Origin of the sequence: Pedobacter fastidiosus, assembly GCF_014306625.1 — a bacterium.
Taxonomy (GTDB): Bacteria; Bacteroidota; Bacteroidia; order Sphingobacteriales; family Sphingobacteriaceae; genus Pedobacter; species Pedobacter fastidiosus.
On the sequence record NZ_JACRYL010000007.1, the window covers coordinates 474 to 115816 of the forward strand.

A 115343-nucleotide genomic window follows, 5' to 3' on the forward strand; every position below is an offset into this window, starting at 1 on the left:
CAATCTCCTCTCCCTCACTAGCCGTCTCCTCCGAAGCGGGATGCAAAAGTAGAAAAAATAACCGCCATTGCAAACACCGGCCACAACAATTTGCATAAAAAACCGTAACCGCATGGATATCAATTAGAAAAATTTTAAGAAAGTGTAAAACTTTTTCTGATAAAGAATGTTTACCTAAGTTCTGATGGTCTTAAATGAGAAATAAGAGATGTTTAACACTCACGTTTTTCATCATCTCGGCTCATTTAAATTGTCAAAAATACAATCAAAATCCATTCGAGATCACTTATCCCGAGAATTGTAGGGATAAATCAATGTAAATTTCACCAACCCTTATCTCCTTATATATATGGTACACTGTATTTATTCTCGCAAATCTTTTATAGATTAGATTTATGATATCTATAAAACAATGGGGAGAAGACTTAATAGGCTTGTTATTTCCTAATCTCTGCAATGCATGCGGCACTCCATTGTTTCATAGCGAAAGTATAATTTGTACAAAATGTTTATACGACCTTCCTTTTACCGATTATCATATTCATCCTGAAAATAGAGTAGCGAAGCAATTATGGGGAAGATTACCCTTAAACGCGGCTATGGCAATGTTGTACTTTAGAAAAGGTGCTAAGGTGCAAAACCTGATGCACAACCTTAAATACAACAGCAAAACAGATGTAGGTGTTTTTTTGGGAGGCTTATTAGGTGCCAGATTAAAAGATAGCATAATATATAAGGAGGTAAATCTTATTATTCCAGTTCCTCTTCACCATAAAAAATTTAGATTAAGAGGTTATAATCAAAGTACATTTATTGCGGATGGAATTTCTGAAAAAATGGAAATCCCCTTTAGCGAAGATATTTTAATTAGGAATATGGCTACCGATAGTCAAACAAAGAAAAGCAGATACAACCGCTATGAAAATATGAAAGCGGTTTTTAAAGTTACGCATCAAGAGCAGATTAAAGGCAAACACATCTTACTAATAGATGATGTTATAACAACTGGCGCAACCCTGGAAGCTTGTGCGAATGAACTTTTAGAAAATGGTGCGCTTAAAGTTAGTATAGCGGCTTTGGCTTTCGCCGAATAATTCTCCATATTTGATTTATGCGTTTAGTAATTGCCTACTCTTTGGTTCTTTTAATTCTGCTTTCTGCATGTAGAAAAGGAGAACGTATTAACATGGATCGGAATGCTAAATTGAGCTTTGCAAAAGACAGCATCTTATTCGATACAATTTTTACTTCAATTGGCTCAACAACTAAAAAGATTAAATTGGTTAATAAGAATATTGACGCAATCAATATCGATGAGATTAAATTATCAGGTGGTACATCTTCTCCATTTAGCATCAATATAAATGGAGAAAATGCAACAAATAAAAATAACTTGATCTTAAATGGCCAAGACTCCTTAAACCTCTTTATTAAAGTAACGATTAACCCGAATGCTAAAAACCTAGCTTTTCTGGTTCAAGATTCTATTATTTTGAACACGAACGGAAACAGGCAAGTGATCCATCTCATTGCTTATGGACAGAATGCTGTGTTTATTAATAGTGGGGCAATTACTGTAAATACAACATGGAATAGCACATTACCTTATGTAATCAGTAATTCTATCACAATAAAGAATGGAATTGATTTAAATCTTCTACAGGGAACACGCATTTATTTCCATAAAGATGCCTCTATGATTGTTGAAGGAAATTTGAATGCGCTAGGTACAATCACCAACCCTATTCAATTTTGTAGCGACCGATTAGAGCAGTTTTACAGCAATGAGCCCGGCCAATGGAAAGGCATTTACTTAAAACGTACTGGCAATGGAAAGATTAAAAACGCGATAATCAAAAACGCATCCGTTGGAATTACATCGGATTCACTCTCTGTAAACGCAAATCCAAAATTGATTTTGACTAACAGCATCTTGAAGAATATGCAGGTTGCAGCTTATATTGGATATCATTCTGAATTAATTGGGTTTAGTAACCTCTTTTACAATTGTGGTAACTACCTAATTTATGCTGTTGGTGGAGGCAATTATAACTTAAAGCAAAACACCTTTGCAGGGTATAATTTAAATTTTGCCCGTAAAACCGCAGCGTTAAGTTTTTCTGATTATCTATCTGCTACCTCCTACAACAATTTAAAGTTGGATTTGGCAAACAACATTATATGGGGAAATCTAAATAATGAATTGGATATCCAGAGGAAAACAAATGCTCTTGTTCAGGTAAATTTTTTAACCAACTTGATTAAAACGACAACAACAACCTATAATGTTAATGGTAATATTTTAAATATAGATCCTCAATTTACCTCAAGTGGTACCGAGAATTTTGAACTTTCGGATAATAGTTCCGCTTTGAAAAAGGGCTCAAACTTAAGCGCTGATCCGTATTTCAACGTCTACCTAAATTATGACTTAAAATATAAAGCAAGAGTTTTTCCTTCATCTTTAGGGTGTTACGAGAAAAATTAGTTTTTTTAATATGGTCACAAAACAATTTGCAATTAAGCTCGTTTATATATTCGAGAGCGTTAATTTAGATGGTAAGGGTCGATAATTCTGTAGAGAAGCATCGGCCCTTTACTTTTTAAACAGGATTTTTTAGGATTAAAGGATTTTCAAGATCATAGTGCATACTCTTGATGAGGCTGTGCGACCGATTAATACCGCTTCCTTCCTGTTTAAGCAGGATTTTATTAGGATTAAAGGATTTCATGATTAGGATAACCAACCTTAGTGAGACTTTGCAACCGAAGATAGTACCTCTATTTAAGTTCTCTAAACCGGATTGAAGCGATATACTTTTGGTTTCTTTTTTGAAAACAAAAGATTTAGCGTAAAGCCGGAGGAACAATAATTGAAATACAGGTTTTGCTTTTCTAAAACAAAAAAGCAGTTACAAATTAATGCAACTGCCTCGTATTTTATATTTAATGTACGTCTTATTTGTATAGAGGGAATTTGCTTACCAATTTGTAAACTTCTTCTTTAACGGTATTTAGGTTTGCCTCATCTTCAGGATTGGTTAATACTTGATCGATTAGGTTAACAATTTGCTCCATTTCAGTTTCTTTTAAACCACGGGTAGTAATTGCTGCCGTACCAACACGGATGCCTGAAGTTACAAACGGAGATTTATCATCAAAAGGAACCATATTTTTGTTCACAGTGATTTCTGCCTTTTCCAAAGCATTTTCAGCCACTTTACCGGTGATATTTTTATTGCGGAGATCGATCAGCATGAGGTGATTATCCGTTCCGCCAGAAATAATTCCGTAACCTTTAGCCACAAATGCTTTCGCCATTGCCTGTGCGTTAGCCGCAACTTGTTTAATGTAAACGCCATATTCATCACTTAAAGCTTCGCCGAAAGCGATTGCCTTAGCTGCAATAATGTGCTCTAATGGTCCGCCTTGAGTACCCGGAAAAACAGCCATATCCAATAAACTGCTCATGGTACGGATTTCGCCCTTTGGAGTTTTTAATCCCCATGGGTTTGCAAAATCCTGTCCCATCATAATCATACCACCACGAGGACCACGCAAAGTTTTATGTGTAGTTGTAGTTACAATATGGCAATGTGGAAGTGGGTTTGCCAATAAACCTTTTGCAATTAAACCTGCAGGATGAGAAATATCAGCCAAAACTAAAGCTCCGATTTTATCGGCTACTGAACGGATGAAGGCATAATCCCAATCGCGTGAATAAGCTGAAGCACCACAAATAATTAATTTGGGTTTTTCGGCTAAAGCAACTTCTTCTAGTTTTTTATAATCGATTAATCCAGTTTCCCTATCCACGCCATAAAAGAATGGTTTATATAGTTTACCAGAAAAGTTAACGGGCGAACCGTGTGTTAAGTGACCACCGTGTGAAAGATCGAAACCTAAAATTTTATCGCCTGGCTGGATCACCGCAAGCATAACTGCTGCGTTGGCCTGTGCGCCAGAATGTGGCTGAACGTTAACCCATGCTGCGCCAAACAATTCTTTTGCTCTATCTATCGCAATTTGCTCTACAACATCTACTACTTGGCAACCGCCATAATAGCGTTTTCCAGGCAAGCCTTCTGCATATTTGTTGGTTAATACTGAACCAGCAGCTTCCATTACCTGCTTGCTCACAAAATTTTCTGATGCAATAAGTTCTAAACCATGTTCTTGTCTGTCTAGCTCTTTATCGATGAGTTCAAAAATTTGGGTGTCGCGTTTCATCCTTATTAGGTTTGTATTTTTTCTGCAAAAGTAAGAAATTTATTGAAACTGTTACCGAATGAATGTAAGCAAGTTGAAGAGATTTAGCTTACTATTAATTACTTGTTTTAACATGGAAGTTATTATAGCCACTCCCAATTGTAATTTCGATGATTTGTTGTTGCAACATTTCTAAGATGGCTAAAAAATTATAAACAAAATGCACCTTATTTTCAGAGTTCTTGAGCACAATGGCAAAATCGATTTGTTTATTGAGATCTAACAAATGAGCGATAAAATGTTTCTGTTGCTCTATAGTATAAGGATATTGAATAACGGTATGTTTAACTTCCTCACTGCGGAGGTCATATTTTTGCATGGTTTTATGGTAAACCATTAACAGTTTATATAAATCTATAGAAAGTAATTCATCATGATGCGTGGATGATTCTGCCGCTATAGATAAATCGTATTCGATATTCCCCCGCCGCTCTTGCTGTAGTCGGGCATCTTCAAAAACCTTAAGTTCTTCTGATATAGATTTAAATTGTTTGTAGGCAATTAGTCTGGCAATTAAATCTTGCTCGGGATTGATTTCGTTTCCAGCATCATCGACTTCAATCCGTGGAAGCAACATTTTTGATTTAATTCGCATCAACGTTGCAGCAACTAAAATAAACTCGCTCGCTACTTCTACATTTAATGCGAGCAACTGGTGGATGTAAGCAAGAAAATCGTTAGTGATTTTTGAAATTTCTACATCCTGAATATTCAGTTCATCCCGTTCGATAAAGAACAATAACAAATCGAAGGGACCTTCGAATACCGGAAGTTTAATTTCAAAATTTTCTGCCTGCATCTTCAAAAACAAACATAGTAAATTTATGGTTTAATAATAAGCACTTAACTATGCTCCCATTCAATATTAGCTTACAATACCAACCAATTGTAATAAAGAATATCTGTTCACTATTTTCTTAAATATTAAAACAAAAATACCTTTCTTTGTATCTTGTTTTTTACCCAAAATACCGAATGCAAGTAAAAGCTGGCCCCCTATTATCTACAATTAACTATCCTGCTGACTTAAAGCAATATAGCGAAGCTGACTTAGAGCAAATAAGCCAGGAATTACGACAATACATTATCGATGTAGTAAGTGTAAACGGTGGGCACTTTGCCGCCAGTTTAGGTGTTGTCGAATTAACTGTTGCCCTACACTATGCATTAAACACGCCTTACGATAAACTTGTATGGGATGTTGGCCATCAGGCATATGGACATAAAATACTGACCGGCCGGAGAGAATCTTTCCATACCAACCGTATATATAAAGGTATAAGTGGTTTCCCGAAAATTAGTGAAAGTGAATACGACACCTTTGGAGTAGGCCATTCTTCTACTTCAATTTCGGCCGCTTTGGGCATGGCTGTTGCTTCTCAAATTAAAGGAGAAACAGATAGACAACACGTTGCGGTGATAGGTGATGGCGCCATGACAGCAGGTTTGGCCTTTGAAGGATTGAACCATGCAGGCATTGAAAACAGTAATGTTTTAGTAATCTTGAATGATAATTGCATGTCTATCGACCCTAACGTTGGTGCATTAAAAGAATATTTAACCAGTATTACCACTTCAAAATCTTATAATCGTTTCCGCGATGACATTTCTCATGTACTTACAGGCTTATCTAAATTAGGCCCAAACGCACATAAGTATGTTAAAAAGATTGAGAAAAGTATAAAAGGAACACTGTTAAAGCAAAGCAATTTATTCGAAGCATTAAACTTTAGATATTTCGGCCCTGTCGATGGGCACGATGTTAAACGTTTGGCTGCGATAATAAAAGATTTGGCTGCTATTCCTGGTCCGAAGCTGTTGCACTGTGTTACCGTAAAAGGTAAAGGCTTTGCTTTAGCAGAAAAAGACCAAACGAAATGGCACGCACCAGGTTTATTTGATAAAATTACTGGAGAAATTAAAAAAAGCGTTCCAGACAAACCTCAGCCACCAAAATACCAAGATGTTTTTGGACATACCATGGTAGAATTGGCTGAAGCAAACAACAAAATTGTTGGAATAACCCCAGCGATGCCTTCAGGTTCATCATTAAATATTATGATGAAAGCAATGCCAACTAGAGCATTCGATGTTGGGATTGCCGAACAACATGCAGTTACTTTTTCTGCTGGTTTAGCGGCGCAGGGATTGGTTCCATTCTGCAATATTTACTCCAGTTTTATGCAAAGGGCATACGATCAGGTGATTCATGATGTGGCGATTCAAAAACTAAATGTAGTTTTCTGTTTGGATAGAGCAGGTTTAGCAGGTGCTGATGGTGCAACCCATCATGGTGCTTATGATATTTCTTTCATGCGTTGCATTCCAAATTTAGTGGTTTCATCACCAATGAATGAAGAAGAATTGCGAAACTTAATGTATACTGCCCAATTAGATAATGCAGGCCCGTTCGTAATTCGTTACCCTCGAGGGAGCGGTGTAATGCCTGATTGGAAAAGACCTTTCAAAGCTTTGGAAATTGGAAAAGGCAGAAAAATTTGCGATGGTGAGGAAGTTGCCATTTTAACCCTTGGCCATGTAGGTAATTTTGCTGTTGAAGCCCGTGCTGAATTAAATAGCGAAGGCATTTATCCAGCGCATTACGATTTACGTTTTGTAAAACCGTTGGATCAAGATTTATTGCATGAAGTATTTTCTAAATACAAACACATTATCACAATAGAAGATGGTGCCCTGCAAGGTGGTGTTGGTTCTGCAGTGTTAGAATTTATGGCCGACCACAATTACAGTTCAAATGTTGTTCGGTTAGGAATTCCAGATCAATTTATTGACCATGGAGAACAGGCAGAACTTTGGGCAGAATGTGGTTATGATAAAGCTTCGATAATTTCTACAGTAAGAAAGTTTGCCGTAAAAAGAGTAACAGACAGCATGACTGGATAAGTTTATTTTAAATAGTACTAAAATATAAAGCCCCATCTAATTTAAAATCAGATGGGGCTTTTACTTGTAGTATGATAAAATCCTAAAAGTCTGAATATATATTTCTAAAGCTACTCCTTAAACCAAATGTAACCATGGTTGTTCTATCATTAGACAGGCTATTTTTTTCTTGTCTAAATATAGCCCCGGCTTCTAACCTTAAATTATACTTAGGATTAATTATGTAAGAAACGCGTCCATCCAAATACATAAAATTGGTTTTTAATCCATCACCAGTTTTGTAACCATACTGCTGGGCTCTAGTTTCATAAGATTCGTTAATATCTTTACCTACATTCTGACCATTATCTAAACCATAGTTTGCATAATTAGCCTGTGCAGAGAAAGCCCATTTGCTAATTTGATAGTTCCAAATAGTTAAGAACTCTCTAAAGTTTGCGCCTAAAGGATGGGCTAACTGTTCAGCATAATGACCATAATTTAGCAATGAGCTTCTTTGAGAGTAAGTGAAAGGCCTTGCCGTATTAAATTCTGCCAAATAGTTTAGTCCCGCGACCTTAAATGCATCAAATCCTTTGATACCTAATTGAAAAGCTAGTTTGTTAGCCCAATAACCTTTTCCTGCGAAAACTTCTTTAGCTGTAAATTCATCAGCTACTGCTTGTCCATAAATGGTTAAATTGCTCAATGCTTTATATTTTCCGGTAAAACCAATCAAAGCATTATCTGGTGATCCATTCATTCCCTCAACGGTTCTTAAAAATATTACTGGATTTAAGTATGAGGGATCAAAACCACGTTTGCCAGTTGCATCAGCATCTTGCCAAATAATTGAATCGAAGAAGCCTAATGATAATCTGTTATTAACATTCCAATCTAAATAATGAAATGCACCCCATTTTTTTCTAAAACCATTGTCGTAGGAAAAAGAAGGAGACAATGGATCTTGAAACTGTGCCCACATTGCCATGTATTTTACATTTCCTAAAGTCCCTGTAACTTTTAGAAATGGATATGGCGCTGCAACATCGGATAACAACATAGAGCGGTATCCATCACCTATAAAATTTTTATCTTGTCCAAGTGTAAAAGAAATATATTTATTAGGCGTATAATTAATCACTGCAGTGGCATACGCCCAATCTTTTGTGTTTTTTGTAGCGCCAAACTTATCATTCACCATTCCTGGAATTACACCTATGCTATTGATATATTTAGTTAGGTAATTATTGAAGCGTGATTGATTCTCAAAGCCACTACTATAAAAACTAAATTTCTTACCAATACTACCACCCAATTGGTAACCTCTTGTATTGAGCCAAGTAGTTATTCCGTGTTCCTTATCTCTACCAATTTGGAAATCGGGCAAAAAATCTAAGTAAAAACTATAATCTTCCTTATTTACCTCTAACAAATGTTCGTTAAACAACTTACGTCCTATCCAAGAATTGCGTGTTCTTTCTGTTCCAATTACTAACAACGAATCTAACTGCCTTGTTAAAGTTGTATCATCATAAATAACTGGTTTAAGGGATGTGTGAAACCTAGTATCCAAACTATATAACGATTTATTTAGTTTTTGGTATTGATAATAACTATAAGGAGTTATATTCTGTGCTTTTGCATTTAAAACAAAAAAGGCCATTAAGGCCATTAGTAAATGTTTTTTCATTAATTATTATTCTTTAATAAGCGTATCTAATTCTTCAAATATGGAGTTTTTACTTTTAAATTCCGGCACAAGTTTTTTCATATTAATAACCACCTGCCTATCATTACCCGATTTAGCCGTAGCAATTAATTGATAAATTTGTTCTTCAACATCTGCAAATACATATTCCCGTACCTTACCAATCATAATTTTTTCATGGTGTGTAGGCATCGTATTCTCATTATCATTAAGTAATTCTTCGTAAAGTTTTTCTCCTGGCCTTAATCCAGAATATTCTATCTTAATATCAACGTTTGGTTCTAATCCCGCCAATCGAATCATCTTTTTGGCAAGTTCAACAATTTTAACAGACTTACCCATGTCGAACACAAAGATTTCTCCACCTTGTCCCATACAACCAGCTTCCAAAACCAAACGGCAGGCTTCTGGAATAGTCATAAAATAACGGGTAATTTCTGGGTGTGTAACCGTAACCGGCCCGCCTTTTTCAATTTGTTGCCTAAAGCGGGGAATAACTGAACCATTTGACCCCAATACATTTCCAAAACGAGTGGTAATAAATTTGGTAATTGGCTTAACTTGTAACTCGTTAATATAGCTTAATCCATTACTGAAAATAAAATCTTTGGTATTGAGAGAATTATTTAAAGACTGGACATAAATTTCTGCTATTCGCTTAGAAGCACCCATAATGTTGGTTGGGTTTACAGCTTTATCCGTAGAGATCATTACGAATTTCTGTACGCCATACTTAACCGACATATCCGCAATGGTTTTTGTGCCTAATACATTAGCCTTTATCGCCTCCGCTGGATTATCTTCCATCAATGGCACATGCTTATAGGCAGCCGCATGATAAACGTAATGTGGTTTATAAGTTTCGAATAACTTATCCATTCTTTGGTTATCGCGAACATCACCCACAAAAGCATGGAAATTTTTATTTCGATTCGTTTCTTCCAACTCCAAATACAATTCATGTAGAGCAGTTTCAGATTGATCACACAAAATCACCAAACCAATATCAAACTTGGATAACTGGCGAACAATTTCACTCCCAATAGAACCAGCGGCACCTGTAATTAGAATGCGTTTATTATGGAGCATGGTTCCAATACCTTCAATATCTATTTTAATAGATTTACGATTTAGTAAATCTTCAATATTTAGTTTCTGAATTTGAGTAGGCTGCAACTTTCCATTGGTCCAAACATCAGGAGGTGGAATATTTAAAACCTTAATATCATTCTCAAGGCATAAATCTACAATTTGATCTTTCCTTTCATCTGGTATAGTGTAGGAGGCAAAAATAATTTCATCCAATTCGTGTTTTTGAATCAGTGCCTCTAAATTTTTGGCATCTAAAATTTTAACACCGTCGATGGCCTTTCCCACTTTCCGTTCATCATCATCAACAAAGGCAACGATACTTTTATTTACGCTTCCATCATGATCGAAAGTTCTTTTTGTAGCTAATCCGGCCTCACCTGCACCATAGATGATAACTTTAATTTTATCAAGTTTTAGATTTTTAATGTACAAAAAGAAATATTTAATGAGTACTCTATAGGTAATCAAAAACAAAAAACTAGTTAAGCCATTGGTAATCAGAATAGTACTGGAAATTAGTGCTGTTCCAAAAAAAGTAATGTAAACTAGATTAAGAACAAAGAAAGTTCCATTACTAATTACAACTGAAAACAATATTCTAAAAGAATCTTGAGCACTCGTGTATCTTATAATGCCAGAATATGTTTTAATATTAAAAAACACTCCGATATTTATAATCCCCATAACCAAAAGGTTTCGAGCAAGTTCAGGAATTTCTACAGCCGTTAAGTCTAAATTATGCTTCAAAGAGTAAGCAAAAACCAAGGAACAAGTACAAATGATCAAATCCAATAAGAAGATGATCCAGCGTGGAACAATATTAATTTGCGTAAACAAAATACAATAGGCTAAATTTTTATAAAGGTAAGTATAAATTTATCTCAAAGTAAAATTATAATTACACCATTACACTTAGTGCAAGTACCTTGCCAAATCGTTTAAATCTTTGAAAGTAATTTTGCTTTTCCCTCAATGGAAAAACGAATGAAAAGGAACAGAATAGCGGATATAAGAATCAGAGCCAAATTTAGCACGATAGAATCCTTAACTACAAAAATAACCAATAAGTTAATAACGGCCTGTACACCAAAGTATACAGAAGAAACCACGAGATGAGGCCATTTCAATTCATTTGATAAATATTGATAAAAATGACTCCGATGCGCTTCAAAAATGTTTTCCTTCCTCAAAACCCTAAATCCTATGGTTACAACAGCATCTAAACCATAAACCAACAATAACAAAATATAGCTGAAATTGTATGTTTTAAGAATGAGTTGTCCAATTAAAAAGATGATAATAAATGCGATGCTAATGCTCCCAACATCTCCTGCGAAACATTTCGCCTTTTTTCTGAAGTTAAAATAATTGAAAACGAGTAATGAAAGACCAATTGTAATCAATAATGCAGATGAGGTAAAAAGGGTAATATAACTATTGATGCAGTAAAGCGTTACAATCGCCAATAAACTATAGGAACCCGTAATGCCATTAATGCCATCCATAAAATTGTAGGCATTAATGGTTCCGATTACAAATAGCAAGGCAATTACAATCCAATACCAAGGCATTGCAAATAAATCCCACTGATAAATGAGAAGCAAAACAGAGATTAAATGGATGCTCAACCTCACCTTATTGCTCAGCGTATGAATATCATCCAAAAGACTAATCAAAGCTATTGCAAAAAGCCCAGCAATAAAGAATGGATACTTAAAGCCAAAAAAAAGGAAAAATAAAATGGCTCCTAAACCAAAAATAACACCTCCTCCACGAATCGTAACGGAACTATGGGAACTTCTATGATTGGGTTTATCAATGATATTAAAATGGTCTGCAAGTTTGAAATAGACCAGTTCAAGAACAAATAAGCATAGTAGAAGTATGACCGCAAAAACAATAGACATTGTACTCATTTAAAAAAGCATAAGTAGTTCATTCTACTGCTTAAAGATTTTGACAAAGATATTAAACAATAGGCGATCTAAAAGAGTTGGCAGTAATTTTTAATCCTTCTTTTGTAGATAACGGTAATTTGCTGTTGACTGCTCTTTTAATCTTGGAATTGCTAACAATATAATTTTCAGTTAATTTATCTAGTCGCTCTGTATTTAAGGGGAACTTAATTATATCTCCAACTCTAGCAACAAAACGAATGAAACTAGAAGAAATCTTCCATAATTTGGGCTTTTTCTCAAGTGATTCAGAAAGAATTTCGACTACTTCATTCGTAGATAAAGCTTCGTCATCCGCTACATTATATATTCCAGAGGGAATATCTTTTTCTATTAAGGATTTGATGACAAAACATAAATTTTCTACACTCAAAAATGACCGCTTATTTTCAAATGCAGCTAGTGGATAAGGTATCCCTTTTTGAACAAACTTATAAAGTAAATTTAAATTGCCCTTATTACCCGGCCCATGAATCATGCATGGCCGCAAAATGTAATAAGATTTGCCTTTTGGCAGTGGTTGCTGTTGGATATATGCTTCTGCCATTAACTTAGACTTCCCATAATCTGTTTGTGGATTGGGAAAAATTTCCTCGGTTAAAATGCCATTAACAGTGTCTGCCGCAGCTTTTACGGAGCTTATGAAAATAAATTTTGCGGCATTCGATTTTAAAAAATGGTCATATAACTTTTTCGTGAGCTCAAAGTTAACCTCATAATATTCATTAGCGTTAGCGGCTTTTTTAAGGTCATGGGCCTTACCGGATAAATGGATGACGGCATTGGAACTTTCAAAGTTTACATCAGAATTCAGTTCTTTTCTGCTTATGGTAACACTGGTAAAATAGTACTTTGCTAAGTATGAAATTAAATTTTTACCAACAAAACCTGTTGCACCGGTTATAGCTATTTTCTTCATTTGAATTGTGCAAGCGCAGCTGCATTAACTATATTTCTTTCTTTATCAAACAACCAGCCCCATTTATTAAAGTAAGCGAAAGCAGATTGGAGAAATATCTTAAATAATTTACCGTTTTTATTTGCTCCTGATTCATATCCGTGGTATACAGATACGCTAGGGAAATAAATAGTTTGATAGGTTCTATGCATTCTTCTTGACAAATCCCAATCTTCAAAATACATAAAATAGCGGTCATCGTACACTCCTACCTCTTTGATGGCTTTTAGGTTAAGTAAAGTAAAACAGCCTGAAAGTACAGGAGCATTATAAATTACTTCTTTGGAAACAAACCTTAATTCATAATTATTGATAAACTTATTATAGGCATTTCTTGGCCTTTTAAACTTTCTCCATAAGATATCCGATGGTTTTGGAAGCAATTTCGGCAAATTTTGTATTGTCTTGTCTTCATTTAGAACCTGAGGCATCATCATTCCAATATTCTCATTTTGTTGCATGTAATTAACCATAGGCATAATTACATCGCCCTCAAAATAAATATCAGGATTAACTATAAAATGATATTGTTTATTTTCGTCTATGGCAGCATTAATGGCAACATTGTGTGCAGCTCCAAAGCCCGGATTACTCGGTAAATGACTGTAAACAATCTGTGGATTTCCAGCAATTTTTGATAGCTCACTAGTAGGAGAATTATCAACCAGATACAAAGTTAATTCTGGATAGTTATTGAATAAGCTATTTACAGCTGCCATTAACTGGTTGTACTCATTTTTATAAAGAACGATAGAAGCAGATATTTTTTGCATGAAATGGTTAGCGTGAATTCTTAAGTTTAATTAACCTTGCCTTTTCCTATTTTCCGTAAAAAAACCATTTTAAAGGTGTTAACAATTTCTTTCAAACTTGCGCCAGAAAATGGTTTGTTGAACCTATAAAAATCTGGAGTATTTGCTGACCTACTATCATTCTGTACTCCATTTACAAACAGGTCAATATTTTCTATAACTTTCGGAGATATTTTTGCACTACTTAAAGCAATATCGGATGATACATCATTCGGGTTGTTCACAATATAATCCAATGGCAGAAAATCAAACATTAATGAAACTCGGGTGTCCATGCAAACACATTTACTATGGTAGCCAATGGTATCAAATAAAAATAATGATCCATTCTTCTTATTGCAAACCATGATATTGTCTTTCTCTTTTTCTAAAAATCCTGCTGGAGGAAAAGGCTCATTAATCTTCAATTTTTGTGTTCCTTTTACAAATCTGAATGCACCACTATTTAGATCTCCTCCCTCAATTACAATTTGTGCCCTGATCAATCCGCCATTGCGCATATCAGAATGCCAAATTAGTTCATTTGGGTTTTTATTCTCATGGTAAAGTGCAACGTGTGCTAGCTTATAGTCTTTATAATCTAACTTCTCTAATTCTTTGTGGATATCAACAGCTACTTCAAGTAAGTTTACACTATTAATCTTTATAGTTGGATATGGCACTTCTGAGACAAAATTACTCAAGCGAACAGAATATCCCGGCCCCATTAACTGTGTATAAGAAAATAAATCGTTACACTCCTTTCTCAAATTTGCAATCTGCTCGTCTGACAAGAAGCCTTCTATTGCAACAATTCCATCGATTTTATAATTGCTTTCCATAATTTTTAATCAAATTTAATCCACTTTTTTTGTTCAAAATCATATTTCTTTATTACTCTTGCAGGGCTACCTACAGCGATAGTATATTTTGGAATGTCTTTATTTACAATTGAACCAGCGCCGATAATTGAACCTTCGCCAATTCTAACTCCAGGCATTATGGATACGAATTCGCCAATCCATACTTTGTTCTCAATATAAACCGGAGCGCCAAATAGTTCTCTTTTATCTGGTTCCTCATTCGGATCAGAATGAATTTTTCCACTGTAAGAACCATGATTGTGATCGGAAATAAAAACTTTGCTTGCAATTAACACTTGGTCTCCTATTTCTACCAAGTTAATGGCTGCAATGTGCACATAGTCGTTTAATTGCACATTATTCCCAAATTTGATCATAGTTTTTGTGGTTGCATCTTTATCAAATGCATCAAGTCTTAAACCAACACCTGTTGTTAATCCCTTTCCAAAATCGATGTTTTTCCAGCCCCTAATATACCATGGCCATCTCAATATTCTTGCATTGGTGATCATAAGTCTTGAAAAAAGCGTATCTCTTAAAAGTCTGGCAAAACCTATAAATCCATATAGTTTAATTTTATTCATTGTTTTTACTTTACAGAAAAAATAGAAAATTTGATCAGGAAAAATAAGCGTATAAAAAATGCTTCGAAATAAGTTAATGCAATTAAGAACTTCCCTTTTAGTACATAACTAGCTACTCCTCCAACTGCTCTAATTGTTAAGAAAGATGCGCCAAAATACATCTTGTGTTTACAAAGCAATGCGATTCCGCCCTTCCCATAGTTAAACATTCTTTTCCTGAGGCTCTGGTAGCTCATCTTTTTAAATTTGCTTTCTCCCGATGGATGATAATTGTAAAGTTCGTTATTGTAATAAAATTTATCGAACTGAGTGGCTCTTATAAAATAATCACCGTCTTCACCAGCCCCATAAGTTGCATTCACTCCAAATCGAACATCAAAATAGCCAACCTTTTCAAAGGTATCGAAATTATACAGCACATTCACCGCTCCAACAATATCCCAGTCTTTCCGTGTTAAAAGCTGATCATTTTCGTAGCTAATTTTTCTGAATAAGACTTTAGTTCCAGTGCAGTACACGTCAATAACAAAATTTCTTAGGTCGTTTTTTGTAATTAAAGCCCCCAGTGTTTCAAAAAAAGAAGCATCGAATGACGAGTCGTCATCAGGAAAAGTTAAGTATTTGGCCGTTATTTTATTTTCAATTACATATTCAATACCTAAATTTCTTCCAACAGATGTATTTAGCGGCTTACTATGTTCAATAATTTTCACATGGGTATGTAATGTATCATCATAAGTTTTTATGAGATTCTTATCTTGATTAACAACAATTAAACAAGCAGCTATTTTTCTGTTGTTTTTTAGAACGGTTTCCATGAGGTCATAGACATAGGTATGTGTATGACAAGTTGCAATAAGGATGATATCGTAGTGTAACATATTATCGAGATAGAATTGTACGATATGGGATATAATAAGGGTAATTTCCTGGAATGTAAAAATTGGTGAGCATTACTGCAAAAGACCAAGCACTGATTAACATTAGACCCAAAAATTTAAATTTATATTCTTTTAGGAAAATCACGAAATATGGGATTAAGAGCAAGTCGAATGCTTTAACATTCATGCTCACCCTTGTGGCCAACATGTAGCCGAGCGGCGTCAGTACGAAGTAGATTACTGCTCCCCAAAAATAAATATTGGTGAGTTTTTTAAAAACAGGTGGAGCTGTTTTAAATTCTGAAAAGTAAAGGGCTAGGAATAAGATTACCAATCTATGAAGCACAGAGATGCTCAATAATTTAATTTCGCTTCCAAAGGATTCATTTTGTGAATAAAAATCTACCACTCCAAGATAGGCGGTATCTTTAAAAAAACTTAGTCCACCAACTTGCACTAGTACATTTCCCAATCCTGTGAAAGCCCAAACTAATGAACCGAATAAAATCGCATATTTATATTTTATGGTGGGCTTAAACAAGCATACCAAATAGATTATTGGTAGGGCAAGTGCTGTTTTATGAAGAAAAAAAGCAAGTAAAAAAGAGAGCAGCAATACCTTAAAAAAACTCAGCCAGGTTTTTTTCAATAGCCTAGGAAAAACATACAAAATTATAGCAATGAAAAGACCTTGCCTCATGCCATTAAAGAGCAGATTAGCGTAGTAAACGCCATAAAATATATTCCAAGAAATAAAAGTGTTATAAGAGTATCTTAAGATTGCTTTATGGAAGAAGTAAAGAGACAATGCCATATGGATAGCAAATATTCCAATATTGCCAAAACCTATATATTTTAAATAGGATAGAATAATAGCATAACCAGGCTCTAAATAAAGATCACTTACCCCTTTTAACGAAAGCGCTTTACCAGTAAACAAGTTAAAAATATCTTCGTAACTCTCATAATCCATCCCGATCTTATACCTTAACGCGCCAAAAAGAAGCAGCAGTATAAATATAAGTACCGAGTAATATTTATTAATTTTTACAAAAATTGATAGTAAGCTAGTTCCTAATATAACAATAAATATAATGATGTAGATACCCATTATTTAATTCCAAATTTTGTTCTGAGATAAAAGTATAGCTGAATTTTAATCCAATTAAAAATATGACCACTATTTTTTGAAGAGATAATTTTATATTCTTTTAATAGCTTTTTATAATTGTTAAAAGAAAAACCTGAATTATCATATAGACTAACTACAAAGTCAACACTTTTAAATTGCGCTTTACTTTTCTTTATTTTATGGTATTGATCAAAATCAGCAGCTACACTGAATTTAAGATCAAATGGATTTCCTACTAACAATTTACGTTTAATAAACACACTTTGGTGGCAATACGGCATAGTTTTCCAGTCCTGGTCTACAGTATAAACATTTTTGATTTCTTTGACCCCTGCGGTATCGATACATGTATTTCCATAGATCACATCCTCATTCATAATGGCAGATCCAATTTTATTTAATACATCATTGGTGTAAAATTGATCGCCAGCATTTAGAAAACATATGTAATCTCCTTTTGCCATTCTTATCCCTTTATTCATTGCATCGTAGATCCCCTGATCTGCCTCGCTAATAACTGTGAAATTAAAAGCAGTAAACTCATCTATAACATCTAATGTACTATCTATTGATTTACCATCGATAATTAAATATTCTAGCCTACTATAATTCTGAGCAATTACACTCGAAATAGTTTCCCTAATAACGCTTGCACCATTATATACAACTGTAATTACTGTTAAAACAGGTAATTTAGATCCTAGGTTCATGAGTTAAAATTAAGTAATACCTCTTTAATAGTTTTAACTTCATTACCTTCCAATTTTAAGTTTGAATTAAAATCTACTCTTATTGCCGCTAAATTTGGTACGAAATTATAATTTATCGATTTTAAATAAGCTGTAAGTCCATCAATTACGCTATTGCACGAAAGTTGCTCAAATAAATGATAGATATAAACTGGTTCTAAACCGAAAAAAGATAGATTAATACTTGATGCCGACAAGAAAGAAATTGCAAATTTCGGTCTATATTGATCAATGATTTCTTCAATTAGCAATTCGGATTGTTCAATAATTATAACATTAGGATAATTAAGCAATATTTGCGAAATGGATTTTTTAAGTTCTTCAGTTTCTCTTGGATGAAATTTAAAAAATAGCACTTCAAAATTAGCACTCGCTTCAGTTAAGAACTCACTTAAATAATGAATGTAAGTTGGGAAATCACAATAAAAATTGTACAGATCCTCATTTAAAAAAATAGCGGCATTAGCTTTTAAAGCATCCATTTTTTCAATGTTTTTACTTACCCTAATTAATGGAATTTTCCTTTTTATTTTCTTCCCGAGACTTACTAAAACACCACGAAATAACAGATCTTTCATGATTGGGAATCCATTGGCTCCATCGTAAATCATTTCAAGATTTTTATAACCATAGATCTTTCTCATTACCAGTTGCAACAACTGCAATTTAAATGGAAGTTTTTCCGACTTCATATTAAATAGTGCCATTGTCGCCAGCCCATCTTCCATTAACCAAATGTTAGCATTAACGTCTGCAAATTTTTGAATAATATACTGATTTAATAATTCGTACTCTGTATAGACCAATAGTGTATCTCCGCTATTTGGAAAAATATCATCGTCAATTTGACCTTGTACTTTTTTAATTGTTCCGTAGTTTAGTATGCTTTTTAGTCCAGAAAAAAAATATGGGTAGGTAAACTCACTTTTAAAGGTTCTATTGATCTTCCCCTTACCGAGATTGTGCGGAACTTTAATAAGTGTGATTTCACCAATTTCAAAACTATGAGCCAGATTTTGAAAATCGTAAAGGTGGTAATCATTATTAACTAATAAATAAATCATTGCTTTTAATAAAATTTAGATTCATTTTTCAGTTTATTAAATAATTCTACGTTCCTATATTTAATAACTATTGCAGGATTACCACCAACAACCGCATGTGGGGGAACATCTTTTGTAATAACAGCACCACTGCCCAATACGGCTCCCTCACCTACCTTGACCCCCGGAACGATTGTAACGTTTGATCCACACCACACAAAATCGTCAATAATTACTGGTCTTGGCAGGTCTGTAGAGTCATATGGGATAGCATGTTCACTTTGGTAATTATGATTGGTCGAAAAAATGGTTAATCCTCTTCCTGTATGGAAATATCTGCCAATAGTAACCCCGCCAGAGCACTCGATAAAAGTATTTGATTTAAGATGGCTGGTTGCATCAATACTAAATTTAGACAGATCTCCAGTAATCCTCAAACCTCCTTGTCCCTGCTCGTAAAAATTAACATTTATATTTTTTTGTTTCAGCTCATAGCGATAACAATCGTCCATAATGGAATTTAGATACCTCAGCATATAAGGTATCCTTAAAAAACAAAATATTTTTACGATTAACATCTTCAAATCCTTTTTCTCCTTAATAATTCTCCAAAAATCTTTTCCTTATTAAAATAAACCAAAGCTAAGAAAAATAGACTAATAACCACTTTAGTTGAAATTATAGTTATTAACTTGTAATTTAAAAAGTAATTATTTAGTAAAGAAAGCACACTTAACGAAGCGACAAAGAAAATTACCACAAACCAATTCAATGGAATGTAATAACTTCTTTTCACAAGCAAAAATAACAACAGCAGATTTAATGCATTCGAAGCTATGGTAGAAAAAACTGCAGTGTAATAGCCATAATGTTGCATAAAAAAATAGTTCAAGGCTATATTAAAAACTGCACAGGTAACGGTAACTATAGTAACTTGCACGGTTTTCTTTTTTTGATAAGCCATTAAATTAAAAAATGCTGCAATTTGGCTAATTAAAAATCCAATACACAATCCGCTAATTACATTGATAGATTGGAGATAAGCATACGGAAAAAATAGTTTTACGATCACATCACACCACATGATAACCAATAAGGTGAGAATACTAAAAACAATAATCAAACTATTTTGATATTTTGTGATTTGTGTTTTTGCTACACTATCTTCATTAGTATTAACAATTTGATAGAATATAGGGTTATAGGCCATGCTTACTGCCATTCCGCCCATAGTAACAATACTTGCAATTTTATAGCCAAGCGAATAAATACCAACATCCGTCTGTGAAAAATAATGATCTATAAAAACCCTGTCCGACAGATTCAAAAGCCAAGATGCAATTAAGCTGATAAACATTGGAAAGCTAAAAACAACTGCACTCATTAGCATAGATCTGTTTAGGCTAATTTTAATTTCATCCCTGATTAGAAACAAACAAACTGGAAAAACCACTATACCACCATAAAGCAAGCCTTTAACATAGCCAAATGCGCCTTGTTTCAAATGGTAAATGAAGAAAATATTTAAGAAAGTGGTGACAAAAAATAGGAGTAAAGTAACAATCAAAAAACTTTTAACCTTTTGCTTAACCTGAAATAAAGTTTGGCAATACCCAACGATGGCCAAAAAAAAGGTATAAAATATTGTATACGAAAAGAAAGGATAGAATTTGATTGAGGTGAAAATTAGATTGAGCTGGTTATGAAAGAGGAAGCAAAATGAAAGTACGAATGCAGAAATTAAAATTATGGCTACAAAGATAGACCCTACAAATTCTTTCTTTTTGTCATCGCCATAATCGTGGTACACCCTAACTAACGATCGCTCAAAAGCAAATGTAAAAAACACGACGAGAATGCTGGAAAAAATTTGCATAGAGCTCACAATCCCAAAATCTGCAACGGTTAAATAAGAAGTGTACAAAGGCAACAATAGGAAACTCGATAATGAAATTATTAAATTTCCAATCGTATATAACAATGTGTTTTTGAGTAGTTTAGACATCTTTCAATCTGCTATTTAATTCTTCAAAAACTCTTTCATTTCCTAATGGATTTGGATGGTAGCCATCTTCATAAATCCCCTCTAAATTATTGCTAAGTGGATTTATAGTTTCGAAAAAACTATAGTTTTGAACCATCTTGTCTAGTATATTGTTATAAAGTTTAACCGCGGTTAAAATATCTTGATTTTTTTTTATGAAGCTCTCGTCTGGAGTACATATCTTAATAAAAATAACCTTTTTTACTTCACAAGCGGCGCATCTATTGAGGTAGTTCGTTAAATTAAATTCAAATTTTTCTGGAGATACATATGCATTTTTTGCTTTTCTCTTCTTCAGTTTTTTGATCATCTTGAAAGACAGATGGCGTGGCTTGGCAGGAAATAAATTTAAAATTTTAGGGAGTAAACTTTTAAATCCAAACAACCTTGGCGCACAATCAACAATACCCAATTGGATAACAATAGCTTGAGGCATAAAAAATTCTAAACAATCTGCGCCTCCGGGAAATGTGTCATCACCTCCACCTTCTTCTACTAAAATATTTGTGGTAATTGATCTTTTAAAAAGTGAAAAGAAGAGCCATTCTTTATACTCCTCTTGCAGTTTACTGAACCATATATCTTTAGATTGATTGCCATGGCCAGGAAGTGATAATGAATCGCCTATACATAAAATTTTCATTTTTTATATCCTGCTATTTTATCATAAAAATAAAAATTCTTCTGGTGTTCAAAGATGGAGCAAAGAACCTTTTTATCTTTTGAAAAGAAAGCATCTACCATACCCTTCAAACCAGGCTTAAAGTCTACATCAATTGTATAATCTGCCGCGAGCTCTTCTACTAGAACCGATCCTTTTTGTTGAATGGCCAATCTTTCCAGTGGTTTCAAATAATATTTTCTTTTATTAGTCAATACTTCAATTGCCCATCTTCCTGGCGCTCCCCAGTTTGACGAGTAGCTAAAAAGCACATCATTTTCACTAATTCCACTTCCAACAAATATAGAACCTGCCGGATGCCAGCTTACTTCATTTCCGCTTACCTGCGCATTTAAAATCTTCGGCCTTCCAATTAGATGGAAAACGGCATCAATAACGTGGGTTGAGTTTGCAATTAGGAATTTTTCCAGTACTGGTTTTGGAAATTTATTTACGTCTATTGTATGAATCCATTCTGTGAATTCAAAATTTACACTCGTAATTCCGCCATCTGCTGCAACTTGTTCTTTTAGGTAATTGATGGCTGCATAAAACCTGCGATTATAGGCAATTGATACTTCAACATTGTGCTGTTTACTTAATTCTACCAGCTGATTAAGCTCAGTTTGTGTCAATGCACCAGGTTTTTCAATCAGGATATTTTTAACTCCAATTTCAATTAACTGGATCAACACCGAAGAAAGCTCTTCAACAGAAACCGCAACAATTGCAAAATTGGGCAACTGATCAGTTATCTTGAGTTGATTTGTGATTCCTCCAGCAGTTACCTTTATATTAAATTCAGCGGCTAATAATTTCGCTCTTTCTTCACCTCTTCCGATCACGTGCAAATCAACCGCACTTGTTTTTAAAACTTTAATATATTCGGCAGCCATGTAACCAGCACCGATCAACCAACAACTTTTTTGCATTTTATTTAGGTTATAGGACAACTTTCATTTGCGATTTGGAGTTCTTTTACAAAAACTTTTGCAAACTCTTTTAACATCGACAAATGGAGTTTTGATGAGCTTTTAAAAGGTGTTAAACCACAAGTTCCATTCATCAGCAAATCTTCACAGACGATATTAGAAAGCTCACTTTGATATAAAATTGAAAATTTTGTGAGTTCAGTTTTCCATCCATTTTCAGCAGAAGAAGTTTTTAGTTCTCCTTTAGATTCATCAATCTGCCAGAAATAATGATCTGTAAGAATTTGTATGCTCAAATTGGCTGCACTTGCTTTTCGCGAATGAAGAAATAGCTCGGAGCCATTGTTTTGTTTGCCGCCAGTGCTACCAACTAATTCGTAATATCCTTTTCTTTTTCCTTCGATTACGTTTAAGCTATTTAATAAATCGAATTCAAATTCATCATTTGCATTCAGGTAACTGAGATGATCGATAAAATGGATGGCATTACAAGCAAGTCCCCACTCTCCGCCAATTACAGTATACGTTATTTTTTCATTTGGAATGATGAGCGATTTCAGTTGTTGATAAACTGGAAATAATCGTCTCGGACAATTTACCCATGCCTTAATTCCATTTGCAATTAAAAGATCTTCTGCTTTTTGGTATTCCTCAAATTTTTGAAATAAGATTTTTTCGAGGACGAAGTATTTAATTTTAGTATGAGCTACTAATTTTTCCATGAGCTCAAACCGAACATTGGCTGTGGTTGCAATAATGCAAACATCCAATTCTTTACTTAATGCTGTAATTGAATTTAAATAACGAACACTTTCAATTTTTGCATTGGCAGGAATTTCAGCTGCTCTCTGTTTTGCCAGTTCTAAAGAAGCATCGCTAGGATCAACAACTTCTATAGCTACGTCAACGTTAATTTTCAAAAGTGCTTGTAAATGGCGACTTCCAAGTTGCCCAGCGCCTATAATTGCTATTTTATACATCCTATTAAATAATACTCCATCCACCATCTACCACCAAATTATGCCCTGTGGTGTAGGAAGCTTCATCTGTTAATAAATAGAAAACTGCTGCAACGATATCTTTGGGACTGCCCATTTTTCGCATTGGCACTTTCTTATTGTAGTTTTCTACAAATTTTTCTGGCTGATTGTCAAATATGCCACCAGGCGATACGGTATTTACCCTAACCTGAAAAGGACCATAATAGGACGCCAAATATCTTGTTAAGTTATTCAATCCGCCTTTAATTGCCGAATAGGCAGCTGGCATTGTCATTTCTGTTCCGTCGTATACTGTAAAATCAGGCCCCAATAACCCGTAGATAGAAGACATATTGATTAAGGAACCGAAGCCTTGTTTTTTCATCTGCTCGAGTACAATTTTGCAGCAAATAAAATACCCATTAAGGTGCATATCAACATTCTTTTTCCAAGAATCAAAAGGAATATCTTCAAATTTAGCGCCCCAATCTTTTGTTCTGGGATAGGCATTATTCACCCATCCGTCTATCCTTCCATGCGTTTTAACTATTTCTTGAACCAGATTGGTTATAGATTCTTCACTAGTAATATCGATAACCATTTCCAAATCGCCTGCTGCCATTAAATCTGCAGAAATTGCGATTGCGCCTTCTGCTTTTAGGGTTGCTATAATTGCTGCGCCTAAAAGCCCTTTGCCGCCGGTAACGATAATAACTTTATTTTTAATTGAAAACATTAATTGTATTTTCTAAAAACAGGTTTAATAACTGGTGATTTTAAATAGCTTTCGATAGCTCCATCAAGTGCCTTTTTATAAATACCCAATGCGTGTTTCGCTGCTTCCAAGGTCATATCTAACTCTGTTTCTTTATGCGAATTAGAAACCGCGATGTACGGCATCATGATATTTTTTGTGAGCATTTCTTGCGCAAACAAGGTACGAAGCGCTAAAGATACGTTACCATCTTTATCTTTGGTAGAATAGGCTGGTGAACAGGCAAATCCTTCCACATAAAATTGATCGGCAATGCCCAAATCTTTTGAAATTCCATTTAGTCCATCCATAAGTTTTGTTCCATAACTCCAGAAATGTTCTACTACTTTCTCACGTTGTAAAATTGCAATAGTTTTCATAAATGCACCTAAAGCACTCATTTCTGCACCATGTGTGGTAGAAGTAAGGAATAATCTTTCTGCTCCTTCTTCTAAAATACCGCCAATTTGCATGATTTCTCTTTTTCCAGCTAATGCGGCTACTGCAAAACCATTTGCCATGGCTTTACCAAATGTACAGAGGTCTGGTTCTATATCGAAATAGGTTTGCGCACCACGAAGATCCCAACGGAAACCTGTAATCATTTCATCAATAATAAATACAGCACCGTTCGATTTACATAAAGCTTTTACTTCTTGTAAAAATCCTTCTTTTGGTTCAACGGTTGTAGCTGCCTCAAGCATTACCGCAGCAATTTCACCAGGATATTGATCAAATAATTGTTTTAATGATTCAATGTTGTTGTAATTAAATTTCAGCGTAAGATTACGACCTTCCTCAGGAATACCTCTTTGCATTACTGTTGATCCGATAAACCAATCATCATAAGAGAAAAATGGTTGCTCTGAAGGAACTGCGACGTATTTTTTACCGGTATAAGCACGGGATAATTTCATGGCCGCTGAAGTAACAGCAGAACCATGCTTTGCAAATTTCACCATATCCACAGAAGGGATTAGGCTGGTTAATAATTCGGCCGCTTTAAGTTCGGTAGTTGATGCCCTGGTAAGGTTATTTCCCTTAATAATTTCCTGGTAACAAGCATCAGCAATTTCTTTATTTCCATATCCAATATTTACAGAACGTAACCCCATTCCATAATCAAGATACTTTTGTCCATCTGGACTAAAAACATAAGCACCTTCCCCACGCTCTAAAATAGAGGGTGCGTTTGATGGAAACTGATCGTCTCCTCTTGAATAGGTATGTGCTCCTCCAGGGATGAGGTGATGTAATTTTTCTGAATATATATCCTTCATGGCTCTTAATTTTCTTCCTGTTTTTGTTTATTAAAATTTGCCCAATATTCTTCGTTGAGTCCAATATTTAATTTTTGCCAATCATTTTTAATAATTTCTGTGATCAAATCTTGATCAGAAATCGTTAATACTTTTTCGCCAATAGCGCTAATTACTTCATTAAAAAATTTGGAATCATCCTCGTAATCTAAAGTCATTCTTAAATTACCTGCGTTTTCATATCCTGTAATAGCAATCGTGTCTATTTTATTTTGATCAAAAATCTTACCCCAGCCTGTTTCTAGCTTGGCCTGAGCACTGTTCTCCAAAGATTGTTTCAAGAAATCTGTACGATATCCCATTACATTCATTCCCAAAGGTAAGCCTTTGGTTTGTACCATATCGCTACCCAACTCTAATTTTTTTACAACTTCTCTCGCAGCACTGGCAGAGCAGAGAATATCATCGCCATCAATAGAAATAATGTAGTCGATATCATTTGTTACAGCACACTCTAAATGTCTAAGTGGGATATTTGCATCCGAACCATAAAAAATTGAAATCTCAGTACCTGAAAAAACATTTTCAAATTCTTTATTCATGGGATCAACCGAAGTTGTAATAAAGATTTTCGCTTCGTTCTTCTTAATTTCAGCTTCAAATTCTTTAAGATATCTTCCTACGAGCCACTTGATAAAAGGTTTTCCATTTGCTTCAATTAGATGTTTTTGAGCAAGTCTGGTCGATCCTAATCTAGCGGTAACAAATATTCCAATCATTACAATACTGTTATTTTGTTCTCGTTATCTGAGTTTTCTACTGCATATAATATTTTTAGCACATTGTGATCGTGCGCCAATGAATTTGGAAATTTAGATTTTCCTTCCGCTGCGCTGATAAATGCTGCCATTTCGTCGATATACATCTGCTCGGTTATATTTTTATTGTAGCCTGTTTGCGCAGAGATCGTTTCATAGGTGATTTCCGACCATTCATTCGTAATTGGATCGAATATTTTGATGCAGTTATCATCCCAATTCCAATACAATTGTTTTTTATCGCCATTAATTACCATTCTTCTGGTAGCATATCTTGAAACAACGTCTACCGAAAGATTAAAAATCATCTTCCCATAGTCCATTAAAAGATTATAGGTATCGTCTATATCTTCGGCACCTTTAATTTCGATTGCATTTTTATAAAAGCCAACTACTCTTTTCGGCAAACCGAGCAATAAGGTGATCCATGTAAGCTCAAAAGGAACAATTTCTCTTCCTCCGCCAGTTTCTTTTTTAGAAACATAATATTCGCTTACATCTTCATAGGTATGCCAATCTGGAAGAAATTGACCAGAATGGTAAAGGAAATTCGATACTTTACCTAATTCATTGCTATTGATAATTTCGCCAATCTTTTTTATTGCCGGATGGAAATGCAAGGTACAAGAAGGAGCTAAGACTACATTTTTGTCGTTTGCATCTTTGTTGATCGATTCGAAATCTGTATCCACCACACTGGCTTCAATGAACGCTGGAATGCCAAGTTCAATCGCTTTTTTCATATAAATATGATGGATATCAGGAGGTAAAGAGATAATAAAAGCGTCGCAATTGTGTTGAAGTGCCGTTTCAAAATCTGCTACGGCAGTAATTCCGTACTTTTCTTTAACCTCATCTCGACGATCTGCTCTTTTATCAAACCCGATGATATTTTTATACCCTAATGCTTGAAGGTTTCTAATCCTTCTTTTTCCCATTGAACCTAATCCAATAACCAGAAAATTACTTACCATCTTAAAATTTTATATAATTAATATCTTCTTGTGCTTTTTTATAGTCTTCATGCTTTCCGATATCAAGCCAATATCCACGTAAAGGAAAAGATTTGACTTTGAAATTGCCAGTTATTAGATGATCCAATAAATCGGTAGCATTGTAAAATTCATTTTTCGGGATTTTATCACATATCTCTTTTTTCATTAAGTAAATGCCAGCATTTGCAAAATAAGTGTAGGTTGGCTTTTCCCTAAAGCTTTTAATATAGTTTTGGTCTGTTTCTAAAATGGCGTAAGGAACGTTTACGTTATAAGGTATGGTTGCCACAGAGAAATCAGCATCAGATTCTATAAAATCTAAAAAGAACTGCTCGTAATCCAGATTCGTTAAAATGTCTGAGTTGGTAATCAGCACATGATCATGTTCAAATTTTTCAATTTTGGAAACGGAACCAATTGTACCTAAGGGAGAGTCTTCATCTATGTAATTAATTCGGATCCCTTGGCTAACTCCATTACCCACATAATCCTTAATTTTATTGCCCAAATAACGAATAGAGATCCAAAAATCATCAATTCCAAAGCTCAATAAACGATCTATATTATGCTGAATAATTGGTTTATCGCCTACTTTTAATAATGGTTTAGGCAGCACATCCGTCAATGGTTTTAAACGCTCGCCTCTACCTCCGGCCATAATTACCACATCGAGTGGCAAATAAGATTTTACAAACCTGAAATTTATGATATTGACGATAACACCTGCCTGATCAATTACAGGAAGCACTTTAAATCCCTTATTTCTATATTCGATTACCTCGTTAATGTTGTAATTTCCACGTTGAATGAATTTAGGGTTCGGCTGAATAAATTTTCCAACTTCATCTTCCAAGCTTAAACCATCCAATATTCCTCTACGGACATCGCCATCTGTTAACGAACCTAACAGTTTATTATCTGCATTTACAACAAATAAAATAGCATCAAGGGCTAATTCATTTAGTTTTCCCAATGCTATCTTGATCGGACTATCTCTAGTAATCAAATGTCTTTGATAATCGTAATTTTTCATTCTAATTTGTTCCTTGAACCAGTAAAACTTTTAATAATCTTAATCATTTGATCAGCAGCCCCTGATTTGTAATATATGTTTTCTATCGTTGTATTTTCTTTAGATTCGATTAATTGCACAGCTTTTGTGATTTCAGCTGTTTTAATCTTGGTCTGAATTACATTTTCACCAGCCAATCTCCCTTCTTGCCTATTGCCCAAGTTAATTACAAATTTATGAAATGATGCAGCTTCAATGATACCACTTGAAGTATTTCCCAATAAAAATTTAGCATACTTCATTGCCGTAAAATAACTTTGGGAACCTAGATTCTCCACCAAGAAAACGCGTTCAGAATTTTTGTAATGTTCTGTTAAAGCCGTTCTGATTATACTACCGGCAGTATCGGCATTTGGCATGGTAATTAATACCTGATAAGTGGTTAGGTTATCTAAAGCAGCAATAATTTCATTAATGTAGTTTTCGTTTTCAGCTATGGCAACAGTTTCAGGATGGAATGTAGTAAGTATGGTTTGCTTTGAAAGATCAATTCCCCATTTCACTTTAAATTCTTCGATAGACAATAGATTCAGAGTGGTGATATTGTCTAAACTTAGCGCACCAACATGATAAATATTTTCGGATGAACCGGTTAATTGTTCAACTCTAGCAGCAAAAGTAGTGGTGGCAACAAAATGATAGCTTGAAGCCAACGTAATTGCGTGTCTAAAAACATTATCAATAGCGCCAAGTGTGGTTTCGCCACCATGAATATGTGCGAAAGGAATTTGAAACGGTATTCCTGCGGTTACTGCGGCAAACATTTCATATCGGTCTCCCAGGCAAAAAACAAGGTCAAATTCTGATTTATATTTTTGCCAAAAATCAGCGAACTTAATCATCGTAAGACCAACTGCAGTAGCTACGGCTTCTGGACTATCCGTGAGCAGCATTGATTCTACCTTATATTTAACTTCGAAACCATCATTTTGAATCTGTTTAATGGTTTCTCCGTGAAAAGGAGATAAGTGGGTGCCAAAGGCGATGATACTTAGCTCAAAAAACGGGTCTGCCTTTAATTTTTTAATCAATGGCAGATATATACCATAATCAGCTCTAGAGCTTGTTAATATTGCTATCCTCATACCTCAAAATCAGTTAATAACAATTTATGACCAGCTGCTAGTGGTTTATTTACCACCCTACCAATAATAGCATCCATATCCATTGGAGAAATACCATCTCCTGGCCTAAGCATTTCTAAATCTTGCTCAGTAATTTTTTCACTCTTTGCTTTATCAACACTTAGATGAATACTTTTTCTAGCAATGGCTATGTTCTTAATTTCCGAATTAGAAGGCTCTTTGATGCCTGAACCTACTAAAGCACTTTCAATATTCCTAATCGACGAAACCATTGCCTTTAACTCGTTCGGTTCCAATGAAGCAATATGATCTGGTCCTGGTAAATTACGATCTAATGTATAATGCTTTTCAATCATTGTTGCCCCTAAAGCGACAGCAGCTATCGGAACTTCAATTCCGAGCGTATGATCTGAATAGCCAATTGCTGTTCCAAATTCTTCACCGATAGTAAGCATCGCCTTTAAATTAACATCAAGCATTGGCGTAGGATACTCCGTATTGCAGTGTAATATGGTTATATTCGCCTTTGCTATCCCGGCTTCTAAAAACACATTTAGCGCCGAGCTAATATCTTCTAGAGTGGCCATGCCTGTAGAAAGAATAACTTTAGGAAATAATTTGGCCGCTAAACGTAAATATGGCAAGTTGGTTATTTCCCCTGATGGGATTTTTACCATGTTCAAACCAATGGTTGATAGATACTGTAGCGACGTTAAATCAAAAGCGGTAGAAAAAAATTGGATACCTTTTTCATGACAATATTGGATTAGCTTTTCATGATCCTCTTCAGAAAGTTCCAATTTTTGCAACATCTCCAATTGAGATTCAGCAGCATTTTTAGTGTTATCTATCTGATAATCTGCCTTTTTGGCTTTACCAGAAACTAGTTTATCTGCTTTGAAAGTTTGAAATTTAACATAATCAACACCTGCATCCACAGCGGCATCAATCAACTTGAAAGCATTTTCTCTACTTCCATTGTGATTTACTCCCGCTTCTGCAATTATAATTGTGCTTTTCATTAATTTATGCTTTTGGCAGGATTACCTACCTGTATATCTTTTGTTAGAATATTTTTAATCACTACCGAACCCGCACCTATTACAGCTTTGTCTTCAATAGTAATTTGATTAGCAATAGTCGCATTGCTTCCAATAAACACACTATTACCAATTTTACAGTCGCCATTTAAAATGGCTCCCGTAGAAATATGGGTATGATTACCTATAACAGTATCATGCTCCACATCACATTTGTTATTTAAAATACAATTATCGCCAATTGTGGCTCCAGCATTTATGATTGCATGATGCATTACAATGGTTCCTGCTCCTATCTTACTATATTTTGAAACATGGGCAGAAGGAGATACTACGGTTGCTATAATTGCCTTATTTTCTTTTAATATCTGAAATAATTTTTCCTTTAAAGCCGCTGATTTTATTTGTCCAACGGTGATTAAGAAGCTATAGCCTAGTGCAACATATTTTGTAATATCTTGGTCTGTGCCTATGATTTGATAATCAAGAATACTTGTGCCAACCAGTTCTGCCAAATCTAATATCCCTGTTATTTCAAATTGCTCAGTTTGTTCAATCACATCGATACATACTTTGCAGTGTCCACCGCCGCCAATTAAAATGAGACTTTTTTTCATCAATTATTTTACCCTATAACCGCTTGGAATATTTACCAATCTATCTGCAATCCAAATGCTATTCTTCAAGTCGTCAGTTTGACAGTTTGCAAACATTGGTAAACGGTTCATTAACTCCCATACGGGCCTAGTCATTACTCCTTTATCATTTGTATATTCCAGAAATTCATTTCTCTGATCTAAGTCTGCTAATAAAATTGCGTTAAGCCAGTAGTTTGCTTTAGCATTAACCGGTTCACCAATAAATGAAATAGATAATTCGTTAAAGAGTGTATTATATTTAGCAGATAGTACCCTCTTATTCTCCACAAACATGGACAATTGCTCTAGTTGTGCACAAGCTAATGCAGCATTCAAATTTGGCATACGATAATTGTAGCCAATATGGTCATGCACAAACTCCCATTTATGTGGCACTTTGGCTTGAGTAGTTAAGTGTTTAGCTCTTTTTGCTATTGTTTCATCATCTGTAATTAATGCCCCGCCGCCACCGCAGGTAACTGTTTTGTTTCCATTGAAACTAAATACTCCAACTTTACCAAAAACACCAGTGTGTTTGCCTTGATAATAGCTCCCGATTGATTCTGCAGAATCTTCAACTAAGCAAATATTCCATTCATCACAAATTATAGCTATTTCATCTACCTTACAAGGAAATCCAAATGTGTGCATAGGTACAACAGCTGCAATTTTCTTTCCTGTTTTTTTATTGTAAGCACCATCTTCTTTCTTGATAGCATTCGCTTCCAAAAAATTGCGAAGTGCAGTTGGTGACATACCTAGAGTTTCCCTATCAACATCTATGAAAATTGCCTTGGCTCCGATATAACTGATTGCATTTGCAGTAGCAATAAACGTTAACGCCTGAGAGATTACTTCATCCTCTGCTTTAACGTTGGCTAATAACAGGGCGAGGTGTAACGCATTTGTGCCGTTCACAATAGCAATGGCATATTTTGCGCCCGTAAGCTCTGCCATCATTTCTTCAAAACGGTTTACGTATGCACCAACAGAAGAAACGAAAGTAGAATCAATTGCATCTAAAACGTATTTACGCTCATTACCTATAAATACAGGTTCATGCAAGGAAACAAAATCCTTATCAGGATATTGTTCTTTTATGAAATCAACTACTTTTTGAAATTTTTCCATCAATTACATTTTTGCGTCTAAGTACTTCCCTGTTTCCTTGTGCCCAAAGTCTGAGATCATTTGATGAAATAAATCAACTATTTGTTCTTTAGACCATTTTTTTTCAGCTTTATATTGCGAAATTGTATCAGCAAAATGAGTTAGTTTATCATTATCAAAATGAAGATCATTCTTAATGATTCCTAAATTCTCAAATTTACCCATATCTAAAACTTCGTTAGAAGTAAAAAACTCTTCAAAATCCTTTTCACCAGTAGTATCACTACTTGTAAATAAGCAAGGCCATTTTTTTTCTTGAGGCAACGTTTTAATCAAATGTCTGGCTTCATCTTCAGTTTCGCACAAGTAGGGTTCATAGCCCAATTCATTTAGGTATTTCACAGCAATATCAGCAAAAGTGATTAAATGTAAATCTTCACTCAATTTCGGAAAAAATATATCCCTATTCTCTCCAAAAATGCAAGACATTAAACATAATTCTCCAGACTCTTTTGGGATTACAAAATATCTTTTGATATCATTTGGCGCTACAATAGGTTGCAACTTTTGAATGCGTTGGTTAAAACCATGTAAAAGTGAGCCATCTGAAAAAGCAACATTGGCAAAACGGGCAGTTGATATGGCAATGTGCTCACTTTTACGCATCAAATACATTTCCATGATGCGCTTAGAAGCACCCATCATATTCACCGGATTGGCTGCTTTATCTGTAGAAACACAAAAGTATTTTTTTACACCTTTGTCAATCGATTGGTTGATGGTTTTTTCTGTGTTAAAAATATTTACATCAATCATGCGCATGAGTGTAAAAGGATCTTTTTCACTACGTACGTGTTTTAATGCAGATAAATTAAGCACATAGTCAAACTCACCATCTGCTTCAAAAAAGGCATCGTATTCTATTGAGCCAATATCTAATGCAAAAGTTTGAAAATCACCATCAATATAGCCAAATGAACTCCTGACATCCCTCACTAGCTCAACCATATTGTTTTCGCTAATATCAACCACATGAAGTTTTTGAGGATTTCGTTTAAAGATTTCTCTAGTTACAGCCTGTCCGATAGAACCAGCGCCACCAATAACCAAAAACTTTGATTGGCTTACAATTTCGCGAAGTTGATCTTCATGATGCTGAATGTCGTGGTGAAATAGTTCATTTCTACGTCCGATTAAATTTAATATATCCATCCTATGCCAAAACCAATTTTAATGCTCTACGCATTATTAAAACAAAACAGATTAGAAAGCCGGCAATAAAACCCCCAATAATTATCCCTTTTAAACGCCCAAATTTCTCCTTTGTAAGGGGATAAACGGGCTCATCAATAATTTCAAGTAAAGGTGTTTCTTTCATTAGTGCCAATTTAGACATTTCTAAATTTTGCATAATCGAGCTCAATATCGCTTTATTGGTTTCGGCAGAAAATTGCGCACGTTGGGCGGGAGCTACTCTCTGTACTTGTCTTGTAGGATTCAAGTTGGGTGTAGCATCAGCCACTGCTACAGCTGTATAAATTGCGCCATTCATTACTGCTTTTACAGAGTCTACCTTATGCTGTAAAATCTGTACATTTTTCAATGATTTTTTTGTTTTGGTTTGCACGTAAAAATCATTCACATTTTTAACAATGGCTTGATTAAAACATTTTGAAAAAATTTCGTCGTTAGACTTTACATCAACCTGTACTTTGCTTAGTTTTTTATCTGGCTTTAATACAGTGAGGTAATTTTTGCTAATGCTATTAACTGCTTCTCCAATAACACTGTCACGCAGACGTTTTTCTTTTGTGTTAATTTTAACAGTCCTATCAGAGATAATTATTCCATAATTTAATTTCGATAAAACAGGATTTTTCTTCCAACTTTCTCTTAACCTATTGATTTCAATATACTTTTCCATTAGGGTTTGATTGGAGGAACTATCTAAAGGCGTAAATAAAGTCTTCTCGATCATCTTTCTAGATTTATACAAATCAAAAATATTATCGCCTTGGAAAATACCTCCTCCGCCACCTCCAATATCTATACCGGCCATGGAAGCTAATCCTCCTAGGTTGCCTAAACTACCGCCAGCTTTTTCCTCTTCTAGCACAAAAGTTGTAGTTGCGGTATAAATAGGTTTTTTTGCGCTAGCATAATATAAGCCAATGCCCGAGCCCAATAAAGAAAAAATTAAAATGATGATCCATTTAGATAAAAGATACCTCCACCATTCTTGGATTTTAAGGATGAGGTCTTTCAATAAAATCTCGTCACTTTCTACATGTTTATGTTGTTGACTTTCTGTTGTCATTTAGTATTAGGTATTAAGTATCAAGACCCGAAGTTGTTTTAAATTTATAGTTTTCGACAAACTCGTTAAAATTTTTTCATGAAACCTATGATGACAATGCACAATTTATAATATAATTAAAATAGGCTATTTAAATTCAAGTAGCTAGGCTTACAAAACTTTTCCCTTCTTCACATTCTAGGCACCGTGTTAAGCGTATTCGTTATCTCAATAAACTAACAATTATTGCCCCTAAAGATGCAACCGCGGTGCCAATGCCGATCCAACTTTGGGCAGTTAATCTTTCCCTTTCTGCTCGTTTAGGGATCAAGATTTCTGCTCCAGGCTTTATAATTGGATTGTTATTGAAGAAAATAAATTTTCCAACTGCCGCTGCAGATCCATTAGCATATTTAACATATACCCCAGATTTCCTAGCATTCGAAGTAAATCCACCCGCACCGTTTATATATTGTCTTAAGCTTTTTCCTGGTAAATAAACAATACTATTTGGATTAAGTACCTCCCCAGTAACTTTAACAGTTTGCAAAGTTCGAGGAACACGAATCACATCGCCGTCCTCAACAATTAAATCATATTTTGAGTTAGGATTAATTAGAATCTTAACCAAATTTATACCTACTAAATCGCTTTGAATCAATTTTTGTTCTACATCTGCAGCAATGGTATCTTTTGTGCCAGCTTCTTGTGCCCTTTTAAGATTTAAGAATTTTTTGTCTTCTTCATCTTTGTTGTTAATCGCATTCTTATCATTTGGATTTACCTTTTCAGCACCTGGCCTTTTTAAAGAAGCTCCATCAGGGTAAGCAGATGAGGTTAAACCTCCAGCACGTTTAATCAGCTCAGAAATTTTTTCGTCCTTCCTCGTGATGGTATAAGTGCCTGGATAAACCACTTCACCCTCCAATTTAACCTGTTTTTGGATGGAATAACCTTCAGAATTGCGAATAGATATAATATCAAATGGTTTAAGAACAAATGGCTCTCCTTCCAGTTTTAAGTTTTGATCTACACTCACCGTAAAAAGCTCAGCAGTTCTTGAGGAAGCAACAGTAGCCTCACTATTTTTTACTCTTCTAGAGATTTCTACACGACTAGGGGTTGCGCCTTCCTTAAAGCCTCCAGCCAGTTGGATAACAGATTCCAAGGTCATACCGTCTGCATACTCAAATGTTCCAGGCGCACGAACCTCACCCTGAATACTCACTTTGTACTCATCTCTTAAATCGAATAACGAACTAATGGTAATTTTATCTTCTCGTAATAAAGGAATATCTGTTTCTGTACCCGCAATAATTTTTGCTACATCGAATGAAATTAGAGATTGTGTGTTATCTGGATTTAACCTATTGATATACCCACGATTCAAGAAAGCATCTTCTGTTAATCCATCCGATTTATTAATCAGCCCTCTTAAAGTCAAACCCTTTTCAAGTTCATAAACCCCCGGGCGGAAAACAGCACCCAAAATTTCTACGCGATTTTGGAATCGATCCAATATGGCTTCGACAATATATTTATCTCCATTTTGTGGTTGGTAAGTCGAAAACTCTGCAGCAGCAATATCTATAATTTTACGGTCTTTATCTGTATTCTGAAATGCTTTAACTTTTGCCGTATATGCCTGTGTAGTAAATCCACCTGCAAAATCCAACACATCTTTTAAAGATTCGCCATTTACAACTTCGAATAATGCAGATCGCTTAACTTCTCCTGTAATTTCAACTCTTTTGTTGAATACAGGAACATTAATTACATCTTGATCTTGAAGTCTGATGTTATTTTGCTGAATGCCTTTTAGGAGAAAGCTGTAGATATCAATTGTAGAAATGATCTTATTGTTTCTAATCACCTCAATTTTTCTAAACGAACCATTTTGCGCCGGTCCACCAGATGCATAAAGCGCATTATAAACTGTCGACAGAGAAGACAGTGTGTAGGTTCCTGGCTTTACCAATTGTCCGGTTAAGGTTACTTTAATACTTCTAATATTACCTAAATTAATGGCCAAACTGGTTCTGCCAGAACGTAAAGAAGGATATGTTTTAGACATTGCGGCACTAATTTTCGAGGTAGCTTGTTCAATGGTTAAACCGCCAACTGATATCCTTCCAACATATTGTAGATTAATAATTCCATCTGCGCTTACCTGAAGATTATAACTGGCTTCATTATCACCAGTTAAATCAATCAATAATTTATCATCTGGCCCGATCACATATCCTTTTGGCGTAGCGATTCGAAGATTTGGTTCAAATGTTATATTTCCATTTCTGAACAGCTCAGAGCCAAATACTTTTGGCCCGATTTCTTCATCAGAAATTTTTTTCTCATTATCAACCTTTCCACCATCTGTAGTCTCGCTCATTTCGCGACCCGTACTCGTCGGTTTATCATCAAGCTTTACTGCCGTCCCTTGTTTACGGACCTTTTCCACTCTTAACCTAAGCTTTTGAATTTCATCTGCCTTCATCCCTTGAGCAGCAGCCATTTGCTCCAATTGAGCATCATTATATCCAACGGATTCAGCCTTTTTAATCATTTGAAGAATCTGCGCATCAGATAATTCGTCTACTTTAACATTAGAATAATTCTGTGCAACAGAAGTAAAACTGATGAAAAGCGATAAAAAGATTAGGGATAATAATATGTTTATTCTTTGTTTCATAGGTTTCCGATGTAATCGGCATTGTTATTAATTAGCTCAGCTTGCTAACATGTTTTTTTTATTAAGACTTATAAATCTATTCAAAATAGTTTAGTGTTCTAAAGCCACCCTGTTTCAAATACTCATCTTTCTTCATCAAATGAAGATCTGAAATCACCATATCTTTTACCAAAGCTGGCAAATCATATTTGGGTTCCCAACCCAGTTGAGTTTTTGACTTTGTAGGATCGCCCAAAAGCAAGTCCACCTCAGTTGGTCTAAAATACTTAGGATCAACTTTAATCACTGTTTGGCCGAATTTTAGGTTTTCAGAATTTAAACCCAATTCTTTTACTTTCTCTTCATCAATATCGATAATCACACCCTTTTCATTTTCATCCTTGCCGCTAAACTCAACTTCTATGCCAAGTTCTGCAAAACTCATTCGAACAAAATCTCGAACAGTAGTAGTTACTCCGGTTGCAATCACATAATCTTCAGGCTTTTCCTGTTGAAGAATCAGCCACATTGCTTCGATATAATCTTTCGCATGCCCCCAATCTCTTTGAGCAGACAAATTACCTAAATATAGACATCCCTGAAGTCCTAAAGCAATTTTAGCGGTAGCTCTTGTAATTTTTCTGGTTACAAAGGTTTCTCCTCTTAATGGACTTTCGTGATTAAAAAGGATGCCATTACAAGCAAACATATTATAGGCCTCACGGTAATTTTTGGTAATCCAAAAGCCATATATTTTAGCTACCCCATATGGTGAACGAGGGTAAAAAGGAGAATTTTCATCATAAAAACCCTTATCGTTTTTATTTTCAGGCATCCCGCCGTATAATTCTGAAGTAGAGGCTTGATAAATTCTAGTTTTTTTCTCCAGCCCTAAAATTCGTACTGCTTCTAAAATTCGAAGTGTACCTATTCCGTCTACATTTGCTACATATTCTGGAGAATCAAAGGATACCATTACATGACTCATTGCGCCCAAATTGTAAATCTCATCAGGTTGAGTTTCTTGTATAATTCTAATGAGGTTGGTAGAATCAGTCAAATCGCCATAGTGTAATTTAAAATGTACATCTTTCTCATGCTGATCTTGATATAGATGATCAATGCGATCGGTATTGAAGAGAGATGATCTTCTTTTTATACCGTGTACAAAATATCCTTTTTTCAATAAAAACTCAGCTAAGTAAGCTCCATCTTGACCAGTAACTCCTGTTATTAAGGCAACCTTCATATTAACAATTCATAGATTTTTAAGCTTGCAAACATACACAATAATTTAAATGTAACGAAACTGTCATGTATTAACAATCGATTAAATTAAGGATTAGTATTCTGTTTTGGAGTAAAAGCTTAGAGCCTTGCATCTGCAAAATCTCTATCGATAAACGATTTCGTATCAAATATAATGGCTGCATTATTTTTGAAAATTGAAAAATCTAAATCCAAAAACTGTTTATGCGCTACGGCCAATATAACAGCATCATAAATTTTAGATTCTGGCTGACTAATTAAATCAATTTTATATTCTTGTTTAACTTCTTCAGCATTTGCCCAAGGATCGTAAACATCAACCTTGATGCTAAAAGATTGCAATTCTTTATAAATATCAACCACTCTGGTATTTCTCACGTCAGGACAATTTTCCTTAAATGCAAAACCCAAAATCAACACTTTAGCATTTTTGATGGTTTTATCTTTGGCTACCATCATTTTAATCACCTTGTTCGCTACAAACATGCCCATATTGTCATTAACTCTCCTACCGGAAAGAATTACTTCTGGTTTATAACCTAAAGATTCTGATTTATGGGCCAGATAGTATGGGTCTACACCGATGCAATGTCCGCCAACTAACCCCGGCTTATAATTGAGAAAATTCCATTTAGTAGAGGCTGCCGCTAAAACATCTGAGGTATCAATATTCATTCGATCAAAAATAAGCGCAAGCTCATTTACAAAGGATATGTTTACATCTCTTTGTGCATTTTCTATGGCTTTTGAAGCTTCAGCCACCTTTATACTAGGTGCCAAATGGGTTCCTGCAGTTATAATGGAAGAATAAAGATTATTGATTTCTATAGCAATCTCTGGAGTAGAGCCCGAGGTAACTTTTTTAATTTTGGTTAAGGTATTAACCTTGTCCCCTGGGTTAATTCTTTCTGGAGAATACCCACAAAAGAAATCGAGGTTATATTTTAAGCCAGAGATTTTTTCCAATACTGGTACACAATCTTCTTCTGTACAACCTGGATAAACAGTAGACTCATAAATTACAACATCCCCCTTTTTTAATACGATGCCAAGCATCTTCGAAGCATTTAGAAGTGGCTCTAAGTCGGGACGTTTTAAATGATCAATCGGTGTTGGGACGGTAACGATATAAATATTGCAGGTGCTAATATCGGGCAAACTCGAACTCAGTGAAAGTCCGTTTGTGTTGGAAAATGAGGTAGTTACTAATTTTAAATCCTCGAGATTAGCTTCTCGGGTATTATCAGAAATACGCTTTAATTCCTTAATTCGATCTTCGTTCGTGTCAAAACCAACGACATTGTATTTTTTGGCAAATTCTATTGCAAGTGGTAAACCCACATAACCTAAACCAATAATCGCTATTTGTTTTTTTCTATCCATTTACTTCAATAATAGCAAAGATAAATAAAATCATGCGCAACTCGCCCAAACCGTCAACTCAACTAGAGCACCCCCCTCAGTCCGCCACCACAACTGGAGCGCACCCCTCAGTCCGTCATCTCATCTGGAGCACACTACTCAGTCCGTCATCTCGACTGGAGCGCAGCGAAACGGAGAGACCTTTGAACCTAAAAACAAACCATACCTATTTAAAAAGATTTCTCTACTGCGGTCGAAAGGATGACATCGATTTCGATTTCTCGATTAGAGTCCACATCCCTCAGTCACCACCAGAACTGAAGCGCACCCCCTCCAGTCCGTCATCTCGACTGAAACGCAGCGAAACGGAGAGACCTTTGAACCTAATAACAAAACGTAAACCCCTTAAAAGATTTCTCCGCTACGTTCCGAAAGGACAATACCAAGAAACCGCCATCTCGACTGAAGCGCAGCGAAACGGCGAGACCTTTGAACAGAAAAACGAAGACCTCTTTAAAAGATTTCTCCGCTGCAGTCGAAAGGACGATATCGATTTAGATTTCTCGATCAGAGTCCACACCCCTTAGTCCGCTACCACAACCGGAGCGCACCCCTCAATTCCGTCATCTCGACTGAAGCGCAGCGAAACGGAGAGACCTTTGAACCTAAAAACAAGCCATGTCTTTAAAAGATTTCTCCGCTACGGTCGAAAGGACGATATCGATTTAGATTTCTCGACTGGAGCGCAGCGAAACGGAGAGACCTTTGAACAGAAAAACGAAGACCTTTGAATTCTACCATGCCAATATCTCGGGACATAAATCTTTCCATCCTTTATTTTTTACATTAATTAAGTTTTCTTTTTTCGACCGGCTCCATTTCTTCAATTGCTTTTCTCTATTTATAGCCTCCTCAATTGAAGGGAAAATTTCATAATAAATACAAATAGATAAATTGTATTTGGCAGTAAAAGATTTGGGGTCAACTTTATCACGATGCTGAATTATTCTAATCTGTAAATCAGATGTGACACCGATGTAAAGAGTTGTCCTTTGATAATTAGTCACAATATAAATACACCCTCCTCTCTCCATGTTATTTTTTGTTTTAGTTAGTGTAATATAGCAAAGGTTTTTTGGAAGAAAACGATATTCTATTACTCCTGAAAATATTTCACCACACTCTTCAGTTCGTAATCTCGACTGAAGCGCACCCCTCATTCCTTCATCTCGACCGGAGCGCAGTGGAACGGAGAGACCTTTGAACTTAAAAAAACATACTCCTTTTTAAAAGATTTCTCCACTGCGGTCGAAAGGACGGTATTGAATTCGATTTCTCGACTAGAGTCCTCTCCCCCGGTCGCCACCACAACTAGAGCGCACCCTTATTCAGTCACCACAACCGGAGCGCACCCCTCAATTCCGTCATCTCGACTGAAGCGCAGCGAAATGGAGAGACCTTTGAACCCAAAATAAATCCATACCTTTTTAAAAGATTTCTCCTCTACGGTCGAAAGGACGATACCAAGAAACCGTCATCTCGACTGGAGCGCAGCGAAACGGAGAGACCTCTGAACCTAACAACAAACCGTGCCTCTTTAAAAGATTTCTCCGCTACGGTCGAAAGGACGATACCAAGAAACCGTCATCTCGACTGAAGCGCAGCGAAATGGAGAGACCTTTGAACCTAACAACAAACCATGCCTCTTTAAAAGATTTCTCCACTGCGGTCGAAAGGACGATATCGATTTAGATTTCTTGATCAGAGTCCACACCTCTCGGTCTCCGTCACAAGTCGAAAGGACGATACGAAGAAACCGTCATCTCGACTGAAGCGCAGCGAAACGGAGAGACCTTTGAACCTAGAAATATTTATGAAAAAAAAAAGGAAGCTTTAAGCTTCCTTGATTTAGATTATTTAATTTGTTTGAGCAGATAACTTCCATAACCACTTTTAACAAGTGGTGTGGCAATCGCTTTAAGTTGTTCTGCATTGATAAAGCCCATTCTATATGCAATCTCCTCAATACATCCGATTTTAAGCCCTTGGCGTTCCTCTATTATTTGAACAAATTGTCCCGCTTGCATTAATGAAGTAAAAGTTCCCGTATCTAACCAAGCTGTTCCTCTACTTAAAACCCCTACTTTCAATTTGCCACGTTCAAGGTAAACTCTATTTACATCGGTAATTTCATATTCACCACGAGGTGAAGGTTTAATGTTTTTTGCAATTTCTACAACTTCGTTATCATAGAAATATAATCCCGGCACTGCATAATCAGATTTTGGAGCATCGGGTTTTTCTTCGATAGAAATTGCTTTTTTATCTGCATCAAATTCTACTACACCATAACGTTCTGGATCAGAAACTTGATAAGCGAAAACCACACCTCCATCTGGATCAGAACTCGCCTGTAATAGCTTAGCCATACCATCTCCGTGGAAAATATTATCGCCTAAAACCAGAGCCACTTTATCTTTACCAATAAATTCTTCGCCAATAACGAAAGCCTGTGCTAGTCCATTTGGCTCTGCCTGCACGGCATAACTAAATTTACAGCCCAAAGATGTACCATCACCTAACAATTTTTCAAAATTTGGTAAATCATGAGGAGTAGATATGATTAAAATCTCTTTAATCCCCGCAAGCATCAAAGTAGATAATGGATAATAAATCATCGGTTTATCGTAAACCGGCATCATTTGTTTACTGCAAGCAAGTGTTAAAGGATGCAAACGGGTTCCGCTGCCACCAGCTAAAATTATACCTTTCATATTGTATGGTTAATCGTTCAAATTGGTTAATTGGTAAATCGTCTAAAATCAATTAGCCTTTCAATTTATCTATGCACGCAACAAGGCTGTCTCTCCAGTAAGGAATTTCTAAATTAAAGGTTTCTTTAATTTTAAATTTATCCATAACAGAAAAAGCTGGTCTGATTGCTTTAGTTGGATATTTAGATCCTGGAATTGGGTTTGTTTTAACTTTGGTTTCGCTGATATCGAATATCGCTTTTGCAAAATCGAACCACGAAGTTACGCCCTCATTGCTATAATGATAAATTCCGTATGCTTTGTTATCAGAAGCAATAATATCGAATATCGCATTTGCCAAATCAATTGCATAAGTTGGCGTACCCACTTGATCTGCAATAATATTCAATTCATCTCGCTCTGCGCCTAACTTCAACATCGTTTTCACAAAGTTGTTGGCATATTCAGAATAAAGCCAGCTTGTGCGAATAATTATATGTTCGGGCAAAATTGCCTCTACTGCTTTTTCGCCATCTAATTTGGTTACCCCGTAAACATTTATAGGTGTGGCAACATCATCTTCTTTTAAAAGTTTAACTTCATTTCCTTCAAAAACGAAATCTGTAGAAACATGAATTAATGTAGATGAATTTGCCTTACATACTTTTGCTAGATTTTCTGCACCTATTTCATTAACAGCCTTTGCCAATTCAACTTCATCCTCAGCTTTATCTACAGCCGTATAAGCAGCGCAGTTAATTACAAAAGCAGGTTTTTCTTTTTCCAATAAGGAATTTAAAAGATCGGGATTTAAAATATTCGCTTCCTGTTCTGTAGGAAAAACAATCTCATTAATTCCTCTTCGCTCTGCTACCGTTTTTAGGCATTGTCCTAATTGTCCGCCAGCACCAATTACTAATATTTTGCTCATTATAATGAAGAAAAGGAATTTAAGATTAAATCTTTATCGGAAATGGCTTCTTTACCTGCTGGGATTAACCAATCGATATTTAAATCTTGGTCATTATACATTACACCAACTTCTGATGTTTTGTTATAAAAATTATCACATTTATAAAAAAATTCTGCTGTTTCACTTAAAACAGAAAAGCCATGTAAAAATCCTCTTGGCACATAAAGTTGAAGTTTGTTCTCAGCACTTAGCTTAACCGAAATGTGTTTTCCATAAGTTGGAGAACCGGGGCGAATATCGACCGCAACATCCAAAACTTCCCCCTTTAAAACCCGCACCAATTTTGCCTGTGCAAATTCACCGCTCTGTGCATGCAATCCTCTAATTACACCGTATGATGAAAAAGATTGATTATCCTGAACAAATCTTCCCGATTGCCCCGTTTTTTCTTCAAAAGTATTTAAATTAAAGCTTTCGAAGAAATATCCTCTTGGATCTTCAAAAACTCTAGGCTTTATAATAACACAGTCTTTTAATCCCGTTTGCTCAATTTCCATTTCTAATGATTGTACTGTTTATCGTAATAAGATTGATAATTGCCCGAAGTTACATTGTTTAACCAGTCTTCGTTTTGAAGATACCAATCCACTGTTTTGGCTAATCCTTCTTCAAATTGCAAACTTGGAACCCAATCCAATTGATTCTGAAGTTTGGTAGAGTCAATTGCATAACGCAAATCATGACCAGCTCTATCCGTTACATAAGTAATTAATTTGGCAGATTCTCCAGCCTCACGACCAAGTTTCTGATCCATTATTGAGCACAATAGATTGATTAAATCAATATTTTTCCACTCGTTATGACCGCCGATATTATAGGTATCGCCAGTTTTTGAATTATGGAATATAACGTCGATTGCACGAGCATGATCTTCTACCCATAACCAATCGCGAACATTTTCACCTTTACCATAAACCGGTACAGGTTTGTTATTTTTGATGTTGTTAATGGCTAAAGGAATTAATTTTTCAGGAAAATGATGTGAACCATAATTGTTAGAGCAATTAGAAATTACGCAATCCATTCCGTAAGTATCATGGTAAGCTCTCACAAAGTGATCAGAACTTGCTTTAGATGCGGAATATGGACTATGAGGATCATAAGCCGTAGTTTCTGTAAACATACCTTCTTCACCTAATGCGCCGTAAACTTCATCAGTACTTACATGATAAAATCTCTTTTTATCGTAATCACCTTTCCAATATTCGCGGGCAGCATTAAGTAAATTTACTGTTCCAATTACATTTGTAATTACAAAAGCTGTTGGATCTGCAATTGAACGATCTACATGACTTTCAGCTGCTAAATGAATTACGGCATCAAAGTTTTCTGCTTTGAAAAGTTCGTTCATCGCTTCTGCATCAGCAATATCTTCTTTTACAAACCGGTAGTTAGGCTTGTTTTCAATATCGGTTAAATTAGCCAGATTGCCAGCGTAGGTAAGTTTATCAAGATTTACAATCTCATATTGAGGATAGTTGGTAACGAATCGGCGCACTACGTGCGAACCGATAAAACCTGCTCCACCGGTAATTAGAATTTTTTTCACAGTTAAAAATGATTTTCAGTCTGCTAAAATAACATAGATATTACACATAAACAACTTATTAGCCCTAAACGGCTACAACTTTATGCGAATTAGGGCTTCAAAGTCTAACCTATTTTTATTAATTCTAAGTTATCAATTTAGAACGCGGCTAGAAATTAAAAATAGAGCTTCCAATAATTTTTCCAACAGTTCATATTGTTCAAAAATGAATTTACTATCCAGCTGACTTATACTACTTCGATTACTTAATGCCGAATAAAGCCACTCTTGCATCCCAAATCTTATTACCCTCAAATTTGAGGAAGTTAGTGTTACACTTAGGTATTTCAATGGATTACTCTTTTCCGCTTTATCCAAACAACAGATTAAGGCATCAGAGTTTAGCAAATCAACTTGGTCAAAATCATCATCAATTGAATGTTGCTTTAAAGCAATTAAGTACCCCGAATGAAATAATTGAATCAACTGGTTATGAAAAAACAACAATTCGTTCCCATTTTCGTACCGGAGCTCTTCGGTTAATGCAGTCTTAAACCAATATTTAAGTTTTGCTTTAGCACTGATCAAATCATTTCCATTGAAGAAATTTTCTAATACAATTCTTGGGTTAGTAAGTTGTTCATCATTCAGCAGCAGCGGACAACTATTCTCAAATCCATTTATTTCGGTTTCATTTAATCTTCTTTCGGTTTTTAGCCAATGTTCTAAATAATCCAATCTCTTGCCAAAATTTCCAAAGCCTGGAAGTTCTTCAGCCTGCTCTATAATTAAATTGCCTTGAATTATCTTTGAAGAATCTTCCATAATGGATTAATTTAGTATTTTAACTATCTTTCGATGCTAAAACAAACATACACATTAGATATAAGTAAAATGAATTATAATTCCCTTTACTTAAATATAAATTTATAAATGACTGAAAATCAAAGACTAAAATTATTAATAGATAGACTAAATTTTAAAACTCAAAAAGAATTTGCAGAAAGTTTAAATATCCAGCAAGGATCACTTTCGGATATTTTACGGGAAAGAATCGGGATTTCTAATGCAATAAAAGATCGGCTGTTTTTAAAATTTAATGTTAATATAACTTGGCTGGAAGAAGGAACAGGAGAACCTTTTCTAAAAAAAGGACCAATCATTTCAGAAACCAAAGAGGGTGTACCTTATTTTGACATTAGCCTATCAGATACCGATACACTACTGCTAGAAGAAGACCAAGCAGATTATTTTGTAAACTATAAGCCGTTTAATGATTGTACTGCCTACTTACCTGTTTACGGCGATAGTATGTACCCAAAATATGCATCAGGAGAAATTATTGCCGTAAGGGAAGTCACTAACTACGAAGTACTGCAATGGGGAGAATCTTATGTTGTAATGGCGGATGAAAAATCAAATCACATGCGGAGCATTAAAATGATTTATGAGCATGCAGATAAATCAAAACTCATACTTCGATCTTCCAACCCAAATTTTAAGGGCGATACCATTATAGAGAAAAATAGCATTTCATCCCTATATATTATAAAAGGCAAAATAACTAGAAACCTAATTTAAGCTAAAGTTAGCGCTAATTTACTCAATGCTGCGTCATGGTTGTGCCTATATATCTCCGTGGTATAGGGCATGATAATGAATAGATGATGGCCTTTTGACCAAATTTGTAAGCATCCTAACAAGATATTACATGGCCTCTACAGCGCCTTCCAGTTCCTTATACCATTCTGCTCCATACTTGCGAATTAACGGCGTTTTCAAGAAACTGTAAACAGGTACTTTCAGTTCTCTACCAAAAGTACAGGCATCGTGGCATATGTGCCAACGGTCGTAATTCAATACTTCAAATTCTGGATATTTAGTAATCCTGATTGGGTATAAATGGCATGAAATAGGTTTTTGCCATTCCACTATTCCCTGCTCATATGCTTTTTCAATGGCGCATTTAGTAATCCCCCCTTCAAATAGAACGTAGGCACATTCTTTATTTCCATCTACACAGGGCGTTGTTAAATCTCCGTCCAAATCGGTTACATAAACGCCTTGTTCCTCAATTGCTTTGATTCCTTTCTCATTGAGCAAATGCTTAATTTTTGGATATATTTCTGCAAGTACTGCCGTTTCTTCAACATCTAAAGGTGCACCAGAATCTCCTTCAACACAGCAAATGCCTTTGCACTTACTTAAATTACATACAAAGTTCTCTTTTAAAACATCCTCGTGCACAAGCACCTGTTCAACTTCTATCATCATTTATTCTTTTGCTAAAGCATATTTTAAACCATCTGCAGATTTAAGCTCCATAGTAACAGCACCTACTAAAATTTCTACTTGCGCTTTTACGGGAACCCTGTTTCCATCATCCGTTACCCATAAATATAAGCGACTATCTTTTTTAAAAATTCTACCTGGTTTTATAGATGGGCTAAATTTTAAACAGCGAATGTTCCCAAGTTTGCACTTAACTGTTTCCTTACCAACATATTCTACTTCCAAAGCAGAAATTTCATCGCCTAAGAAATAGTTCAGTTTAAATTTATCACCAATCTTGATCTTCGCAATATCTAAACTTCTAGCAAAGTAATATGCAGAAACCAGATCGAAAGTTTGAGTGGTGGGCGTTGTAAAAGTTCCTCGGTTAGAGACTACTTTCTTACCATCCTGATTAAATCTTGCCTTGTCTTGTCTTTTATAACTGGCCTCTCTAATATTTTCCTGATAGAAATAGGGCGTCAAATCCGTTTTATCAATATAAGAATCGTAATGATCTCTAATTTTATAAAAAACATCGAACGTACCCGATGTCTGTGCATCTACGGTAAGTTTATACGTTGGTTTATTATCAAATTTCAAATCAGAATTGGTCACTTTTATGGTTGCTTCTGCCGCGGTGATAAAGCCATAGCGAAGCTTGTAACCTAAAACCTCCCCATCCTGAAATACGGGCTCCTTCTTCAGTGGCAACTCCTGCGAAAAAACTGGCATCGCACCTAAAGCAATAGCCAGAATTAAAAATAGTGTTTTCATTTGCTTGTGTTTTTCATTTGTGTTGATCTCTGTAAACATCTAAAAGATTAATTCACAATAATCAGTACGAAAGATATGCAAAAAGCAAACCAATTTTCACTAATCTTTTCTTTTGTAAACCGGAACTGTAGAGCAGGGCTCGCCAAACATAATACTTTTTACAACAGGTGTTAAAAGATTGGTAATCTCTACATAGGCAGAAACTGGAATATCTATGTCTCCACATCCTTTTACAACCACCCTTTCATTGGCATAAGTATTTGGGTCTATTTTGGATATGGCCTTTGTAAACATCACCGCTTCTAAGGTATCCAATCCACCAAATACAATCTCTTTTGCATAAGGCTTCATTCTATTCGCCAAAAGCATGTAAGCCCAAGTTGGCACAATTGCATCCGCAGAACAGATAATTGCTACATTTTTATCTTGATACTTAGACCAATCATAAGTTTTGATAAACTCGCGAAAATCCTTTTCCCTTAACATTAGTCCATGGAAAAGATTATCCTTAATATCATACAACACACGTTCTCCATGATCATAATAATCTTCTAGGTTTAAAGTGATTAAACCACTGCTTGCTACCTTATTGATGATGTTCTCTTGAATCTCCATAGCGTATTAATAAAAAAAACCGTCCAGACTTTAAGTCTAGACGGTTACAAAATTACGTAATTTCTAATTAATAGAATTTCACGCGATTGTCTTTTATCGTAGCATTATCTTGTAAAGCTTGGAAAGCTGCACCTAAAGAGCGCTGACCTAAACTTAACAACATACTTTCTTTCTGCTTAAACATATTTGCAATTGGAGCTGGGTTTGTAAATCCATCTACAGAGAATATGTAAACACCACGTTCACCATCAACTGGAGCAGAAACTTTACCCGGTTGAGAACCGAACACGCTACCAACTAATTTATTTTCTTGCGCTACTCCTGGGATAATTGGATTAGCAAAAACAATATTTTGAACTGGATTAACTGGACGGCCAACTTTAGATGCAATTTGATCTAGACTTGCTTTTCCAGCTTTATCGAATTTCTCTTTCAACATTTTAGCTTTAACCGCATTGCGAACCATTGGTTCAATTTCTTTCTTAACTGCTTCTAATGGCAAGGTACCCTTTGGTCTAACCTCAGTTACATGCGCAATAACGTATGAGTTTGTCATGGTGTAGATTTCAGGTAAAACATCACCTTTATCTGCAGCATAAGCATCTTGAATTAATTTACGAGGATTATCTAACCCAGCCGCAAAGCCTTGAGTTGGAGCAATTTTATCTGCAACTGAAACTTTTAAGCCTTTCTCTTGTGCGTATTTGCTAAAATCTTTTCCTTTAACATCGTTTAAGAAATTGCTAGCTGCTTTATAAGCCGCCGCTTGCGTTTTACTACTTGCACCTAAAGCTTTCTCTACATACGCTATCTTAGCCACTTTTGAAGAACCAATTTGCTTTTCGATTTTAATTACATGAATCCCAAATTGAGATTTAACCACTCTAATATCTCCTGCTTTACCATCGAAGGCAGCATTTTCAAATTCTGGAACCATAGCGCCACGAGCAAATGTACCTAGCTCGCCACCCTTATCTTTAGACCCATCAATACTGTAGTTCTTAGCTAGTTCTGCAAAGTTACCGCCTTTTAAAATTAAGCTCTTTAATGAATCTGCGAGTTTTACGGCTTTATCTTCGCCACCAACCTTAGCTGGATCAATTAATATATGACTTGCTTTTACAGAATCTGGAGAGAAACGTGTATCAATAACCTTAACTAATTTATAAGAAGTTCCAGTTAATTTAGGTCCGTAAAAACTGCCAGCCGGTAAAGCAAAAACTGCTGAATCTATTGCTGGATCCAATTTTCCTTTTGTTAAATAAGTGAAAGGAATTTTAACATCAGAATTAATCGCTGCGAAAAGTGAATCATTTGGAGCCACTTTAAAATTTTCTGCAATTTTATCAACCTGAGTTTTTACCGCCAATGAATCTGCAGCTGTTGGGCTAATGCTAAACGTTACATAATCAAATGAGCGAGTTTCTTGTGGATTGTTAAACCGTGCTTTGTTTTGATCGTAATATTCCGAATAGTCAGCATCGCTCAATTTAACCGAAGCATCAGGAATAGATGTATAATCTAAACTTACATATTTAAAGTTCGCCAGTTTGTTGCGGTTATTATATTCATCTGTTGCTTCTAATGAAGTTACATAAACCGAGTTACGGATTAAGTTAGAATACTTTTGCTGTAAGCTTTGGTTTTTAATCTCTTGTTGTAATAAGTTAGATTGGCTTACCGCTTGAGGTTCCTTAGATTTTAAGAAGTTCATTAGCGCAACGCGATCTACCTGGCCAGTTTGAGGATTAGAAAAATATTGCTTAATTAATGGGCTAGGATTTTGTCCTTGCAATAAATCCAATAATTCATCATCAGAAACTGTTAAGCCTAAACGCTCATATTCTTTATTTAACAATACACCTGCTAACTCTGCATTCCAAGCTTGGTCTACAGCCATCGCAGTCATCTGTGCATTTGCACTACCGCCATATTGTTGTTTAAATTGATTTAAATTCTGATCTACCTTTGGTCCGAACTCATCAATGCTGATATCTTTCCCATCAACCGAACCTACTGTTTTTTGGTTTGCTGCCCAAAAAGGTTTACCCACGTTAATTGCATCACCTACTAAAAATGCAACAATTGCAAAACCGATTGCGAAGACTAGTATATAGCCAGCACGATTACGCAAAAATGTCATTAATCCCATATTGTACTTTATAAATTTATTTAGTTTTTTTTAAGAGGGCGCAAGATACAAATTTGACTCAAAAAAGAAAACACAAAATTTTATTTATCAAGTGTTTAATTTTTAAGCAAATAGCTCTTGTAAAAAATGGGTGATTATTAGGATGAATAATGGATTGAATGATGCTCAAAAATGGCAAATTCTATCCTGCTCTAATTGAATCACTCAATTATTTAGTACACTCTAAGGCGCAATATTATCTTTTAAATTAACCTGTCCGTTGCCGTTACTAATTTTGTAAGTGCTAAAATCTTGAGGTGCTTCGAAATTAATGCCTTCAACAATATTTCCATCTACACTTTGCACTCTAACTTTTACCGTAGAATAAAAAAGCTTTTTGGCTTCATCCCAAATCAGTTCCTCTGATGAAAATGTATCGCCCTTATTGTTTTTAACGATTACGTTCTTCCTAAAAGTTGTTTTAAGCTCTTGATCTTTCCTTATCGCATAATCAGAAATTAAGGTACCATCAATAGTCCCGTTTTGAGCATTAAAGAAATCGATTTTTACACCATTCGGCATTTCCTGCTCCATACCACCAGTTGATGGCGTAATTTTAACGAGTATTGGTGCATTTCCACGAGCTTTAACCCGAGCAGAATCACTGTAAATAACCTCAAAACCTTTTGTAGTATCGCGGGAGAGTGTAATCTTCCCTGTCGCTACTGAGTTTGCATTTTTTAGGTCGTCATCTCCACAGGATGTCAAAAATAAAGACAAGCCCAAAAATGCAACATATATAAATGCGCTCAGTTTCATTAATCTACTTTATACTTACGGAACCAGGTATCGTTTAAGGTAAAACCTAAATGGAAATTGATGTATTGTTCTTTAACCAAGTTGTTGTTGAGTGTTCCCCTCTGACCAACTTCTGTTGTAAAGTTAATTTTATAAAATGCAGAACCAGCATTGGCAGAAGGCAATGGGAAACCAAAACCTAAGGAAGCACCCATTTGTTTAATATCCTGATTCGCGATCTGTATAAAAGTTTTATCGTAATTGAAACCTAAACGGTAATCAACACGTTTCATGTAGCTGTTGTATGATGAATAATCTGGAGTCCATTGACCGCCGATTGAAGCACCCCAACTATCTTGCAAGCCCTGGTTTACATTGTTAATGCTCACCGCCGACCATTTGCTCATTCTAAAATCAGCACCGATCATCCATTTATCATTCTGTTGAATTGCGATACCAAAGTTATGCGTTAATGGAAGTTTCAAATTTGATTTTCCATTATCAACTGCACTTAACGTATCAATCGCAGTATTTTCATTACCACTTGCATCATAAGAATATTGTGTAGCAAAGAACGATTGTGATGAACTGATTTTACCTGATGAACTACCAGAATAACCTAGAGTTAAAAGTGTTTTAGGGCCAACATTGATGTCGTATTGAACACCATAAGAGTAATTTAAACCACCTACACTATTTTTATTTTGCAATCTTGAGTTAATTGTTCCTGCGCCAACATATTCTGTAGAACGGGTAGTTTGTAGATTTCCAAAAATGTATTCTAAGTTACCACCAATTCTTAAATGATCGCCGAAGCGGTATCCGTAACCCAAATAAGCTTTTGATAAACCACCTTCACCTTGGTAAATCTGATCTACAGACATCGTATCAACCTTTACACTGTTTCTGTAGCTATAACCAAGATCCGAGTAAGGTAAAATCCCAAAACTTAATGCTGATCTTCTGGTTACCGGCGCTGCAAAAGCCAAATGACTAAACGTAGAGTTGAAGTTACTTTCGGTTGTACTTCCTTTTGATAAGCTACTTAAACTTGCGCTCATACCAATATCAATGGTGGTTAAATTGATCCCTGCGTAAGATGCTGGGTTTTGCATATTGATGTAATTAAAGCCCGAAACTTTGTTTACTGCAGTAGAAATACCACCCATTGCTCTAAGTTGAGGCAATAACGAACCTTTGATATTTCCAAATCCATATCTAGAATAAGGTGATGACGTGGTAACCTGTGCCTGAACACTTAAACCACAAACAAGAACGAGTATGGCTGTAATATAATTTATTCTTTTGTACATTTTAATCTGCAATAGCTTCATTTAATCCTTTTAATACTAGATAGGGATCTTTACTAATTTGAGGCGCAAAGATGCTGTTTTGTAATTGCTTATACAAAAAATTAGCATCACCGCCGGTAATTATCACCTTTAAAGTGCTTTCTTTCTTATTATTTAAGGCAATAAAGCCTTCAATTTCATTTATTATTCCCTGCAAAACCCCATTTTTTATTGCATTTTGGGTATCTGTTCCATCAGGAATTTCTGCTTCAGCATCCCAATCTACCATCGGCAACCGACCGGTAAATTGATGAACAGCTTTAAATCGCATCGCAATCCCCGGGCTAATACTTCCACCGAAATATTCGCCATTGCTGGTTAATAAATCGTAAGTTATGCAAGTGCCCGCATCAATAACTAAACTGGCCGAATTTGGAAACAGTGAATTTGCGCCCAAAACTGCCGCCCATCTATCTAATCCTAAAGTAGCGGGGGTTTTATATTTATTCTGTATCCCTTTTGTCAATAACGTCGAAAATCGGGTATAAGTTGTATGTTGTTTTAAGAAGTTTTCTAGCAGATCTACTTCTTGTTTTACGGTACTAATGATAGATTTCTGTGGCGAAAATGCTTCGACAAGTTGAGCTAAATCATTAACATCAATGGTTTCCAAACGTTGATGATGTACCATTTCAGAACCTGCAAACACTGCAAGTTTAGTAGAAGAATTGCCAATATCGATGCTTAATCTATTCATTTAACATCTTATTTTTGGTAATAAAAAACTCATTAAAATCAATTGCAAATCTTTCGAAAAAGCCATTAACCCAAACTTCATGGCACAAAGCTATTAATCTTTAGCAAGTTTCGTTCTAGTATTTTGTTAAAAAAGGTTAAACAAACAGAAAATACTGCACCGAAAGCACAAACAAAAGAAACAGCGTTTCGTAAAACCACCGCTTTTTTGCATTGCTAAAATAGTAGGCCAAAAGTACAGCACCAGGTGGTACGCAAAGTAAAAAATGCCAAATACTGAAGTTCGGTTTAAGATAAAAACTCGCTCCTGCAACCAAAAACATAAAGAATAACATTTGAAAGCCCTTTCTGGTACTGATAAAGCTTCTAAAAAAATTCTCTCTCAGCTGTAATGATGCCAAGATGATGATGATAGCCACAGGAATTAAAACCAGATAATCGTTATAATTTATTTTGAATACCGAAGGAAATTTATTGCCCAAGGGTTTCCAGATTTGATAAAACGAACCCAAATTATTGTTCCAATAATAATAAACAGCTACAAAAAAGAATACGGTGATAAATCCAATTAAGCCGGCAATCCACTCTCTCCAATTAAAAGAACGAAATAATAGCAATGCGAGAAAAATCATCAATAACGTCGCCATGAAGGGAAAATAGATTAATGTGCCCAGGGCGATAATCATTCCGATATCAAAAACAGTGGTGATGGAGTTTGCGCTCTTAGCCAGTTTTAAAAACTTATCGATTACCCAGATCAGCAAGAAATTACTAATTAAAGCTGGACTTAAAACCATGAAATCTAAAAACAAACTTGTCCCTGCGATGTACATTAATCCCGGCAAAAAGCTTGGTTTGGCCAAAAGATTATGGTTGTTAATTACCCTATTGAAGATTAAGGCCTGAATATAGACCAGTACTGTTGCAATGAAAATATTGGTTATTGGCGTAAAAGCATTTGAGAAATCTATGTTGATTAACGGTCTGGCAAAAGGCTCTAAGAAATCGAAGTTCAAATGATCTGGAACCCGATAAAATATTACTGCACGCATAAAGAATGCATAGGCAAGCAACAAAATGAGGTTAACTGGATTTAACTTTCTAAACTGATTAATCATTCCTATTGATAGAGTGGACAAAAGTAAAGAAAATAATTTAAGAGTATGAGGAAAGCAGAAACGCCAAACTTTTATTATTTGCAGATTTAAAGTCCGCGGTTCAATAGGACGAGATTGCTCCATAAGAGTTCCTCTGGAATAAATCTCGACCAACAATTAAAAAAGCTTATAGATTAAGGCTTCCTAGCGTATTTATACTCGCTAGTCGGGATTTTGGAACTAAGGATTTGTAATCCTTAAAAGCGATTACAAGCTTAAAACAGTACAGGAAGATTTGGCAAGACATTAGGATCAGAATTTTATTTGAAATGGCTTAATACTCGCTAGTCGGGATTTATAATCCCGTCTTTAGAGCTAAGGATTTGTAATCCTTAAAGCGGTTACAAGCTTAAAACATTACAGGAAGATTTGGCAAGGCATTAGGATCAGAATTTTATTTGAAATGGCTTACTTCCTAGCGTACTTCTTTACCATATCATCAATAATCTGTGCAGTTTCATCAGGAAAATTGAAAGTATGAGTTTGCGGTTTTTCAACCCAATCCTTAATAATCGGAATCCATTTTTTATTGCTTCCCCAAATTACAGGTAAGCCAAACTGCTTTAACGCATAAGCATTACATTGTTGCTCAAATTGGAAACGCATTGGTGCAACCAATAACTTTTTACCCAAAAAAAGTGCTTCTGCAGGACCTTCAAAGCCACCGCCAGTAAATAAACCTGCGCAAGTTGATAAGCTTAAATTAAACTTTTCATTATTTACAGGCTCTACCAAAACATTGGCTTCTTTATAGCTTTCCTTATTATGTTTAGAAAAAACCTGCCATTGAACATTAGGAACCTGAGAAAGTATTTTCACCAATCGTTTATCATCTATCGCTGGAAGATAAACGGTGTAATGCCCCAAATTTTTACTTTCCATTTGGCGAATTTCACTGCGAATTACTGGCGTATGAATAAAACTATCGTAGCGATCAAAGTGGAAACCGATGTGGTAGGTTGTTGGTGCATAATGACTTAAAATTACCTTTCCCCAATCGATGGTTTTTGGGCGAGGAACTTTCTTGGATTTAAATGCGGCCTGATGGCTCAACGAAACACAGGGAATGCCTTGGAGTTTGCATGCCCAAGCACTTACAGGCTCAAAATCATTTACAATTAAATCGTATTCTTTAAGCGGGAGTTGTTTCATATCTTTTCTGAAACGGAAAAGATTCATGCTTAACCAGGTTTTAAAATGATCTACCCCACCCTTTTTACCAAAGATAAAACTGAAACCATGCAATTGATATTTTATCGGCTGACTTAATTTAACATCTGCCTGCGTTCCGCTAATTAAAATATCGAGTTCGCCGTATTTCTGCAGTAAAGGAATTATTTCCCTTGCTCTGCTTACGTGCCCATTGCCTGTGCCCTGTATTGCGTAAAGTATCTTCATTTATGCCCGAATATCTAAAATTATTAGGCAATTTCATATTTAATATTTTGTAAAAGTAAATTTATATCCAGTTTACTTTTTAAATCTTCCGCATCAGATAAAATTCCATCATCAACTTCATCCTTTACAAAATCCTTCTGATCATATTTAAAAACCTCCCAATTTTCATCATTATATTCCAAAGCTGTTAAACTTTCAACCCAATCGCCACTGTTTAAATAGGTAACTTTTCCCACTTCAGAAATAATTTCTCTTTTTTCTGCTTGATGAATATGCCCACACACAACATATTGATAGCCCTTTTCTATGGCTAATTCTGCCGCGGTTTGTTCAAAACTGTTTATGAACTTAACCGCATCCTTAAATTTGGCTTTGATTTTTTTGGAGAAACTCATTTTTTCCTTCCCAACAGCTTTTAAAACCCAGTTTACAAAACTATTTATAAGAATTAAGGTATCGTAACCCACTGCTCCCAACTTGGCCAACCATTTGGAATGTTGCATGGTTACATCGAAAACATCTCCATGGAAAAACCAGGCCTTTTTACCATCAAGTTCTAAAATCAGCTTATTTTGAAGATGAAAGGAGCCCATTTCCATGCCATCGAATTTTCTCAACATTTCATCATGGTTTCCCGTTAGATAATGAACTTCTACACCCTCTGAAACAAACTTCATCAGTTTTCGGATCACCTTCATGTGAGATTCTGGCCAATAGCTTTTGCTAAACTGCCAAATATCAATAATATCGCCATTTAGTATGAGCCTTTTGGGTTTGATGCTCTTTAAATATTTTAAAAGCTCTTTAGCGTGGCATCCATAGGTACCCAAATGCACATCGGAAATTACGACTACATCAACATTTCTTTTATCCATAACCAATAATTTTAGGGGGGAGAGAATTTGATACCGCTTGAGTGAAGCAGTTTAGAAATATAGAATCTGAACTAAATATCCTCTTCCTCATCGACTGTTAAATCGAATGGGCTAAAGAAATATAGAACAATAACTAATAAACAGATGGCAAAGAAAGATTGTAGCATATCCGTAAGTTTTAACAAAGATAGAGCCAATTAAATTACCTGATTGTTAAGTAGTTGTTAAATTTTTGTCACAATAGGTAAAAGATGTTAAAACGAAGTATTTGGTGACATTGCGTACAGAATTCAAACAAAAAAAGGCCCAAGTTATTTAAAACTCGGGCCTTTAAAATTAATTTATTTAGAATTAAGCTTTAACCGATTTTTTCTTCTTCTTATTTTCAGAATAAAAACCGAAGCCTAAACCAGCCAATAGTAAAATTGAACCGACTAATGAAATTTTCTCACCTGCATAGTATGAAGTTGGGTGGAAAATAAATTCAAGCTTGTGATTTCCTGCTTCAAGTTGAGCAGCACGTAGAACATAATCAGCTCTGAAATATGGTTTTTCTACGCCATCAATATACATTTTCCAGCCCTTATTGTAGTAAATCTCAGAGAAAATTGCAATGGCATCTTTTGCTGTAGAATATTCATACGTTAAGTGGTCAGGATTATAGTTTGTTAATTTAATAAAACCTTCTACACCTGTACCAAGGCGTTTCGTATCGATTAAGCTTTTAAAGCTCTCATCTACAATTGCCTCCTTTTTAGCATCGAAACTGCTAATTGCTTTCATTTCCTCATCAGAATTTTTAGCAAACTGAACACTTTGAACAAACCATGCGTTACCACATGCTGTTGCATTACGTTGCATTTTGTAAGATCCGTTTTGCTGATCTTGAGTAATGATGTATTTTGTATTCAACATATCCAAAACATCTTGATTGATGCTTTTTGTTAATTGATTATCGACCAGTTCTTGAAAACGTTTTAATCTAGCTGAATGGAAACCGCCCACTGTTTTATGGAAGTAAGAGGTTTCTGCACTTTTAAAAGGATCGCCCAGCGATAAATCGAAAACTCTAAAATTTGGATCTTTATCTGCAGAAATGAAGTTATCTACATCTCTTGGCTGGTAATGATTCTCAAGTTCAGATTTATTAACGAAGTTTTGGTTGCTTAAATAACGGCGGTCAACTTGCCACATATCGATTAAAATTGCAAAAACCAATAAACCAAAGGCCAATTGCATACCCAATTTTTTGGTGATAAAAGCCCAAGTAATTCCAAAACCAATCGCCAAGAATAACAATGTACGCAATGCATCTGCACGAGCCAAAGCAACCCGATCAGAAATTAAAGCATTGCTAATCTGCTCTGCCGCACCTCTATTATTCTGCAAAGTTTGAGTTAACGCATCGACCATTTGTGCTTGATTCGAAGTTGTAAAACTGAAAAATGCAGTAGGAATGATCGCTATAACTAAAGCAAAACCACCAGTAATTGCTGCAGACCAGGTTAAACGTTGCACAAGATATTTTTGATCGTACTTACCATCCTGTGCTTCTTGAATGGCAAGAATAGCTAAAAAAGGAACCAATAAACCTACAACGGCAAGAATAGATTCTACTGCTCTAAATTTATTATATCCCGGGAGGTAATTAAAGAAAATATCTGAAATATATGGGAAGTTAGATCCGAATGAAAGGAACAACAATAAAATACTTGTTCCTAAAATCCACCATTTCCAACGGTGTTTTACAATGAATAAACCGAATACAAAAAGTAAACAGATAATGGCTCCAAAATAATAGGGGCCAGAAGTTCCGGGTTTATCTCCCCAATATTGTTGTGCACCCAAGTTTTGAGCAACATAACCAATAACCTGACGAGGATCTACACCGGCAAGATTTTTTTCAACAGCTTTATAAGTATTACTTTCTGGTTTAACCAATTCATCAATACTGGTAGCGCCACCATATAAATTGGGGATTAGGAAAGTAAAACTTTCGCCAACACCTTGGCTCCATTGGTAAGCATAAGCCTTATCTAAACCGGTAGCAGGTTCAGCTTTATCTGTAGTTAAATTAGATTTGCCACGGATGGTTTCTTTACCATATTCGTAAGTGGTCCAAAGGGTACCTGCGTTTACCAAAACTGCCAAAAACAAACCAGCAATTACATAAGCTGCTGCTTTACCAAATGCTTGTAACTGCTTTGCCTTGTAAGCATGATAGAGTTCTATGCAAGCAAAAACAAATAAGGCAATAAATAAGTAATAAGTCATTTGGATATGGTTAGAACGGATTTCTAAAGCCATAAACAATGCCGTTAAACTGGCACCAACCAAATATCTTCCTCTTAAAGTGAGAATAATTCCTGCCAAAATAGGTGCAAAAAACCCAATTGCAAGCGCTTTATTACTATGCCCCGCAGCAATAATTATAAAATTGTATGATGTAAATGCAAAAGCTATTGAACCCGCAGCCGCAAGCCATGGATTAATTTTGAGTACACAGAATAACAAATACGCACCCAAAAGATATAGTAGAACTGTACCTACCGGATCAGGAAAAACACCTTTAATTACATCGATACCATAAGTAGTGATGTTTAATGGATACTGCACCCAAATTTGATAGGCTGGCATACCGCCGAACATTTGATTGGTCCAAAGTGGGCCTTTTTGTCCGGTCGCTTTAATATCCATAATCTCTTTCTGCATGGCTTTTGCCTGCAACACATCGCCTTGTTGCGGCGCTTTACCCTGTAAAACAGGACTGAAGTAGGCAAAACAAATGACTACAAAAAATGCAATGATGGCTAAATGAATGCCATTTTTATTAAACCAGTTATTCATTAAGGTTTGTTTAAGTTTAAACGAACGTCAAAAATAAAAAATTGAGCGGGATAAAAAAGGAATAAATTAAATGCTTCGGTAATAAAAAAATTAGATTTGTATAAACGATTCCCTATTCAACTGTTTTATTATGAGAAAGTTTCTATTCGCAATTGCTATTTCTACCTTATCGCTTCCTTCATTTTCTCAGATTGTAAGCTTAAATCCCCAAGAAATTAATAAGCTGAAAACCAATATTAAGAACGATGCCGAAACCAATAAACTTTACACAGGCTTCCAAAAATCAACTTTAAAATATTTGGATGAGCAACCAAATCCTATTGATACCATCCGCACTGAAGGTTTGTTAAAGGGAAATACAAAAAAAGAAAAGACATCGATCGCTTTGAGAGACATGACTAAAATGTTCGCTTTGGCACTCGAATTTCGTTTGAGCGGGAATAAAAAATATTTAAACAAATGTGTAGAATTTTTAAAAGCCTGGTCAGAAAATAATCATCCAAATGGTGATCCTATTGATGATACAAATTTGGATAATGCAATCGAAGCTTATGATCTGATTAAATCTGAGATTTCATTAGGCGACAAAAAAGTTATAGAAAACTGGCTATCCGCAACCGCGTTAGCAGAAATTAACAGCAAAAGAATGGTTGCCGGACGCGGAACGGCCACCAATAACTGGAATTCGCATCGATTAAAAATTGTTGGCGAAATTGGTTATGCTTTAAATAATCCCAAATTCATCGATTGGGCAATTGAAAATTTCAAAACACAAATCAATGTTAATCTGAATCCAGACGGAACAAGCATCGATTTTAAACAACGCGATGCCATGCATTATCATATTTATGATTTAGAGCCCATGCTGAGGTTGGCAATCATAATTGATAGAGCAAAAGGAATTAATTTTTACAGCTACGAATCGCCCAAAGGCTCATCAATTAAAAAATCGGTCAATTGGCTGTTGCCTTACGTTAAAGGAGAAAAGCAACACGAAGAATATGTAAATACAACAGTTAAATTTGATCGAGATCGAGCCAAAAACAATGAGCCTGGCTTTGCTCCCGGTACTATGTTTAAACCTACTTTAGCTTTGCCGGTGCTTAAGCTTTCCGTTTATTTTGATCCGTCTCAAGCTGATATTCTTTCATCAATTAATCAAAAAGCAAATAATTGGCAGTCTGTACTTGATGGTGTTCAACTTTCAAAATAAATAAAGTTTCAATAAGTTTTGAAAGTTTAAAATAATCATTATATTTGTTTATGGAATTAGCAGCAGCAAAACTGAAATTTATTGAGGCTTGGGGGAAATTAGGCTCTGAATGGGGAATTAATAGAACCATGGCTCAAGTACATGCTTTACTTTTAATTTCTCCTGAGGCATTAACCACAGAAGAAATTATGGAGAATTTGAGTATTTCTAGAGGGAATGCAAATATGACGCTTCGCGATTTAATAGGCTGGGGACTGATAGAAAAACAACATAAAGCTGGGGAGCGTAAAGAATATTTCTTTGCTGATAAAGATGTTTGGAACATTGCTAGACAGGTTGCCAAAGAACGCAAAAAAAGAGAGCTGGAACCGGTACTTAAAATCCTGACTGAGCTTTCTACTGTTGAAGGTGATGAAAAAGACCCTGAGTTTAAAACCTTTAAAAAATCGGTTAACGATATAAATAAACTGGCGAACAATGTAGATAAAACTTTAGAAACCATGTTAAAAGCGGAAGAGAACTGGTTTTGGAGTTCCGTTTTAAAAGTTTTTAAATAGAAACAAAGACAGTTAACAACTTAAGCCCTATTTTATTATAAGGCTTTATTTTTCAATCTATTCTTTCATTTTTTACTGAAAGTTTTAAAATTAAAATAATATGAAAACGCTTAATCATCATGTCATTTTGTTTGATAATGAATGTCCTATGTGTTACGCTTACACCAAAGCATTTGTTAAGGTTGGAATGTTACCAAATAATGGCAGAGAGGCCTACCAAAATATGCCTACAGAAATTTGCCCATTGGTAAACCAACAAAGAGCAGCTAATGAAATTGCTCTTGTAAATACTGAAACTGGAGAAGTAACTTATGGCATTCAAAGTTTATTTAAAATTATCAGCAATGCAATCCCTATTTTCAAACCTCTATTTACATTTGAGCCATTTGTTTGGATAATGAGTAAAGTTTACGCTTTCGTATCTTATAATAGAAAGGTGATTATTCCCGCAGAAATTAAAGGAAATAGTTTACAGCCCACTTTTAAAATCCATTATCGCATTGCTTATTTATTGCTGACCTGGTTGGCTACATCTTATATTTTAACAAAATATGCTTACCTACTAACTGACTTTGTCCCGCTCGGAAGCCATTATAGAGAATATTTTATTTGTGGCGGACAGATGATTTTTCAAGGAATTATAATCAGTTTTTACAGAAAAGATAAATTGTGGGATTATCTAGGCAACATGATGACGATTTCTTTCGCCGGCTCATTATTGCTGATTCCAGCTCTATTTGTTGCGAATCATTTTAACCTTGCCCCTTTATTTTTTATACTTTACTTTTTAGCAGTTGCTGGGTTAATGCTTTTGGAACACATTCGCAGAAGTAAGCTTTTAAAATTGGGCTGGATCATGAGTATCACTTGGATAGTATATCGTTTAATTATTTTGGAATTAATTTTAAGCTTGTAGAAATCATGAAATACGGAAAAATAATTTTTGCTGGAGGAAATGGATATTTGGGTGGCATTTTAGCTAAGCATTTTAGTGGGCTCGCAAACGAAGTAATTATTCTATCACGAAAACCTCAAGCCGAAAAAGGAAACATTAAAACTTTAATCTGGGATGGAAAAACTATCAGCACTTGGAAAGAAGCGCTAAATGGTGCTGACTTACTCGTAAACTTATGTGGCAAAAACGTAAATTGTAGATACACTGAAAAAAATAAAACCGAGATCATAAATTCAAGAATATTACCTACCCATTTACTTGGTAAAGTGATTGAGGATTTAGAAAATCCACCAAAACTTTGGATTAATATTACTTCAGCTACCATTTATCGCCATGCGGAGGATGGATCACAAGATGAATTAACCGGAGAAATTGGGTATGGATTTTCTATTGATGTTTGCAAAGCGTGGGAAAAATGTTTTTTTGAAAGTGAAACGGCTAAAACCAGAAAAATAGCTTTAAGAATGGGCATTGTGCTGGGCAGAACAGATGGCGCTTTTCCTCGGTTGCTTACGCTTGTAAAGTTAGGAATGGGTGGCAAACAGGGAAATGGCGAACAACAAGTAAGTTGGGTGCACGAGCAAGATGTAGCGAATAGTATAGAATGGTTACTTAATCATGAAGAGATTCAAGGTATTGTAAATTGTACTGCTCCAGATGTAATTAAAAATAAGACCTTAATGCACAATATTAAAAAAGCTTATGGAATTGGATTTGGTTTACCTGCTCCCGCTTGGCTTTTGGAGATGGGCGCTAAAATAATCGGAACAGAAACCGAGCTAATTTTAAAAAGTAGGTGGGTTATCCCTACGGTTTTATTAAATAGTGGTTTCAAATTTCAATATGGAAAAAGTGAAGAAGCGATTAATGATATTTTGAGTTTGAGGGTTTAGAAAATGTCAATCATAATTATCAAAACAATCGTTAATGCACCTATTGAAAAATGTTTTGATTTAGCTCGAAGTATAGATCTTCACGTACAATCTATGCGAAATTCTAACGAGAAAGCGATAAACGGAAGGCAATCAGGCTTAATAGAATTAAATGAATCTGTTACTTGGAAAGCGAAACATTTTGGAATCTATTTCAGAATGACCAACAAAATTACAGTCATGGAATTACCGAATCTGTTTATTGATGAGATGATTAAAGGCCCATTCCTTAAACTCCATCATAAACATCAGTTTAAAACAGTTGGATTAAAAACAGAAATGACAGATATTTTTGAATTCAAAGCTCCACTGGGGATTTTAGGATGGCTAGCCGAGCGATTATTTCTGAAGCGTTATTTGGAAAAACTGCTCATTGAAAGAAATAAAGTAATCAAACTTGAAGCAGAAAAACCCTAAACAATTTAGCAGTATAAATTTCTTTGGAGCCTCATCGTCCTCTCGACTGGAGCATAGCGGAATGGAGAGATCTTAGAAATAGAAAACCTTATAATATGTTAACGAATCGTTTAAAGATTCCCCCTCGCAAAAAGCTCGTTCGAAATGACGATAAGTCTGCAGAAAAGCTGTAAAACAAAAAACCCCGAAACAATTTCGGGGTTTAAATTTTTATTTAACTTCTTCGTAATCTACAAAGTCGCCGAGTTTATCTGTTTTACCTTGATCGGGTTTTGGAGGCATATAATCTATCGAAATAGAACCTTCAGGTTTTGACCTTCTTTGTTGCTGTTGCTGACCAGTTGCCTGCTGTTGCATTTTGCTTGCCAGGTTATTGAAGAGCATTGGAAGAATCAAACGGATTAAAAGTCTGAGCAACCAAAGCACCAATATGGTTATGAAAATGAATTTAATTAGTGGCATATTAATTTAATGTTACTACAAATATAGACGTAGGTAATTTTATTTTGTTACTTTTTTAATCTTTAATTGCAATTTAATTACAAATAACTAACGTATAGCCAAGCCTTATGGTTTTAATAAAATGTTAATGTAACGTTCTTCCTTAATTTTATCTGACGATTTTTCTGCCACTTTTACGCTTTCGATTTTAGCTTGTGAAAGATATATTCCATCACGATTTATTAATTTTTCACTATTTATGTAGATAGGCAAATTGCGATCTCTTTTTTTGAGTTTACCTAATAGCTTATCTAAAGTGAGAAGCTTAACATTTTTCTTTAGCTTAATTGCAATTACTCCATTTTTGGCCTTATCTCCATATTTGTCTTTTACCTCTGCATACTTAAAAACATTCATGGATTCTATATCCTTTGGATCAATGGCTGAAAAACCAATGAGATTAAAATCCTCAATGTCGTTAACAACATACAAAGGAGAATTTGCTATTATCCCAGCTCTTGATGGTCCACAAATTCTGATGGATTTTTCAGGTTTTATAACTCGATTCTTTTCTAAATCACGATTGAAGGCATCGGATATTTGCGCTGATGCATTTCCAGCCAAAATAAAAAACAAAAATAATAGGGGTATAAGTTTCATCAATCTTCGGTTATTTCAGCAACACGGCCTACCGGACCATCTTCGAGCCTAACCTTTATTCCTCTAGAATGAAATGCGGATGAAGTAAGTAGATCTTTAACCACTCCGTAAGTGATGTTGCCTGATCTTTGATCTTTCTTCAAAATAATTCCGACTTCTAATCCTGGATAAATGTCTTTTCTGTTTCGCCCGTCCATTGTGCTGTATAATATTGATGATGAAAGCACCAAAATTCCATAATTATTTTGAATATCTATGGCAATTTACTAAAATCTATTTCAGGTTTTTTTCCGGTTGATGTTCTGTTCAAAATACTTTTTGGTGCAGTAAAATTATTAAAAAAGCCACCATTCTTTAAATAAAATGATCCTTTCTCAATTCCGCCACCATAGTCCATCCGATAACCTTTAGCACCAGTATTGTCTGTTGTAAATCTGGCTGATTTTAACTCTGTCCATGTTCCTTTATCATCACAAATCCATTGGTTGTTAAAAAGAACGGTTCTCGATTTATCGCCTTGCTCTGGAACAAAATTTTCTAAAAAGGAATGAAATCTTTTTAAATACGTTTGGGTTAGAGGTCTTTTAAAGCTTGCAATTAATTGCCATTTGCCAATTTCTGGAGCAAAAAAGTAAGCTGTATAAGTTGTTGTGCTGTCTTTTTCAGGTACTCCGTGAAGTAAAAATTTATAGGTATTGCCAGCCTTCCAAATGTAATTTAAATAACTCTGCCCGCCAGAACCTTCATTTCCAAATTCTCCCGTGTGTACATTTTCTCCCTTTTTAAGCATTTTAATTTTGTGAGATTCTGGAATACTTTTAGGATCATCGGTACTAAAAGGGCTCCATACCGAAAATAGAATGTGGCGCTCTGTCGGGCTGTTTACCTGCATCCCGAAATAACCTTCTCCAAAACCATTTGCCATAAAATACGAGCCCAAAATATCTTGTCCAACAGGAACAGTAGCCTCATTATAATACCATTCTGCATTTAAATTTTCTGGCTGAAGATAATTCAGATGGACCGATGGGCCCCTCCTTCCCCAATGGAAAAAGTTGCCATCGTTATTTTTCACATACGCAACTTTACCATCCAAAACACTTCCAGAAATGTTCAAAGTAGAAAAAGATGGATATAGATTTTGAGTTTTGCTGATGCCCGTTATTTTTAAGGCAACGTAACCCGTATCTTTAATTTTCCACTCGCCTATTTTGCCGTCGAATGCTTTAGCTTGATCAAATGTGATTTTCTTTGATTGATTATTGATGGTAAATTCCAGTGTAGAGCTTCCATTAATAACTGGTTTATCTCCTATAGAAATTATAACCGTTCCCGCTTTAGAAACTCTGAAATAAGCTGTAAAAAATTCTTTTGGGTTGTTCCAATTGGCAATGCCTTTATTGGTGATTGTTCTGCCTCCATCAACATGCAAAGAGCTGTAAGCATTGCCTGCAAGGGGTAATGAAATAGATTCGGGCTTTTGGGCGAAAGATGTAAAGCCGAAAAGTAATAGAATGAAGAAAAGGTTTTTTAAGGGTTTCATCTGTTAATAGTTAGGTTTGAGAACAATCCGAATTGATATCTTCTTTACCATATCCGATGAAACCTTAAAAAGTACTATATAAAAATTTTATTTCCCGAATTTCTCGTTAAACATTTTCTCTAGAGCAAACATTTCATCACGCATTTTTGCTGCCTGTAAAAAGTCCATATCTTTTGCCGCCTTCTGCATATCCTTTTTAGTGGTATCAATTGCCCGCTGTAACTCTGCCTTACCCATATATTGTACAATTGGATCCGCAGCAATGCTGATCTCTGCATTTTCCACATAAGCTCGTGCTTTATTATCGCTTGCTTTTTGAGAGAAATCCAATACCGAAGTTTGCTCTAATATCGCTTCGCGAGATTTACCAACAGTTCTAGGCGTAATGCCGTGCTCTAAATTATACGCAATCTGAATATCTCTCCGTCGATTTGTTTCGGAAATGGTTTTCTCCATACTGTCTGTAATTCCATCAGCATACATAATTACCCTACCTTTATCATTCCTAGCCGCACGACCAATAGTTTGAATCAATGACTTTTCTGAGCGCAAAAACCCTTCTTTATCGGCGTCTAAAATGGCAACCAAAGTTACTTCTGGCAAATCCAATCCTTCACGAAGTAAGTTAATTCCAATTAAAACATCGAACTCACCCAAACGCAAACCACGTAATATTTCTACCCGCTCCAAGGTTTTAATTTCGGAGTGAATATATCTCGTTTTGATGTTCAACCGATCCATGTATTTGGTTAATTCCTCGGCCATCCGTTTGGTTAAAGTGGTTACCAAGATCCGTCCGCCTTCTTTAATGGTAATATCGATTTCATCCAATAAATCATCTACTTGATTAATTGCAGGGCGAATTTCAATCACTGGGTCTAACAAACCTGTTGGGCGAATTACCTGTTCAACCACAACACCTTCCGATTTTTCCAATTCATATTCTGCCGGAGTTGCGCTAACATAAATGGTTTGAGGCGCAAGTGCTTCGAACTCATTAAAATTTAATGGCCGATTATCTAACGCAGCAGGCAGGCGGAAACCATATTCTACCAAGGATAATTTTCTAGACCTATCGCCACCATACATGGCTCTAATTTGAGGAACGGTAACATGACTTTCATCAATGACCATTAAATAATCTTCAGGGAAATAATCCAATAAACAGAATGGGCGCATACCAGGGCTTCTACCATCAAAAAACCTAGAATAATTTTCAATCCCAGAACAATAGCCCAATTCTTTCATCATTTCGATATCGAAATTGGTTCTTTCTTCTAAACGTTTTGCCTCTAATAAATGTCGATCTGCAATTAACTGATTTTTTCTAATTTCTAATTCTTCCTGAATCCCCCAAATGGAAGAATTAAATCTATCCTTCGGCGTAACGAATAAATTAGCTGGATAAATGGCCATATCTTCCAGTTTTTCTAGCGTTTTGCCAGAAACTGGATCAATGGCAGAAAGCTCTTCAATATCATCACCAAAGAAAGAAACACGATAAGCATGATCTAAATAAGCAGGATAAATATCAACCGTATCTCCCTTAACCCTAAAAGTTCCACGTTTAAAATCTGTTGTAGTTCTGGCGTACATAATTTCTACCAAACTGTGCAAAAATGCATTTCTCGAAATCCTCAATCCTACCCCAAAACGAAAAACCATTCTTGAGAAATCTTCAGGGTTTCCCATACCATAAATGCAAGAAATGGAGGAAACCACGATCACATCTCTCCGACCGCTCATTAAAGCGGAAGTAGTGCGTAAACGAAGTTTTTCGATTTCTTCGTTGATGCTTAAATCTTTTTCTATGTAGGTATTGCTTGAAGCGATAAATGCCTCAGGCTGGTAATAATCGTAATAAGAAACAAAATAATTAACGGAATTTTCTGGAAAGAAATTTTTAAACTCTCCATAGAGTTGCGCCGCTAATGTTTTATTGTGACTTAAAATAAGCGTTGGCTTTTGCGTTTGCTCAATAACATTTGCGATGGTAAATGTTTTTCCTGAGCCTGTTACACCTAATAAAGTTTGGTAGTTTTCGTTGGCATTTACACCATCTACCAATTGTTTTATGGCACCTGGCTGATCTCCCGTTGGCTGATATTCGGATGTGATTTTAAATTTCATTGTCTAAATCAAATATACGATTTTGGCTTCAAAGACTAAACAGAGGAAAGTCAGGAAAGTTGGATTTTAATTTAAACTCTACCCTAATTCTATGCAAATTCAAAATAAAAGTAATGTAAATTCAAAATAAGAGGGAACGGTTTAAAGAGGTTCCATTAAAAGATAATCTAATACCCTAAGATTATATGTTATCTTGAATATAGTAAACTGTTTCATTTAAATAAACACCAACCTAGTAAATCAAAAGTTAAACTTTCGATTTACTAGGTTAAACAAAAAATCCCCGTTAAATTTTAACGAGGATTAAAACGCTGAATGGAATTCAGCTTATAATTTTATTATTATTTGCTCGAGGCTTTCTGCATTGGGTTTTGTCCAACAGATTGGCCTCTAACGGCGCCACCGGCTTTCGTTTTGTAAACTTTAAATTTACTTTCTTTGGCTTTACCTCCCCAAGTATTATTGCTTGTATCAATATCAGCAGTTTCGCGTAATGGATCCACTAGAATAGATTCAACTTCTTTATCCTTAACATAGAATTTAGATGTTTTTAATTCGTTGTGTCTCCAAATTTGAGCCGGAATCCGATCTACTTCTTTAGTTCCGTCTTTGTAAGTGAACTCAACAATTATCGGCATAACCAAACCGCCTTTATTGCTGAAATCTAATTCGTAAAAATATTTATTCTGATATTTCTGCTGATCATTTTCTGCAACAACATCTAACGGAATTGCCATTTCTACTTTTATTGCTGTTGAAGTATCAACCGAAACTAATCCTCTATCGTATTTATAATAGAAATCTTGAGCTGCGGTATTTTTATCGGTGTAGAATCCAATTTTTTTATCTTCTCGGTTTCTGATTTTAGAAATATCCTGAAATGCATTTACGGCAGGTTTATCAATTTTAACCATTCTCGATCTAGCAGCAGGCAATGTTGTTGGGAAATCTGCTTTTGCAAATTTAACGCTGTCCAAAGAGATATCGCAAGGCTCCGTTCCGTAAAACCAACCTCTCCAAAACCAATCTAAATCTTCGCCACTTGCATCTTCCATCGTACGGAAAAGATCTGCTGGCTGAGGGTGTTTAAACGCCCATCTTCTAGCATATTCTTTAAAAGCATAGTCAAAAAGCGCTCTGCCCATAATGGTTTCACGAAGAATATTTAATCCCGTTGCTGGCTTAGAATATGCATTCGGACCAAAACGTGCTATGTTTTCAGAATTGGTCATAATTGGTTCCAACTCATCTTTAGGCAATTTCATGTAATCAACAATGGTATAAGCCGGGCCTTTTTTACTTGGAAAAGTGTTATCCCACAACTCTTCCGTTAAATACTCTACAAAAGAGTTTAAACCTTCGTCCATCCAAGTCCACTGGCGTTCATCGCTATTTACAATCATTGGAAAGAAGTTGTGCCCAACCTCGTGGATAATAACCCCTAGCATTCCATTTTTTGTGCTTTCGCTATAGGTTCCGTCTGCATCAGTACGGCCATAATTAAAACAGATCATTGGATATTCCATTCCGTTTGCAGCCTCAATGCTTTGCGCAACTGGATAAGGATAAGGAATTGTAAAATCTGAATAGGTTTTAATAGTATGTGCTACTGCCCTTGTAGAGAATTTGCTGTACAAGTTATAGGCTTCTTTTCCGTAAAAACTCATACACATAACGGTGTTGTTATTGGCTTGAATTTTTTGTGGCATTGCATCCCAAATAAACTTACGAGAAGCTGTCCAAGCAAAATCGCGAACATTATTAGCTTGGAAAACCCAAGTTTTTTTGGTTGTTGCTTTTTTGGTTTCCGCAGTTTTAGCTTCGGCTAAGGTTTGAATTTCTACTGGCGCAGAAGCAATTTTTGCTGCATTGTATCTACTCAATTGAGTTGGATTTAAAACTGCACTGTAGTTAATACATTCTCCGGTTGCGCCAATCAAATGATCTGCAGGAACTGTCATTTGAACTTTGAAATCGCCAAAAGTTAAAGCGAATTCGCCTCTCCCTGTAAATTGATGATTTTGCCATCCTTGAAAATCGCTGTACACACAAAGGCGGGGATACCATTGAGTCATCGTGAACAAATAGTTTCCATCAGCAGGAAAAAATTCGTAACCACCACGACCACCAACGCTCATTCTATCTGTAATTTTATAATTCCAATCTACATTGAAAATAAATTTTTGTCCCGTTCTTAAAGCAACTGGCAATTCAATTCTCATCATCGTTTTATTAACCGTGTAGGCTAATTTTTTACCGGTAGCATCCGTTAGTTTAATGATGTTGATTCCATTTCCGTTATTGGTTTTCGAACTTAACTGATCAATGTTTTGAGTGGTTCCCATCAAAGGAAGCTTCGTAGCATCTTGATAGTTAGCACTTTTATCTGTACTGTGCTCATTTTCATCCAGCTGTAACCAGATGTATGTTAATGGATCAGGAGAATTATTGGTATAGGTTACCGTTTCAGAACCTGTAAGCAGAAGATTTTTCTCATCCAGCTCGCACTTAATGTTGTAATCTGCACGTTGTTGCCAATATTTTACACCTGGCGCACCACTTGCGGTTCTTTGCTCATTCGGTGTAGGTAAAATTGTACCTAATTGCTCAAACTTATTCCCGTGGTTGCTCCCAGGGTTGTTCTGAACGTCTTGAGCGATAGCCAAACTGCCAGTAAAAAGCAGGAGGCCGGTTAAAGTAAACAGTTTATTCATGTTTGTTATATAGTTAAAAGGGAATTCTCTCTAAAGCCATTTTTAAAGCCAGGCTAAATACGGCTGCCGAAATAAATAATACCCAACTCAGGCGCTTAATATGAGTATAGTTAAAAATAAGCCACGTAATTGCTAAAATTATTACAACCATAAATACTTGGCCAGCTTCTAAACCGACATTGAAGCCAAATAAGCTCCAGCCAATATTTTGATCTTTAGCCAGCATAATCCTAATCGAATTTGCAAAGCCCATTCCATGGATTAAGCCAAATCCCAAAGCTAAATAGTAATTTATTTTAACCGATTTTAGTGAAAAATCCTTTCTAAATAAATTACTCAAGGCCGTTATTACAATGGTACAAGGAATTAAAAACTCTACCCATTTGCTTTCAAACCTGATCACATCCAAAACACTTAAAAGCAAGGTTAGAGAATGGCCAATGGTAAAGGCTGTAACTAAAATCAGCACCTGTTTTAAATTTCTGTAACTATAAATAGCAACCAAAGCCAAAATAAACAGTTGATGATCTAAAGCATCTGCGCTTATAATATGTTCCCAGCCAAGTTTAAAGTAAAATACGAAATCTTGTAACGGCATTATAATAAATTCGCTTTATGCATGAAGCTTTAGTACTTTTGAAAGCTTAAAATTAAAGTATTAATTATTAAAAAGGTAAAATTGTTGTAGATGCATCTCTTAAATACCAAATTTGTTACCATATTTCTTGTTTTTGCGCTGAGTGGGATCTTAAATGATAAAAAGCACCCACTACACGTAAGTACAACTGAAGTAAATTTCAATGCGAAGGATAAAACCCTAGAAATTAGTGCGAGAATTTTTACGGATGACTTCGAATCTGTGCTGGTTAAACTTTATAAGCAAAAAACCGATTTATCTAACCCAGCCATGAAGCAAAAAATGGATGAACTGGTTAAAAAATATTTACTTACTCATTTACAGTTAAAAGCGAATGGAAAACCAGTTGCTCTAAATTATATCGGTTTTGAGATAGATCATGAAGCCACAAATATTTACTTTGAAGTAGAAAAAATTCCTGCAGTAAAATCAGTAGAGGTTAACGACACTATTTTATACGATATGTTTGATGATCAGATGAGTATCGTTCATATTGTGAAAGCAGGGAACAGAAAAAGTACAAAAATTCTATATCCCGACAAAAGTTTTACGGCAAACTTTTAATTGTAATTTTTGTATTAGATATTAAATTAAGGTTAAAAAAAGCTTTAAGTTTAATATCCCTATAATGTGAAGGAAGTTGTGAAGAGATGATTTTTGCTTAGGAATTTGTTTATAATCTTAGTTATAACAGTGCCAATTTGTTTAAATAAGTTATGCATTTAATCGTTTTCTCTACCCTATTAACGCCTCGAATAAAGTATATCTTCAATTTTATATTTAAGGATATTTTAAAAACCGAAGTAGAATTTACAGGCAACAGTCAGTATTTTTTGCAAAGCGAAAATATAAAAATTAGTTATGGAGATGCGCCAATTGCTGATGAGTTATTTTTTAAATGCACATCGCTACTTTTATCAAACAAGGTTGAAGAATTTAATTTAAAAACAACATTGTTTGGAGAATATCAGGTTCCTTTCCCTGTTAAAGACTCATTATTGCCTTTTGATGTTTTCGCGGCTTCTTTTTTTATCGTGAGCCGATATGAGGAATATCTTCATCAAAAAACATCTACAGAAGATTTCAAGGCAAGTAAAAGCCATCAATATAAATGGAAGATTTTAGATAAACCGATTATTGATGAATGGGCACTTATCTTAAAAAATCTAATCCTAAAAAAATACCCAAGCTTTAAGTTTCATGATAAAAAATTCGTTCAACAGCCTACCATAAATTTTACCATTACACCCAATGTGCCCGATGGTTTTTTATCTAAAACCAAATTTTTTATCAGCTCGGTATTTAAAAAAGAGAATGTTTATTTAACTTCAAAGTTTGATAAAATTACGGGCTTGGGTGTAGATAATGAAGCTGTTCTTACTGATCTGGAAAAATCGCTCGGCAAAAAAAGCAACCCACTTTACTTCATCAATTTCCCTAATGTTCCTGATGAATATATTCGTAAAAATGGAATCTCAGATTTACTGGCAGAAAAATCAGTTGGCTTACTAAGGCCGTGTGCTAGCGAGGCACAGAAGGTTAGCGAGATTAAGGAAAGCATATTAAAGCTCAAAAAAATACATCCCGAACAAATAAATTTGACAAGTCAGCAATTGGAGGTTTTACGCTTTCCAATCTGTTATTTAAATCTATTAAATTCTGGCATAACATCCGATTACTCTATGGGTTATGCAGATACCGCCGGTTTTAGAGCAGGAACTTGTACACCGTTTAATTGGTACGATTTGCAATTAGAAAAGGTAACGCCCTTAAATGTGAAATCTTATTGCATCAGCGATAGCGTGTTACAATTTAAACATTTAGAGGAAGCTAAGCGACTGATTAATGATTATATCGATGCAGTAAAGGTTGTTGATGGCTCTTTTTTCAGTAGCTGGGAACTGCGGAGTTTATCGGATCATTACAAATACAAAAAGCTGAAAACTATATTTGGAGAAATGTTAAAATCTGCAGGCAACTAAAGCGTTAAAATTTAGGGTTACCAGCTAACAGTTTCCTTAATAAACCCTAAATTTAAAAACTAAATAAAGTGCAATCTATCGCACTGCCAGAAAAAGCTTATTATGATTTTTAACCTCAGCAAAACCAAATCCATCGCAAACACCTTTGTTGCAGAACTTCGCGACCAAGAAATCCAGAAAGATTCCATGCGTTTTCGTAAAAATCTAGAACGTGTTGGTGAGTTTTTTGCTTATGAAATCAGCAAAAATTTGGCTTATAAATCAAAAGAAGTAACAACTCCCTTAGGTTTATCACAATGCGAAGTACTGGAACATCAACCGGTTTTGGCAACCATATTAAGGGCTGGACTTCCTTTACAACAGGGTTTGCTAAACATTTTTGATCAGGCAGAATGTTGCTTTATTTCTGCCTACCGAAAAGTTGAAAAAAGTGGCGATTTTGTTATACAGATGGATTATGTTTCTACACCAGATTTAGATGGAAGGGTATTAATTATGGCTGATCCAATGTTGGCAACGGGACAAAGTATGGTAATGTGCTGCAAAGAATTAATGAATCGTTATAATATTAGCGAACTCCATATTGTTGCCGCAATAGCCAGTACTGAGGGTGTTATGCATGTGCGGGCAAACTTGCCAAAGGCTAAACTGTGGCTTGGTGCTATAGATGAAGAAATGACGAGCAAATCGTACATTGTGCCGGGTTTAGGCGATGCTGGCGATTTAGCGTACGGAGAGAAGGTGTAACCAGGATTTGAAAAGATTTAAGGATTTCCAAGATTCTAAAATTCAACCCATCAGTTCGAGTTTTTTACAACAAATCATTTATTAATAACCTAATTAAAATTTCAACAGTCTTGCAACATCAAAAAAAACATATTTTCTTCGATTTAGATCATACCATTTGGGATTTCGATCGCAATGCAGAAGAAACATTAAACGAACTTTATCATACCTATAAATTACATGATTTAGGTTTAACTTCCTGTTCAGATTTTATCACAAAATATACAGAAAACAATCATCAGCTCTGGGCAGATTATCACTTGGGAAAAATAACCAAAGACTTTTTAAGGGCGGAGCGTTTTAGCAAAACCTTTATTCAATTGGGGATTCATCCAGATGTTGTTCCGCATCAATTTGAAGATGATTACGTAAACATCTCCCCAACCAAAACCAATTTATTTGAAGGTGCTGAGAACGTTTTAGCATATCTTCAACAGAAATATACCTTGCATATAATTTCCAACGGATTTAAGGAAACCACTTTAACCAAAATGGATTTATCGAGGCTAAACCCATACTTCACCAACGTGATTATCTCTGAAGATGTTGGCGTTAACAAGCCCAATCCTATAATTTTCGAATTTGCATTGGATCAGGCAAAGGCAAATAAAACAGAAAGTATAATGATTGGCGACAGCTTGGAAGCAGATATATACGGTGCTTTAAACTTCGGAATGGAAGCTATTTTCTTTAATCCTACAAAAAAGGAAAAACCGGCAGATGTGGAAAAGGAAATCACACATTTAGAAGAGTTATTAACTTTATTTTAAGCTTATCTACTATCTTTATTTATGAATCCGAGCAAAGTTAAAACTTCATTACACCAAATTGTTGATGCTTATAAAGCAAAACTTTCTTCTTATTCTGACAATATTTTCCAAGATATACCTCCAATAAACGGTTGGAGTTACAGCGAAGTTTATTCTCATATTTTCGATTCGAGTTTACTTTCTTTGATGGCTCTCGAGAACAGTGCAAGGGATAAAGGCGAGAATCAGCCAACGCATTTTGCCGTAAAACTGATTTTATTTTTCGGTTCACTACCGCCTGCAAAAAAATATAAGGTTCCGAAAAGGTTAGCCGAAAGAGTAAAAAAAATCAGCAAAACTGAAGCCATGGATTTCATCTTGGAATTCGAAGAGGCATTAGATCAGGTTTATCCATTAGTGCCAGGTGCAAAAACCAACTCAAAAACCAAACATCCGAGGTTGGGCTATTTAAATGCAAAACAATGGTTAAGGTTTACAGAAATTCATTTGAAACACCATTTGAAGCAATTGGTCCGCATAGAAAAGAGTTTTCAGCAAAGCGTTTAAATTTTACATCTTTGCGTTAATGAAATTACCCACCATAAAAGGTTTTGATGAAGAAGCATTCAACAAGTATTTAAAAAATGCTGGGTGGGTGATGTTCGGCAAAGGCTTAAGCCTTATCGTAAACCTTTTAATCGCCACTTATCTTGGTCCAATTTTATTTGGTGATTTAACTTTTGGACTATCATTAGTTGCAATTTTAGCTGCCGTAGGTGCACTCGGGCTTGATACATTTATTGTTCGAGAAATTATTCAGGAACCTAGTAAACGTGATGAAATTCTAGGCACATCTTTATGGCTAAGAATAGCTACAAATGCACTTCTTATTCCTATAGCTATTGGTATTTATCTAATCAGCCATGGTTTATCATCAAACCCGGGAGCACCACTTACGTTACTTGTTGGTTTACTTGCATTAGCATCATTTTTCAAATCTTTTAATGTTATTGATTCTTATTTCCAGTCGCAGGTACAATCTAAATATGTAGTTCAAGTACAAAATATCTGTTTAATATTTACCTCTGTTCTTAAAGTAGTACTTATAACTTTAAGTTTGCCTCTATTATATATTGTTTTTGCATACGTACTAGACGGATTAATTTTAGCTGTTGGTTTGGTTGTTGTTTATCAAAAAAGAGGATTCAATATTTTCGATTGGAGCTTTAGTAAACAGAGAGCAAAATCTCTTATCAAAAAATCAACCCCATTAATTCTTTCTGCGGTAATGGTTTCCATATACATGAAGATTGATGTGGTAATGCTTAAAAGTATTGGTAGCAAAGCCGTTGGTATTTATGGCGCTGCCCAAAACTTAAGCGAAGGATGGTACTTTATTCCAGTTGCAATTGTAACATCTGTATTTCCGGCATTACTAAATGCACGGAAAACCGACTTAGAAAGATATCGAAAACGCTTAGGAAATTTATATGATTTACTTGTTTTTATCAGCATACCAGTTGCACTATTCATAAGTTTTTTTGGTTCATACATTATCCACATCATATATAATGGAAAATACGATGGCGCAGGTCCGATGTTATCCATTCACATTTGGTCGGGCATTTTTGTATTCTTAGGAACGGCTAGTTCTCAATATTTAGTTGCCGAGGGTTATACAAAAATTTCCTTTTATAGAACAGCCGCTGGAGCGATAGTAAATATAGTTTTAAACCTATGGCTTATACCAAAATATGCAGGGATTGGTGCATCAATCGCTACTTTAATAGCATGTTTCGTTTCAACATTTTATCTTTTATTAATCCCTAAAACTAGGCAACAAGGTATAATGATGTTAAAATCGTTATTTTTGGTCACAGCATTTCAAAAAATATTTAAACGTTGAGTACTCTTAAAGCATTAACAACACTAATTGCTAAGCCCAATAGGCTAAAAGCATTATTATCTTACGGACATAAAGGCTATTTAAACAGCATCGGCTGGTTTACTGCTTTTGATAAAAAACAAGCCGTAGATGGCAAAGGCGAAGCTCTACCGTGGGTAACCTATTCTTTCATCGATTTTATAAAGGAGAGAATAAATAAAACTCAGAATATTTTCGAATATGGATCTGGAAGTTCAACCATATTTTACGCCAAAAAAGCCGGCACAGTTACTTCGGTAGAGCATGATAAAGGCTGGTTTGATATGGTTAAAAATACGAGCCCTGCAAATGCTGAAATGATTTTTTGTGAACTGGTAAAGAATGGCGAATATTCAAAAAAGGCTTCCCTTTTAAATAAGAAATTCGAAATTATTATCGTTGATGGTCGCGATCGAGTAAACTGTTGCAAATATAGCGTAGAGGCATTGAGTAGTAATGGCGTAATCGTTTTAGACGATAGTGAACGCCAAGTTTATAATCCTGCAAGAATTTTTCTTAAAGAAAAAGGTTTTAAAGAACTAAGTTTCAGCGGAATTTCGCCGGGTTTATTTTACGAAAAAGCGACCTCAGTTTTTTATAAGGCAGATAATTGTTTGGGTATATAAATCACCATAAATTCATTTTATGCTTAGCGAAGAAGTAAAAAAAGCTTACGATAATTTTTATACCAATAGCGATGTTGCCTGGCGAATGCTTGGTGCAAAATATAAGGCCCAGAACATTGTTGATGTTTGTAAAAGCATTAAACCCAAAAAAGTTTTAGAAGTTGGCGCAGGCGATGGCAGTATTCTTCATTTTTTAAACGAATGGAATTTTGCTCCAGAACTTTTCGCTTTAGAAATTGCTCAAAGCGGTGTAGAATTAATTACCGAAAGAAACCTTTCTCACCTGAAAGAAGCACAAACTTTTGATGGATATAAAATCCCTTATGAAGATGATTCATTCGATTTAGTCATTTTAGCCCACGTTCTTGAACATGTTGAACACGAACGGATTTTGATTAGAGAACTAAAAAGAGTTGCAAAATATATCGTTGTCGAAGTTCCAAAAGATTATCGTTTTGGTGTTGATAAACGGATGAAGCACTTTCTGGATTATGGACACATTAATATGTACACGCCAACATCATTAAGGTTTTTACTACAAAGCGAAGGCTTGGAGGTGATTAAAGATAAGGTTTCTATGACTGCTCCTGAAACGGTTAAGTTTAACGAATTTGTAAATAGAAAGGCTCCAAAAACCTTTACAAAGAATTTAAAAATCGAACTAGAATATCGAATTAAGAAAACTCTGGGAAACCTTCTCGGAGAAAAGAAAAAAGAACAGTTTGCGAATGCTTATACTGTTTTAACGCAAAAATCGGATTCAAATTTGCATATATTTTAGAAATTACCATATAAGAAATGTAAGATAATATTTCATCAATCTCTATTCACTAAAACATCCTTTTATAGTTTTCACCTAGACTTAAAAGCGTAGTATGATTTTAACCAGAGATTATTTAAAAAATTTAGTTTATAAAGTTAACGGAGCAGCAATTGAAGTACATAAAGCCTTAGGCCCTGGCTTGCTAGAATGCACCTATCATAAATGCATGGTCCATGAATTAAAAGCGAAAAATATTAATTTTATATCCGAATTAACCATACCAATAAATTACAAAGGATTGGAGCTTGATGCAGAATTACGCTGCGATTTATTAATTGAAGACACTTTAATTGTGGAATTTAAATCAGTCGAACGCATTCATCCTATTCATGTTGCTCAATTATTAACTTATATGAAGTTACTGAAACAACCCATGGGCTTAATGATTAATTTTAATTGTCCACATATATTTAGCGAGGGGCAAAAAACTTACGTTAACGAATTTTACGAATCGCTTTATTAATCTATTTTTGTATCCAGCTTACATTTTTCTCACATTTCTTATATGGTAAAAAACAAATAATTAGATGCAAAACCTTGCCCCAATAGCACTTTTCGTATATAACCGTCCGCAACATACCTCGCGAACCATAAAGTTTTTGCAGCAAAATGAACTAGCTGCCGATAGTCGTTTATATATATTTTCTGATGGAGCGAAAACGCCACAAGATGAAGAAAAAGTTGCGGAGGTAAGATCAATAATTAATAAAATTGACGGTTTCAAAACCGTTAAAATCATTGAGCGAAAAGAAAATTCAGGCTTGGCTAATTCTGTTATTGCAGGCGTAACCCAATTGATAAACGATTATGGGCAGGTTATCGTTTTTGAAGATGACTTAGTTACCTCGCCACATACGCTCACTTATTTTAATGACTCCTTAAACCGTTATCGTGAAGAGGAAAAAGTGATGCACATTGGCGCATATATGTATCCATTAAAAGCGGATAATTTACCGCAAGCATTTTTTTATAGAGCGGCCACAAGCTGGGGCTGGGCAACCTGGGCTAGAGCTTGGAAAAACTTCGAGCCGAACATCGATACACTCATAAATCAATTTGATAAAAAGAAGAAATCAGCATTTTCTATAGATAACAGCATGAATTTCTGGAAGCAAATGCAGGAATTTAAAAAAGGAAAAAACAACAGCTGGGCAATCCGCTGGTATGCTTCTATTTTTTTAAAAGGTGGCTTAACATTAAACCCATCTCAATCTTTGGTTAATAATATTGGTCACGATGGCACAGGCGTTCATTCTGGTATTAATGATATTTACAATGTAATCATCAATCCAAAACCCATTACACAATTTCCAGATGTAGTTAAAGAAAACCCTGAGGCATATCAAACCATCAAGAGTTTCCTAGCCAATAGAAAAGGAAATTTGGCCTCTAGAATCAAGCGTTTTGTAAAAGAAAAACTTGCTCAATATTTTTCAAAATAAGATTATTTAAATATATCCTGCTTACAATGAGATTGCTTTGTCGTTCCTCCTCGCAATGACGATAATCGGAGCGTCATTGCGAACCGAAGGGCTAGGAATGTGGGGAGAGTGAAGCAATCTATTTCATCTACACCTAATTAATAATTTAACTCAAGTTATTAACAAATCATTATGATTTAAAATGTTTTGATTTGAATTCCTCAAAAGAAATTGTGTCTCCGTTATTAGCCTGACTTAAACCTCGATTGATACTTTGAAGCAGATGACTTGGTAATTCATCCTTTTTAGATTCAAAATTGATATTCTGCTCTTTCATAAAAGCCTTTATGGCTTCCAATTGTTTTTCATTTTTTGGATGTATCAAAAGTGTTTCCATAGTTTAATTTAATTATTTATCAATTCACATAGCTTTATAACATTTCAATTAACTATTCTTTGTAATTTGGCATATCTAAGCTATAATTATGAGACTATTATTTATTCTTTCTATATTTTTTTCCATAAATTCTTTTGCTCAAAAACCACCACAGCCATATGGTGCATTGCCATCCAAAAGGCAATTGGCGTGGCATGATATAGAAATTTATGGTTTAATTCATTTTACACCAACTACTTTCGAAAATAAAGAATGGGGCTTTGGAGATGCAGATCCAAAAAGCTTCAACCCAACCGATTTTAATGCAGATCAAATTATCAAGGCTGCTAAAGCCGGTGGATTAAAAGGCATAATTTTGGTTGCAAAGCATCATGATGGTTTTGCCCTATGGCCAACAAAAACAACTGATTACAATATCAGTAAAAGTCCTTTCAGAAACGGAAAAGGAGATTTGGTTAAGGAAATAGAGCAAACGGCTCGTAAAAATGGATTAAAATTTGGTGTTTATTGTTCTCCTTGGGATAGAAATAACCCTAAATATGGAACCTCTGAATATTTAGCTACTTATCAAGCGCAGCTTAAAGAATTATATAGCAATTATTGCGAACTTTTTATGAGCTGGCATGATGGCGCTAATGGTGGAGATGGATATTATGGTGGTGCTAGAGAAGTTCGTTCCATAGATAATACAACGTACTACGATTGGGATAATACTTGGGCAATAACGCGTAAAATGCAGCCCATGGCCAATATTTTTAGTGATATTGGTTTAGATATCCGTTGGGTTGGAAATGAAAATGGAAACGCAGCAGAAACAAGCTGGGAGACTTTTACGCCATTGCCTCCTGAGGGAAAAAATGTTGCCGTTCCGGGACAGGCAAATTATCCACAAAGCCCTGAAGGCATTAGAAATGGCAAGTTTTGGATGCCTGCAGAATGCGACGTTCCTTTAAGAAATGGCTGGTTTTATCATCCAACAGAAAAGCCAAAAACCCCTGAGATGCTTTTCGACTTGTATTTGAAAAGCGTTGGTCGCGGTGCAGGTTTAGATTTAGGTTTGGCACCAGATACCCGCGGACAATTACACGAAGATGATGTAGCTTCCTTAAAAGCTTTTGGAGATTTAGTTAAACATACCTTCGCAAACAATCTTGCTCAAGATGCTCATATTGTGCCAACCAATACTCGTGGCAAAAACTACAATATTGTAACCTTATTGGATAATAACAAAGATAGTTATTGGGCAACAATGGATCAGGTTCATGAAGCGAGTTTAGAAGTTGATTTAAAAAGCGCTAAGACTTTTGATATTATCAGTTTGCAAGAATATATCCCCTTGGGACAGCGAATTGAAGCTTACAATGTTGAGATTTTCGAAAAAAATAAATGGAAAAAAATCTATGATGGAACGAGTATTGGCGCAAAGCGATTAATCAAATTAGATACTCCGGTAACGACTTCAAAAATTAGAATAAACATTACGAAATCGCCGGTTTGCATTACCTTAAGCGAGTTTGGAATTCATAAGAAAACGGAATAAGAATTTATTTTTTCGCCTCTAAGATAATATAAGGTGATAAACTTTTGCTCTCGAAAGGAATAATTTTTGTAAAAACTTTCCCAGCTAACCAAACTATCTTTTTGAATAAACGCACAGTTACAGATTTCTGACTTTCGTTTTCTAACCACACACTGAAATGACCAAAATAACCAGCTTTAACCATTTTCAATCCTGCCTTTTCACAAATTGATTTTAGCAAAGCTGGATTCATACTATCGATATTATGTTTATCGTAATTCTCTTTATCAAAGTTTTTTTGAAACCAACCATTAACCGCTTTGAAGTTTGGCAAAGTGATAAACAATGTTCCACCGGGTTTTACAAAAGCAATATGTCGATTAATAATATCTGCAGTATCGTTAAAATGTTCAATTAAACCACAGCTTAGTACCAAATCATACTGTTGTTCTGGAGTGTAATTAAACAAATCCGTTTCGATGATGTGAATATCCTTTTCGGTTAAACCGTTTTTATCAAGAAGCTCATTTACAACAGGTGGGTGAACAAAATAATCTAAAAGGGTAACATCAAGCTTAAAATATTTCTTTAAAAAAACAGCATAATAACCAGGGAAACCGCCTAACTCTATGGCCGTTTTAACATTGCCTTTTTCGATAACTTCTGCCAGTTGGCGATGAAATACATAATCGGATGGCAACTCAACAGCAAGTCCTTTTTTACTTTCCCAATAATTTACCCAAAAAGCTCTGTCTGTTAATAAATTTGCCATGTATTAAAATAATTCAATCCCAAAGAAACGGAAAATTTGTTTAACTGTATAACTGATTAATTGTTAAAACCGAAAAGACTAATTGCATAAAAAGAAAAATCAGTCAATCATAATGCCACCAGCCAAATACGATTAACCGATTTAAACATTTAGCCAATTAGCCCTATTTTAAATCCTTTAAAATCTCAGCAACCGCTTTTTCCAGTTGTGGGTCTTTATCTGCCAATCGATCTTCGAAAGTATTTTTCACGAAGATATCTGGCTTAACCCCTTCTTTCTCGATATTTTTCCCATCCATTGTATAACAACCCCAAGATGGCAAACGATAAGAAGAACCATCAACCAAGCCTTTTGCGGAAGTAAAAATAATCCAACGGTAAGTTTCCGTTCCTACAATTTTGCCCAGTTTTAGTTGTTTAAATCCGGTAGCTGTCATTTCCGCATCACTTAAAGATTGTTCGTTAACCATTAAGATAATCGGTTTTACAGCGGGACCAAAATTACTCTGAGGAGCCATTTTACCGCCACGATATTTCCACTTTAAGTATGGCTTTTGAGAAAGGAATTTCAAAACTTCATCATGAACATTTCCGCCTGTATTGTACCGTAAATCTATAATGATGGCTTCTTTATTCTCCTCTTGCTCTACCATATCCAGCAAGAAACGTTCTAATTCGCCTGAGCCCATATTTTTCATATAAGAATAGGCAATGCGGTTATTCCCCCATCTATCTACATTTTGGCGATTTTTCGTAATCCATTCATCGTACAAATTATTTCTTAACAAACCAGAGCTCTCCGGATGAACATTAACCGAAACCTCTTTCCCACTACGATTAAAAGTTAAACTCATTTCCTTATCCAAAGATGGTTTGCTGAAATAATAATCTCGATCTATTTTATCATCAACTTGAACACCATTAACTTTTGTCAAAACATCGCCCGGCAAAACATTTACACTGCTATAAGAGGCATTACTTTTGGCTATAATTCGCTGTACCTTAAAAGGATTTTCATTATCGAACATAATGCCCGTTTGGTTGGTAATGTAGTTTAGGTTCTTGCGCTCTTCTACTCCGAAACTATTAAAGCCCATGTGCGAAGAATTTAATTCGCCCAACATATCATTTAATAAAATCCTTAAATCGCTCCGGTTATTTACATAAGGTAAATAAGCAGAGTAACTGGTTTTCATTTTTTCCCAATCCACACCGTGGAAATTTTCGTCATAAAAATTCTCATCAAGGCCAACCCAAGTTTCATAAAACATCTGGTTAAATTCGGCATTTAAGTTGCGTGCGAATTTATATCCATGATCGATTTTATCTTGTTTATTCCCTTCTAAATTATATTTATTAATTACACCACCAATCAAGGTAAAAAACTTATCGCCAACCTGAATAATAGAATAACTATCACCATCACCAACTTTTTCTGTTTTGTTGGTTTCAAAGGGTTCAATGGTCGTTCTAAATAAACTGGGTTTTCCTCCGTCTTGATTCGAAGAATAAAAAACATAGGTTTTCTCGCCTTTGGCAAATACATCAGTTCCGTTCTGACTTCCAAAATCTGAGCTCACCAATTCTACTCGATCCAAAATATTTTGAGTATTTATTGTAATTACGGAAGCGGGTTTTGGAGTTGGCTTAACATCAGTTTTTTTCTTTGCTGTATCTGTCGGTTTTTTTGCTTTTTTATCAACTACTCCGGGCTTAACGTCTTTTGGTTCAGCTTTTTCTTCTTTAAACAGTTCATCAAATTTATCGAAACGGAAAGGAGTATCGTAGCTGTTCAAAGCCATGCGATAAATGTGCACATGCTCACTACCTGATGGATAAAAAGGATCAGTTCTTGCACTGGTAAAATAAATATATTTTCCATCAGGCGACCAAGCCGGACTTGTTTCGGTAACGCCAGTATTGGTTAAATTAATGGTCTTGTCCGTTTTAATTTCATGAACTAAAATGTCCTGCTCAAAATTTCTAAATGCGGTAAACAATACATATTGATCATTTGGAGAAAAGCTTGGAGTAGAATTCTGAATCGCCCAAAACTCATCTTTAACGATAGTTTTGCTTTCCAAAGTTTTTAAATCCAGTAATCTTAATTCATTTCTTCCACTTAAATAAACCGCCAAAGTTTTGGTTTTATTTAAGGTGATATCGCGATTATTAGCCTTGTCTTTAGTAATTTGTTTGGGTGTTCCTTTTCCATCACCAGTTAAAGTAAACCAGTTCTGATAACCATTGGAAGTCTGATTAAACAATATCGTTTTATTATCTGCTAGCCATTTACATTCCATAGCTCTTTCTCCACTATTGGTTATTTTGCGGATAAACTTTCCATCAGCATCACTTACAAAAAGCTCTCCTCGCGATACAAATGCAATTTTTTTGGCATCAGGAGAAACATCGAAAGCCGAAATGTTTCCACGAACATCATACTCCTGCTCTTTGCTTAAAACCTGATTACGGGAAGCACTGATGTTAACCTTTTCAGTTTTCTTTGAGGCTACATCGTAAGTATAAAGTTGATAATCTTTCTCAAAAACAACAGTTGTTCCATTTGCAGAAACGAATGGTCGTTTTATTGATGTATCGAAATTGGTTAATGCTGTTTTCTTGCCATTTATAAAAGTATAAAGATTGTATTCTTCATTTCCTTCATCAGAAACGAAATAAACATTTCCCTTAGCATCAACGCTGGTCCAAAAATCTTTACCGATATAATTAGTGTACTGCTTGTAAGCTTTGGTTTTGGGATTATAAGATTGAATATCTGGATTATAAGCACCTTTATAATGCTTTCTGTTTGCAAAACGCATACTTTCCCAAGTATCACTAAAAAACAATTCGCCACTTGGTGCTTCTGCAATGTGATGGGTGGTGTTAAAATAATTTTCGAAAAGCCGAATAGCTGTACCACCATTTACGCTTACTTTATAGCTCGAAAAAGAGTTGAACCGACCAGATGTAAAGTAAATAGTTTTAGAATCTAAGCTCCAATTATCAACTTCATCAGATGCATCATTAAAAGTTAACTGTTTAATATCTCCACCAGCAACAGGCATTACATACACATCGTAATTACCAAATTGGTTAGACGAAAATGCCATCCATTTACCATCGGGAGAAATTTTTGGATTAATTTCCTCGCCTTGCATGGCCGTAATTCGAGAAGCTAAACCACCTTTTACCGGAACTTTCCAAATATCACCATCATAACTAAATACTATTGTCTGCGCATCGGGCGTTAAAGCAGGATATGCAGTAAAGTAAGTTTGATTTTGTGCAAATGCACTAAAAGGCAATAACAGAGCGCCTGCTATGAGCATTTTTAGGATGTTTTTGATCATGATTTAGTTTGTTTGGCTTTGGAAGCATGAAAATACGCAACAGTTTTTATAATCGTAAACAATAAAATGTATTTTTGATCGATTTGAAAGTTTTACACCTAAATACTTACGATGGAAACGGCGGAGCCGGAAGGGCTTGCTTACGCCTAAGCGATGCGCTGAAAGCTAGTGGTGTAGATTCTAAAGTTTTGGTTTACTATAAATTTGGGCAAAACCCGAAGATTGATACCTTCAGCAAATCGCCCATTCAAAAAGCTAAAGCTGTCTATAATATTTTATCCGAACGCTATTTTGCAAAATGGCTCAGCAAATCGGTTAAAACTCCTTTCAGTTTACAATGGTTTGGCCGATCTATTAAAAACCATCCTGAAGTTAAAAGTGCAGACATTATTCATTTGCATTGGGTGAATCACGGTTTCCTCACTCCAAAATTTTTAGCGGAATTAGATGAACTAGAAAAGCCAATTGTTTGGACGTTCCACGATAGCAATGCTTTTACAGGTGGTTGCCATGTGCGTTATGGTTGCGAAAACTTCCATCATCAATGTGGCAATTGTCCAATTTTAAAAATAAGTGGCGATAATGATATCTCGCACAAAACTTGGCTAAGAAAACAGAAAGCCTATACCGAATTAAACTTTCACATTGTGGCGCCAAGTAAGTGGATGGCAAGCTCGGTAAAGTTTAGTAGCTTGCTTGGTACACGCAAAGCAACTGTAATTCCGAATACGATAGAAACCAATATTTTTAAACCGTATGTTAAAAGTGAGGCGAAGAAAATCTTAAAAATTAATCCCGATAAGTTTGTGTTGATGAGCGGTTTTATGCCCTCAAAAAACGACAAGCATAAAGGAACGCCATATTTAATTGCGGCGCTAGAGATCTTATCCCGAAGGGCTGGGATTGTTAGGGAAAACATCGAATTGGTAATTTTTGGAAATAAAGAAAATACCGAGATGCCAACTTTTCCTTTTAAAACAACTTTCTTAGGCACCATAAATAAAGATGAGCACTTGGCAAAATGCTATTCTGCGGCAGATGCATTTATCACACCATCTTTAGAAGATAACTTACCAAATACCGTAATGGAAAGCTTGGCCTGCGCTACGCCAGTAATTGCCTTTACCACAGGTGGGATTCCAGACATGGTGAAACACATGCAAAATGGGTATTTGGCTGAATATGAAAACGCCGAAGATTTGGCTAATGGGATTGAGTGGTTATATCATCGCCCAAATAAAGCCGAAATACAGAAAGAAGCCAGATTAAGCATTCTCAATAATTTTTCAGAAAAGGTGATTGCAGAAAAGCATCTCGATTTATACGAAACCCTGATCGATTTACAACCGAAGTAAAATATGCCGATGGAATTATCTAAAACCTATCTTGATAATATTAAAGCGCTGAAATCGGCAATTTTACAGAGCCGTTACAGGGCAGCCACCTTAGTTAACAAAGAGCTTTTAACACTTTATTTTGCAGTTGGAAAGTTCATTTCAAATAAGATTAAAGAGGAAAAATGGGGGGCAAAAGTTATTGAAAATCTTTCTGCTGATTTGCAACTCGAATTGCCAGGATTAAGAGGTTTTTCAGCGACGAACATTAAAAGAATGCGCCTCTTTTTTGAATCTTGGGAAGAGCAATTCATAATTAGTCCGTCACTTACGGCCCAATTAGAAACAATTGATTTACAGGAAATTACATTTAGACCGTCAGTAACGGTCCAATTAGAAAATAGTTTTTCTACTGTAAGTTTCACTCACCATATCGAGATTTTACAAAATACAAAATCTTCAGAAGAAAGAATATTCTACATCCAAAAAACGGCCTCAGAATTTTGGAGTTTGAGTACATTAAAAAATCATTTAAATAATCAAACCTATCAAAAAACGGGTAGCTTACCCAACAACTTTTCAAAAACTATAACGAATGATAAAGCCAGGCAAAAAGCCCTACAATCATTTAAAGATGAATACTTATTAGATTTTATAAATATTGAGGATGGCGACGAAAAGGATGAAAGACTTTTAGAGAGTGAAATTGTTCAAAATATTAAAAAATTCTTAATGTCTATAGGAGCGGATTTTGCCTTTATTGGAAATCATTTGCCGGCTGCTTACAAAGGACTTTTACCAGATGTTGAAACGCTAAAAAAATTGATGGATTAATATGCCAAAGCTCTCCATTATTACCATCGTATATAACAACGTTCGAGACATTGAGCGAACGATAAACTCTGTAATTAATCAAACTTTTAAAGATATTGAATACCTTATTATTGATGGTGCTTCTACAGATGGTACGCTTGAAGTTATTCAACGGTATAAAAATCAAATTTCCAAAATTGTTTCTGAGAAAGATCAAGGTATTTACCATGCGATGAATAAAGGCTTGGCAATGGCTAAAGGCGATTACGTTTTGTTCATGAATTCTGGCGATGAACTTTATGATGAACATACGGTTGAAGATGTTTTTGAATCTTCACCTGGAGCTGATATTTATTATGGCGAAACCGAAATGTACAACGATAACTGGGAGAATTTAGGAAGAAGAAGACATGAGGCTCCAGAAGTTTTTGATTGGAAAAGTTTTCAATTTGGAATGAACATTAGCCATCAGGCGATTTATATTCGAAGAAGTATTACTACACCTTACGATTTGAAATATAAATACAGCTCGGATATTGATTGGATTATTAAGGCGGCGAAAAAATCGTCAAATATTGTTAACGTTCATCGTTATGTAGCCAAGTATTTGGTGGGTGGAATGAGTAAGAAAAAGCATTTTGAAAGTTTAAAAGAGCGCTTCAAAATTCTAACCAAATATTATGGCCTAATTCCTAATATTTTTAATCATATCATAATTGCTGGAAATTTAGCTTCGTACTTTTTTAGGCACAAAAGAACGAATGATTAACAACAGCTCGTCATTTCGACTGGAGCAAAGCGTAATGGAGAAACCTTTTAAATGGGGTTTTTACAAAATTTTTCCAATACAGTTGTTATGATGCGATAGAGATAACTCAAATTTCTAAAAACAATAATTTTCCCCAACTGTCTTTAAATATATCACCTATTTAAAATTTAAAGATTATGGGACAATTAAGTAACCGCACAATTGCTGTACTTTCAGAAAGCGGATTTGAAGAAGTTGAATTAACAGAACCAGTAAAAAGATTAAAAGAAGAAGGCGCAACCGTTCATGTTATCTCCTCAAAAAGTGGAACAATAAAAGCGTGGAATCATGATCATTGGTCTATTGAAGTTGATGTAGATAAAACTATTGACGAAGTAAATGCAGATGATTATAATGGATTGCTTTTGCCCGGAGGCGTTCTAAACCCAGATCAGTTACGAATTAATAAAGATGCGATTGCCTTTGTAAAAGCTTTTTTTGAAGCCGGTAAACCCGTCGCCGCAATCTGCCACGGACCGCAAACTTTAATTAATGCAGACGTTGTTAAAGGTAGAAAAATGACATCCGTTAAAAACATTTCTCAGGATTTAATTAATGCTGGTGCAGATTGGTCTGACGAGGAAGTTATTGTAGACCAAGGTTTGGTTACCAGCAGAACACCGAAAGATTTACCTGCATTTAATGATAAAATTGTAGAGGAATTTGCTGAAGGAGTTCACGAAGGACAACATGCCTAGAGGGCTGGAACGCTCTTTGTAAATTCACTAAAAAACGGTTGACATTGGTTAGCCGTTTTTTTATTTAAAGCTTTACTTGCCTAATAATATTTTTAATATTCAACTCAATAATGTCGGTCATCGTTTTACAACTTAAATAATGTCGATCTTTAAAATAATCGGCCATACTTTGCTTTAGCAATGCGATGTTTGCCGGAGTTGTTAATGCTTCTTTATTTGAGACATCTCGCAAATCTGTTAAGCGATGACGCTCACTCCTAACTCGATGTACGATTGATGATCTTTCCTCTTGTTGATACTGTAAAACTGTTTTCTCGGTTAATTGCTCCATGCTCATTTTTACATAAGGCAAATTTTCCTTAAAAAACTGGGGCAAATAAACCTTTAAATTTCCTTCGTAAAATTGCTGATCGAAATCTATTGCTCTGATTCTAAATTGAATATCATCGAAATCTGGCGTAATTTGAACTACAAAATTATAAGCCCTCATATCACCCAAAAGCATTATTAAACAGCGTTCGTTAAATTTCACAAACTCCTTAGCAATTCTAGTCGGATTAAATTCTGGAGTGTATAACTGTCCTTTCGTAAAAACATCTCCCGGAATCCCCGCAATATGCTCCTCTACCAATGTATCGCCATCTACCAAATAATTCACTTGGTTTGGCGATAAAATTTCTTCGAGTTCTAAGCCGTAAATTCTAGAAGCATCGGCTTTTTTAATGTAGAAATAATCGTAAACATCATTTAAGCGGTTTACAATTCTGATTCTAAAAGGATGCGTATTTCCGAAAGTACAATATTCAATTTTATCGATGTATTTATGCTCAACAATGCGCAGGTTTCCAGATGCTTTTAAGTTAGCATAGATTTCTTTTAACCCATTGTGTAGTTTTTCAATTAAATCCTGTGCATAAATTGGCCCCTCCCACAGAGAATCTTTTCCAAACTTATCCATTAGTGGGAAAGCCTCATTAAACTGCATCAAATCATTGTATTTGATGGGCAATTTGGCTTCACGCTGATAACTTCGCAGGTATTTTTGCAAAGCAGGCGTAACCGGAAAAATCGGCTTCTTTTTTGAAATTTTTACATCATCGTTTTCCATCGATCAGCAATGTAGCATTTTAAAAATTTAACCGCAAAGAATTTAAGCAAGCGCAAAGAACACAAAGTTAAACGCTAAACTTCATTTTCTTTACGAAATACTTTGCGCCCTTTGCGGTTAAAAACATTAGTACTTTGGACAACCAAATTGGCAAACCCGCTAAATACCAGTTTATTTTTCGATAAGTTTTAATTTTTTTACCACAAAGTTCACAGAGAAAAAGCACAGAGGAGAAAGAGTAATTCTCGGTGAAAACTCAGTGCGCTCTGTGGTTAATTTTTGCAGGATAACCAAATGGCAAACCGGCTAAATACCTGCTTATTTTTCGATAAGTTTTAATTTTTTTACCACAAAGTTCACAGAGAAAAAGCACAGAGGAGAAAGAGCAACTCTCCTTCTTCTCGGTGAAAACTCAGTGCGCTCTGTGGTTAATTTTTGCTGGATAACTAAATGGCAAACCCGCTAAATACCTGCTTATTTTTCGATAAGTTTTAATTTTTTACCACAAAGTTCACAGAGGAAAAGCACAAAGGAGAAAAAGCAACTCTCCTTCTTCTCGGTGAAAACCCAGTGCGCTCTGTGGTTAATTTTTGCTGGATAAATAAATGGCAAACCCGCTAAATACCGACTTATTTTTCGATAAGGATAGTTGCCTGCACCATGATCTGCAAATTGAACAATAATGGTATTCGTTTTTGGATCGATGTAAAGTCTTTGTCCGAGCATTCCCTCCGCTGCATAATCGCCATTCTCACCTTCTTGCGGAATCCACCACAGATAATGATGTGCAGATTTTTGCCAGCCTTTTGATGACGCTGGCTTTTCAGTACCAATATTGATGGATTGGTTTACCCAACTTTCGGATACAATTTGTTTGTTGTTATATTTTCCTTTGTTTAGATACAAACGCCCAATTTTGGCAAAATCTATTGCCGTAACCTGAAAACGGCTTGCCGTATTTGCCAATCCATTTGGATGATCTAAGCCCCAAGTGGAATTGTACTCCGTGCCAATATTCCGCCAAATTTTTTCTTCAAAATATTGTGCTACCGATTTCCCTGTAGCTTTCTCCATCACCCAACCCAATAAAATTGGATCGATACTTTTATATTTCCAAACCGTTCCAGGTTTATTAACGAGCTTAACTTTCATCAGCTCTGTTTTCATATCATGTGTATAGTAATACTTTGCTTCATCAGAAAAGAAAGCTTGAACAACTCCGCCTAAAGCATCTTGAAATTCCAAGCCTGATTTCATATCCAAAAGATTTTTTAACGTGATGTTATTAAAAGCAGGATTAAATTTTAGCTCAGGAATATATTGGGTTACTTGATCATTCAAATTTTTAATGCTTCCATCTGCCAACGCTTCTCCAAGCATAATAGAAACCAGACTTTTTGCTCCAGAAAATATTGTAGTTAGCGTACTGTCGCTATAACCTGAACTATATTTTTCATATAATATACTATCATTCCTAATGACAAGAAAAGCATTTAATTTGCCATTTTTAAAATAATCTTTAAATGGGATAGATTGATTATTACCATCTAAAACATGCAAAGTATCTATATCATTTCTTAGTTTAGGCGAACGTATAAAATGAAATATGGAATTGCTTTTATGAGAGACATCTTGCGGAAATGCTTTGTAAGTTACCGAATCAGGCTGACGGTAATAAAGCACCCGCATTAAATACGGTTGCCAAATAAATAACCCACCAAAGGTTAGGATAATTAGCAAGAAGAAATAAAAGATAATTTTTTTAAAGATTTTCATTGACAAAACTTACGCCAACAAATATAAAATATAGCATGGAAATTTTAAGCCATACTATCAGAAAGATCCTGTCTTATTTCTTCAATTTTCGGAGCTTTTCTCTCTTGTTTATGTTTCCATCTTCTATGGCTCCATAACCAATAAGCAGGCTTTTCTTGAATCATTTCCTCTAGGAAATGCGTATGCGCTTCAGTAATCTCATATTCTGCTGTTTGATCAGGATGCAAGCAAATCGGCACACAGTCTACCTCGTAATAACCACGTTTTAAATAGTTGATTTTTAAATAAAAAACCGGGCGATTGGTTTTCTTTGCAATTTTTTCTATTCCAAGCTGAACAGAAGTTTCTTGGTTCAGAAAGTTTGTCCAATAAAGAGATTCTTCTTTTGCCGGAGCTTGGTCGCTCCCGAAAGTAAACATATTAGCAGAACCTTTACTGGATTGAATGGCTCTTAAAGTTTGGCGCATGGCAACCATTCTATTTCCAAACTTGCTTCTCATGGTTAAAAACCAATTATCAAATGCTTCACTGCTAAGTGGCTTATATATTGGGTAATGCTGACCAGAAAAATTTAATCCGATTGCCATACAAACCCATTCATAATTGCCATAGTGAGAGGAGCAGAAAAGAACGCTTTCATTATTTTTAAGATAGGCCTCAACCAAATCGACATTCTTGAATTTTACACGCTTAGAAAGTTCTTTTTTTGAGATACTTTTCATTTTGATTACCTCAACAAATAGTGAGGATAAGAATTTGTAGTATTCTTTTTCGATGGCTTTAAGCTCCGCAGCAGTTTTATCTGGAAAGGCATGGTATAAATTCTCCTTCACCACCTTTCTACGATATTTAAAAACGTAGAAAATTAATAAATAAAAGGCATCAGCTAGTCTATATAATAGAAATAGTGGCAAAAGAGAAAGTGCGTTTAATAAAAATATCCCTAAAAAGGATAGGCTCTTATTAATCATAATAGGGAATCGATTAGTTTGTTGAGACAAAACTAACGTCCAAATGGAAATCAAATGCCATCAAATTGTTTGTTTTTTATTCCCATAAGTTTTATGAAAAATGAGTGACAGAAAATCAATCGATTGATTAATGTTTTAGTGAAATTTTAGGAAAGTATCAGTAAGTAGGCTTTGACAACTTTAATAGCCAGGGGGAAAGAAAGTTGTCAAAGCTAAAAAAGACCTCACCCTATTAAAGTTTCTGCTTTGGCAAATTAGTATCCCTCCCTCTCCTTGAAGAGAGGGAAACAAAAGACAGTAACTTAAACCATAAGTAAAACCTAAACCAAACTAAGCTGTTCTTAGGTGTCTAAGGTGGTGAAAAACCTAAGCGCAAAAAGGCCTCACCCTATTAAAGTTTCTGCATTGGCAATTAGTATCCCTCCCTCTCCTTGAAGAGAGGGAAACAAATACAGTAATCTTAAACCGTAAGCAAAAAACTTGCATCAAACTAAGCGGTTCTTAGGTATCTAAGGTGGTGAAAAACCCTAAACGTGTAAAAGCCTCACCCTATTAAAGTTTCTGCTTTGGCAAATTAGTATCCCTCCCTCTCCTTGAAAAGAGGGAAACAAAAGACAGTAATATTAAACCGTAAGCAAAAAACTTGCATCAAACTAAGCTGTTCTTAGGTATCTTAAGTTTTCAAGTCCTCCCTTCTGGGTAGGATTTAGGTGGGGCGCCTTTAAACCCAAAAAACCCCGATTTACATCGAGGCTTTAAATTTATATTTTCCAACTCCCTCTCCTTCGGAGAGGGCTGGGGTGAGGCTATTTAAGCGAATTGCTTTCCTTTTACCTTACGTTCTTGTTCTGTTAAGAAGATTTTACGTAAACGCATACTTTGCGGTGTAACCTCGATATACTCATCAGCTTGGATATATTCCATAGCCTCTTCTAACGAGAATTTAATTGCAGGTGCAATACGAGCATTATCATCTGTACCAGATGCACGCATGTTCGTTAATGCTTTTCCTTTAACAATGTTTACTACTAAATCATTATCACGGATGTGCTCACCCATAATCTGACCTTCGTAAACATCAACTCCTGGATCAACAAAGAAACGACCTCTATCCTGTAATTTATCAATAGAATAAGCGGTAGTCATACCTTTATCCATTGAAACTAAAACACCATTTAAACGACCAGGGATTGTTCCTTTCCAAGGCTCGTAAGCTTTGAAACGGTGCGCCATAATCGCCTCGCCAGCAGTTGCAGTTAACACGTTGTTACGTAAACCGATAATACCACGAGCTGGGATTTCGAATTCTAAGTGTTGTAAATCGCCTTTTGGCTCCATAATTAACAACTCACCTTTACGTTGAGTTACCAATTCGATTACCTTACCAGAAACTTCACCCGGTACATCAACGATTAATGTTTCAATTGGCTCACATTTCTTACCATCAATTTCTTTAATGATAACCTGTGGCTGACCAACTTGAATTTCATAACCTTCACGACGCATCGTTTCGATTAATACCGATAAATGGAGAATACCACGACCGTAAACCAACCATGAATCTGGAGATGCAGTTTCAACAACTTTTAAAGCTAAGTTTTTCTCAGTTTCTTTGATTAAACGTTCTTTTATACGTTGAGAAGTAACTAATTTACCTTCTTTACCAAAAAACGGGGAGTTGTTAATGGTAAACAACATATTCATTGTTGGCTCATCAATGCTGATTACTGGCAATTGTTCTGGATTTTCAAAATCTGAAATGGTATCACCAATATCAAATCCATCAATACCTACAACCGCACAAATATCTCCCGAACTTACTTCTGTAGCACGGATTTTTCCTAAACCTTCGAAAGTATAAAGTTCTTTTACTCTTGATTTTACAATTCTACCATCGCGTTTAATTAAAGTAACCGGTTGGTTTTCCTTAATTGTACCACGGTGAACACGACCAATTGCAATACGACCTACGAAAGATGAATAATCTAACGAAGTAATTTGCATTTGCAATGTACCATCGTTAATTGGTGCAGGTGGAATGTTTGCCACAACAGCATCCAATAAAGCGAAAATATCAGTCGTTGGAACTTTCCAATCCGTACTCATCCATCCTTGTTTAGATGAACCGTAAATTACTGGGAAATCCAATTGCTCTTCAGTTGCTTCAAGGTTAAAGAACAATTCAAAAATTTGCTCGTAAACCTCTTCTGGGCGACAGTTTTCTTTATCCACTTTGTTTACAACCACAATCGGTTTTAAACCTAGTGCCAAAGCTTTTTGCGTTACGAAACGCGTTTGAGGCATTGCACCTTCAAAAGCATCGCAAAGTAAAAGTACACCATCGGCCATTTTTAAAACACGCTCTACCTCACCGCCAAAATCCGCGTGACCAGGTGTGTCAATAATGTTAATTTTTACGTCTTTGTACTGAACCGAAACGTTTTTAGACACGATTGTGATACCACGCTCACGCTCTAAATCGTTATTATCCAATATCAAATCTCCTGTTTGTTCGTTGTCACGAAAAATAGAACAAGAATGTAAAATCTTATCAACCAATGTAGTTTTACCGTGGTCAACGTGTGCTATAATAGCTATATTTCTAATCTTTTGCATAAAATGCGCCTCAAATTTGGCGCAAAGATAATGTTTAGAAATGGATTTTCTACTATAACGCCCACTATTTAATCAGATGATAATGTTGTAATTATCTCATTTTTAATTAGAAAAGCAAGTACAGTAGTAATGCGGTTAAGTTCGGCCCCGCTTTCCATTTCAAGTCCTCGATACGCTGTGGGCTTATATCTTTATATTTATAAAATAATCAGAAAAAGGTAGACTAAGTGTATAGTCATTTCGAATGCAACAAAGAGAAATATGTAAAACAGACGATTAAAATTCACAACTAGGGTGTCTTACAAAGTGGGTGGACTATCGTGCCAGAGATGGTATTTTATTAGTCTTGGCTTCTGCTAATTGAATGGCTCTCAAAACATCATCTCTAGAGATAATTTTTTGTGCTTCAAAGCATCTGCACATAAATTCTAAATCCAAACCATATATTTTGGCTATATCTTTTAACCTATATATATCAATAGTAACCTTATCAGTTTCCCATTTACAATAGGTACTGCGCTCTACATTTAGTAGGTTGGCAATTTTTAGTTGTGTAACTCCTTTCAAAGAGCGGAGCTCTTTAAGTAAAAACCCAATTTTCATAACTAACCTACATTTATAATTATTAAAAAATACCGAGAAAAATATTACACATATAATATGTGATTAAAAATCACAAAATGTGTGAAATAATCACTTTAAATTTAATCAACGATTTAGCTTTTCACTACTTAAACAATATTAATAGCATTAAAAAACAATAGCTTTTTTTGACTAATTCATGTAGATTACTACTATAGCCTTGTATTTATTGTTAAAATAGCAAAAAATAAGTTAAAGATTATATAATCCATTTAACCTTTTATTTTATGGCAAATTTATTCTCTCGTTCCAAACCAAATGCTGTAGCAGTAATCGAATTATTATTAAAAACTTTAAATGTTAAGGTTAGTAAGACATCAATTAAAACTACTTTAGAGGAACATCCTTATTTTCCAAGTATCCTTTCGGTAAGTGAAAGTTTAACCGACTGGTATATCGAAAACCAAGTTTATCAAATTAATAAAGAAGAATATAATTCAGATGATTTATTATTTCCTTTAATTGCTCACCTAAATGTAAATGGCGGTGTTTTTATTTTAATACATGAAATTAATAATAAACAAATTGCATATAGCAATGAAATCTATAGCCGAGTTTTAATGCATGAAGCTGATTTTTTAAAAATATGGAGTGGAATAGCACTTCATGCAATAGCTAAAACAATTAGTGGAGAGAAAACTTATCAGATAAATAAAATAAAGGATAAATTTAATTTTGCCAAAACACCCTTGCTAATTACATTAATCATAGTTTTTGTTTTTTTAGACCTAAATTATAATGCTTTAAGTGTTGGCTATGTGATTTTGTTATCACTAAAATTTATTGGTCTGGTAGTGAGCACGTTACTTTTAATGTATAGTATCAATGCTAGCAATCCATTAATTCAAAATCTTTGTAGTTTAGGTAAAAAAAATAATTGTAATTCAATTTTAAAATCAGATGCTGCAAAGGTTACTAGCTGGCTAACTTGGAGTGAGGTTGGTTTTTGCTACTTTATCTGCAGTCTTTTGTCCTTGCGACTTATTCCTTCATCTATACATATTTTAGCTTGGCTAAATGTATTCGCTTTACCATATACAGTTTATTCTATTAATTATCAATACAAGAATAAAAATTGGTGCATTTTATGTTGTACTGTACAACTATTATTGATTTTAGAATTTGTGGCCAACATTTTTACATTTGATTTTTTCAATATTCAACTTTCACCTACCCTAGCTACATCAATACTGTTGGCATTTATCTTTCCAATATTAGGATGGTCATTAATTAAACCTGTTCTCATGAAGGCGGAATCGGCTAACTCTCTAAAACAACAGCTTAAAAAATTCAAATACAATAGTACTTTGTTTATACAGGCGCTAAAAAGCCAACCAAAATATAATGTTTCTGACGAATTAATGCCTATAGCTTTAGGCAATCCCAATGCCGAAACAACTATTACAATGGTTAGCAATCCTTTTTGTGGGCCTTGCGCTAAAGCACATCAATTATTAGATGATTTGCTAAGCTATAGAGATGATATTAAAGTAAAAATCATTTTTTCAACAGCAGATCATGATGATGATAGAAGAACAAAGGTATCTAGACATATCAGTGCTTTGGGTTTAATTAAAGATACCGCTTTTGTTCAACGTGCCTTAAATAATTGGTATCAGCAAAGCTCCAGAAATTATGAACAATGGGCAATCAAATATCCGATAGAAAATAATCATTCATTGAATGAAGTAACGAGGATACAAAAGGCTTGGTGTGAATTAACAGAAATTACATTTACGCCAACGATATTCATAAATGGTTATAAATTACCAAATCCATATCAATTTGAAGATATTAAATATTTGTTAGACTAAAAACACTGTCTACTTAGGAAGCCTGCTTGCTGAAGGGCCAGAGATTTTGGCGGGTAAACTTCAGTGCAAAAGTTGAAACCTTCGCAAATGAAATTGGCGAATAACGAATATGCAGTTATAAAATACATATCGCTTAAGTAAACCTGGCGTGACAGGATTACGAAATCTTGACTTACAAAATTAAATTTTATGTTATGAAAAAGTTAAATCTACTCAGCAGGGCTGAGATGAAAAATGTTTTTGGGGGTGGCACTGTAAGTCCACCTCCAGGAGATACTCATTCTTGCCATGACGGGCCATGTAATTTATATATTAGAAGCACAGGTGAAACATTACAAGGCACATGTTTCAATGGAACAACTATATGCGTTTGTGTGGCTGGTGGGTATAGTACAGATCCACATTCGACCAGTGTTTGTGCTAACTAATACTAAACTAAAGCCTTAATAGGCTTTAGTTTATGATATTTCTAATCAATTCATACTAAAAGAAGAACCAAGAACTGTGAATTTATCTAAAATAAACAAATCTGATAGATTTTTGTACTCGTCATTTTATCTTCAAAATTAGCTATTAACTAAAAAGATTCAATTAAATCAGCTTCCGTTAAGTCCTGTTACAATTACGGAAATGAACAAATCTCTAAAAACAGTTACTTATAGTTTAGCAAGAACCAGAGGTAGTAATTGGTTTAATGGTTACGCAAAGCGATGATCTGTTTTAGCAAAAAAAGTTGTCAAATTAAACCTCAAACGCCCAATTTAAAAAGGCAGGCATTACACTTTCCCAAGTTGGAACATCGTGTTTACCACCAACTTTTTCGAAGTAGAAGATGTTTTCTGGTCGTTTATAACCCTTATTCAAAAGTCCTTTTACAACATCAATTGTATCATCAATAGAATCGATAATTAGATTTTTATTGCGATCGGCCTTTTCATCTTCCGTTCCGGTCATTAACCAAAATTTCATATCTGGTCGGGTCGAAGTATGATCAATAAGATTGTGCATAATTCGATCAGCATCGGTATAACCGTTTGCCAAATCTTTTTTACGCCACCAAAAAGCGCCTGAAAAAACGCCAATTGCATCAAAAACCGATGGGTTATTCCAAGCGATATCAAAAGCAGATAAACCGCCTAAAGAAAAACCTGCAAAGGCAACTCTACCCGTAATCGGCATTGCTATTTTCTTTTTAACGAACGGCAAAAGCTCTTTAATTATAAAATCTGTATATAATTCTGCTTTAGCTCCACGACCTTTAAAATCGGGAACGCCCGCAACGCCGTACTCCATTAAACGATCTGGAGATGCTTTAATCGCAACAACAATTAATCTATTGTTTCTTTTATTGTGATGCGCTTCTTCTAAAATTTCGGTGAAATTCATTTTGGCCACATCCTGACCATCATTTAATAAAAGAAGCTCTATTTTTTCATTTCCCAAAATACCATCGGGCACGTAAATATCTATTTCAACCTCGTGCTTTAAAAAAGCAGAAGGAATTTTAAAATTAATGGTATTAACTTTTACTGATAAAATTGTAGTGTACATAATATTCAAATCCCCTATCACAACGGTTTATCGTTCAGAATTCGGGGCAAAGGTACAAATCTTGGTAAACTATTAATTATCAGGAGCCAATTTTTACACTGTGCTTTTATTTTAGGTCAATTACGTTCTTTTTCTAAAATTTAATTTCTATCTTAAAACATTCAATTTTATATATGGTTAAAGAAGAACATAAAAAGTGGTACAGCCCTAATTTGAGTGCTGAAATCGACATGCTCACTTTTGGCCACGGTGGTATCCCTATTCTACTGTTTCCAACGAGCATGGGGCGATATTTCGAAAATAAAGATTTCAAACTAATAGACTCTGTTGAAGGCTTTATTAACGAAGGAAAGATTAAGATTTATTGTCCTGATGGCATTGATAAATTAAGCTGGTACAACAAAAGCATACATCCCGCAGATAGAGTAAAAAATCACATTTGGTACGACAAATACCTTCTGGAGGAAGTAGCACCTTTAGCCAGACATGAAACCGGACACAGCAAAATTATAACCGCCGGTTGTAGTTTTGGAGGTTATCATGCGGCCAATTTTGCATTTCGGCATCCATGGTTAGTCAGCCATATGTTTAGTATGAGTGGCGCATTTGATATTACTGGCCAATTGGATGGTTTTTATAATGACGACGTGTATTTCAACAATCCTGTAGATTATCTGCTTAACAACAGCAATCCAGAATTACATTATTTGAAGATCGTTTTAGGCACGTCGGATCGAGATATGTGCAAACCGGATAACGAGCGCTTATCTCAAATATTGGCCCAAAAAGGAATTGATCATTGGCTGGATATTAGACCAAATGCAGATCATGATTGGCCAATTTGGCGAGAAATGTTTCCGAATTATATAGCACAATTATAGTTTCAATATTTAAACAATTTAGCAATAGAACAATTGATCAGTTATACTGATTACATATTTTAAACATAAAAAAGTACCAATGAAGAAAATAGGGATTTTATTTGGCCAGGAACGTTCTTTTCCTGAAGCCGTAATCGAGCGAATTAACCAAAAAGCAGAAAAAGGCATCACCGCTGAAGCTGTTAAAATTGACAAAATATTTCAAAATGAACCTTTGGATTACGCCGTAATTATCGATCGTATTTCTCAGGATGTTCCATTTTACCGTGCATCTTTAAAAAATGCAGCAATAACTGGAACTGCAGTAATTAATAACCCATTTTGGTGGAGTGCCGATGAAAAGTTTTTTAATAACGCATTAGCGGAACAAATTGGTGTTCCAGTGCCAAAAACGGCACTAATTCCATCAAGAGAGCATCCTACAGGTACAACTGGTGATTCTTTTTCTAACTTAACAATGCCATTAAACTGGGATGCAATTTTTGAATATACAGGCTTTCCTGCTTACATGAAACCTTATGATGGTGGTGGATGGAGAGATGTTTATAAACTTCATGATAAGGAAGATTTCTTTGATAAACACAGCGGAACCCAACAATTGGTAATGCTTTTACAGGAAGAAATTATTTTCGATGAGTATTTTAGATGTTATTGCATTGGTGGCAAACATGTTCGCATTATGCAATACGATCCACGTAACCCGCATCATTTACGTTATGCGGTAGATAAAGCACCATCAAGCGAAAAACTTTTAAAAACGGTAGAAGAATATACGCTTAAATTGTGCAATTATTTGGGTTACGATTTTAATACAGTAGAATTTGCTGTACGAGATGGAATTCCAATTGCTATCGATTTCTGTAATCCTGCACCAGATGCTGATATTAAAAGTGTAGGACAAGAAAATTTTGACTGGGTTGTAGAAACTACTGCAAATTATGCAATCGAAAGAGCTAAAGCTCAAAAAGATGGTCAAGACAATTTAACATGGGGCGAATACATTAAATCTTCCGTTGCGGGCAAGCCTTTAATGGCAAAAGCATCGACTTCTAAATCAACAGCAAAACTTGAAGCGACTAAAAAAGCTGTAGCTCCAAAAGCGACTGCAGAGAAAGCACCAGCTAAGCCGAAAAAAGCATCAACCAAAAAATAAAAGGGGATCTAAATTAAACATTACTAGGATGAATGAATTCACGCTTGGGATAGAGGAAGAGTACATGGTAATTGATCCCGTTACCAGGGAATTAACCTCTCACGACCAAAAAATTGTAGAAGCTGCACAAAAAATTCACAAAGATCAGGTTAAGGCAGAAATGCATCAAGCTGTTGTAGAAGTGGGCACAGGCATTTGCAAAACAACTGAAGAAGCTCGTAAAGAAATTTCGCAACTGCGTTATACAGTTTCACAACTTGCTGGCGAACAAGGCTTACGCATTGGCGCAGCAGGTACACACCCATTTTCACATTGGGAAAAACAATTGATAACAGAACATCCCCGTTATAACGAAATTGTAAATGAACTACAGGAAGCTGCCCGTTCTAATTTAATTTTCGGATTGCACGTTCACGTAGGTTTCCAATCTCGCGAACTGGCCATCCACATTGCAAATCAGGTGCGCTACTTTTTGCCACATGTTTTTGCTTTATCAACAAATTCTCCTTTCTGGGAATCGAGAAATACAGGCTATAAATCTTTTAGAACCAAGATTTTTGATAAATTTCCTAGAACTGGAATTCCAGATATTTTTAACAGTATTGAGGATTACGATAACTACGTAAAACTGCTGATTAAAACCAATTGCATGGACAATGCAAAGAAAATTTGGTGGGATATTCGCGTTCATCCTTTCTTTGATACCGTAGAATTCCGCATTTGCGATTGCCCAATGTTAATAGATGAAACAATGGCTTTTACTGCATTATTCCAAGCATTGTGTGCTAAGTTGTATAAACTTCGTTTGCAAAATATGGAGTTTATCAGTTATTCCAGAGCCTTAATTAACGAAAATAAATGGCGTGCTGCTCGTTACGGAATTGATGGCAACTTAATCGATTTTGGTAAAGAAATGGAAGTAAATTGCCGTAATTTAGTTTTAGAATTATTGGATTTTGTTGATGATGTGGTGGATGAATTAGGATGCAGAAATGATTTGAATTACGTTCATAAAATACTTGAGCAAGGTACCGGAGCAGATAGACAGTTGGCTGTTTATGCACAAACTGGTAGCTTTGAAGCGGTGGTTGATTACATTACAACCCAAACACTTATTGGCGCAAAGTAAATTATAATGGATAAAAATAGTTTAAAGGTCGCCGTTATTGATATGAATAACGGCGCTCCTAATCAGGGTATGCGGGGAATTCAGGAAATTTTATCCCGCTTCAGAAACGAACACAACCTAAATCTTTCTTTCGATATTTTCGATTTAAGACAAAAAGGAGAAATTCCAAGCATCGATTATGATGCATATATTTCTAGCGGTGGCCCTGGAAGTCCTCTCGAGAGCAAGGGCGAGCAATGGGAAAATGATTTTTTTAATCTTCTCGATCAAATCGAAAACTTCAATGCAACACATGAAGATAAAAAGAAATATGCTTTTTTAATTTGCCATTCCTTTCAGTTGGCTTGCCGTAAATATAACCTGGGCAATGTAACTGAACGCCGATCTAATGCTTTTGGAATTTTTCCAATTACCCTTACTGAAAATGGAGAAAAGGATGAGATTTTTAATGGAATTACCAATCCATTTTTCTCAGTTGATAGTCGCGATTGGCAAGTAATAGAGCCAGATTTTGATGCTTTTGAAGCTAAAGGCGCTAAACTTTTAGCGATTGAAAAAGAACGTAAACATATTGATTTAGAACGCTGTATGATGTCAATTCGTTTTTCTAACGAAATCGTCGGAACTCAATTTCATCCTGAGGCTGATCCAGTTGGAATGAAAATGTATTTACTTCAAGATGAAAAGAAAAAAGTAATTATTGATACGCATGGCGAAGCTAAATATTTCGATATGTTAAACAGCTTGGATGATCCTGCGAGAATCGTACTTACCCAAAGCGTTATTTTACCTAACTTTTTACAAAAAGCAATCGGGAGTTTTCAAGAAGCATAAAGTCAAAAAATCAATTTTATTTATTTTTTAGGCGGTCGTCATTGCGAGGAACGAAGCAATCTTAAAACGCTCGCTAATCAACTCATTGCAGTGAGATTGCTTCGTGCCTCGCAATGACGATATTATTAAAAGAATAGCATATGATACCAGCTCAAAGACATAAGTTTAACCAGCAATTTACTGTAGAGAAATACCAAGGCTTTATGCAAAAGCTACAGAATGGTTATCCAGAAATACCCTTTAGAGTTGCAGAAACTCCAGTTTTTATTCCAAAAGCTTTAAAAGAAAAATTAACTTTAGCTGGTGAAGAAATCGTAAATCTGATAAAACAGCCAAACTTTAAAGCTCTAACACAAAAATCTATTCCGACTAGTTGGAATGTTCCAAACGAAAACGAGCAACCCCACTTCTTAACTTTTGATTTTGGAATCTGCAAAAATGATGCTGGCGAACTTACGCCTATGTTAATCGAAATGCAGGGCTTCCCCTCTTTGTATGGTTTTCAAAATCATCTTTCGAAAACTTACCGAGATTGTTATGAAATCGACAAGACTGTCAATCATTTTTTAAATGGCTTTAACGAGGAAAAATACATTCAATTATTTAAGGAAGTTATACTTGGCAAACATCAACCACATGAAGTAGCCTTGATGGATGTTGATGCTCCAAATCAAAAAACAGCTATAGATTTCTTCGTGACACAGAAAATGTTGGGCATAAAAATATTAGCGCTCGAAGATATTAAGCAGGTTGGGAAACAGTTATTTTATGAGGAAGAAGGGAAGCTAATTCAATTAAAGAGGATTTATAACCGTCTTATTTTTGATGAAGTTGCTAATAATACTGAAATTTTTAAGGGTAGCTTCGATCCTAGAGAAGAATTAGATATTGAGTGGGTAACGCATCCGAATTGGTTTTACAGAGTCAGTAAATATACCATGCCATTTCTAAAAAGTGAGTTTGTTCCGGAAACGCGTTTTTTAAATGAAGTTGAAACCGTACCAACAGATTTAGAAAATTATGTTTTGAAACCGCTTTTCTCTTTTGCGGGCATGGGTGTTATTATCGATGTTACTGAAAGTGACATTAAAGGTATTCCAGATCCTGAAAACTGGATTTTGCAGAAAAAGGTCAATTATGAACCTGCCGTTCAAGCCCCAGATGGAGGCGTTAAAGCCGAAATTAGAATGATGTACTTATGGCCAGATGGCGGGGAGCCTCAGCTTTGCATTAATTTAGCTCGATTAAGTAGAGGAAAAATGATTGGCGTAAGGTATAATGCAGATTTTGACTGGGTTGGCGGAACGGTTGGTTTTATGGAGGAATGATCTTGCATAAGATCAACCTTTTTACATTTTACTGAAACCCAAATCATAAAAGCAACTTATATTTGTGCTATGAATATTCAAACCATTTTAGTCTTTTTACTTTTTGCGGTTGCATTGGTATATGTTGGCCGATTGGTTTATAAATCTTTACAGGTTAAAAAAGATGGCTGCGGAGGCAACTGCAAATGCGGTGTAGATTTTTCTGACATCAAGCCTGTTAAAAAGTAACCCGCTCTCTTTATGATCAATCAGTTTAAAAATTACCTCAAGGAAAAAATACAAATAACTGATGAGCAATTCGACAGCATTTCTGGCGACTTGAAAATAAAGAAATTCGACAAAAACGAAATTATCCAATATACAGGAGACATTAGCAAACATGGCTTTTTTGTTGGTAAAGGTTTATTACGTGCCTATTCTATTGATTCTAAAGGAAAAGAACACATTCTTCAATTTGCCCCTGAGAACTGGCTAATCTCAGACCGAAACAATATGAACAATGAAGCATCAGTTTTTTTTATTGATGCTATTGAGACTACTGAGGTCGTTTTAATGCCGAATGATTTTATGGAACAGGCAGCCATAAAAGTTCCCTGCTTGCAGCCTATGCATACACGCTTGCTTAATAATTCGATCCGTTTTATGCAGAAAAGGATTAATATGTTACTTAGCGCAACTGCCGAAGAACGTTATCTAGATTTCATAAAACTATATCCCAACCTTACACTCCGCGTTCCACAATGGATGATTGCATCTTATTTAGGAATCACACCAGAATCCCTAAGTCGAGTAAGAAAAGAGTTGGCCAATAAACACTTCCGCCCATAGGATCAGGATTTTCGGGATTGGAGGATTTGCATGATAAGATGTAGAAAATAATTTTAATCGACCATTTCTTAACTCGATATTGTTTAATAAGCACTTTAATCCTGAAAATCTCCTTATCCTTAAATCTTGATTAATTATCATACATCAATTTCTAGTTCAAACTAGCGCTGTACTTTTGTGTTGTTAATATTAAACACCTCAAAAACAAAAGATATGGCAACTACTAAATGGACATTAGATCCAACCCACAGCGAATTACAATTTAAAGTAAAACACTTAATGATTACTACTGTAACTGGTAGCTTAAAATCTTTCTCGGCAGATTTAACTTCTGAAGGCGATGAATTTGAAAACGCAGAAATCTCTTTCAAAGGAGATATCGATTCTTTAGATACAGGAAACACAGATCGTGATACGCACTTAAAAAGCGGTGATTTCTTCGATGCAGAAAAATTTGCACACATCGAATTCAAATCTAAATCCGTAGAAAAAGATGGTGGCGATTATATTGTTAAGGGTGATTTAACCATAAAAGGCGAAACTAAACCTGTAAAATTAACAGCAGAATTTGGCGGTATCGCAACTGATCCTTGGGGAAATACTAAAGCTGGTTTTACTTTAAGTGGCAAAATTAACCGTTCTGATTTCGGTTTAACTTGGAACGCGGCATTAGAAACTGGTGGTGTAATGGTGAGTGAAGAAGTACGCATTTTAGGCGAATTACAATTCGTAAAACAAGCATAATCTAGTAAAGAGCTTTGAGCTTTGGGCATATAAACATTATGCTCAAAGCCCCATGCCTCAATAATTTAAAAGGTAATGGAAATAAAAGAAGTAAGAAATGTATTAAAAGCACCTGCCCCACACATGGTTGGCGATGGCTTTAGAGTACATAATTTTTTTCCTAGTGGGTATGAAATAGATATGAGTCCTTTCTTTTTAATGGATTATGGATCTAAAATCGAATTCTCTGCTAGAAAAGAACCTCGCGGGGTTGGTGTGCATCCTCATCGTGGTTTCGAAACCGTAACCATTGCTTATCAAGGAGCGGTTGCGCATCACGATAGCTCTGGAAACAGTGGTATTATTTATCCTGGCGATGTGCAATGGATGACGGCTGCAAGTGGGATTTTGCATAAAGAGTATCACGAACAAGCTTATAGTTTAGCTGGTGGTCCTTTTCAAATGGTGCAATTGTGGGTTAATCTTCCTGCTAAAGATAAAATGAGTACACCAAAATATCAGGCTGTAAAACAGGCTGATATGGCTAAATTCATTTTACCAAATGAGGGTGGTGTGATTGAAATAATTGCAGGGAACTATCAAGGCATTAAAGGTAATGCTAGTACATTTACACCAATAGAGCTTTACAATGCGAGGCTAAATAAGGGAGCAAAAGCCAATTTCGATTTTAATAGCTCCTACAATACGGGCTTCATGATTATTGAAGGTTCTGTTAAAATTAACGACTCAGAAATTGCTTATGCAAACAATTTCGTTCACTTTAAAAATAAAGGCGAACTCATAGAAATGGAAGCCTTAGAAAATAGTGTAATCTTAATTTTAAGTGGTGAGCCAATAGATGAACCGATTGTGCAATACGGTCCTTTTTTAATGAATACCGAAGATGAAATTAATCAAGCTATATCCGATTATAATCAAGGGAGATTTGGCTACTTAGAAGAATAAAACAGGTTTAATTATATTTTTTAGCCGACATTTTTGTAAAATTTGTCGGCTTTTTTTTGCCTTCTCAATACTTAAATTCCATTGAAAAGAATATTAGAGGCCATTCTTCCGTTAACAAGCTCTCCAATAATCAAATAAATGAATTGATTTAGTTTCCCAAAAATAGTTTCATGCAATCTTCATTTTCAATCGTGATATTTGTTACATAAAATCAGAACAGAAAAATGTCCGGAAAACAGATCTTTCAAACTGAAAACAAAAAACGCTGGAATACTTTTACTTGGGTAAGTCGTTCATTTTTTTTAGTTTTCATCATCGCAATTATTTGCGTTGCTTTCACATTATCATCGGTACAATATCCAAATTTACCTTTCATCAATACAAATACGCCTTTAACGCAAAAGCAGTTAGAGAAATTAAAAAAATCTCAGCAGTATAAAGACTTCACGATCCAAAAATCAAAACTTCAACAAATTAAAAAGGATCGGGAGCATAGAATTCTTACTCGCCATGGCAATAACAACAAGCGTATTAACATGGCCTTCTATGTAAGCTGGGCAGGCACTGCGAGAGAATCCATATCCGATTTACGCCGTAATATTGGTCATTTGGACATGGTTGCTACAGAATCGTTTTTTTTAAACGGAGATTCTATTGTTGATAAAGCAGACACCGCAGCGCTTCGAGTAATTAAAGAAGGCAAGAAATCTGCAATTGCCGTAGTTTCAAATTTCAATAAAGATCATTGGGATGGCGAGGCAGTAAGAAGGCTTTTATCTAATCAGCCTGCGCAACAGAAGTTGATTTATGATTTAATAAAAATCACAAAAAAATACGGTTACAAAGGCATAAATATAGATTTCGAAGAACTTAATCTAGAAAACGGAGACAATTTTAATGCCTTCATGAAGAATCTTTACACGCAATTTCATGCAGAAAAATTAATTGTATCTCAAGATATTTCTCCTGAAAATGATGACTATAAGCCCGAAATACTTCAACATTATAACGATTACATTATATTGATGGCTTACGATCAGCATTCTGATCAAAGTAATGCAGGAGATATTTCTCACCAAGAATGGGTTGAGGAAAAACTAGATGATATTTGTAGTAAAATGGATGCCAATAAAGTGATTTTGGCATTGGCTTGTTACGGTTATGATTGGCCTAAAAATAGCATTGGTATCCCGGTTACTTACGAACAGGCCATTACAAAAGCTGTTGATCGCAAATCAAAAATAAATTACAATCCCGCCTCAGCTAATCTAAACTATTCTTATAAAGATGGCAGTGGAATGGAGCACGATGTTTATTTTACAGATGCGGCAACCTACTTTAATTTAATTCGCAAAGCGGATGATTGGGATATTGCCGGTGTAGCTTTATGGCGCTTAGGATCAGAAGATAAACGTTTATGGTCTTTCATTTCTGAAGATTTAAGCTTAGATTCTTTAAAGAAAAAACCAATTGATTTACGTAAAATCTCGGCGCTTACAATGGGTGGAATCTCTTACATTGGAGATGGCGAAATTCTTGATTTAGTATCAACACCAAACCCTGGAAGTGTTCATTTTACTTTGGATAAAAGAAATTTTACAATTGCCAGCCAAAGCTACACACGTTTACCAAGTCAATATGTTATTAAAAGGTTTGGCGAGGCCGATAAAAAAATAGCCCTAACTTTTGATGATGGTCCCGACCCAGTTTACACGCCTCAAGTAATCAGTATTTTAAAAAAAGAAAATGTACCTGGCTGTTTCTTCGTGGTTGGAATTATGGCCGAGCAAAACATGGAGTTGCTTAGACAGGAGTACAATGATGGCTACGAAATCGGAAACCACACATTTTTTCATCCAGATATGTCTGCCATTGGTCCGCGACGAGTTAAGTTTGAGCTAAATGCAACCCGAAGATTAATTGAGGCCGTAACCGGACACAGCACCATTTTATTTAGAGCGCCTTTTAATGCCGATGCCGAACCTCAAAATATTTCAGAGATTCTGCCAGTTGCTCAAAGTCGTAAAGAAAACTACATTAACATTGGGGAATATATTGATCCAGAAGATTGGCAACCAGGCAAAACAGCTGATCAAATTTTTAATGAAGTTGTAAAACAGCAAAATAATGGCAATATTTTATTGCTTCATGATGCTGGCGGTAACCGCGACGCAACTGTGGCGGCATTACCACGGATTATAAAATTCTTCAAAGCGAAGGGTTACACTTTTACAACGGTTGGCGATTTAATGGGCAAAAAAAGATCGGAATTAATGCCTGCTGTACAATCTACAGCCAACAGCGGTTTCACAGGATCTGGAGATTACTTTTTTATAAACTTCTTCTACTACGGAAACTTAATTTTAAATGCAGTTTTTACAGTAGCAATTGCTTTAGCTATTCTTAGAACCATATTTATCGCTTACTTGGCCATTCGTCAGCGTAAAAGAGCAACAAGAAATGCTTATAAACTGATTAAAAATCCAACCGAAAAGGTGAGTATTATTATTCCTGCTTACAACGAAGAGGTAACTGCAATACAAACTTTAAATAGCTTACTTAAAACTACTTATCCAAACTTCGAATTGATTTTTGTTGATGATGGTTCAAAGGATAAAACCTTCGAAATTGTTAATCAGCACTATGGAAATCATCCGCAGATAAAAGTTTACCGTAAAGAAAACGGTGGTAAAGCATCGGCTTTAAACTACGGAATTACCAAAGCATCAGCAGAATTTATTATCTGTATTGATGCAGATACCCAATTAAAAACTGACGCGGTAACAGAGTTGATGCGTTATTTCTATAGTCCAAAAATTGCAGCGGTCGCGGGTACTGTTAAAGTTGGAAACGCAGATAACATCATTACCAAATGGCAATCTATTGAGTATATAACGGCACAAAATATGGATAGAAGAGCATTTGATCTTCTAAATACCATCACAGTTGTACCTGGCGCAATCGGTGCATTTAGAAAAGCTGTGGTTTTAGAAATTGGTGGTTTTACCATTGATACCTTGGCTGAAGATTGCGATTTAACCATGCGAATTTTAAAAGCTGGCTACAAGGTGAAAAATTGCGATACGGCTATTGCCTATACTGAAGCGCCTGAAACTGTTAATATGCTCTTGAAACAGCGTTTCCGTTGGAGTTTTGGTGTAATGCAGAGTTTCTGGAAAAACAGAAAAACCTTGCTGAATAAAAAATATGGCTATTTCGGAATGGTGGGAATGCCCAACATTTTAATCTACCAGATTATTTTACCTCTATTTTCACCATTGGCAGATTTATTTATGCTGATCTCGCTTATTACAGGATTGTTTTCTTTAGGTGCAATTAATAACCTTACATTAACCGGATTTTCTGGAATCTTAAGTTTACATAATGGTTTTGGGCAGGTGCTATTCTATTACATCATCTTCATTATTGTGGATATGATTTTTGCAGGCATAGCCTTTAAAATGGAAAAAGAGAAATACAAAAACCTACTTTATATTTTCCCTCAGCGCTTTTTCTGGAGACAATTAATGTACGTTGTACTTTTCCGTTCAGTTAGAAAAGCCATAAAAGGCGAGTTAGAAACTTGGGGAACGTTAAAAAGAACCGGAAACGTTAAAGAGAATATGTCTTAAATAGAAATGATCCCAGCTTTGACAACTCTCTTTCTTAAACGCTAGAAGAGTTGTCAAAACTAAAACAATAAAGCTTTGACTTTCGTTCCTAGACGATAGAAAAGTTGTCAAGGCTTAACTATGGAAGTTTATATTTTTTCTATCAAGCAAACCGCATAAGCAACCACACCTTCTTCTCTACCTACAAAACCCATAAGTTCGTTGGTCGTCGCTTTAATAGAAATCTCTTCAGTGGAAATGCCAATTGCTTTAGCTATATTTTCTTGCATTGCAGGAATGTGAGGATTAATTTTTGGTGCTTCCAAACAAAGCATGGCATCTATATTCCCTACTTGCCAACCCTTTTCCGTTAATAATTTCACTGTTTCCTGAAGTAGAATTATACTACTAATTCCTTTCCAGCGATCATCGGTATTTTTAAAATGAAAACCAATATCGCGTAAATTAGCTGCACCCAAAAGAGCATCGCAAATGGCATGAAGCAAAACATCAGCATCAGAATGACCAAAGGCACCCTTATGGTGTTCTAATGTAACGCCTCCTACTACAAAAGGGTGCTGATCTTTTAATTGATGGACATCGAATCCAAAGCCTACTCTGATTTTCATTATGAATTATTTTGTGATTGAAGCTTGAGATTCAAGCGCATTCAAATAGAGATATTATCTTTTAATTAACTTCTTTTCGCCAAAGTTAAACAAAAGACTAAAACGCAAGGTATTTGCCAATGGACTTGTTTGTGCATTCGCGATTAGGTAAGCAAAATCAATATTAAAAACATTATACTTTAAACCTGCACCTAAGGTAAAATACCTACTATCGCCCTTCATTGGGCTTTGGTAATTATATCCGGCTCTTAAAGCAAATTGTTGATTATACCAATATTCTAAACCTGTTGAAATGCCGACTTCTTTTATTTCCTCGCTAAATCCTCCGGGCGCATCACTAAATGACCCAAAAATACCTGCTGGCACAGAGCGGTTCGGATTCTTGCCACTTACAATATTATTATTCGAATCGTAAATAGGTTGAGTAGGAACCAATAGTTTGTTAAAGTCTAGAGCAAATGTAAATGTGCTTAAATCATCAATTATGATGGTTGATGCCCCACCGAGTTTAAAATTAGTAGGCAGGAAAAAACTTTCTCCCCCATCAGAATAACTCATTTTAGTACCGATATTGGAAATATTTGCACCAGCAGATAAAATTGCATTCTTGCCGAATAGAGTAGTTGATGTTTTGTATAATCCAGAAACATCAACCGCTACCGCATTACCACCGTGAACTTGTCCGGTAGAGGAAAACTGACCAGAAGCCAAATTGGAATAAATATATCTTAATGAACTCCCCAAAGCAAATTCTTCTCCAAAACTTCTAGCGAAACTAAAATCTAAAGCCAATTCATTTGGATTACTAATTCCCAAATCTTGTTGATTTATATCTGTTAACTGGATAGATCCAAGAGAAAAATATCTTAAAGAAGCACCAATTGTATTGCGATCATCCAATTTATAGAAACCGCCCAAATAAGCAAGATTAATATCGGGCACTAAGCTTTTTAACCAAGGGCTATAAGAAACTGAAAATCCGTAAGGCTTATCTAAAAAAGCTAATTTTGATGCATTGATACTCGCAGAATTAACATCTCCGGGAATGGCAACCCCAGCATCGCCCATTGCTCCTGCTCTAGCATCTGGAGTAATTAACAAAAAAGGCACTGCGGTAACAATATTGTTCGATTCGCTTCCGTTAGTTTGTGTACCGGATATAGTAACCTGAGCATTTGTTTTGCCAAATACCAAGAGTACTGAGAGTGCAGAAAAAGCAAGCTTACTGATGTACTTGAAATTCATCCTTTAAAGGTACGTAATTTAGATTTCGGAATGTTAAAACTTTAGAATAATTTAATAACGCAAAATCAGAATTTATATTTTAATTACCCTTACAAATCTGAAAAATAATTACTGATTAAATAGACAAGATTTATTATCCCAGAGATTATTACAATTGTGCTACATTCGTTAAACGATTTAGCCAAAACTAAACCTGCGATTTCTATAATTCGCCAAAAATCGCCATAGTTAAAACAAGCGTATTTTTTGCGTTATGCTGATCAAAAAACTCCTCCAGATCAGCATAACACAAATAATTTATAATTAATTTTTCTTTTTAAAGAAACCATTTAGCTTATCCGCTATTGCATCTTCAACCTTTTTTGTTGCTTTTGCTTTTACTGTATCTATCTTTGCTTGCGCTTTGGTCTGTAACTCTGCTTTCTTTTCGGCTATTACGCTATTAACAGCATCCTTAGCTGTCGTTTTTGTATCGCCAGCTCCGTATTTTAAGCTTATAGTTGGTTTCAGAATTGTTCCGCCCAAAACCGCATTAACCCTAATTGTTTCGCTCATAGCTACATTTGTACCTGCCTTACTATTTAACTTTGCTATCATAGCATTTGCTGTTTCATTGGCCTTAGCACCTAACATTGCTCTTGGTAAATTTAATCCCAAATTGTAATCCATCGTTTGATCTAAACCATTTGATCCCTGAACATTCATTACAATTCCTTCCTTTTTAATATCGAAAGGAGAAACATTTAATCGGCCATCAACAATCTTAAACTTAGTAATTACATTGTTTAATTCTAACTTCTTAAACTTATCCGAACTCAATGCTGAAGCCAATTTATTTAATGGCTCAAAACCATCTAACACAGCTTGAATAATGTTTGTTAATCCTGATGCATTGATAGACGAATAAACGGGCATCATATTCTGATCTAAATCAGAATTGAATTTTAAGTTTGTAGAAAACACACCTTTTGTAAACTTAGCAACTGGAGCAAGCAGTTTAACCGTATTAAATGCTCCGAATGCCTTTTGAATATCCATTTTTTCGATTCCAAAATCTACATCAACTTTAGGTTTTTTAGGATCAATTGTGGCGTAAGAACCATTCATATTTACTTTTCCGTCCAACATATTCATGCCCATATCTTTAAAGGTTATGGTTTTATTTTTCACCAATAAAACACCTTTAGCATTTGTAATATCATAATTATCATATAAGACACGTCCGGCTTTTGCTGACAAATTAAAATCTATATTGCCAGGAACTTCA

General features: G+C 35.3%; 103 protein-coding genes (1 of these 103 only partly in view). 35 read left to right on the forward strand and 68 right to left on the reverse strand.

Annotated features, from left to right (window positions below; genetic code table 11):
• The first annotated feature begins 395 nt into the window (after positions 1–395).
• Both H7U22_RS08900 and H7U22_RS08905 read left to right on the forward strand, forming a co-directional pair.
• Positions 396–1094: a ComF family protein gene (locus H7U22_RS08900; protein ID WP_187071008.1), complete on the forward strand. Its 699-nt coding sequence runs from the start codon at positions 396–398 to the stop codon at positions 1092–1094.
• 17 nt (positions 1095–1111) lie between these two features.
• Positions 1112–2488, forward strand: coding sequence for a hypothetical protein (locus tag H7U22_RS08905; protein ID WP_187071009.1), 1377 nt, complete (start codon positions 1112–1114; stop codon positions 2486–2488).
• Between the two features lie 470 nt (positions 2489–2958).
• Here the strand turns inward: H7U22_RS08905 and glyA are convergent, their stop codons facing one another.
• Both glyA and H7U22_RS08915 read right to left on the reverse strand, forming a co-directional pair.
• Positions 2959–4230 (reverse strand): serine hydroxymethyltransferase, encoded by a 1272-nt coding sequence (gene glyA / locus H7U22_RS08910; RefSeq protein ID WP_187071010.1) that lies wholly within the window; start codon positions 4228–4230, stop codon positions 2959–2961.
• Positions 4231–4324: 94 nt separating this feature from the next.
• Positions 4325–5068 carry a segregation and condensation protein A gene (locus H7U22_RS08915; RefSeq protein WP_187071011.1) on the reverse strand — a complete coding sequence of 248 codons (744 nt, stop codon included), beginning with the start codon at positions 5066–5068 and terminating at the stop codon, positions 4325–4327.
• 176 nt (positions 5069–5244) lie between these two features.
• On the opposite strand from H7U22_RS08915, the gene dxs reads away from it, so the two are divergent.
• Positions 5245–7173 carry a 1-deoxy-D-xylulose-5-phosphate synthase gene (gene dxs, locus H7U22_RS08920; RefSeq protein WP_187071012.1) on the forward strand — a complete coding sequence of 643 codons (1929 nt, stop codon included), beginning with the start codon at positions 5245–5247 and terminating at the stop codon, positions 7171–7173.
• Between the two features lie 82 nt (positions 7174–7255).
• Here dxs and H7U22_RS08925 read toward each other — a convergent pair whose 3' ends face one another.
• The 36 genes from H7U22_RS08925 to H7U22_RS09100 all read right to left on the reverse strand — a co-directional run bounded on the left by H7U22_RS08925 (position 7256) and on the right by H7U22_RS09100 (position 45973).
• Entirely contained in the window at positions 7256–8845 is a 1590-nt protein-coding gene (locus tag H7U22_RS08925; RefSeq protein WP_187071013.1) for a gliding motility protein RemB, read from the reverse strand.
• A gap of 6 nt (positions 8846–8851) precedes the next feature.
• Positions 8852–10792: a nucleoside-diphosphate sugar epimerase/dehydratase gene (locus H7U22_RS08930; RefSeq protein WP_187071014.1), complete on the reverse strand. Its 1941-nt coding sequence runs from the start codon at positions 10790–10792 to the stop codon at positions 8852–8854.
• A gap of 101 nt (positions 10793–10893) precedes the next feature.
• Positions 10894–11862 (reverse strand): MraY family glycosyltransferase, encoded by a 969-nt coding sequence (locus tag H7U22_RS08935; RefSeq protein ID WP_187071015.1) that lies wholly within the window; start codon positions 11860–11862, stop codon positions 10894–10896.
• Between the two features lie 61 nt (positions 11863–11923).
• Positions 11924–12829: an NAD-dependent epimerase/dehydratase family protein gene (locus H7U22_RS08940; protein ID WP_187071016.1), complete on the reverse strand. Its 906-nt coding sequence runs from the start codon at positions 12827–12829 to the stop codon at positions 11924–11926.
• Positions 12826–13641, reverse strand: coding sequence for a glycosyltransferase (locus H7U22_RS08945; RefSeq protein WP_187071017.1), 816 nt, complete (start codon positions 13639–13641; stop codon positions 12826–12828). The genes H7U22_RS08940 and H7U22_RS08945 overlap by 4 nt, the downstream gene beginning before the upstream one ends.
• 26 nt (positions 13642–13667) lie before the next feature.
• Entirely contained in the window at positions 13668–14501 is an 834-nt protein-coding gene (locus tag H7U22_RS08950) for a hypothetical protein (protein WP_187071018.1), read from the reverse strand.
• Positions 14502–14506: 5 nt separating this feature from the next.
• The gene (locus H7U22_RS08955; RefSeq protein ID WP_187071019.1) at positions 14507–15106 is read right to left on the reverse strand and encodes an LbetaH domain-containing protein; all 600 of its coding nucleotides are present in this window, start codon (positions 15104–15106) and stop codon (positions 14507–14509) included.
• 5 nt (positions 15107–15111) lie between these two features.
• Positions 15112–15987 (reverse strand): glycosyltransferase family 2 protein, encoded by an 876-nt coding sequence (locus H7U22_RS08960; RefSeq protein ID WP_187071020.1) that lies wholly within the window; start codon positions 15985–15987, stop codon positions 15112–15114.
• 1 nt (position 15988) lies between these two features.
• A complete protein-coding gene (locus tag H7U22_RS08965; protein ID WP_187071021.1) occupies positions 15989–17098 on the reverse strand; it encodes an EpsG family protein in 1110 nt (369 codons plus the stop codon).
• Positions 17098–17829, reverse strand: coding sequence for a glycosyltransferase family 2 protein (locus tag H7U22_RS08970; protein ID WP_187071022.1), 732 nt, complete (start codon positions 17827–17829; stop codon positions 17098–17100). The genes H7U22_RS08965 and H7U22_RS08970 overlap by 1 nt, the downstream gene beginning before the upstream one ends.
• Positions 17826–18932: a polysialyltransferase family glycosyltransferase gene (locus H7U22_RS08975; protein WP_187071023.1), complete on the reverse strand. Its 1107-nt coding sequence runs from the start codon at positions 18930–18932 to the stop codon at positions 17826–17828. The genes H7U22_RS08970 and H7U22_RS08975 overlap by 4 nt, the downstream gene beginning before the upstream one ends.
• A gap of 5 nt (positions 18933–18937) precedes the next feature.
• The gene (locus tag H7U22_RS08980) at positions 18938–19423 is read right to left on the reverse strand and encodes an acyltransferase (protein ID WP_222621827.1); all 486 of its coding nucleotides are present in this window, start codon (positions 19421–19423) and stop codon (positions 18938–18940) included.
• 68 nt (positions 19424–19491) lie between these two features.
• The gene (locus H7U22_RS08985) at positions 19492–20916 is read right to left on the reverse strand and encodes a lipopolysaccharide biosynthesis protein (protein WP_187071025.1); all 1425 of its coding nucleotides are present in this window, start codon (positions 20914–20916) and stop codon (positions 19492–19494) included.
• Positions 20909–21598: an SGNH/GDSL hydrolase family protein gene (locus H7U22_RS08990; protein ID WP_187071026.1), complete on the reverse strand. Its 690-nt coding sequence runs from the start codon at positions 21596–21598 to the stop codon at positions 20909–20911. The genes H7U22_RS08985 and H7U22_RS08990 overlap by 8 nt, the downstream gene beginning before the upstream one ends.
• Positions 21595–22548, reverse strand: a complete 954-nt coding sequence (locus tag H7U22_RS08995) for a Gfo/Idh/MocA family protein (protein ID WP_187071027.1) — start codon at positions 22546–22548, stop codon at positions 21595–21597. Before H7U22_RS08995 ends, H7U22_RS08990 begins: the two co-directional genes overlap by 4 nt.
• Before the next feature lie 5 nt (positions 22549–22553).
• Entirely contained in the window at positions 22554–23528 is a 975-nt protein-coding gene (locus H7U22_RS09000; protein WP_187071028.1) for a Gfo/Idh/MocA family oxidoreductase, read from the reverse strand.
• A gap of 4 nt (positions 23529–23532) precedes the next feature.
• Positions 23533–24264 carry an SDR family oxidoreductase gene (locus H7U22_RS09005; RefSeq protein ID WP_187071029.1) on the reverse strand — a complete coding sequence of 244 codons (732 nt, stop codon included), beginning with the start codon at positions 24262–24264 and terminating at the stop codon, positions 23533–23535.
• Positions 24264–25562, reverse strand: coding sequence for a glutamate-1-semialdehyde 2,1-aminomutase (locus H7U22_RS09010; protein ID WP_187071030.1), 1299 nt, complete (start codon positions 25560–25562; stop codon positions 24264–24266). The genes H7U22_RS09005 and H7U22_RS09010 overlap by 1 nt, the downstream gene beginning before the upstream one ends.
• 5 nt (positions 25563–25567) lie before the next feature.
• Entirely contained in the window at positions 25568–26320 is a 753-nt protein-coding gene (locus H7U22_RS09015; protein ID WP_187071031.1) for a cytidylyltransferase domain-containing protein, read from the reverse strand.
• Positions 26320–27333 carry a Gfo/Idh/MocA family protein gene (locus H7U22_RS09020; RefSeq protein WP_187071032.1) on the reverse strand — a complete coding sequence of 338 codons (1014 nt, stop codon included), beginning with the start codon at positions 27331–27333 and terminating at the stop codon, positions 26320–26322. The genes H7U22_RS09015 and H7U22_RS09020 overlap by 1 nt, the downstream gene beginning before the upstream one ends.
• A gap of 1 nt (position 27334) precedes the next feature.
• On the reverse strand, positions 27335–28387 hold the full coding sequence (locus H7U22_RS09025) for a nucleotidyltransferase family protein (protein WP_187071033.1): 1053 nt from the start codon (positions 28385–28387) through the stop codon (positions 27335–27337).
• The gene (gene neuC / locus H7U22_RS09030; protein WP_187071034.1) at positions 28384–29511 is read right to left on the reverse strand and encodes a UDP-N-acetylglucosamine 2-epimerase; all 1128 of its coding nucleotides are present in this window, start codon (positions 29509–29511) and stop codon (positions 28384–28386) included. The genes H7U22_RS09025 and neuC overlap by 4 nt, the downstream gene beginning before the upstream one ends.
• Entirely contained in the window at positions 29508–30533 is a 1026-nt protein-coding gene (gene neuB / locus H7U22_RS09035; RefSeq protein WP_187071035.1) for an N-acetylneuraminate synthase, read from the reverse strand. The genes neuC and neuB overlap by 4 nt, the downstream gene beginning before the upstream one ends.
• Positions 30533–31168 carry an acetyltransferase gene (locus H7U22_RS09040; protein ID WP_187071036.1) on the reverse strand — a complete coding sequence of 212 codons (636 nt, stop codon included), beginning with the start codon at positions 31166–31168 and terminating at the stop codon, positions 30533–30535. The genes neuB and H7U22_RS09040 overlap by 1 nt, the downstream gene beginning before the upstream one ends.
• A gap of 3 nt (positions 31169–31171) precedes the next feature.
• Positions 31172–32320 carry a LegC family aminotransferase gene (locus tag H7U22_RS09045; protein WP_187071037.1) on the reverse strand — a complete coding sequence of 383 codons (1149 nt, stop codon included), beginning with the start codon at positions 32318–32320 and terminating at the stop codon, positions 31172–31174.
• Positions 32321–32323: 3 nt separating this feature from the next.
• On the reverse strand, positions 32324–33511 hold the full coding sequence (locus H7U22_RS09050) for a UDP-N-acetylglucosamine 4,6-dehydratase (RefSeq protein WP_187071038.1): 1188 nt from the start codon (positions 33509–33511) through the stop codon (positions 32324–32326).
• Position 33512: 1 nt separating this feature from the next.
• Positions 33513–34616: a lipopolysaccharide biosynthesis protein gene (locus H7U22_RS09055; protein ID WP_187071039.1), complete on the reverse strand. Its 1104-nt coding sequence runs from the start codon at positions 34614–34616 to the stop codon at positions 33513–33515.
• Positions 34617–34818: 202 nt separating this feature from the next.
• Positions 34819–37284, reverse strand: a complete 2466-nt coding sequence (locus H7U22_RS09060) for an SLBB domain-containing protein (protein WP_187071040.1) — start codon at positions 37282–37284, stop codon at positions 34819–34821.
• Between the two features lie 76 nt (positions 37285–37360).
• Entirely contained in the window at positions 37361–38512 is a 1152-nt protein-coding gene (gene gmd, locus H7U22_RS09065; protein ID WP_187071041.1) for a GDP-mannose 4,6-dehydratase, read from the reverse strand.
• A gap of 119 nt (positions 38513–38631) precedes the next feature.
• Entirely contained in the window at positions 38632–39915 is a 1284-nt protein-coding gene (locus H7U22_RS09070) for a nucleotide sugar dehydrogenase (RefSeq protein ID WP_187071042.1), read from the reverse strand.
• Between the two features lie 773 nt (positions 39916–40688).
• Positions 40689–40988, reverse strand: coding sequence for a GIY-YIG nuclease family protein (locus tag H7U22_RS09075; protein WP_187071043.1), 300 nt, complete (start codon positions 40986–40988; stop codon positions 40689–40691).
• 819 nt (positions 40989–41807) lie between these two features.
• Positions 41808–42668 (reverse strand): glucose-1-phosphate thymidylyltransferase RfbA, encoded by an 861-nt coding sequence (gene rfbA, locus H7U22_RS09080; RefSeq protein WP_187071044.1) that lies wholly within the window; start codon positions 42666–42668, stop codon positions 41808–41810.
• A 52-nt stretch (positions 42669–42720) separates the two neighbouring features.
• Entirely contained in the window at positions 42721–43578 is an 858-nt protein-coding gene (gene rfbD, locus H7U22_RS09085) for a dTDP-4-dehydrorhamnose reductase (RefSeq protein ID WP_187071045.1), read from the reverse strand.
• On the reverse strand, positions 43578–44117 hold the full coding sequence (gene rfbC / locus H7U22_RS09090; protein WP_187071046.1) for a dTDP-4-dehydrorhamnose 3,5-epimerase: 540 nt from the start codon (positions 44115–44117) through the stop codon (positions 43578–43580). The genes rfbD and rfbC overlap by 1 nt, the downstream gene beginning before the upstream one ends.
• Positions 44118–44119: 2 nt before the next feature.
• Positions 44120–45169 (reverse strand): dTDP-glucose 4,6-dehydratase, encoded by a 1050-nt coding sequence (gene rfbB / locus H7U22_RS09095; RefSeq protein WP_187071047.1) that lies wholly within the window; start codon positions 45167–45169, stop codon positions 44120–44122.
• Between the two features lie 132 nt (positions 45170–45301).
• On the reverse strand, positions 45302–45973 hold the full coding sequence (locus tag H7U22_RS09100) for a hypothetical protein (protein WP_187071048.1): 672 nt from the start codon (positions 45971–45973) through the stop codon (positions 45302–45304).
• A 108-nt stretch (positions 45974–46081) separates the two neighbouring features.
• Between H7U22_RS09100 and H7U22_RS09105 the strand changes: the two genes are divergently transcribed.
• Entirely contained in the window at positions 46082–46729 is a 648-nt protein-coding gene (locus tag H7U22_RS09105) for a LexA family transcriptional regulator (protein ID WP_187071049.1), read from the forward strand.
• 126 nt (positions 46730–46855) lie between these two features.
• Here the strand turns inward: H7U22_RS09105 and H7U22_RS09110 are convergent, their stop codons facing one another.
• From H7U22_RS09110 to H7U22_RS09160, 11 genes are all read right to left on the reverse strand, one after another.
• Complete coding sequence (locus H7U22_RS09110) at positions 46856–47419, reverse strand: DUF3109 family protein (RefSeq protein WP_187071225.1); 564 nt, start codon at positions 47417–47419, stop codon at positions 46856–46858.
• Between the two features lie 3 nt (positions 47420–47422).
• The gene (locus H7U22_RS09115; protein ID WP_187071050.1) at positions 47423–48196 is read right to left on the reverse strand and encodes a DUF3108 domain-containing protein; all 774 of its coding nucleotides are present in this window, start codon (positions 48194–48196) and stop codon (positions 47423–47425) included.
• Between the two features lie 99 nt (positions 48197–48295).
• Complete coding sequence (locus H7U22_RS09120) at positions 48296–48811, reverse strand: DUF2480 family protein (RefSeq protein ID WP_187071051.1); 516 nt, start codon at positions 48809–48811, stop codon at positions 48296–48298.
• A 67-nt stretch (positions 48812–48878) separates the two neighbouring features.
• A complete protein-coding gene (locus tag H7U22_RS09125; RefSeq protein WP_187071052.1) occupies positions 48879–50963 on the reverse strand; it encodes a peptidylprolyl isomerase in 2085 nt (694 codons plus the stop codon).
• A gap of 222 nt (positions 50964–51185) precedes the next feature.
• Complete coding sequence (locus tag H7U22_RS09130; protein ID WP_187071053.1) at positions 51186–51761, reverse strand: hypothetical protein; 576 nt, start codon at positions 51759–51761, stop codon at positions 51186–51188.
• The gene (locus H7U22_RS09135; RefSeq protein WP_248284709.1) at positions 51761–53053 is read right to left on the reverse strand and encodes an outer membrane protein transport protein; all 1293 of its coding nucleotides are present in this window, start codon (positions 53051–53053) and stop codon (positions 51761–51763) included. Before H7U22_RS09135 ends, H7U22_RS09130 begins: the two co-directional genes overlap by 1 nt.
• A 1-nt stretch (position 53054) precedes the next feature.
• A complete protein-coding gene (locus tag H7U22_RS09140) occupies positions 53055–53789 on the reverse strand; it encodes a type III pantothenate kinase (RefSeq protein WP_187071055.1) in 735 nt (244 codons plus the stop codon).
• Between the two features lie 136 nt (positions 53790–53925).
• Entirely contained in the window at positions 53926–54906 is a 981-nt protein-coding gene (locus tag H7U22_RS09145; protein ID WP_187071056.1) for a DUF6427 family protein, read from the reverse strand.
• A 447-nt stretch (positions 54907–55353) separates the two neighbouring features.
• On the reverse strand, positions 55354–56343 hold the full coding sequence (locus H7U22_RS09150) for a glycosyltransferase family protein (RefSeq protein WP_187071057.1): 990 nt from the start codon (positions 56341–56343) through the stop codon (positions 55354–55356).
• A gap of 23 nt (positions 56344–56366) precedes the next feature.
• Entirely contained in the window at positions 56367–57218 is an 852-nt protein-coding gene (locus H7U22_RS09155; RefSeq protein WP_187071058.1) for a UDP-2,3-diacylglucosamine diphosphatase, read from the reverse strand.
• A gap of 351 nt (positions 57219–57569) precedes the next feature.
• Positions 57570–60065, reverse strand: coding sequence for a YfhO family protein (locus H7U22_RS09160; protein ID WP_187071059.1), 2496 nt, complete (start codon positions 60063–60065; stop codon positions 57570–57572).
• A gap of 130 nt (positions 60066–60195) precedes the next feature.
• On the opposite strand from H7U22_RS09160, the gene H7U22_RS09165 reads away from it, so the two are divergent.
• The 5 genes from H7U22_RS09165 (at position 60196) to H7U22_RS09185 (ending at position 64139) form a co-directional block, all read left to right on the forward strand.
• On the forward strand, positions 60196–61278 hold the full coding sequence (locus H7U22_RS09165) for an alginate lyase family protein (protein WP_187071060.1): 1083 nt from the start codon (positions 60196–60198) through the stop codon (positions 61276–61278).
• A 50-nt stretch (positions 61279–61328) separates the two neighbouring features.
• On the forward strand, positions 61329–61835 hold the full coding sequence (locus tag H7U22_RS09170; RefSeq protein WP_187071061.1) for a GbsR/MarR family transcriptional regulator: 507 nt from the start codon (positions 61329–61331) through the stop codon (positions 61833–61835).
• 100 nt (positions 61836–61935) lie between these two features.
• Positions 61936–62751, forward strand: coding sequence for a DUF393 domain-containing protein (locus H7U22_RS09175; protein ID WP_187071062.1), 816 nt, complete (start codon positions 61936–61938; stop codon positions 62749–62751).
• Between the two features lie 5 nt (positions 62752–62756).
• A complete protein-coding gene (locus H7U22_RS09180) occupies positions 62757–63683 on the forward strand; it encodes a TIGR01777 family oxidoreductase (protein ID WP_187071063.1) in 927 nt (308 codons plus the stop codon).
• 3 nt (positions 63684–63686) lie between these two features.
• The gene (locus H7U22_RS09185; protein ID WP_187071064.1) at positions 63687–64139 is read left to right on the forward strand and encodes an SRPBCC family protein; all 453 of its coding nucleotides are present in this window, start codon (positions 63687–63689) and stop codon (positions 64137–64139) included.
• A gap of 210 nt (positions 64140–64349) precedes the next feature.
• Here H7U22_RS09185 and H7U22_RS09190 read toward each other — a convergent pair whose 3' ends face one another.
• The 7 genes from H7U22_RS09190 to H7U22_RS09220 all read right to left on the reverse strand — a co-directional run bounded on the left by H7U22_RS09190 (position 64350) and on the right by H7U22_RS09220 (position 72225).
• Positions 64350–64601: a DUF4834 family protein gene (locus H7U22_RS09190; RefSeq protein WP_187071065.1), complete on the reverse strand. Its 252-nt coding sequence runs from the start codon at positions 64599–64601 to the stop codon at positions 64350–64352.
• A gap of 105 nt (positions 64602–64706) precedes the next feature.
• On the reverse strand, positions 64707–65240 hold the full coding sequence (locus tag H7U22_RS09195; protein WP_187071066.1) for a hypothetical protein: 534 nt from the start codon (positions 65238–65240) through the stop codon (positions 64707–64709).
• The gene (locus H7U22_RS09200) at positions 65240–65437 is read right to left on the reverse strand and encodes a YwbE family protein (RefSeq protein WP_187071067.1); all 198 of its coding nucleotides are present in this window, start codon (positions 65435–65437) and stop codon (positions 65240–65242) included. The genes H7U22_RS09195 and H7U22_RS09200 overlap by 1 nt, the downstream gene beginning before the upstream one ends.
• 56 nt (positions 65438–65493) lie before the next feature.
• Positions 65494–66783: a DUF3472 domain-containing protein gene (locus H7U22_RS09205; RefSeq protein WP_187071068.1), complete on the reverse strand. Its 1290-nt coding sequence runs from the start codon at positions 66781–66783 to the stop codon at positions 65494–65496.
• 87 nt (positions 66784–66870) lie between these two features.
• Positions 66871–68913, reverse strand: coding sequence for an excinuclease ABC subunit UvrB (gene uvrB / locus H7U22_RS09210; RefSeq protein WP_187071069.1), 2043 nt, complete (start codon positions 68911–68913; stop codon positions 66871–66873).
• A gap of 341 nt (positions 68914–69254) precedes the next feature.
• On the reverse strand, positions 69255–71627 hold the full coding sequence (locus H7U22_RS09215) for a M1 family metallopeptidase (RefSeq protein WP_187071070.1): 2373 nt from the start codon (positions 71625–71627) through the stop codon (positions 69255–69257).
• A gap of 13 nt (positions 71628–71640) precedes the next feature.
• On the reverse strand, positions 71641–72225 hold the full coding sequence (locus H7U22_RS09220; RefSeq protein ID WP_187071071.1) for a HupE/UreJ family protein: 585 nt from the start codon (positions 72223–72225) through the stop codon (positions 71641–71643).
• A gap of 90 nt (positions 72226–72315) precedes the next feature.
• Here H7U22_RS09220 and H7U22_RS09225 point away from each other — a divergent pair, with 90 nt between their 5' ends.
• The 10 genes from H7U22_RS09225 to H7U22_RS09270 all read left to right on the forward strand — a co-directional run bounded on the left by H7U22_RS09225 (position 72316) and on the right by H7U22_RS09270 (position 80596).
• The gene (locus H7U22_RS09225; protein WP_187071072.1) at positions 72316–72828 is read left to right on the forward strand and encodes a DUF6702 family protein; all 513 of its coding nucleotides are present in this window, start codon (positions 72316–72318) and stop codon (positions 72826–72828) included.
• Between the two features lie 152 nt (positions 72829–72980).
• Complete coding sequence (locus H7U22_RS09230; RefSeq protein ID WP_187071073.1) at positions 72981–74246, forward strand: DUF7033 domain-containing protein; 1266 nt, start codon at positions 72981–72983, stop codon at positions 74244–74246.
• A 102-nt stretch (positions 74247–74348) separates the two neighbouring features.
• Positions 74349–74993, forward strand: coding sequence for a uracil phosphoribosyltransferase (gene upp / locus H7U22_RS09235; RefSeq protein ID WP_187071074.1), 645 nt, complete (start codon positions 74349–74351; stop codon positions 74991–74993).
• Between the two features lie 110 nt (positions 74994–75103).
• Complete coding sequence (locus H7U22_RS09240; RefSeq protein ID WP_187071075.1) at positions 75104–75802, forward strand: YjjG family noncanonical pyrimidine nucleotidase; 699 nt, start codon at positions 75104–75106, stop codon at positions 75800–75802.
• Positions 75803–75823: 21 nt separating this feature from the next.
• Positions 75824–76348: a DinB family protein gene (locus H7U22_RS09245; RefSeq protein WP_187071076.1), complete on the forward strand. Its 525-nt coding sequence runs from the start codon at positions 75824–75826 to the stop codon at positions 76346–76348.
• A gap of 19 nt (positions 76349–76367) precedes the next feature.
• A complete protein-coding gene (locus H7U22_RS09250) occupies positions 76368–77687 on the forward strand; it encodes a flippase (RefSeq protein ID WP_187071077.1) in 1320 nt (439 codons plus the stop codon).
• On the forward strand, positions 77684–78331 hold the full coding sequence (locus H7U22_RS09255; RefSeq protein ID WP_187071078.1) for a class I SAM-dependent methyltransferase: 648 nt from the start codon (positions 77684–77686) through the stop codon (positions 78329–78331). Before H7U22_RS09250 ends, H7U22_RS09255 begins: the two co-directional genes overlap by 4 nt.
• 19 nt (positions 78332–78350) lie before the next feature.
• Positions 78351–79112, forward strand: coding sequence for a class I SAM-dependent methyltransferase (locus H7U22_RS09260; RefSeq protein WP_187071079.1), 762 nt, complete (start codon positions 78351–78353; stop codon positions 79110–79112).
• Between the two features lie 94 nt (positions 79113–79206).
• A complete protein-coding gene (locus H7U22_RS09265) occupies positions 79207–79617 on the forward strand; it encodes a GxxExxY protein (protein ID WP_187071080.1) in 411 nt (136 codons plus the stop codon).
• Between the two features lie 64 nt (positions 79618–79681).
• Positions 79682–80596 (forward strand): glycosyltransferase family protein, encoded by a 915-nt coding sequence (locus tag H7U22_RS09270; RefSeq protein ID WP_187071081.1) that lies wholly within the window; start codon positions 79682–79684, stop codon positions 80594–80596.
• A 169-nt stretch (positions 80597–80765) separates the two neighbouring features.
• On the opposite strand, the gene H7U22_RS09275 is transcribed toward H7U22_RS09270, so the two are convergent.
• Positions 80766–80972, reverse strand: coding sequence for a DUF2683 family protein (locus tag H7U22_RS09275; RefSeq protein ID WP_187071082.1), 207 nt, complete (start codon positions 80970–80972; stop codon positions 80766–80768).
• 88 nt (positions 80973–81060) lie between these two features.
• Between H7U22_RS09275 and H7U22_RS09280 the strand changes: the two genes are divergently transcribed.
• Complete coding sequence (locus H7U22_RS09280) at positions 81061–82512, forward strand: alpha-L-fucosidase (RefSeq protein ID WP_222621828.1); 1452 nt, start codon at positions 81061–81063, stop codon at positions 82510–82512.
• 4 nt (positions 82513–82516) lie between these two features.
• Here the strand turns inward: H7U22_RS09280 and H7U22_RS09285 are convergent, their stop codons facing one another.
• Both H7U22_RS09285 and H7U22_RS09290 read right to left on the reverse strand, forming a co-directional pair.
• A complete protein-coding gene (locus tag H7U22_RS09285) occupies positions 82517–83263 on the reverse strand; it encodes a class I SAM-dependent methyltransferase (RefSeq protein ID WP_187071083.1) in 747 nt (248 codons plus the stop codon).
• Positions 83264–83426: 163 nt separating this feature from the next.
• Positions 83427–86618: a S41 family peptidase gene (locus tag H7U22_RS09290; protein WP_187071084.1), complete on the reverse strand. Its 3192-nt coding sequence runs from the start codon at positions 86616–86618 to the stop codon at positions 83427–83429.
• Between the two features lie 74 nt (positions 86619–86692).
• Here H7U22_RS09290 and H7U22_RS09295 point away from each other — a divergent pair, with 74 nt between their 5' ends.
• The 4 genes from H7U22_RS09295 (at position 86693) to H7U22_RS09310 (ending at position 90271) form a co-directional block, all read left to right on the forward strand.
• The gene (locus H7U22_RS09295) at positions 86693–87973 is read left to right on the forward strand and encodes a glycosyltransferase family 4 protein (protein ID WP_187071085.1); all 1281 of its coding nucleotides are present in this window, start codon (positions 86693–86695) and stop codon (positions 87971–87973) included.
• Between the two features lie 9 nt (positions 87974–87982).
• Positions 87983–88786: a PDDEXK nuclease domain-containing protein gene (locus H7U22_RS09300; RefSeq protein ID WP_187071086.1), complete on the forward strand. Its 804-nt coding sequence runs from the start codon at positions 87983–87985 to the stop codon at positions 88784–88786.
• A gap of 1 nt (position 88787) precedes the next feature.
• Complete coding sequence (locus tag H7U22_RS09305) at positions 88788–89534, forward strand: glycosyltransferase family 2 protein (protein ID WP_187071087.1); 747 nt, start codon at positions 88788–88790, stop codon at positions 89532–89534.
• A 176-nt stretch (positions 89535–89710) separates the two neighbouring features.
• Complete coding sequence (locus H7U22_RS09310; RefSeq protein WP_187071088.1) at positions 89711–90271, forward strand: type 1 glutamine amidotransferase domain-containing protein; 561 nt, start codon at positions 89711–89713, stop codon at positions 90269–90271.
• Between the two features lie 64 nt (positions 90272–90335).
• On the opposite strand, the gene H7U22_RS09315 is transcribed toward H7U22_RS09310, so the two are convergent.
• The 5 genes from H7U22_RS09315 to H7U22_RS09335 all read right to left on the reverse strand — a co-directional run bounded on the left by H7U22_RS09315 (position 90336) and on the right by H7U22_RS09335 (position 97345).
• Positions 90336–91379: a hypothetical protein gene (locus H7U22_RS09315; RefSeq protein ID WP_187071089.1), complete on the reverse strand. Its 1044-nt coding sequence runs from the start codon at positions 91377–91379 to the stop codon at positions 90336–90338.
• 474 nt (positions 91380–91853) lie between these two features.
• Positions 91854–93155: a serine hydrolase domain-containing protein gene (locus H7U22_RS09320; RefSeq protein ID WP_187071090.1), complete on the reverse strand. Its 1302-nt coding sequence runs from the start codon at positions 93153–93155 to the stop codon at positions 91854–91856.
• Positions 93156–93199: 44 nt separating this feature from the next.
• Entirely contained in the window at positions 93200–94126 is a 927-nt protein-coding gene (locus tag H7U22_RS09325) for a lysophospholipid acyltransferase family protein (protein ID WP_187071091.1), read from the reverse strand.
• 810 nt (positions 94127–94936) lie between these two features.
• Positions 94937–96742: a translational GTPase TypA gene (gene typA / locus H7U22_RS09330; protein WP_187071092.1), complete on the reverse strand. Its 1806-nt coding sequence runs from the start codon at positions 96740–96742 to the stop codon at positions 94937–94939.
• Positions 96743–97057: 315 nt separating this feature from the next.
• A complete protein-coding gene (locus tag H7U22_RS09335; protein ID WP_187071093.1) occupies positions 97058–97345 on the reverse strand; it encodes a helix-turn-helix domain-containing protein in 288 nt (95 codons plus the stop codon).
• A 266-nt stretch (positions 97346–97611) separates the two neighbouring features.
• Here H7U22_RS09335 and H7U22_RS09340 point away from each other — a divergent pair, with 266 nt between their 5' ends.
• On the forward strand, positions 97612–99198 hold the full coding sequence (locus H7U22_RS09340) for a thioredoxin domain-containing protein (protein WP_187071094.1): 1587 nt from the start codon (positions 97612–97614) through the stop codon (positions 99196–99198).
• A gap of 741 nt (positions 99199–99939) precedes the next feature.
• Here the strand turns inward: H7U22_RS09340 and H7U22_RS09345 are convergent.
• Positions 99940–100749 (reverse strand): alpha/beta hydrolase, encoded by an 810-nt coding sequence (locus H7U22_RS09345; RefSeq protein WP_222621829.1) that lies wholly within the window; start codon positions 100747–100749, stop codon positions 99940–99942.
• A 173-nt stretch (positions 100750–100922) separates the two neighbouring features.
• Here H7U22_RS09345 and H7U22_RS09350 point away from each other — a divergent pair, with 173 nt between their 5' ends.
• The 10 genes from H7U22_RS09350 to H7U22_RS09395 all read left to right on the forward strand — a co-directional run bounded on the left by H7U22_RS09350 (position 100923) and on the right by H7U22_RS09395 (position 112223).
• The gene (locus H7U22_RS09350) at positions 100923–101630 is read left to right on the forward strand and encodes an esterase family protein (protein WP_187071095.1); all 708 of its coding nucleotides are present in this window, start codon (positions 100923–100925) and stop codon (positions 101628–101630) included.
• A 79-nt stretch (positions 101631–101709) separates the two neighbouring features.
• Positions 101710–102783, forward strand: a complete 1074-nt coding sequence (locus H7U22_RS09355) for an ATP-grasp domain-containing protein (RefSeq protein WP_187071096.1) — start codon at positions 101710–101712, stop codon at positions 102781–102783.
• A gap of 28 nt (positions 102784–102811) precedes the next feature.
• Positions 102812–103912: a carboxylate-amine ligase gene (locus tag H7U22_RS09360; protein ID WP_187071097.1), complete on the forward strand. Its 1101-nt coding sequence runs from the start codon at positions 102812–102814 to the stop codon at positions 103910–103912.
• A 6-nt stretch (positions 103913–103918) separates the two neighbouring features.
• Positions 103919–104746, forward strand: coding sequence for a type 1 glutamine amidotransferase (locus H7U22_RS09365; RefSeq protein WP_187071098.1), 828 nt, complete (start codon positions 103919–103921; stop codon positions 104744–104746).
• A 140-nt stretch (positions 104747–104886) separates the two neighbouring features.
• Positions 104887–106074, forward strand: coding sequence for a hypothetical protein (locus H7U22_RS09370; RefSeq protein WP_187071099.1), 1188 nt, complete (start codon positions 104887–104889; stop codon positions 106072–106074).
• 69 nt (positions 106075–106143) lie between these two features.
• Complete coding sequence (locus H7U22_RS09375) at positions 106144–106302, forward strand: FeoB-associated Cys-rich membrane protein (RefSeq protein WP_187071100.1); 159 nt, start codon at positions 106144–106146, stop codon at positions 106300–106302.
• Positions 106303–106314: 12 nt separating this feature from the next.
• Positions 106315–106902: a Crp/Fnr family transcriptional regulator gene (locus tag H7U22_RS09380; protein ID WP_187071101.1), complete on the forward strand. Its 588-nt coding sequence runs from the start codon at positions 106315–106317 to the stop codon at positions 106900–106902.
• A gap of 213 nt (positions 106903–107115) precedes the next feature.
• A complete protein-coding gene (locus H7U22_RS09385) occupies positions 107116–107646 on the forward strand; it encodes a YceI family protein (RefSeq protein ID WP_187071102.1) in 531 nt (176 codons plus the stop codon).
• A 75-nt stretch (positions 107647–107721) separates the two neighbouring features.
• Positions 107722–108591, forward strand: a complete 870-nt coding sequence (locus tag H7U22_RS09390; RefSeq protein ID WP_187071103.1) for a pirin family protein — start codon at positions 107722–107724, stop codon at positions 108589–108591.
• 224 nt (positions 108592–108815) lie between these two features.
• Positions 108816–112223, forward strand: coding sequence for a glycosyltransferase (locus tag H7U22_RS09395; RefSeq protein WP_187071104.1), 3408 nt, complete (start codon positions 108816–108818; stop codon positions 112221–112223).
• A gap of 128 nt (positions 112224–112351) precedes the next feature.
• On the opposite strand, the gene ispF is transcribed toward H7U22_RS09395, so the two are convergent.
• The 3 genes from ispF to H7U22_RS09410 form a co-directional block, all read right to left on the reverse strand.
• On the reverse strand, positions 112352–112831 hold the full coding sequence (gene ispF / locus H7U22_RS09400) for a 2-C-methyl-D-erythritol 2,4-cyclodiphosphate synthase (RefSeq protein ID WP_187071105.1): 480 nt from the start codon (positions 112829–112831) through the stop codon (positions 112352–112354).
• A gap of 54 nt (positions 112832–112885) precedes the next feature.
• Positions 112886–114076: a type IX secretion system outer membrane channel protein PorV gene (gene porV / locus H7U22_RS09405; protein ID WP_187071106.1), complete on the reverse strand. Its 1191-nt coding sequence runs from the start codon at positions 114074–114076 to the stop codon at positions 112886–112888.
• Positions 114077–114379: 303 nt separating this feature from the next.
• Positions 114380–115343 carry the 3' portion of an AsmA-like C-terminal region-containing protein gene (locus H7U22_RS09410; RefSeq protein WP_187071107.1) on the reverse strand. Its footprint extends 1619 nt past the window's final position, so 964 of the gene's 2583 nt are visible here — the last part of the coding sequence; its start codon lies off the right edge, out of view; it ends in the stop codon at positions 114380–114382.

Bases quoted from the DNA above. Each gene is read 5' to 3' on its own strand.
- H7U22_RS08900 (WP_187071008.1), top strand. From the start codon at position 396: ATGATATCTATAAAACAATGGGGAGAAGACTTAATAGGCTTGTTATTT.
- H7U22_RS08905 (WP_187071009.1), top strand. From the start codon at position 1,112: ATGCGTTTAGTAATTGCCTACTCTTTGGTTCTTTTAATTCTGCTTTCT.
- glyA (WP_187071010.1), bottom strand. From the start codon at position 4,230: ATGAAACGCGACACCCAAATTTTTGAACTCATCGATAAAGAGCTAGAC.
- H7U22_RS08915 (WP_187071011.1), bottom strand. From the start codon at position 5,068: ATGCAGGCAGAAAATTTTGAAATTAAACTTCCGGTATTCGAAGGTCCC.
- dxs (WP_187071012.1), top strand. From the start codon at position 5,245: ATGCAAGTAAAAGCTGGCCCCCTATTATCTACAATTAACTATCCTGCT.
- H7U22_RS08925 (WP_187071013.1), bottom strand. From the start codon at position 8,845: ATGAAAAAACATTTACTAATGGCCTTAATGGCCTTTTTTGTTTTAAAT.
- H7U22_RS08935 (WP_187071015.1), bottom strand. From the start codon at position 11,862: ATGTCTATTGTTTTTGCGGTCATACTTCTACTATGCTTATTTGTTCTT.
- H7U22_RS08940 (WP_187071016.1), bottom strand. From the start codon at position 12,829: ATGAAGAAAATAGCTATAACCGGTGCAACAGGTTTTGTTGGTAAAAAT.
- H7U22_RS08945 (WP_187071017.1), bottom strand. From the start codon at position 13,641: ATGCAAAAAATATCTGCTTCTATCGTTCTTTATAAAAATGAGTACAAC.
- H7U22_RS08950 (WP_187071018.1), bottom strand. From the start codon at position 14,501: ATGGAAAGCAATTATAAAATCGATGGAATTGTTGCAATAGAAGGCTTC.
- H7U22_RS08955 (WP_187071019.1), bottom strand. From the start codon at position 15,106: ATGAATAAAATTAAACTATATGGATTTATAGGTTTTGCCAGACTTTTA.
- H7U22_RS08960 (WP_187071020.1), bottom strand. From the start codon at position 15,987: ATGTTACACTACGATATCATCCTTATTGCAACTTGTCATACACATACC.
- H7U22_RS08965 (WP_187071021.1), bottom strand. From the start codon at position 17,098: ATGGGTATCTACATCATTATATTTATTGTTATATTAGGAACTAGCTTA.
- H7U22_RS08970 (WP_187071022.1), bottom strand. From the start codon at position 17,829: ATGAACCTAGGATCTAAATTACCTGTTTTAACAGTAATTACAGTTGTA.
- H7U22_RS08975 (WP_187071023.1), bottom strand. From the start codon at position 18,932: ATGATTTATTTATTAGTTAATAATGATTACCACCTTTACGATTTTCAA.
- H7U22_RS08980 (WP_222621827.1), bottom strand. From the start codon at position 19,423: ATGGACGATTGTTATCGCTATGAGCTGAAACAAAAAAATATAAATGTT.
- H7U22_RS08985 (WP_187071025.1), bottom strand. From the start codon at position 20,916: ATGTCTAAACTACTCAAAAACACATTGTTATATACGATTGGAAATTTA.
- H7U22_RS08990 (WP_187071026.1), bottom strand. From the start codon at position 21,598: ATGAAAATTTTATGTATAGGCGATTCATTATCACTTCCTGGCCATGGC.
- H7U22_RS08995 (WP_187071027.1), bottom strand. From the start codon at position 22,548: ATGCAAAAAAGTTGTTGGTTGATCGGTGCTGGTTACATGGCTGCCGAA.
- H7U22_RS09000 (WP_187071028.1), bottom strand. From the start codon at position 23,528: ATGTATAAAATAGCAATTATAGGCGCTGGGCAACTTGGAAGTCGCCAT.
- H7U22_RS09005 (WP_187071029.1), bottom strand. From the start codon at position 24,264: ATGTTTTCAATTAAAAATAAAGTTATTATCGTTACCGGCGGCAAAGGG.
- H7U22_RS09010 (WP_187071030.1), bottom strand. From the start codon at position 25,562: ATGAAGGATATATATTCAGAAAAATTACATCACCTCATCCCTGGAGGA.
- H7U22_RS09015 (WP_187071031.1), bottom strand. From the start codon at position 26,320: ATGATTGGAATATTTGTTACCGCTAGATTAGGATCGACCAGACTTGCT.
- H7U22_RS09020 (WP_187071032.1), bottom strand. From the start codon at position 27,333: ATGGTAAGTAATTTTCTGGTTATTGGATTAGGTTCAATGGGAAAAAGA.
- H7U22_RS09025 (WP_187071033.1), bottom strand. From the start codon at position 28,387: ATGAAAAATTACGATTATCAAAGACATTTGATTACTAGAGATAGTCCG.
- neuC (WP_187071034.1), bottom strand. From the start codon at position 29,511: ATGAGGATAGCAATATTAACAAGCTCTAGAGCTGATTATGGTATATAT.
- neuB (WP_187071035.1), bottom strand. From the start codon at position 30,533: ATGAAAAGCACAATTATAATTGCAGAAGCGGGAGTAAATCACAATGGA.
- H7U22_RS09040 (WP_187071036.1), bottom strand. From the start codon at position 31,168: ATGAAAAAAAGTCTCATTTTAATTGGCGGCGGTGGACACTGCAAAGTA.
- H7U22_RS09045 (WP_187071037.1), bottom strand. From the start codon at position 32,320: ATGGAAAAATTTCAAAAAGTAGTTGATTTCATAAAAGAACAATATCCT.
- H7U22_RS09050 (WP_187071038.1), bottom strand. From the start codon at position 33,511: ATGGATATATTAAATTTAATCGGACGTAGAAATGAACTATTTCACCAC.
- H7U22_RS09055 (WP_187071039.1), bottom strand. From the start codon at position 34,616: ATGACAACAGAAAGTCAACAACATAAACATGTAGAAAGTGACGAGATT.
- H7U22_RS09060 (WP_187071040.1), bottom strand. From the start codon at position 37,284: ATGAAACAAAGAATAAACATATTATTATCCCTAATCTTTTTATCGCTT.
- gmd (WP_187071041.1), bottom strand. From the start codon at position 38,512: ATGAAGGTTGCCTTAATAACAGGAGTTACTGGTCAAGATGGAGCTTAC.
- H7U22_RS09070 (WP_187071042.1), bottom strand. From the start codon at position 39,915: ATGGATAGAAAAAAACAAATAGCGATTATTGGTTTAGGTTATGTGGGT.
- H7U22_RS09075 (WP_187071043.1), bottom strand. From the start codon at position 40,988: ATGGAGAGAGGAGGGTGTATTTATATTGTGACTAATTATCAAAGGACA.
- rfbA (WP_187071044.1), bottom strand. From the start codon at position 42,668: ATGAAAGGTATAATTTTAGCTGGTGGCAGCGGAACCCGTTTGCATCCT.
- rfbD (WP_187071045.1), bottom strand. From the start codon at position 43,578: ATGAGCAAAATATTAGTAATTGGTGCTGGCGGACAATTAGGACAATGC.
- rfbC (WP_187071046.1), bottom strand. From the start codon at position 44,117: ATGGAAATTGAGCAAACGGGATTAAAAGACTGTGTTATTATAAAGCCT.
- H7U22_RS09100 (WP_187071048.1), bottom strand. From the start codon at position 45,973: ATGGAAGATTCTTCAAAGATAATTCAAGGCAATTTAATTATAGAGCAG.
- H7U22_RS09105 (WP_187071049.1), top strand. From the start codon at position 46,082: ATGACTGAAAATCAAAGACTAAAATTATTAATAGATAGACTAAATTTT.
- H7U22_RS09110 (WP_187071225.1), bottom strand. From the start codon at position 47,419: ATGATAGAAGTTGAACAGGTGCTTGTGCACGAGGATGTTTTAAAAGAG.
- H7U22_RS09115 (WP_187071050.1), bottom strand. From the start codon at position 48,196: ATGAAAACACTATTTTTAATTCTGGCTATTGCTTTAGGTGCGATGCCA.
- H7U22_RS09120 (WP_187071051.1), bottom strand. From the start codon at position 48,811: ATGGAGATTCAAGAGAACATCATCAATAAGGTAGCAAGCAGTGGTTTA.
- H7U22_RS09125 (WP_187071052.1), bottom strand. From the start codon at position 50,963: ATGGGATTAATGACATTTTTGCGTAATCGTGCTGGCTATATACTAGTC.
- H7U22_RS09130 (WP_187071053.1), bottom strand. From the start codon at position 51,761: ATGAAACTGAGCGCATTTATATATGTTGCATTTTTGGGCTTGTCTTTA.
- H7U22_RS09135 (WP_248284709.1), bottom strand. From the start codon at position 53,053: ATGTACAAAAGAATAAATTATATTACAGCCATACTCGTTCTTGTTTGT.
- H7U22_RS09140 (WP_187071055.1), bottom strand. From the start codon at position 53,789: ATGAATAGATTAAGCATCGATATTGGCAATTCTTCTACTAAACTTGCA.
- H7U22_RS09145 (WP_187071056.1), bottom strand. From the start codon at position 54,906: ATGATTAATCAGTTTAGAAAGTTAAATCCAGTTAACCTCATTTTGTTG.
- H7U22_RS09150 (WP_187071057.1), bottom strand. From the start codon at position 56,343: ATGAAGATACTTTACGCAATACAGGGCACAGGCAATGGGCACGTAAGC.
- H7U22_RS09155 (WP_187071058.1), bottom strand. From the start codon at position 57,218: ATGGATAAAAGAAATGTTGATGTAGTCGTAATTTCCGATGTGCATTTG.
- H7U22_RS09160 (WP_187071059.1), bottom strand. From the start codon at position 60,065: ATGAATAACTGGTTTAATAAAAATGGCATTCATTTAGCCATCATTGCA.
- H7U22_RS09165 (WP_187071060.1), top strand. From the start codon at position 60,196: ATGAGAAAGTTTCTATTCGCAATTGCTATTTCTACCTTATCGCTTCCT.
- H7U22_RS09170 (WP_187071061.1), top strand. From the start codon at position 61,329: ATGGAATTAGCAGCAGCAAAACTGAAATTTATTGAGGCTTGGGGGAAA.
- H7U22_RS09175 (WP_187071062.1), top strand. From the start codon at position 61,936: ATGAAAACGCTTAATCATCATGTCATTTTGTTTGATAATGAATGTCCT.
- H7U22_RS09180 (WP_187071063.1), top strand. From the start codon at position 62,757: ATGAAATACGGAAAAATAATTTTTGCTGGAGGAAATGGATATTTGGGT.
- H7U22_RS09185 (WP_187071064.1), top strand. From the start codon at position 63,687: ATGTCAATCATAATTATCAAAACAATCGTTAATGCACCTATTGAAAAA.
- H7U22_RS09190 (WP_187071065.1), bottom strand. From the start codon at position 64,601: ATGCCACTAATTAAATTCATTTTCATAACCATATTGGTGCTTTGGTTG.
- H7U22_RS09195 (WP_187071066.1), bottom strand. From the start codon at position 65,240: ATGAAACTTATACCCCTATTATTTTTGTTTTTTATTTTGGCTGGAAAT.
- H7U22_RS09200 (WP_187071067.1), bottom strand. From the start codon at position 65,437: ATGGACGGGCGAAACAGAAAAGACATTTATCCAGGATTAGAAGTCGGA.
- H7U22_RS09205 (WP_187071068.1), bottom strand. From the start codon at position 66,783: ATGAAACCCTTAAAAAACCTTTTCTTCATTCTATTACTTTTCGGCTTT.
- uvrB (WP_187071069.1), bottom strand. From the start codon at position 68,913: ATGAAATTTAAAATCACATCCGAATATCAGCCAACGGGAGATCAGCCA.
- H7U22_RS09215 (WP_187071070.1), bottom strand. From the start codon at position 71,627: ATGAATAAACTGTTTACTTTAACCGGCCTCCTGCTTTTTACTGGCAGT.
- H7U22_RS09220 (WP_187071071.1), bottom strand. From the start codon at position 72,225: ATGCCGTTACAAGATTTCGTATTTTACTTTAAACTTGGCTGGGAACAT.
- H7U22_RS09225 (WP_187071072.1), top strand. From the start codon at position 72,316: ATGCATCTCTTAAATACCAAATTTGTTACCATATTTCTTGTTTTTGCG.
- H7U22_RS09230 (WP_187071073.1), top strand. From the start codon at position 72,981: ATGCATTTAATCGTTTTCTCTACCCTATTAACGCCTCGAATAAAGTAT.
- upp (WP_187071074.1), top strand. From the start codon at position 74,349: ATGATTTTTAACCTCAGCAAAACCAAATCCATCGCAAACACCTTTGTT.
- H7U22_RS09245 (WP_187071076.1), top strand. From the start codon at position 75,824: ATGAATCCGAGCAAAGTTAAAACTTCATTACACCAAATTGTTGATGCT.
- H7U22_RS09250 (WP_187071077.1), top strand. From the start codon at position 76,368: ATGAAATTACCCACCATAAAAGGTTTTGATGAAGAAGCATTCAACAAG.
- H7U22_RS09260 (WP_187071079.1), top strand. From the start codon at position 78,351: ATGCTTAGCGAAGAAGTAAAAAAAGCTTACGATAATTTTTATACCAAT.
- H7U22_RS09265 (WP_187071080.1), top strand. From the start codon at position 79,207: ATGATTTTAACCAGAGATTATTTAAAAAATTTAGTTTATAAAGTTAAC.
- H7U22_RS09270 (WP_187071081.1), top strand. From the start codon at position 79,682: ATGCAAAACCTTGCCCCAATAGCACTTTTCGTATATAACCGTCCGCAA.
- H7U22_RS09275 (WP_187071082.1), bottom strand. From the start codon at position 80,972: ATGGAAACACTTTTGATACATCCAAAAAATGAAAAACAATTGGAAGCC.
- H7U22_RS09280 (WP_222621828.1), top strand. From the start codon at position 81,061: ATGAGACTATTATTTATTCTTTCTATATTTTTTTCCATAAATTCTTTT.
- H7U22_RS09285 (WP_187071083.1), bottom strand. From the start codon at position 83,263: ATGGCAAATTTATTAACAGACAGAGCTTTTTGGGTAAATTATTGGGAA.
- H7U22_RS09290 (WP_187071084.1), bottom strand. From the start codon at position 86,618: ATGATCAAAAACATCCTAAAAATGCTCATAGCAGGCGCTCTGTTATTG.
- H7U22_RS09300 (WP_187071086.1), top strand. From the start codon at position 87,983: ATGGAATTATCTAAAACCTATCTTGATAATATTAAAGCGCTGAAATCG.
- H7U22_RS09305 (WP_187071087.1), top strand. From the start codon at position 88,788: ATGCCAAAGCTCTCCATTATTACCATCGTATATAACAACGTTCGAGAC.
- H7U22_RS09310 (WP_187071088.1), top strand. From the start codon at position 89,711: ATGGGACAATTAAGTAACCGCACAATTGCTGTACTTTCAGAAAGCGGA.
- H7U22_RS09315 (WP_187071089.1), bottom strand. From the start codon at position 91,379: ATGGAAAACGATGATGTAAAAATTTCAAAAAAGAAGCCGATTTTTCCG.
- H7U22_RS09320 (WP_187071090.1), bottom strand. From the start codon at position 93,155: ATGAAAATCTTTAAAAAAATTATCTTTTATTTCTTCTTGCTAATTATC.
- H7U22_RS09325 (WP_187071091.1), bottom strand. From the start codon at position 94,126: ATGATTAATAAGAGCCTATCCTTTTTAGGGATATTTTTATTAAACGCA.
- typA (WP_187071092.1), bottom strand. From the start codon at position 96,742: ATGCAAAAGATTAGAAATATAGCTATTATAGCACACGTTGACCACGGT.
- H7U22_RS09335 (WP_187071093.1), bottom strand. From the start codon at position 97,345: ATGAAAATTGGGTTTTTACTTAAAGAGCTCCGCTCTTTGAAAGGAGTT.
- H7U22_RS09340 (WP_187071094.1), top strand. From the start codon at position 97,612: ATGGCAAATTTATTCTCTCGTTCCAAACCAAATGCTGTAGCAGTAATC.
- H7U22_RS09345 (WP_222621829.1), bottom strand. From the start codon at position 100,749: ATGTACACTACAATTTTATCAGTAAAAGTTAATACCATTAATTTTAAA.
- H7U22_RS09350 (WP_187071095.1), top strand. From the start codon at position 100,923: ATGGTTAAAGAAGAACATAAAAAGTGGTACAGCCCTAATTTGAGTGCT.
- H7U22_RS09355 (WP_187071096.1), top strand. From the start codon at position 101,710: ATGAAGAAAATAGGGATTTTATTTGGCCAGGAACGTTCTTTTCCTGAA.
- H7U22_RS09360 (WP_187071097.1), top strand. From the start codon at position 102,812: ATGAATGAATTCACGCTTGGGATAGAGGAAGAGTACATGGTAATTGAT.
- H7U22_RS09365 (WP_187071098.1), top strand. From the start codon at position 103,919: ATGGATAAAAATAGTTTAAAGGTCGCCGTTATTGATATGAATAACGGC.
- H7U22_RS09370 (WP_187071099.1), top strand. From the start codon at position 104,887: ATGATACCAGCTCAAAGACATAAGTTTAACCAGCAATTTACTGTAGAG.
- H7U22_RS09375 (WP_187071100.1), top strand. From the start codon at position 106,144: ATGAATATTCAAACCATTTTAGTCTTTTTACTTTTTGCGGTTGCATTG.
- H7U22_RS09380 (WP_187071101.1), top strand. From the start codon at position 106,315: ATGATCAATCAGTTTAAAAATTACCTCAAGGAAAAAATACAAATAACT.
- H7U22_RS09385 (WP_187071102.1), top strand. From the start codon at position 107,116: ATGGCAACTACTAAATGGACATTAGATCCAACCCACAGCGAATTACAA.
- H7U22_RS09390 (WP_187071103.1), top strand. From the start codon at position 107,722: ATGGAAATAAAAGAAGTAAGAAATGTATTAAAAGCACCTGCCCCACAC.
- H7U22_RS09395 (WP_187071104.1), top strand. From the start codon at position 108,816: ATGTCCGGAAAACAGATCTTTCAAACTGAAAACAAAAAACGCTGGAAT.
- ispF (WP_187071105.1), bottom strand. From the start codon at position 112,831: ATGAAAATCAGAGTAGGCTTTGGATTCGATGTCCATCAATTAAAAGAT.
- porV (WP_187071106.1), bottom strand. From the start codon at position 114,076: ATGAATTTCAAGTACATCAGTAAGCTTGCTTTTTCTGCACTCTCAGTA.